Raw genomic sequence first — 115,343 nt, forward strand, 5'->3', positions numbered from 1 at the left:
GAGGGCGTGACCGATGCCCACACTGAGCGCGCCGTCCACCACGGCGTGCAGCCACGCCGGGTCGACGTGGAAGAACCGGATGGACTCGGGCGGGAGCAAGTCCTCGGTCGGTACGAGCTGCCCCAGGGGAACGCCGCGGACCCGGGTCAGGTTCACCAACCAGTCGACCACGGGCGTGAGTTCGTCCTCGACGGCGGCGGTGAGCACCGCGCGCGTGGACGATTCGGCGAGTGCGCCGCGCAGGGTTCCGGCGGTCTGTGCGGAGACCGGGGTCTGCGCCGGGACCGCGCGGCGCCCCGCCCGCCGCATGTCGCCCGCGTCGCGCGTCCGAGCCCGGGCGAGCGGGCCGTCGGGGCCGAGCATGCGGTCGAAGGCGCCGCGGACGCGGTTCGCGCGTACCTCGGCGGCGAAGCCGCGCGACGTCGGCACGGACAACTCGGGGAAGGTCAGGATGCGCCGCAACGCATGCCGGGCGGCCTTGCGGTACTCGACCAGGGCGTGCCGGAAGTCGGCGTCGGCGAGGGCGTATTGGCGTCCCAGGCTGAACGCGGCCGCGTAGCTCGCGTCGTACATGCCGAGGGCTTCGACATAGACGAGCGCTTCCTCGGGTGTCTCCAGGCGCGGGCCCCGCCCGTGCGGCAGATCGTGGCCGGGCGCGGCGGTGAAGGCGCCGCGGTAGAAGCCGATGGTCGTCTCCCCGGACTCCAGGCCCTGCGGGAGGGCCGTGCCGCCCTGGCGCAGCATCGCGGCGGCCTGCGGGACGTCGCCCCCGGTCGGCACGCCCGAGTGGCGCAGCACGAGGTCCGGCGCGGTCGCCAGGTGGTTGGCGGTGCCACCGAAGCCCGTTCCGCGTCCGGTGTCGGTGTACGTCCACGAGTACAGGGAGATCAGCCGCAGCCCGTCCTCGGGCGGTGCGGTCCGGCCGGGAAGGTAGTCGGCGTGGCCGTCGAGGGACACCAGGTGGACGACGTGTCGCCCGCCTTCCGCGGCCGGGAAGCGGGACGCGACGAGGACCCCCTTGAGGGCGTCTTCGTCGGGCGGCGGGTCGGTGCCCAGCGCCCGGGTGGCGTCGGGCGGGCCGCCTTCGCGGATGTGCGCGAGCGCGGCGAGTTCTTCCCCGGTCGGGCAGATGGCGGTGAACAGCTCGGCCGGGACATGGATGCCGGCGACCGTCAGGTCCTTCTCGTCGTCGTACAGCGGCGGATCGAGCGTCGGCGGCCGACCAGGGCCCGCGTCGCCGGCGACGAACACCCGCGCGCTGGTCACGGTCACCGCCCCGACGGCCTCCCGGTCCTCCGGGAGTTCGCCTTGCCGGAACACCAGGAGAGCCAGCCACGCGGCGCCTTCCGGTGTGCCGGGCAGCCGGGTGAGCCACGGGAGCGACGCGTTCGCCAGGGCGATGTGCGGCAAGACCGTGGTGTACGCGCCCTCTTCCGCGGGCGGCGGGTAGCACGCCGCCACATCGTCGGGCCGCAACTGCAGCCGGGGCTGCCGGACGACGAAGTCCTGGTCCAGATCGGGGAGCAGGTCGGCGCCGACACGGTCGTCGCCGCCGCGGGTGTGGCCGACGGCGATGGAGTGCGTGCCCGCATACAGCGGCGGGATACGGTGATCGAAGAACCGGGTGCGGTGTCCGGGTGCGGACATCAGTCCTGCCTCCCCTCGCCCGACGCGGCGCCGGCGCGCACGAGCATCGGGTCGGCGGTGTATGTGGCGGGTACTCCGGCCGCGTGGCCGGGCAGGTCGACCGCGGCGCCCGCGGTGTCGATGCCGAGTGCGCCGAGCAGTTCGTACACCCTGCCTCGGGCGGTACGGCGTGTGTCGTCGTCGGCCGTGGCGCCGATCAGCTCGATGACGCCTCCGGGACGCGTCGGCCGAGGGATGTGGGGTGCGTCGCTTTCGCTGAGCGGGGCGACGCCGTCCGGGCGCATCGGGTCGTACGCGAACGTGTTCTCGCCGAAGTAGCCGGTCGACGGGCTGTATTTCGGCCCCGGGGACGTGAGTGTGACGCCGGTGAGGTGGCGATCGAGTTCCGCGTCGCCTGCCGCGGGGTCGTCGCGGTTCCACAACTGCGGTGGCAGCGCGGTCATGTGGGTGCGTCGTGCCCATCGCGCGAGGTCGACGGTCTCCCCGCGCAGGGTGACGGACACCCGCTCGGTGGTGCTGAGGGAGTCGACGCCCATGGGCCATACGCCGAACTCGTGGCCTCGTTCGACGATGTCGGCGTCGGCCGTCTTCAGCCTGATCTCGGTGAGCGGGACTTGCGTGTCGGTGCCGAAGGTGAACCCGGCCGGGTCGACCAGCCACGGACCGGACCACGGATCGTCGGCCGTGCCCTCCGTCAGCAGACCGTCCCCGGGGCGGAGCCGGGCCCGGGCCCCCGCCTGCGGCAGCATCGCCCGGGTCTGGGCCCAGTCCAGTTCGGATGCCGTGTCGCGCCGCCCGGCGCCGAACCGGATGGTGAAGGACACGAACCACACCTTCACCTTGGCCTCGCCGCCGGTCTGCGGCCCCCAGACGCCCAGCTCGACGCCCACCTCGATGGTCACGGTGATCCGGACGAAGACGATCTTCACCGAGCCGCGGACACCGATGCCGAGCGACATCCCCAGGTCGATGTAGAAGGGGTTCCACTCGATGAGGGCATCCGCCTTGGCCGTGCACCAGGCGGAGATGATCCCGGACTTGTACCGCACGTCGAGCATGCCGCCGGCCATCGCGGCACGCGGGGTGAGGGCGAAGTAGGCGTCGCCGGTGACGGTGACGTTGCCGCCGAGCGCCCAGTCGTATCCGATGCGCGGGAGATCGGGGTAGTACGCCGGAACGTCGTACGCGTGATGGTATCCGCCGGCGCTGAAGACGAAGTCGCCCGCGTGCGGATGGTCGCCGTACCAGATCTGCAGGCTCGCGCCGCCGCGGAGCTTGCAGTTCGGGTCGATCACGAACGAGTCGGGGCCGAGCGCGGTCGCGAGGAGGAACTCGCCGGAGGTCGGCTTGACGACGATCCGGATCCCGGCCTCGATGCGCGCGTAGGCGCGTCCCGATTTCGGGAAGGACGTCGAGGCCGTGCCGGTCAGCGCGAGGGTCAGGTCCTCGCCGGTCTGCACCAGGACGAGGGCGGTTCCGTCGATCAACTCGGCGATGGTGAACCCGATGCCGCCCGCCGCCCACACGTTCCCGGCGGACGGCGTGATCCACGGGTCGGAGCCGCGGGTGAGGGTGTCGAGGATCTCGACCGGATTCGTTGCGTCGCCGCCGATGGCGGCGGGATCCCTCAGCGCCTGCACGAACGGGAATGTGTGCACGTTGTCGAGGTCGGGGATGCGGATCCGGCTGTTCCACCCGAACCCGGCGGCGACGGACGTCAGCCGAAACGCCGGGATGCCGACGCCGGGTGTGGCGCCGAGCGCGGCGAACCCGAACATGGACACCTGGGCACCGGATCCGGACGCCGGGAACACGACGGCGCCGGTTCCCATGCCGTACAGGCCGCGCCTGCCTTCGCCGGCACCGAAGCCGAATGTCAGCAGGCCGCCGACCACGGCCCGGTACGGCGCCTCGGCCGGGCCCGCCTGCAGCACGCCGCGTACCGTCAACGGCGGCGCGGACCAGTGCACTTCGAGTGCGTGCCGGCCGTCGAGCGGGCCGGTCAGCCGGAAACCCCTGCCTCCTCCGGGGCCGCTCGCGCGGGCGTTCCGGCCGAGGACGGCGAAGCCGTCGGCGGTAGGCACGGCGTAGGCGGGCGGCGGGGCAGACGCCGCGTCCTCGTCCGCGGGGTGTGTGATGTAGCGCGGGCGACCGAGACCGTCCCTGGCGCCGCCCGGGTCCGGGACACGGCGGACGGGGCGGCGGATCGGCACCACCTCGCCGCCGGGGACGGCGAACCACGCCCCGGCCGACAACGGCCGCCGTGCGGTGATCCCGACGTCCGCGAGCCGGTCGGCGGCAACCCCCGTGGGAGTCACCAGGACGAGTCCCCCGCCGCAGGGCACGACCAGCAGCCGGTCCACGGCGGAGGCGAGGATGCCGCCGTCGCCGTCGAGCCCGTCGAAGGCCACGGCGAACGTGTCCCGGTCGGCGCTCACCCGGAGTCCGGTGAGCGGTGGCGCCGACATCGCGGGAACGTCGAAGCCGTACGCGGCGGCGACGTCGTGGAGCGGGGTATCCGGCAGACGAACAGCCAGGCCCACGCCCTTGACCGGACCGTCGGGGCACAGGAACTCCAGGCGCACCGGCAGTGGTTCGTCGCCGAAGACGAGCTGGGCCCGCCCCTCGATCCACAGTGCGTCGGGATCGGCGCGGTCGCCGTCGACCCGTAACAGTCGGCCGGGCGCCAACGCGCCGAAGCCGGGCAGGAGACCGACCTTGTCCAGGGCCAGTTCCACGCCGCCGGGGTCATGCCGGGAAAAAGCCTCGTGAACGTCTGCTCTGTCCATACCGGTACACGCTCCCGACTATGTCCAACTGACTGGATGGATGCTCGAATGGGACCCGAGCGCGCATGAATACCCTTAGCAATCAAGCGAATCGATGTGGTATCGACCGCTCGATCTCGACCGAAAATCACGGCGCTTGGCGCATTCCCGGACACGGTGCGGTCCCGATCGCCCCGGACGCTCGGATCGCACCCCGCTCCACCGGCTCGCCCCCGTGGACGGGGGTGGGGTTCAATGGCGGGTCTTGTCGGTCGGGTCGGGAGGTGGCGGCGTGGAGATCTGGCTCAATCCGGCGTGTTCGAAGTGTCGGGCCGCCGTGGACGTGTTGGACGCGGAAGGTGCCTCCTACACCGTGCGGCGGTATCTGGAGGAGCCGCCGTCCGCGGCGGAGATCGAGGCGGTACTCGGGCGGTTGGGGCTGGAGCCGTGGGACATCACCCGCCTCGGGGAGGCGGTCGCCGGGGAGCTCGGCATCGCCGAGTGGGGGCGCGAGGCCGGGGATCGGGCGCGTTGGGTCGCGGCGTTGGCGGCGCATCCGGTCTTGATCCAGCGGCCGATCATCACCGCCGACGACGGTCACGCGGTGGTGGGACGCAGCCCCGACGCGGTGCGGTCCGTTCTCGGGGGAGGGGCGACGTTCGGCGGGGTGAGTGGAAAATAGGGGGACATGCGTTGGAAGTGGGGTGATTTGGGATGATCACGCCATAACGTAGCGTCATGATCCTCTCGGTGGCCTCGTACTTCGTGGTCGCGGCGATCGCTCCGTGGCTGGTCCGCCTCCTCGGGCGCAACGCCTTCGTGGTGCTCGCCGCGCTGCCGGTCGCGACCACCGGCTGGGCGCTCGCCCGGGCCGGCTCGGTGTTCGACGGCCGCGCCTTGGTCGAGTCGCGGGCGTGGATTCCCCGGCACGGGGTTTCGCTGGCCTTCCGGTGCGATGCCCTGGCGCTGCTGATGGTCTTCCTCGCGGCGGGTGTGGGCGTACTCGTACTCGTCTATTGCGCGCGCTACTTCGACGACGACGAGCCGGGGCTCGGCGTGTTCGCCGGGGTCCTGGTCGCCTTCGCCGGCGCGATGATCGGGCTGGTCACCACCGACGACCTGATCCTGCTGTACGTGTTCTGGGAGTTGACCACGGTCTTCTCCTACCTCCTGATCGGCCACCGCAGCGAGCACCGGGGTTCGCGCCGGGCCGCGATGCAGGCGCTGACCATCACCACCTTCGGCGGCCTGGCGATGCTGGTCGGGCTGATCCTGCTCGGCGAGCGGGCCGGCACCTACCGGCTCTCCGAGATCCTGGCCGATCCGCCCGGCGGCCCGCTCGTGACCACCTCGATCGTGCTGGTCCTGGTCGGCGCGCTGGCCAAGTCGGCGATCGTGCCGTTCGGATCCTGGCTGCCCGCCGCCATGGCGGCGCCCACCCCGGTCAGCGCCTACCTGCACGCGGCCGCGATGGTCAAGGCCGGCGTGTACCTGATCGCCCGGCTCGCCCCGGGATTCGCCGAACTCGCGCCCTGGCGGCCGATCGTCCTGATCACCGGCTGCGCCACGCTGCTCCTGGCCGGGTGGCGCGCGCTGCGCGAGAACGACCTGAAACGCGTCCTCGCCTACGGCACGGTCAGCCAACTCGGCCTGCTCACCGTGGTCACCGGTGCCGGCAACCGGGACGCGGCGCTCGCCGGCATCGCGATACTGGTCGCACACGCCCTGTTCAAGGCCACCCTTTTCCTCGTGGTCGGCATCATCGACCACGGCGCCGGCACCCGCGACCTGCGCCGACTCTCCGGCCTGGCCCGCGCCATGCCGATCACCTGCCTGGTCGCGGTGGTCGCGGCGCTGTCCATGGCCGGACTGCCGCCGATGGCCGGGTTCGTCGCCAAGGAGGCGGTGTACGAGGCGTTCCTGCACCGGGGCCGGGCGGACACCGTCGTGCTCGGTGCCCTGGTCGCCGGATCGGCGCTGACCGCCGGCTACAGCCTGCGCTTCGTGTGGGGCGCGTTCGCCCGCAAGCACGGCGTGCCCACCACCGCGTGCGCGCCCCTGGGCGGACTGCTCCTCGCCCCGGCCCTGGTGCTCGGCGCGAGCTGCCTCGGGCTCGGCTTCGCGGCGCGCTCGCTCGACCACTGGATCTCCTCGTACGCCGACCTGTTCCCGGCCGGCGGCACCGACTACCACCTGGCCGTGTGGCACGGCCCCGGCATCGCGCTGTACCTGTCCATCGCCGCGGTCTGCCTGGGCATCGCGCTGTTCCTGGCCCGCGAGCCGGTGACGCGGGTACAACTGCTCACCGCGCGAGTCGAGCCCTCGCGGCTGTACGACCTGCTCGTGCGCGGCGTCGACCGGGGCGCGTTGCAACTGACCGGCACCACGCAGCGCGGCTCGATGCCGGTCTACGTCGGGGTGATCCTGCTCAGCCTGATCGCCCTCACCGCCGGCGCCGCGCTCGGCCGACTCCCGCTGCCCCTCCCGGACACGCCACGCTGGTGGGACTCGGCCGCGCAGGTCGTGGTCGCCCTCCTGGTCGTGTCCGCCGCGCTGATCGCCGCCGGCACCCGGGGCAGGCTGCCCGCCGTGCTGCTCGTCGGCGTCACCGGCTACGGCTGCGCGACGTTGTTCGTCCTCCAGGGCGCCCCCGACCTCGCGCTCACCCAGGCCCTGGTGGAGACGGTCAGCCTGGTGGTGTTCCTGCTGGTGCTGCGCCGACTGCCCAGCCGCTTCCACGACACCACCCGGCCCGTGCGCCGCGCCGTGCACATCGTGATCGCGGTGCTGACCGGCGGCGTGCTCGCGAGCGTCGCGGTGTCGGCGTTCGCCGCGCGGACCCGGCCCCCGGTGTCCGACGTGTTCGCCGCCGCGGCCGAGGAGGCCGGGGGCAAGGAGATCGTCAGCGTGCTGCTCGTGGACATCCGGGCCTGGGACACGATGGGCGAGATCGCGGTGCTCGCGGTCGCCGCGATCGGGGTGACCAGTCTGATCTTCGTGCGCCGGACCCGGGAGTTGCCCCGACTCGCCGACCGCGCCCCCGACGCGCCGCCGCTGCCCGGAGGCGGCGACGACACGCATCCGGGGCACGAACCCGAGCCGGAGCCCGAACCGGCAGGCCGACTCGTCGCCGCCCGCACGCTCGCCCCCGGGCGGCGCACGGTCCTGTTCGAGGTGGTCGCCCGGGTGGCCTTCCCGACCGTACTCGTGCTCTCCCTCTACTTCCTGTTCAGCGGCCACTCCACGCCGGGCGGCGGCTTCGCGGGCGGGATCACCGCCGGACTCGCGCTCCTGGTGCGCTACCTCGCGGGCGGCCGGTACGAGCTGGCCGAAGCCGCGCCGCTGCCCGCCGGGCGGCTCCTGGGCACCGGCCTGGTGGTCTCCGCCGGCGCCGCCCTGATCGGCCTGATCGTCGGCGGCGCGCCGCTGCGCAGCACCGTGCTCGACGCCGATCTGCCGGTGTTCGGCGGCGTGCACATCGCGACCTCCGTGTTCTTCGACATCGGCGTCTACCTCCTCGTGGTCGGCCTCGTGCAGGACGTACTGAGCGCATTGGGCGCGGAGTTGGACCGGCGCATCGAACAGACCCGCGACCCCGACGCCGAACGGACGGTGATCGTATGAAAAGCCCCACCCTGATCCTGGTGCTCACCGCGGCGGTCCTGGTCGGCGTCGGGGTGTACCTGATCCTCGAACGCAGCCTCACCCGCGTACTCCTCGGCGTGGTGCTGATCGGCAACGGAGCCAACCTGATCGTGCTCTGCGGCGGCGGCCGCGCGGGCGGCGCGCCGGTGATCGGCGTGACGCCCCCGGGCCGGATGAACGACCCGCTGCCGCAGGCGATGGTGCTGACCGCGATCGTGATCACCCTCGCGGTGACCGCGTTCGTGTTGTCGATGGCGCATCGGCACTGGGAGTTGACCGGGACCGACGAGATCCAGGACGACGCCGAGGACCTGCGCGTGGTGCGCCGCGCCGAACGCGGCGACCTGCGGGCCGAACACCGGCGACTGCGGCGCGAGTTGCGCGAGCAGACGGCGGCGCGGCGGGCGGTGGTGCGCAGGCTCGCGGTCGAGGCGCGGGCCGGCTACGCGGCCGAGTGCCGGCGGCTCGGCGTGGACGAGCGCGGGCACGGCGGGCGGCCCGAGGAGCAGCGGATCGCCCGCGAGCGGCGCGCCGAGCTGCGCCTGCGGCTGCGGGGGATCGAGTCCGAACACCGGGTCCAGCAGCGCGAGTTGCGCAGCCGCTTCCGGGCCGCGCGGCGCGAGTTGAACCGGCAGGCGCGGGCCGAGCGGGCGGCCGTGGCGCGGGCGGACGGCGTGGTGGACGCGGTGCCGGACACCGAGTTTCCGCGCGGGGCCACCGCGATCGGGTCCGGCCACGGTGCGACGGCGTTCCGGGCGGGCGGGGGCGGCGACCAGGTCGGGAACGAGCCGCTCCGATGAATTCCCTGGTCCCGCTGCCCGTGCTGCTGCCGCTGTTCGGCGCGGGCCTCAAGCTGGCCATCGGCGGCCGGCTGCCGCGGGGCCAGCGGGTGATCAGCGTCGGCGTGTTGACCGCCGTACTCGGCGTGGCCGTCGCGCTGCTCGTGTCGGCCGACCGGAACGGTCCGGTGGTGGCGCGGATGGCCGGCTGGCCCGCGCCGACCGGCATCGTGCTGGTGGCGGACCGGCTCTCCGCGCTGATGCTGGGAGTCTCCTGCGCGGTCACCCTGGGCGTGCTGATCTACTCCATCGGCCAGGGACGCGCGGACGCGGACGAGGCCACGCCCCTGTCGGTGTTCCACCCCACCTACCTGATCCTGGTCGCCGGCGTGGCCGACGCGTTCCTGGCGGGCGACCTGTTCAACCTGTACGTGGGCTTCGAGGTGCTGCTCGCGGCCAGCTACGTGTTGTTGACCGTCGGCGGCACCGCCGCGCGGGTGCGCGCGGGCGCCGGCTATGTGGTGGTGGGCCTGCTGTCCTCGCTGGTGTTCCTGGCCGCGATCGCGATGGTGTACGCGGCCACGGGCACGGTCAATCTGGCCCAGCTGGCGATCCGGCTGCCCGAGGTGGACCCCGGGGTGCGGCTGGTCCTGGAATCGATACTGCTGATCGGATTCGGGGTCAAGGCGGCGGTGTTCCCGCTGTCCGCGTGGTTGCCCGACGCGTACCCGACCGCTCCCGCGCCGGTCACCGCGGTGTTCGCCGGACTGCTGACCAAGGTCGGGGTGTACGCGATCATCCGGGTGCAGACGCTGCTGTTCCCGGACGGGCGGATGCGCGAACTGCTGCTCGTGGTCGCCGCGGCGACGATGATCGTGGGCATCCTGGGCGCGATCGTGCAGAGCGACCTGAACCGGTTGTTGTCGTTCACGCTGATCAGCCACATCGGCTACATGGTGTTCGGGATCGCCCTCGCCAGTGCCGCGGGCCTGGCCGGGGCGGTGTTCTACGCGGTTCACCACATCACCGTGCAGACCTCGCTGTTCCTGGTCGCCGGGCTGATCGAGCGGCGCGGCGGAAGCACCGACCTGGGCCGGCTCGGCGGTCTGGCCCGGATGTCACCGGTGCTCGCGGTGTTGTTCTTCGTGCCCGCGATGAACCTCGGCGGGATTCCGCCGCTGTCCGGATTCCTGGGCAAGTGGCTGCTGTTGCGCGCGGGCGCGGAGTTCGGCACGGTCACTTCGTACGTGCTGATCGGCGCGGCGGTGGCGACCAGCCTGCTCACGCTGTACGCGATGGCCCGGGTGTGGGGGCAGGTGTTCGGCGGAACGAGCGACCACTCGGGGGCGACCGCCTACTCCTCGGGCGCGAGCCTGAGCGGGCGCGACGTCGCGGCGACCACGAGTGTGCTGCCGCGCGCGATGACGCTGGCGACGTTTGCGCTGGTCGCGGTGGGGGTGGCCTTCACCGTGTGGGCCGGCCCGCTGGTCGCGCTGGCCGATCGTACGGGGGCCGAACTGGTCGGCCGCACCGCCTATGTCGACGCCGTCCCGCTGCCGGGCGGCGTGCACCGCGGCGGAGGCCGATGAACGCCGGCCGGGTCGACGCCGTGCGCCGGCGGCGTATCCCACCGCTGCTCGTGCTGTGGCTGACCGCCGTGTGGGTGGCGCTGTGGGGCACCCTGACGGTGGCCAACGTGCTCACCGGGGTGGTGTCCGCGGTGCTCATGCTCGTTCTGCTGCCGCTGTCGCCGGCGCGGGATCGACTCGCCTTCCGGCCCTGGGGGTTGGTGCGCTTCGTGCTGCGCTTCGTGCTCGACCTCGTGGTGTCCTCGCTGCGGGTCGCGTGGCAGGCGCTGTGGCCGGGGAGGTTGCCGCGCAATTCGGTGCTCGCGGTGGAACTGGCGCCGCGCTCCGACCTGTTGCTCACCCTCACCGTGCTGGCCCTGAACGTGCTGCCGGGCAGCATCGTGATCGAGATCGGTCGGGGCCGGCAGACCACGCTGTTCATCCACGCGCTCGGCGCCGACACACCGGCGGCGGTGGCGGCGGCCCGCCGCGCGGTGGTGCGGTTGGCGGCCCGGGTGGTCGGCGCGTTCGGGACCCGCGCGGACCGCGCCGGCCTGGAGGATCCGTCCCTGTCCGCTCGAACTCCCGAGGAGCACCCATGAATCCACTCGTCGGCGGCGCCGTGCTCGTGCTGCTCGGCTCGGCCGCGCTGATGGCGCTGATCCGATTGGTGCGCGGGCCGTCCACGCTGGACCGGGCGGTGGCGGTGGACATGCTGCTCGCGGTGATGTTGGCCGCGATCGCGGCCGAGGCAACGCTGAACCGGCACACCACCACCGTCCCGGTGCTGCTCGCGCTCGCCCTGGTCGGCTTCCTGGGCTCGGTGTCGATCGTGCGCTTCTCCGCCCGGGAGAGGAACCGACGTGCGCGTGGGTGAGTTCGCCGACGGCGCGGCGGTGGGCTGCCTGCTCGCGGGCTGCGCGCTCGCCTTCGTCGCGGGAGTGGGCCTGTTGCGCTTCCCGGACACCCTGTCGCGGATGCACACCGTGGCCAAGCCGCAGGTGCTCGGGCTGCTCCTGGTCACCCTCGGACTCGGCCTGCGGCTGCGCAGCGGGATCGACGTCGGGATGCTGGTGATGGTGGCGTTCTTCCAACTGACCACGGTCCCGGTGGCCACCCACCTGGTGGGCCACGCGGTATACCGCCTGCCGCACCTGCCGACGGGCGACCTCGTCGTCGACGAACTGGCGGACCACCCCGACCCGGCGGGTTGATCCGGACGGTGCCCCGGCGGTGTCGTGCGGTCGGATGATCGACGGATGCTCGCGTTTCACTCCGATGGCCGGGGTTGGTGCGTCGGTTCGGTGGATACCCGGGACGAGACAACCGTGCCGGGCGCCGCCATCCGAGAAAGGAATCCACGATGAATCCCGAACCCCGCGAGGCAGCCGGCCGGTCCGGGTCCGATCCTGCCCCGAACGGCGGTTGAGTCGTGGCGGAGCGGGTGGCGGTGGTGGCGGTCGGCGGGCACGAGAGCGCGCACGGCGCGGCGTTGCCGGGACTGCTCGGCCCCGAGGTGACCTCGGTGGCCGTCGGCCGGCAGACGCACCGGGCGGTGTCGGCCCTGCTGGGCGGCGGGGCGGAGCGGGTGTGTGTGGTGCCGATGACGCTGGGCCGGGACGCCGGGCTGGTCGGGCAGACCGCGCGGACGCTGCGTGCGCTGCCGGCGGCGGAGCGCTCGCGGGTGGTGCTCGGCCGGCCGTTCGGCGCCGCCGGGCAGTTGATCGGGTGGTTGCGCGCGGCGGCGGCGCGGGTGCCCGCGCGGGCGGCGATCCTGGTCACCGCGCCGGCGGGGGAACCGGACGAGGACGCGGAACTGTACCGGCTGGCCCGGCTGGTGTGGCAGTACGGCACCCACCGGATCGTCGAGGTCGCGCTGATCGGCGGCGACCCGGACCTGGGCCGGGCCCTGGAGCGCTGCCGCGTGCTCGGCGCGGCCCGTACCGTCGCGATCCCCGCCTCGTTCGTGCTGCCGGCGGTGCCCGGCGTGGCCCCGCTGCTGTCGCAGGCGACAGCGGCCGGCATCCTCGCCGCCCGGGTCGGCCGGGCCCTGGAGCGCTTCGACACACACCCCGCCGACGGCCTCGTCGCCGCCGACCGGTGTCTCCTCGACGAGGCGCCCGATCACGAGGCGGTGTCCGCCGCCGCACGCTTCCCGGTGGCCTGACCGAGGGCGGTTACCGCGCCGATCCGGCCGAGGCGGAGTGGGTGCGGAAGAGGGCGAGGGTGGCCGGGCACTGGGAGTGCAGGGGGGTGGGCGGGGCGTCGGGGGAGAACCAGGCCAGGGCGTCGAACTTGTGGGGTTCGCCGATGATCGCCCGCTGCGGGTCGACGCGGACCGCGAAGACGACCGCGACCCAGTGCGACGCGATCGGGTCGCCGCGCAGGACGTTGCGGGCGCCCAGCGGCTCGATGGACAGCGGCTCGGTGCCGTACTCCTCGCGCACCTCGCGGGTGACCGCCTCCTCGAACGTCTCGCCCCACTCCAGCGCGCCGGCGCCGGTGTCCCACGTGCCCGGCTCGTCCCGGGCGGCGGCCGCCCGGCGGGCCAACAGCACCCGCCCGACGCCGTCGTGGCAGACGAAGACGCAGGACACCGAGGGCCCGGCGGGCCGGTCCCGGCTCCGGTCGGCGGCCATCAGAAGTACCGGAGCAGGTCGGGGAACGCCGCCAGGGTGAGCACCCGTTCGTCGTGCGGGTCCAGATCGCTCTGCTCCAGGACCCAGGTGTGCGCGTTCGGGATGAACACCGCGCCCAGGCCCGCGCCGCGCGCGGGCAGGATGTCCGACTTGGGGGAGTTGCCGATCATCCACGTGGTTTCCGGCATCAGCCCGTGGGCGCGCACCAGGTCGACGTACGTGTCGACGCCCTTCTCCGGCACGATGTGCGTGCTGCGGAAGTGGTGGGCCAGCGCGGAGGCGTCGATCTTGCGCTGCTGCTCCTCGGTGTCGCCCTTGGTCAGCAGCATCAGATCGTGCCGGGCGCCGAGCGCGGTGAGCGTCTCCACCACGCCGGGCACCAGTTCCATCCGGTCCTCCAGGAGTGCGACCGCCAACGTGTCGATGTGTCGCAGCTCCTCCTCGGTGGCGGAGCGCGCGTACAGCCGTTCCAGCGTCTCGCCCAGGCTCCGCAGGAACATCTTGCTGCCGTAGCCGTGGGTGATCGCGTTCGCGGCCTCCACGTCGTCGAGGATCGCCCGGATCTGGGTCCGGTCCAGGGTGGGATGGGCGACCCAGTCGAGGTAGTTCTCGATGACCCGCTCGAACAGGATGTTGTTCTCCCACAGGGTGTCGTCCGCATCGAAGATCAGGACCTGACGAGGGGAGTCCGCTGTGGTGTGCATGGTTCGATTCGTCTCTGTCCGGTCGGCGATACGGCGCCGATCATCCTAGAGCCGGACCCCGCGCACGATCATCGGGTTATCTCCTCGGCCGGCGGATTTCGGACAGTGCTCTCGTTCGGCTCCGCGAGCAGTTCCCGGGCCCGCTGTGCCGCCGCCGCGGCCAGCCGTTCCAGCTCGCCGGCCGGGATGCCCGGGGCGGGGGCGACGCGCAGCGGCGCGGCGGGTTCGCGCACCGGCGGCGGGTCGGCCGGGAGGGCGACGAGCGCACGGTACGCCGCGCGCGCCTCGATCCCGGCCGCGTCGCCCGGTTTCGCGGCCGGACGCGGCCGCCGCGCACGCAACCGCTCCAGCACGGCCGGCTCGTCCCGGCCGCGCATCAGCAACAACACGAACGGGTCCGCGTCCAGCAGCCAGGCCGTCTGATAGCCCAGTGCGGCGCCGTGCAGACACGGCAACTCCCAATCGGGGCAGTCGCATTCGTGATCCAGCTCGTCCATGCCCGGCAGCAGGGACACGTCCGCGTCCGCGGCGGCGGCCACCAACTCGCGCGACAACTCCCGCTCCAGGAGCGCGGCCAGGTGCCCGGCCTCGGCGGCCACCTGGTCGAGCAGGCGCTCCCAGCGCGCGTCGTCCAGCGGTTCGATCCGGACATCGGTGCGGTACGACGTGCCGTCGGCGTCGCACACGCGCGCGGTGATCCGGCCCGGTGCGATCGTGATCGGCCCGACCCGGCCGGAAACGGCGCACGCGCGGCCCTTGCGCAGCAGCCGGCCGTCCAGCGCGGCGTGTTCGAGGGCTTCCGTCCAGGCGCGGCCCCACCAGGTCCGGCCCGCGACGCCGTGGGCGGCGCGCGGGGCGAAGGCGGGGAAGGCGCGGGCCGACGCGGCGGCGGTCATCGGGCGCTCCTCAGCTGGACCAGGTCGGCGAGTTCGGTGTCGGAGAGTTCGGTCAGCGCGGTCTCGCCGTGGGCGAGCACGGAGTCGGCGAGCGCGCGCTTGTCCCGCAACATCTCGGCGATCCGGTCCTCGATGGTGCCCTCGGCGATGAACCGGTGCACCTGCACGGGTCGGGTCTGCCCGATCCGGTACGCCCGGTCGGTGGCCTGCTCCTCCACCGCCGGGTTCCACCAGCGGTCGTAGTGCACGACGTGGTCGGCGCGGGTGAGGTTGAGCCCGGTGCCCGCGGCCTTGAGGGAGAGCAGGAAGACCGGGACCCGACCCTCCTGGAAACGGGTGACCAGCGCGTCGCGGCGGGCCACCGAGGTCCCGCCGTGCAGGAGTTGGTTGCCGATGCCGCGGGCGGTCAGGTGGGTGCGCAGCAGTCGAGCCATGGCCACGTACTGGGTGAACACCAGCACCGAGCCGTCCTCGGCCAGGATGGTGTCCAGCAACTCGTCGAGCAGTTCGAGTTTGCCGGAGCGGCCCGCGAGGCGGGGCTCGGGCTCCTTGAGATATTGCGCCGGGTGGTTGCAGATCTGCTTCAGGCCCGTGAGCAGCTTGACGATGCGCCCGCGCCGGGCCATGTCGGAGCCGGCCGCGTCGAGTTCGGCCATCGCCTCGCGCACGGCCGCCTCGTACAGTCCGACCTGCTCGCGGGTGAGCGCGACCGGCTGGTCGGTCTCGGTCTTGGCGGGCAGTTCGGGTGCGATGCCCGGGTCGGACTTGCGGCGGCGGAGCAGGAACGGCGCGACCAGCCTGGCCAGTCGCTCGGCGGTGGGCCCGTCGCGGTCCGCCTCCACCGGCTTGGTCCAGCGCCGGCGGAAGGTGCTCGCGGTGCCGAGCAGGCCCGGGGTGGTCCAGTCCAGGATCGCCCACAGCTCGGTCAGCCGGTTCTCCACGGGCGTGCCGGTGAGCGCGATCCTGGCCCGCGCCGGGATGCGGCGCAGTGCCTTGGCGGTGGCGGAGGTGTGGTTCTTGACGTGTTGCGCCTCGTCGGCGACCACCAGGCCCCACGGCACCGCGGCCAGGCGGGCCGCGTCCAGGCGCATCGTGCCGTAGGTGGTGAGGACGAACCCGGTGGTGAGGTCGTCGAGGCTGCGGGCGCCGCCGTGGAAGCGGCGCACCGGTGTGCCCGGCGCGAAACGGGTGATCTCCCGCTCCCAGTTGCCGAGCAGCGACGCGGGGCACACCACCAGGGTCGGCGCGGCGCCGGCCGGGTCCTCGGGATCGGCCGCGCGGTGCAGGTGCAGCGCGATCAGGGTGATCGTCTTGCCCAGGCCCATGTCGTCGGCGAGGCAACCGCCCAGGCCCAGCGAGGTCATCCGGTCCAGCCAGCGCAGTCCGCGCAGCTGGTAGTCGCGCAGCGTCGCGGCGAGCGCGGCGGGCGCGCCGATCGGCTCGCCGCCGCCGTCCGGGTCGGCGATCCGCGCGCGCAGCTCGTCCAGCCACGCCGAGGTGCCCACCTCGATGCGCTTGCCGCCCACCTCGATGCCGCCGGTCAGTGCGCCGGTCAGGGCCTCGATCGGGGTGAGCGGCTTGATCGAACGATTGCGGGCCTTGGCCATCAGGGCGGGATCGACCAGTACCCAGCGGTCGCGCAGGCGCACCACCGGGCGGTGCGACTCGGCCAGTGCGTCCAGTTCGGCGGCGGTCAACGTGGCGTCGCCGAGCGCGAGTTGCCAGTCGAAGCCGAGCGGGGTGTCGCCGCCGAGGAAGGCGCGCAGGTCCCGGGGCGCGTGGTCGTGGGCGCCGATCACGGCCCGGGCGGTGAGGTCGCGGACGAGGTCGCGGGGCCAGTGCACCTCGACGCCGGCGGCGGCGAGTCGGGCGGTCGGGGCGCCGAGCAGGGTGCCCAGGTCGTCGTCGGCGACCACTACGCGGTCCGGGACGCTCGCGGTCAGCAGCGGCTCCAGGGCGGGCCAGATCCGGGCCGCCCGACGCAGCGCGATCAGTACGTCGGGCCGGGCCCCCTCGCCGAAGCGCGCGTCGGTGCCGGTCCACAGCGTGTCGGCGTCGACCACGGTGGTCGGATCGGCGAGCGAGTGCGCCTGGACGACCGCCACGAACGGCGCGCGCTCCACGTCGTTGCTCTCCAGCCGCAGCGAGATCCGGACGCCCCGGTCGTGTCCGGCCGCCACCCGGTCCGACCAGGGGCGCAGCGCGGGCAACTTCCGCACGGCGGGAGCGGCGAACGCGCCGTCCCCCGCGTGCGGCCCGGCGGCGGTGCGCGGCATGGTGTCGGCGACCGCGTCCAGGAAGGCCCGGACCAGCGGCGTCGCCGCCGGGAGCAGGGTGCCGCCGTCGGTCGGGATCGCCCGCGCCGCGCCGGGCATCGCGTCGGCCAGCGCCCGCACCCGCTCGACGTCGGCGGCATCCAGCGGACCGGCTCGCCACGCGTCGTGGTCGGCGGCGGAGAGTCCGGGCAACATGCGTCCGCGCGCCACCAGTTGCAGGGCGAGCACGGTGGCCGCGCCCCAGAACGCGGCGGCCGGATGCGCGTCGGGGACGCGTCGGGCCCGGGAGAGCACCCGGATCGCGTCGGTGACGGGCAGCCGTACGGCGGGGTGGGTGTGGGCCGCGCCGTCGGCGTCGAGCACGGTGATCGTGTCCGGGCCGTCCTCGTGCGGCCAGAACACGACGGTGCCGGCGCGGGGTGGATCGGCGGGCGCGAAGGTGGCCGCGTGGCGGGTCGGGTCGAGCGGGGGGTGCGGGGTGCGGGTGGCGATGTCCGTTACTCCTGGGGTGCCGGGGGTGCGGCGGCGGGTCGCCGCGAGCGGATCAGGTTCTCGATGCCGTCCAGGACCAAGCGCAGGCCCAACTCGAAGCCCGCGTCGGGGGCCTGGTCGTAGACGCCGGCCTCCCACACCCGGGTGAGGGTGGGGAAGCGGGTGGGCCGGATCAGTTGTTCCAGATAGGGGGTGCTCTCCGCCCACCAGTCGTCGTAGCCGGCGCCGCCGGCGAGCGCGTCCCGACCGACGTCGACGGTCACCTGGGCGACACCTCGCACGTAGGCGTCGACGAGGCCGACGACGTGCGCCATCTCGGCGTCGGACAACCCGAGGTCGGCGACCGTGCGCAGTCCCGCCTCGCCCCGGGCGGTGAGTCGCGGGCCCATCAGCAGCAGCCCGGGTCCCCACAGGCGCACCACCCACGGATGTCGGTGGGCCAACTCCCGGTCGGCGCGGGCGCGCTGTTCGAGCGCCGCGCGCCAGCCGATCCCGGTCGCGTCGGGCAGGGCGGACTCGCCCAGCACGGTGTCGAACATGACGTGCAGCAGCTCGGCCTTGCCCGGCACGTAGGTGTAGAGCGACATGGTGCCGACGCCGAGGCGTTCGGCGACCGCGCGCATCGACAACGCGTCGAGCCCGTCGGCGTCGGCGAGCTCGATCGCGGCGCGGACGACACGATCCACGGTCAGCCCCTGCTTCGGCCCCCGGGTGGGCCCGTCGCCCGTGCGCCACAACAGCGCGAGCGTACGCGCGGGATCCGCGCGCCCACCCCGTTCGCGTGCCACTCGTACGCCCTTCGCCGGAAACTCCGTATGGCGTACCGTACGCTATGCGGAGTGGTTCCGTACAGCGTACCGAGTTATTTTTTTCGGTCGGCGGTCGGCGGTCGGCGGTCGGCGGTCGGCGGTCGGCGCTCGCCCCGTCCCGGTCAGGCCGGGCCGTCACCCCGCTCGACGACCTCCCAGGCGTGGGCGAACAGTTCCGGCAGTGTCAATCGCCAGGTGTGCCGCCCCCAGACCCGGTCACCGATCACTTGCACGCCGAGCAGCCTCGCCTTCCACATCTCCATCGGCCACAGCCACTTGTGCGTCGCCCTGGCCCAGTCGCCCGGCAGGAAGATGCCGCGCCCCGCTCGTGCGCGCTTGTCCGCGACCACCACACCGGCCGTTTCCAGCGCGGCGACCGCCCGCTTGTGGCGTGCGGCGTTCCAGCCGTTCCAGCGGCGCACCCGGCGATCGCTCGGGCGTTCGAGGACGAGGATTTGCAGGTACAGGGCCGCCGCGTCGGTGTCCACGGACAGCGCCTTGGCGACCCGGGCCACCGTCTCGGGCGCGGCGACGGCCGGATCGCACTCGTACCCGCCCACCGGTAGCGCGCCGTCGGCGATGCGATCCGCCGCCCGCCTGCTCCAGTCGCCCCGGATCAGGTCGACCACGTCGCGGGTGTACGCGCCGCCGGAGGCCACCTCGCGCAGCAGCGTCGAGCGTTCGTCGTCGGTGTAGTACGCGGGTCGGAAGTACAGGCGGGTGCTCGGGTCCGGGTGGCGCTCGGTGGGCTCGGCGATCGAGGCGATGGTCAGGCCGTCGTCGAAGGTCGCCGTGGTGAGCGGGATCGGGCCGACGTAGGGGCGATCGCCGAACAACTCGCGCAGCCGGTCGACGGAGTCGCGCATCCGCGCCGTGTAGCCGGCTCCGAGAAGCAGGCCCGGATGATCGAACCGGGCGCGCAACTCTTCGAGCAGGGCGGGCAGTCCGGCCCGGACCGGGTCCCCGGCGGGCAACTCGGCGTAGATCACGGGCAGCGCGCCGGACAGCGACTTCAAGAACTCCTCGAACCAGCGCACCCCCTGCTCCTCGCTGGTGCAGTACACCCCGCCGAGGCCCTCGGCCAGCCAGGGATCGTGGTCCACGCTGCTCAGCGGGTGGGTGTCCGGGGCCAGGAACGCGCCGCAGATCTGCGCGGCCGGGGTGTGCAGGGTGACGTGGTCGAGTTCGGCCAGCACCGCCAGCGTCTCCTCCGGAACCGGGATCGTGCGCCCGAACCTGGCCACCCACGCGGCGCCGATCCGCTCCGCGAGTGCGTCCGGTCCGGTCGGCTCCCACAGATCGGCCGGATCGTCCGGCAGCACACCCGCGAACACCTCCAGCCGATCGATCTCGGTGAGGCGGCGCAACTCGTCGAAACCGGCCTCGAGTTCGGCCGCGCCGAGGCCCAACTCCCGGCGCTCGTCCGGTTCCATCCGCGGCAGGGTGTTGATCCCCCCGGCGTTGCCGATCAGCAGCAGTGCCGACGCCGCGCGGGAGACCCCGGTCGCCTCGGCCAGTCGGCCGCCCGCGTCGGCGCGCCACGGCATCGGCCCGCGGGCGCGCACCGTCTCGACCAATCGGCGCAACTGCCCCGCGTCGCCCCAGCCGCGCGGCGCGTCGACCCACTCGACCGGACCGCCGAACTCGGGCGGCGCGGCGTCGCCGGTCCAGACCTGGAGCACGCCGCAGCGGCCGTCCCGGGGCCACGAGGTCGCGATGGTGGCCCCTCGGGCGTCGCGCACCGCCGTCGCCTCGGCGCGCGCGTCGCCGACGCGGATCCGCGCGGTCGGGTCGGCGAACACCGTGTCCGCCCACAGTTCGAGCAGCGCGAGCAGCGCCTCGCGCCGCTCGGGCCGGGTCGACGGTGCCGCGGCGCGCAGCGCGACCGCCTCGATCCGGCCGATCAGCGCCGGCCAGGACCCGTCGCCGACACAACCCGGCCCGTCGGATTCGGCGGGCGGGGTCCAGGTGCCGCCGAGGTAGCCGCCGACCCGGGTGAAGCCCGCCAGGATCCCGTGGTACCACATGCCCGAGCCGGTGACGAGGCCGCCGAGCGCGGAGGAGAACCACTGGTCATGGGGGTCGACAGTCGTGTTTGCCATCCGACATGCCTATCGTGTCGCCCCGACGCCGGCCCCGGCGGCCCGCGCCCCGAGGGGCGCCGGGGCCGGCGTCGGGTCAGCCCACCCGCGCCCGCTCGGCCGAGGCCAACGCGGCCCGCAGGAACTCGCCCGTCGCCGAGTGCTCCGCCTTGACCAACTCGGCCGGGGTGCCCTCGAACACGACCGTGCCGCCGTGCTTGCCGCCGCCCGGGCCCAGGTCGAGCACATGGTCGGCGCGCCGGACCACGTCCAGGTTGTGCTCGACCACCACGACCGTGTTGCCCGCGTCCACGAGCCGGTCGAGCAGCCCGACCAGGGTGTCCACGTCGGCCATGTGCAGGCCGGTGGTCGGCTCGTCGAGGATGTACACGCTGCCCGTCTTGTGCAACTCGCTCGCCAGCTTGAGCCGCTGCGCCTCGCCCCCGGACAACGAGGACAACGGTTGCCCCAGGGTCAGATAGCCGAGTCCCACCTCGACCAGCGCGGTCACCCGGGCGCGCAACTCCGGTTCGGTGAACCAGTGCACCGCCTCGTCCGCGGTCAGCGCCAGCACGTCCACGATCGACTTGCCGCGCAGGGTGTACGCCAACACCTCGTTGCGGAACCGCCGTCCCTCGCACACTTCGCAGCGGGTGGTCACCGGGTCCATGAACGCCATGTCGGTGCGGACCACGCCGCGCCCCTCGCACTCGGGGCACGCGCCGGTCGAGTTGAAGGTGAACCACCCCGGGTCCACGTCGTTGGCCTTGGCGAACAACCGGCGCAGCCGGTCGAGGACGCCCACGTAGGTGATCGGCGTCGAGCGCGAGGTGGTGCCCACGCCCGACTGGTCGACCACCACCGCCTCCGGGTGTGCGGCGACCAGGACGTCCGAGATCAGCGTGCTCTTGCCGGAGCCCGCGACGCCGGTGACCACGGTGAGCACTCCGGTGGGGATGTCCGCGTCGACGTCGCGCAGGTTGTGCAGGTTCGCGCCGCGGATGGGCAGCACGCCGGTCGCGGTGCGCACGATCGGCTTGAGCGCGGCCGGCCGGCGCAGCGCCCGCCCGGTCGGCGAATCGGCCGTACGCAGGTCGGCGAACGAGCCCTCGAACACTACGGTCCCGCCGTGTACGCCCGCACCGGGGCCGACGTCGACGACGTGGTCCGCGATCGCGATCACGTCCGGGTCGTGCTCGACCACGAGCACGGTGTTGCCCTTGTCCCGCAACCGGGTGAGCAGATCGTTGAGCCGGACCACGTCGCGCGGATGCAGGCCCACGCTCGGCTCGTCGAAGATGTACGTCATGCCGGTCAGGCTCGACCCGAGGTGGCGCACCATCTTCAGGCGCTGCCCCTCGCCGCCGGACACCGTCGAGGTGGGCCGGTCCAGGTGCAGGTAACCGAGCCCGATGGCGACGATCCGCTCCAACGCCACGGCGGCCGGCCGGGCCACCCCACGGGCGACCGGATCGGTCAGCCCGGTCAGCACCGGCACCAGGTCGGCGATCTCCATCGCCGCGTAGTCCGGCAACGAGCGCCCCTCGATCAGCGACGCCCGCGCCGCCGCGTTCAACCTGGCCCCCGCGCAGTCCGGGCACGGCCCGTCCGTGACGAAGCGGGACAGCGTCTCGCGACTCTTCTCGGCCAGAGCCGAGGTGTCCCGCTTGAGATAGAGCCGATTGAACCGGTCGACCAGGCCCTCGTAGTCGATGTGGTGCCGGCCGTTGCTGTTGACGATCTCCACCTTGGCGCCGGTGCCGTGCAGGAACAACCGCCACTGCTCGTCGGTGAACTCGCGCACGGGCACGTCGGTGGGATACAGGCCGTGATGCGCGTACAGCTGCCACTGCCAGCCGCCGACGGAGAACCCCGGGTGGCGGATCGCGCCCTCCCGGATCGACCGGGACGGGTCGATCAGCGCGTCCAGATCCAGCCGTACCGTCCGGCCGAGGCCCTCGCAGGTCGGACACATGCCGCCGGGCGCGTTGAACGAATAGGAGTTGGCCGGCCCCGCCGAGGGAGTGCCGTGCCGGGAGAACAACACCCGAAGCAGCGGATGGATGTCGGTCATCGTGCCCACCGTCGACCGCGAGTTGCCGCCGATCGGGCGCTGGTCGACGACGATCGCCGTGGACAGGTGCTCGATCGAGTCGGCCCGGGGCCGCTCGTGCTTGGGCAGCCGGTTGCGGACGAACGCCGGGAACGTCTCGGCGAGTTGCCGTTGCGACTCGATGGCGATGGTGTCGAACACGATCGACGACTTGCCCGATCCGGAGACCCCGGTGAACACCACGATCCGGTTCTTGGGGATGCGGAGCGAGACATTCCTGAGATTGTGTTCCCGGGCGCCGATGATCACGATGTCGTCGTGGTTCATGCCGCCACGGTAGGGAGGGGTCCCTGACAGGTGGTGTCAAGGATTCGCCGGCGATCCCGAGTCGGGCCGGGGGAGCGCCGGCGCTCTGTTGCAGGTGATGTGCATATACCCCGGAGTGGCAACTAGGCTCGGCGCATGAGCGCATCACCCATCGTCCTCGGCATCGAATCGTCCTGCGACGAGACCGGGGTCGGCCTGGTCCGCGACGGCCGGCTGCTCGGCCACGCCGTGTCCACGAGCATGGCCGAACACGTGCGCTTCGGCGGCGTGGTGCCGGAGATCGCGGCCCGCGCGCACGTGCACGCGGTGACCCCGACGGTCCGGGCCGCGCTGGAGTCGGCGGGCCTGCGTCGCGGCGACATCGGCGCGGTCGCGGTGACCACCGGGCCGGGCCTGGCCACCGCGCTCCAGGTCGGCGTAGCCGCCGCCAAGGGCTTCGCGCTCGCCCTGGACGTGCCGCTGTACGGCGTGCACCACCTGGCCGGACACGTCGCCGCCGACACCCTCGAACACGGGCCGCTGCCCGATTCGAGCGTGGTGCTGATCGTCTCCGGCGGACACACCTCGCTGCTGCTGGTGCGCGACCTCGCCCGCGATCCGATCGTGCACCTCGGCGACACCCTCGACGACGCGGCGGGGGAGTGCTTCGACAAGGTGGCCCGGGTGTTCGGCCTGCCCTACCCGGGCGGCCCGGCCATCGACCGGGCGGCGCGCGACGGCGACCCCGATTCGGTGGCCTTCCCGCGCGGACTCACCGGCCCGCGCGACGACCCGTACGCGTTCTCCTTCTCCGGCCTGAAGTCCGCCGCCGCCCGCTGGGCCGAGCGCGTGCGGGCGCAGGGCGCCGAACTCCCGGTCGCGGACGGCGCCGCCGCGCTCCAGGAGGCGGTGGCGGACGTGCTGACCCGCAAGGCGGTCGCGGCCTGCCGCGCCCACGACGTACGCACCCTGGTCGTGGTCGGCGGCGTCGCGGCCAACTCGCGGGTGCGCTCGCTCGCGGCGGAACGATGCGCCGCGGCGGGTATCGAACTGCGGGTACCGCCGCCGCGTCTGTGCACCGACAACGGCGCGATGATCGCGGCCGTCGGCGACCTGCTGATCCGCGCCGGCGCCGCCCCGGCCCCCCTCGACGTCTCGATCGACCCGTCGGCGCCGCTGGAATACGCGTCGCTGCACCCGACGGCACCGGCCGCGCGCCGGGCCGCCGGGTAGTCCCCGGCGCCCGGCGCCCGGCCCGTCAGGGGGTGTAGCGCAGGAGCCAGTCGCGGTCCGGGTCGCGACCGAAGTCGGGGTCGTTGGGCGGATCGGCCGGCTTCTCCTCGACCAGGTCGGCCGATGCCACCCGCTCGGGCAGGTGCCCCCAACGCGCGGCCCGGGCGGCCTGATCGGCGTCCGGGCCGGCCGCCGTGGACGCCCCGGTCGGCGGCTCCGGGTGGTCGTGGCCACCCTCGGCGTCGGGCCGTTGTTCGATATCGGGTCGTGCTTCGCCGTCCGGCTGTCGTTCGAGGTCGGACCGTCGTTCGTTGCCCATGAGTACCCCTGCCCTGTTCAGGCCGTGCCCGCTTGACGGCTCAACCGTACCTCCGGCGGCGCGGGGACAATGGGGCCGTGTACCTCGAACGTCGTTCCCACCTGGCTCCGCTGATCGTCTGGACCCGAACCGTCGAGGCGGACGGATCCGCGCGGGTGCTCCCGGACGGCTGCATCGACCTGATCTGGTCCGGCGACGAACTGGTCGTGGCCGGTCCCGACACGCTGGCCCACGTGGTGGAGGACCGGGTCGGGGCGCGCTACGCGGCGGTGCGCTGCGCCCCCGGGGTCGGGCCCGCGCTGCTCGGGACGCCCGCGGACGCGCTGCGCGATCGACGGATCCCGCTGGCCGACGTGTGGGGCGAGCGCGACGTGCGGATCCTGAGCGAACGCATCGCCGCCGCCCCCGACCCGGCGGTGTTCCTGGAGGAACTGGCCGCCGCGCGGCTGCGCGACCGCGACCCCGAGGCGGCCCGCTTCGCCGGCACGGTGGTCGGCGAGTTGCGGGCCGGCGCCGATGTCGCGACGGTCGCCGCCGGCGTGCGACTGAGCGAGCGCCAACTGCACCGCCGCTCGCTGGCCGCCTTCGGCTACGGCCCCAAGACGCTGGCCCGGGTGCTGCGCCTGGAACGCGCGCTCGACCTGGCCCGCACCGGGATGCCGCCGGCCCGGGTCGCGGCGGGCACCGGCTATGCCGACCAGGCCCACTTCGCCCGCGACGTCAAGGCACTGGCGGGCGTGCCGCTGCGCACCCTGCTGGGCTGAGCGCGCGACTGGCGCCGGCTACGCGGTCGGCGACCGCGGTGCGAGCAGATCCACGCCGTTGCCGTCCGGGTCGTGCAGCACGGCGTAGCGCTGACCCCAGAACGCGTCCCACGGCTCCCGGTATCCGGTGAACCCGGCCGCGACCAACTCGGCGTACTTCTTGTCGACCTCCGCCGGATCGGCGAACGCGAAGGCCAGCGAGGCCCGGTGGCCACCCGTGGGCGGGGTCCAGTCCGGGGCGAACGAGCGGACCGTGGCGATCGTGTCGAGGACCAGCAGCGGGCCGTCCGGCAGCGGCACCTCGACGTGCGGCTCGGCGTCGGCGTCGGCCGGGACGGCCAGGCCCAGGGCCCGGTAGAACGCGAGCGAGGCGGCCATGTCGGCGACCACGAGCCCGATGAAGTGGAAGCGCGGGGCGGGAGAAGTCATGCCCGCACGCTAGCCGGCCGCGGCGGTCGTGGTCTTGAACGAATCGGACGTGTCGCCGAGCCGGCCCGAGGCCGGGCGGACCCGGCTCAGCGCCCGGCACGCCGGCCCCACACCAGCGCGAGCAGCGTGGTCGCCGCGGCCAGGGCGGCGCCGAACCACAACACGCTCGACGTGGCCACCGCGTCCACCGCGACCCCGCCGAGCAGCGACCCCAGCGAAATGGCCAGCTGGAACCCGGTGACGAAGACCGCCGAGGCGGCCTCGGGCGCGTCCGGCGCCACCCGCGACAGCCACCCCTGCAACGCGACCGGCACCGCGCCGTACGCCAACCCCCACACGAGCATCGCCGCCGCGGTCCCCGGGGTCCACGCCCCCGACACCGCGAGCGCCACGACCGCCGCGACGAGCAGCCCGGCCGCCATCGAGAGCGTGCGGTGCGGCGGGTGGGCGGCGTACGCCCCGGCCAGCACGTTGCCGACCACCCCGGCCACGCCATAGCCCAGCAGGAGCGCGCCGATCGGCCCCGGGCCCAGGCCGCCCGATTCCTCCAGGATCGGTCGTACGTAGGTGTACGCGCCGAAGTGCCCGGCGATGACCAGGACCAGCGCCGACGCACCGGCCACGACCCCGCCGCGCCGCAGCAGCGCCGGGATCTCGCGCAGCCGCACCGCCCGTTCGGCGGGCAGCGGCGGGAGCAGGACGAGCAGGGCGACCAGCACCGCCGCGCTGAGCCCGGCCATCGCCGCGAAGGCGACCCGCCAGCCCGCCCGCTCGCCGATCAGCGTGCCCACCGGCACGCCGACGACCGAGGCCACCGACACGCCGCCGAAGATCACCGCCGAGGCCCGACCGACCGAGCCGGCCGGCACCAGCCGTACCGGCAGGCTCGCGCCGATCGCCCAGAAGCCGCCGATGCTGACGCCCACCAGGACGCGGGCCACCAGGAACATGGCGAAGTTCTGCGCGAGGGCGGCGATCGTGTTGGCGGCGACCAGCACGGTCATCATCGCGGCCAATACGATCCGCCGATCCACCCGCCCGGCGGCGACCAACACCGTCGGGGCGGCGAATCCGGCAACCACCGCGGCCAGGGTCATCGCCAGGCCCGTGGTGCCGTCGGAGACGTGCAGGCCGTGCGAGATCGGGGTGAGCAGGCCGACCGGCAACATCTCGGTACCGACCACGGCGAAGGTGCCCACGGCGATGGCGACCACGGCGAGCCGGGCGCGCAACGACGCGGTCTCGGGCGCGGGATCGGCGAGGGCGGGTTCGGCGGGGCGAGGCTGGGGCGCGTCGGTGTCGACAACGGGGTTGGACATGCCCTCCACCCTGGGCACGGCCCCGATCCCGAACAACGGCGAAGATCGCATGCGAGCATAGGGGCCGCTTATGCTCGCAGGTCGGAACGTGGGAGGCGGCCCACTCGGGCCCGGTGCCCGGTACCCGGGGCCGCGTGCGGGAGGGGAACGGGATGAGCGTGGAATTCCGGGAGTTGGAGTGCTTCGTCGTGCTGAGCGAGGAACTGCACTTCACCCGTACCGCCGCCAGGCTCTACACCTCGCAGGCTCGGGTCAGCCAACTGCTGCGGCAACTGGAGGACCGGATCGGCGCACGACTGTTCGAGCGCAGCAGTCGCCGGGTTCGACTCACCCCGCAGGGCGAACTGTTCCTGGCCGAGGTACGACCCGCCTACGCCGGCCTCACCGGCGCGGTCGACCGGGCCAAGGCCCGCGCCCGGGGCATCGAGGGCGTGCTGCGGATCGGCTTCGTCGGCACCCCGTACGGCGCCCTGCTCGACCTGGTCGGCGACTTCCGCGCCCGGCATCCGCAGGCCCGCGCCGACCTGGCCGAAACGCCGCTGTCGGACCCGTTCGGCCCGGTGCTGCGCGGCGAGATCGACGCCGCGTTCGTGACCCTGCCCGTGAGTGATCCCACGCTGCGCACCGGTCCGGTGATCGCCGCCGACCCGCTGGTGCTCGGCGTCTCGACGCGGCACGCCTTCGCGCGGCGCGCGCGGGTGGACGCGGAGGAGTTGGCGGACTGTGTGTTCGTGGAGATCGCCGGACCCGCGCCCGCGCCCTGGCGTGAGCTCCAGTCGCCGACGGTCACCCCGGGCGGGCGGCCGATCCCGCGTGGACCGGGCGCCGGCACTCTCCAGGAGGTGCTGTCGCTGATCGCCGGCAACCACGGTGTGCTGCTGTTCTGCGCCCAGTTCGCCGCGTACAACGGCCGTCCCGACGTGGCGTTCGTGCCGGTGACCGGGCTGACCGAGTCGGCGGTGACGCTCACCTGGCGGCGCGGGGGCGAGACCACCCTGCTGCGCGCGTTCGTGGCCGCCTCGGGGCGGCAGATCGTACCGGCGTAGCCGCGCACGGTGAGCCCCCGGCCGGGCCGGGCGCCGTCGGGCCCTACCGTGGGGGCGTCCGACGATCCCGTACCGAAGGCCCCGGTCATGCCGCTGCTCACGATCAAGTCCGAAGGTGAGGTGGAGATCGAGGTTCGGCGTTCCCGCTTCGTGTGCGCCCTCGCCCGGGTGTCCGACGACGCGCAGGCCCAGGCGTTCCTGGCCCGCCGCCGGGCGCTGCACGCGTTCGCGCGGCACAACTGCTCGGCCTGGATCGCTGGCGGGCAGGAGAAGGCGCACGACGACGGCGAACCGTCGGGCACGGCCGGTGCGCCGATGCTCCAGGTGTTGCGGCGCCGCGAGCTGACCGAGACGGTCGCGGTGGTGACCCGCTACTTCGGCGGCGTCATGCTCGGCGCCGGCGGCCTGATCCGCGCCTACGGCTCGGCGGTGACCGAGGCGGTGGACGCGGTCGGCGTGGTCGAACTGCGTCCGATGCTGGTGCTGACCGTGGATGTCGACCACGCGCACGCCGGGCGGCTGGAGAACGACCTGCGAGGGCTCGGCCACGAGGTGCGCGACATCCGCTACGGCGCCGAGGTGGCGATCGACGTGTGCGTGCCGGAGCCGGACCGGGACCGCTTCGTGGCGCGGCTGACCGACCTGACCGGCGGCCGGGCGGGCGCCCGCGAGACCGGGCGCACGTTCGTCGAGGTGGACGCCTCCCCGCACACTTCCTGACGCACTTCTCGCGCCCGTACGCCCCCATGCCGGTTGAAACCCGTCTCAGGTCGGAACACCAATGGGTGTACGGGTACTCGCACGGGGCCGCGGGAAATGAGGAAGTGATGACGGCTGGATACGACGAGAAGTCGGCCATCGACCAGGCCGAGGTCGTCCGGGCGGTACGCGAGCGGGTGATCCGGGCCCGTTCCGTGCTGGCGGAGGCGAGTGACGCGCACGACACGAACGCCCTGCCGCCGGCGCTCGACGAGTTGGAGGACGCGCTGCACGAGGCGCGGGAATACGGCGTGAACATTCCACCGGCGGGCGGGGTCTGAGCGGTCGCCGGCCGGATGCGGGGTGCCAAACTCGGGGCTGCCTGGTTCCGGGTGCTTGGTTCAGGCTGCTCGGTTCAGGGGTTTTCGTGCAGGCCCGCGTCGGCGGGGCCGAGGACGAAGCGGGTGAAACGTACCCGCAGGCCCGCGCGCTCCGGTGAGCAGCAGAACGGCCCGGCAGTGGCCGACGCGTCCGGGGACAGCGGAGCGAGTCGGATGGTCCGCCAGGGCCCGTCGGCAGGCCTCGCCCGGATGGTGAGCGCGTCGCCGGCCCGGCTGACCCGGACGGTGACCGGCCCGCCGGCCCATTCGGGCACCGGGGCGATCGACCAGTCGGAGACACCACGCGTGACCACGGCTCCGACGTGCAGCGCGCCGTCGGTGACCTCGACGCCGGCCTTGACCCAGGTGCGCTCGTCCACCCGGACGAACACCCCGGCCTGGTCGTAGAGCGTGTCGAAGTCCGCTTCGAAGGTGACCTCCACCGCCGTGCCCGACGGCAGGTCGGTGAGCAGCGCACTGCCGGTGTCGCGGGTGAAGCCGTAGGACGTCTGTCGCCAGAAGTCGGCGCCCGGCACCGGGGTCACCACCAGCGCGTCCTCGTCCCGCTCGGCGCCGGCCGGCGGGTTGAGCCAGTGCGCGTCGTCCCAGTCCACCGCCACGGAATCCATCCGCCGAGCCTATCCGGGCCCGTCCGGGCACTTCTCACGGTGACGTCAGTTCGGGCGGCTCGCCGTCAGGGCCTTGTCCAGCAGTTCGCGCGCGTCGGCGATCGCGGTGGACAGGGTGGACGCGGTCAGTCGGCCGGCGATCTCGTCGACGTCGCGCAGGCCCGTACGGTCGAGCAGGGTCTTCTCGTTGGTCACCCACTCGCCGCGACCGGCCGCCACGGCGTGTGCCGCCTCGCAGGCCGCCCGGCCGATCGCCCCCGCGACGTCGGTGACATGCCCGTGTGCGGCGTGCGCCCGGTCCGCGTAGGTGAGGGTCAGGCGCGCGTCCTCGCTCCACCGGGCGTGCGCCGCGCGGCGCAGCGCCGACGGGTAGGACGGTCGCGGCAGGTCGCCGAACAGCACCCGGTTGACCGCCAGTTCGGCGATCACGAGGTAGGTGGGCACGCCGGCGAGGTGGAACATCAACCGCTCGACCTCGAAGCGGCCCTCCCGCGCCTCGGCCAGCCTGCGCTCCACGTCCGCGAGTTCGCGATAGTGGAGGTCGATCGGCCGGTCCTCCACGGTGAGCCGGGCGCCGCCGTTGAAGACCCCGCCGCCCCAGGCGCCGAACTCCGACACCTCGCCCGGCCAGCCCAGTCCCCGGATCGCGTCGGGGGTGAAGCCGTCGCGGTAGTAGACCGCGAAGTCCCAGTCGCTGTCGGGTCGGTGGGTGCCCTGGGCACGAGACCCGCCGAGCACCACGGCGGCCACCCCGGGCAGCGCGGCGAGACGTTGGGTGACGTGTGTGGTGAAGGATGCGTCACTGGTCATGTCCGGCAGCGTATCCCGGCGCCGGCGGAACGGTTGGCCGGGCCGGACCCTTGGGCGGAGCCGGACGGTCAGGGCTTGAGGTAGCCGCGCCGCACCGCTTCGTCGATCAATTCCAGGGTGTACGCCCACAACGACGGGGAACCGTCCTCGATCGTGCTGCCCTGCTTGGCCAGCACCTCGGTGCGGGTGAGGTCGTACTCGCGCCAGGTGCCGCCCTCGGTGTGGAAGTTGAGCAGGCACGGCTGGAACCGGTCGATCGCCTTCGCGAAGCGCGCGTCGGGCGTCTCGCGGGCCTCGAACTCCTCCCACAAATCCCGGAGTTCGCCGCCCTGCGCGGCCGGAAGCAAGCCGAATATGCGGTCCGCGCCGCGCTGCTCGCGCTCGGCCTGGTCGACCTCGGCGACGCTGTCGTAGTAGAAGGTGTCGCCCGCGTCGATCTCGACCAGGTCGTGGACCAACAACATCCGGGTCACCCGGGCCACGTCGACATCGGTCGCGGCGTGCTCGGCCAGCGTGCCGGCCAGCATGGCCAGGTGCCACGAGTGCTCGGCGGTGTTCTCGCGCCGCGAGGCGTCCGCGATCAGGTTGCGCCGCACCACACCCTTGAGTCGGTCGATCTCCAGGATGAAGCCGACCTGCGCGGCCAGGCGCGGGTCGGTGGGCGGGAACAGTGGAACTCCGGACAAGACGACTCCTGGTTGGAACGAGCACGCGGTATCCGATTGCACCACCGTTTTGCGAGCGCGGTCACCGGCGGGTGGGTGTCGGTACGCGGCACGGTCGGGATCACGGACGCGTTCACGATATGCAATCCGCGCGGATGCCGGACCACGGGGGCGGATCGATCGCCGGCGGGCCCGCGTCGTGGGCCGCGCCGAGCCTCCCGACCGCGTGCGGGGGCTATCCGCGTTGCTCGGGCGGCGTGGTGCCCTCCGGGACGATGTAGTCGCGGATGAGGCGTTCGGCGTCGCGGACCAGGGGGCGGAAGACCTTGTAGCGGGACAGGGTGATCACTCGCTCCACCATCGGGGTGGTGCGGGCCACGAAGGCGCGGGACTTGGCGCGCTCGGGGGAGCGGTCGTACACCCAGAAGAGCACGATGCCCATCAGGTGCAGCCACAACAACTCCGGCAGCAGTTCGGCGAGTTCGTCGTCGATGCGGAGCGAGGAGCCGCGCAGCACGTCGGCGAACAGCTCGGTGACCTGTTCGCGGATCGGGTAGGACTCCGCGGAGAACGGGCTGAGCGGGCTCTCCGGGTCGGCGGCGTTGCGGAAGAACTGGACCGCGAACGCGTGATACGGCTCGGCCACCTCCAGCCACACCGACAACACCACCTGGAGCCGGTCGCCGAAGTCGCGGACACCGCGCAGCTCCTGCCGGCTGCGGGTGATGTGCTCGTGGGTGAGGCGGTCGTAGAAGCCGTGGATCAGGTGCTCTTTGGAGCCGAAGTAGTAGTAGGCGTTGCCGACCGAGACGCCGGACTCCTGGGCGATGGCCCGCATGGTCGTCTTGTCGTAGCCGCGCTCCCGGAAGAGCCGCAGCGCGGTCTCCAGGATCAGGGACCGCGTCTGCTCGCTCTTGCCGGGGCGCCCGCCCGGGTCCGGCCTGTCGCCGCCGTCGGTCGGGTTCGCTGCGTCGGTGCCTGCCACGTGCTCCACGAGAGGCAAGGTTAGTGGGCGAGCTCGCAGGCATCGTCACACTCGACGACCGTCCAGGGCTCTCGGTAGGGGTCCCCGTCCGGATCCGGCGGCAGCGGGCCCCGGTGTGTGGCCGAGCGGATCCGGGCCGCGCCCAGCACGGCGGCCCGGGCCATCGGCATCCCGAGCGGCGTGCCGAGCCGGAAGGACAGGCCGCGGTACGCGCGCAGCGCCCACAACACGGTGACCCACGCGGCGGCGCCGGACCACACCTCGCCCGAGCCGCCCACCACGGTGAGTTCGCGCAGGGTGGCCTCGTGGTCCAGGTCGGGATAGCGGTTGCGGGCCCGCGGCGAGCCGGCCGGCACCAGATCGACCGCGATCAGGGTCGGCTGCCGGGCGATCCAGCCGGACAGCGCGGCGCACAGCGGGCAGTCGGCGTCGAAGAGGATGGTGATCCGGCGGACCGGGGGAGGCGGGGCGGGGATACCGCGCCGGGCCGTCCCCTCCGATCGGCCCGGCGCGGTGTTCCCCTGGGAGATGGTCATCGGGATCAGACCCCGGGAGCCGGGTGGGTGGAGCCCTGGGGCGCGATCGGCGGACCGTAGGCCCGGCCGGACAACTTCCGGGCGCGCTGGGGGGCGTGCGCACCCGGGTCGGTCGCCTCGTCCAGGCCGCGCCGCCGGATCCGGCTCAGCACGTAGACGTTGAGCAGGTGCAGCCCGCCCAGAACCAGCGAGACGGTGCCGAGCTTGACGGACAGCGCCTCGACCGAGCCGCGTGCGTCGTCGACGGTGTCGCCGACCTTGAGGTAGAGCGCGACGAAGCCGAGGTTGACGAGGTAGAAGCCGACCACCAGGAGGTGGTTGACGGCGGCCGCGAGTTCTTCGCGGCCGCGCAGGACGTCCTGCAGGAAGATCTGTCCGTTGCGGCTCAGCGTGCGTGCCACCCACACGGTGAGCGCGATGCTGATGGCCAGGTAGATGGCATAGGTCAACACGGTCATATCCATGGACCGACTCCTTTTTGAACGTGTTCAAACCGGCCGACGCCGGGAACTCTAGACCTGTTTTTGAACACGTTCAAGTCGTCGGTCGGGGTGGGTGCGCGAGACGGGTCGGAACGCGCGAAACCCGTCGATCGCCCCGCGAAGGCGAGGCGATCGACGGGCGTTGGGGGTGTTTGGGTGGGGCGGGGGTGGGAGTGGGGGTGGTCAGGCGGCGGCCGGCGCGGACCAGTCGATGTGGTGGCGCTGCGCCTCGCCGAACATCTTCTCCGGGGTCAGCACGGTGCGCGTCATGATCGGCATCAGCAGGGCCATGACGGCCTTGGCGAGCGGGCCCGCGGCCTTGCTGTTGTTGGTCTTGGCGGCAGCGGCGGCGATCTTCTCGACCCGGGGTCGGCGCATCGCCTCGTACGCGGCGAACGCGGCGGTCGGGTCGGGGAGGTCGCGCAGGCAGCGGGCGAGTTGGATGCCGCTTTCCATCGCGAGTGAGGCGCCCTGGCCGGAACTGGCCGAGGGGGCGTGCGCGGAGTCGCCGACCAGGACCAGTCGATCGCGGTGCCAGTGCGGCAGCGGGGGCATCAGTTCGAGCGGACCGGCGACCAGGAGGTCGTCGGCGGAGGCCGCGCGCAGCACGGCCTCGGCGGGGACGTCGCCCGCGTGCGCCTCGCGCAGCAGGCCGAGCCACCGCTCGGCGGGGACCGCCCGGGCCTCGGCGGTGGTCATCGGCGGGTGCGGCAGATTGCTGAACAGGGCCACGCTGCCGTCGGAGTGGGTCCAGTAGCCGAAGAAGGCTCGCTTGCCGAAGGCGAAGTGCATGGCGCCGGGGGCGGGCCGGGCGGCGCCGTCGCCCGGGATGGAGGCGCCGACGCCGAAGCCGAGCAGGCCGACGTATTCCGGGGCGGGCGCGGCGGGGTCGATCAGGGTCCGGACCGTGGAGCGGATGCCGTCCGCGCCGATCACGATGTCGGCGGTCGCGGTGCTCCCGTCGGCGAACTCGGCGGTGACGCCGTCGGGTTCCTCCCGCACCCCGACGAGGCGCCGGCCGTGTTCGGTGCGGATGTCGTGGTCGCGGGCGTGCTCACGCAACACCCGGTGCAGGTCGGCGCGCAGTACGGTGCGGGTCGGGGGCAGGCCGGGCAGGCCGGCGGCGCTGCCGAGGCGTCGGCCGCGACCGTTCTCGAAGACCATGTCGGTGGTCGGCTGCCCGATCGCGCACACCGCCTCCTCGGCGCCGATCACCCGCAGCGCGTCGAGCCCGTTGGGCGCGATGCCGAGCGCGCCGCCCGACGCGTCGCCGGGCGCGAGATCGGCATATGCCTCGTACACGGTGGCCTCGATGCCGGCCCTGCGCAGCGCGCATGCCGTCACCGGCCCGGCGATGCCGCCACCGATGATCATCGCGGTCCTGACGCGGTTCATGTCTTCGCTCCGGGGTGAGGGCGGCGCGGGGCTGGTGCGGCCCGGCCCGCGCCGACGTCGGGAATCGTGGGGTTCGAGGGCGGGGGTCAGGGGGTGTGCGCGGGGTCGGCCACCGTGGGCGTGGCGCCCTCGCGGCGGGCGCGTCGTACGTCCTCGACGAATTCGCGGCTGAACATCGCGGACAACACCGCGACGCCGCTGCGGTGGATCCGGACCTCGCCGTGGTCGATCGTGCCGACCAGGCGGATCACCCGGCCCTTGGCGGCGGTCGGCGCGGCGTAGTCCTTGACCCGGCCGCGACCGGTCCAGCGCAGCCCGCTCTGCTCGATTGCCGCGTCGTCGGGGACCAGGAGCTTGAGCATCGCGTGGTCCAGGTCGACCCGGATCTCGATGTCGCCCTGCTCGATCCGCGGCGAGCGCAGGTCGAGCACGGCCGCGGCCCGGCGTTCGCGGACCTCGAAGGCGGTCGCGGTGGTCCAGTGGCCCAGGTGCTTGGTCGTGGCGTGGTCGGCGTGGATGCGGACCGGGGTGGTGGTGGTCATCGGGAGGCTCCTCGATATGGGTGCGGCTTCGATGGATCAATAGTTGCATGGCGACTAGTGTTCTGGCAACTAGTTCCGCTGCGGCTAGTTGCCAAGAATCCAGTAGGGTGGGCCGTATGACGACGACTTTCCGCAGGTCACCGCTGGCTCTGGCGCTGCTGGGTCTGCTCTACCGCGACCCGATGCACCCGTATGCGATCCAGCAGCGGATCAAGCAGTGGGGCAAGGACAAGGTCGTCAACGTGGGCCAGCGGGCGTCGTTGTACAAGACGATCAATCGGCTGCGCGAGGCCGAGTTGATCTCGGTGCGCGAGACCGAGCGCGATCAGCAGTACCCGGAGCGGACCGTCTACGAGATCACCGAGGCGGGGCGCGTCGCGTGCCACGCCTGGATGGCGGAGATGGTGGCCACGCCGCGCAACGAGTTCCCCGAATTCCCGGCGGCGCTGTCCTTTCTGGCGCTGGTCACCCCGGAGACGGCACGCGAGTTGTTGACCCGGCGTCGGGAGGCGCTGGTCGCCCGGCTCGCCGATCTGGACGCGGAGGCGGCGCAGACCACGCGGATGAACCTGCCGCGTGTGGTGTTGCTGGAGGACGAATACCTGCGCGCGATGACCGACGCGGAACTGCGCTGGGTCGACGCGGTGTCGGGCGACCTGACGACGGGCCGGCTGGCCTGGGACGAGGCGTCGTTGGCCGCCTTCACCGAAGCGGCGGCGGAGTAGCCGCCGTCCGCGCTACCGCCGGCGCCTCCCCGGGCCGCTCGCGTGGCGGCCGTATCATCCACGTGATCGACAACTCGGTGACCGCGCTCGGCCCGGGCGCGCCGGGTGGCGACGACCCGGGAGCGACCATGTCCGACGCACTGGAATACCACGTCCTGCACATCGCGGTGGAGACCGAGAGCGAGGGGCGCGCCATCCTCGACGAACTGGCCCGGGACCCCGGCCGGTTCGGTGAACTCGCGCGCAAACGCTCGAAGGACCCGCTGTCCGCGGCCAAGGGCGGCGACCTGGGGTGGGGGCAGGAGGACGACTACGCCGACGCGTTCGCCGAGGCCCTGGTGGCGCTGCGCCCCGGGCGGGTGAGCGACCTGGTTCCGGCCCAGTACGGCTTCCACATCATCAAGCTGGTGGACACCCGACCGGCCCGCCACGTCGACGAGGACTGAGCGGCGGCGCCCGTTCGGGTGACGTTTCCCGGCGGATGCATCCGGGTGACGGCGGTGTGCGTCCAAGGGGAAAGAGCGTCGTCGTTCGGCGGGAATCCCCGTCGCGCGGGCGTGCGATCGAAAGGGATACCCGGGACATGACTCGTACTCGGCACACGTCGGAGACCCGCCGGCCCGGCGCGGCGAAGGTGTTCGGCGCGGCGGTCGTCGCCCTGGCCGCCGTCGGACTCTGCGCGCCGTCCGCCTCGGCGGTGCGCAACGGTACCGACGCGCCGGTGGGAGCCGCGCCGTACACCGTCGCGCTGTACACCGCCGACGGTGAACTGCTGTGCGGCGGAACGCTGGTGGCCCCGACCAAGGTGCTCACCGCGGCGCACTGCGCCACGGCGGTGGACGACCCGACCGGCATCACCGTGGTCGCCGGCAAGGTGGAGTTGACCGCGCCCGGCGGGCGGACCCGGAAGGTGACCGGCGCGCGCGTGCACTCGAAGTACGCTCAGGGCACGCTCACCTACGACGCCGCCGTACTGACGCTCGACCGGTCGCTTCAGGACCCGACGCTGCCGATCGCCGGCGCCAAGGACGGCGCGCTCTACACCCTCGGGAAGTCCGCGACCGTCTACGGCTGGGGTAAGCGCGACGGCGGAGTGCCCACCACGCGGCAGCAGCGGACCACGCTGGTGTTGTCGCCGGTGGCGTCCTGCGACCCGTACACCTTCCCCGGGGACACCACGGCCACCAAGGTGTGCGGTCTGCCGCCGGCCGCCAATCCCGGAACCAGCATCTGCCGGGGCGACTCGGGCGGACCGCTGGTGGCCGGCGGCAAGCTGATCGGCATCGTGTCGTCGGGCAACAAGTACTGCGACGGCGCCCAGCCCCGCTCGGTCTTCACCCGCGCGAGCGCGGTCACCAAGGACCTGGGGCTCTAGCCTTTCTTGCCCCGTGAGCCCGCCACCGCACGCGGTGGCGGGCTCACGGGGCCCCGCTATACACACGGGGTATACCTGGTGCGTATAGTGCTCGGCATGTCAATCGGCCACACCCTGCTCGGGCTCCTGGAGTCCGGTCCCTGCCACGGCTACGACCTCAAGCGCAGCTTCGACGAGCGCTTCGGACGCGACCGTACCCTCGCCTACGGCCAGGTCTACTCGACCATGTCGCGGCTGTTGAAGAACGGCCTCGTCGAGATAGACGGGCTCGAATCGGGCGGTGGTCCCGAGCGCAAGCGCTACGCGATCACCGATGCCGGTGTCACCGACGTCGAACAGTGGCTCGGCCGGCCGGAGACGCCGGAGCCCTATCTCCAGTCGACGCTCTACACCAAGGTCGTCCTCGCGCTGCTGACCGGCCGGGACGCCGCGGACATCCTCGACATCCAGCGTGCCGAGCACCTGACCATGATGCGCGAGTTGACCCGGCGCAAGCTCGACGGCGATCTCGGTGACCGACTGATCTGCGACCACGCGCTGTTCCATCTCGAGGCGGACCTGCGCTGGCTCGAACTCACCGCCGCCCGGCTCGGCGAACTCACCCTGGAGATCCGCAAGTGACCGACTCCCTGCTCAGCGGCCACGACCTGCACAAGGCCTACGGATCGACACCCGCCCTCGCCGGCGCGGAGTTCACCATCCGGTCGGGCGAGGTGGTGGCCATCATGGGCCCGTCCGGATCGGGCAAGTCGACCCTGCTGCACTGCCTGGCCGGCATCGTGCGCCCCGACTCCGGCACCATCCGCTACGACGGCCGCGACCTGACCGCCATGTCGGACGGCGGGCGCAGCGCGCTGCGCCGCAGCGACTTCGGCTTCGTCTTCCAGTTCGGCCAACTCGTCCCCGAACTGACCTGCCTGGAGAATGTCGCGCTGCCGCTGCGGCTGAACGCGGTCAGGCGCAAGGAGGCCGAGGCCCGGGCACGGGAGTGGATGGAGCGCCTGGAGGTGGCCGACCTCGCGCGCAAGCGGCCCGGCGAGATCTCCGGCGGCCAGGGCCAACGCATCGCGGTGGCCCGTGCGCTGGTGATCCGTCCCCGGGTGGTCTTCGCGGACGAGCCGACCGGCGCGCTGGACTCGCTCAACGGCGAACGGGTGATGCAACTGCTGATCGGGGCGGCCCGATCCACCGACGCCGCGATTGTCCTGGTCACCCACGAGTCGCGGATCGCCGCCTACTCCGACCGGGAGATCGTCGTGCGCGACGGCCGGTCCCGAGACATGGCGCGCGCCGCGTGAACGTGCTTCGGAATCTCCGGATGGGCGCCGGATTCGCGGTCACCGGCGGCCGGGAGGGCTGGATCCGCACGCTGTTGACCGCGATCGGCGTGGGCCTCGGGGTGGCGCTGCTGCTGCTGACCACCGCGATTCCGGGCGCGTTGTCCGCGCGGGACGAGCGGGGCCGCGATCGCAACGAACAGCGCGGGCAGGCGGCGCAGGCAGGCGACCACACGCTGCTGATCGCCACCGTCGACACCAGCTACAAGGGCGAGGAGATCCGCGGTCGGCTCCTGCGGGCGGAGGGCCCGAAGGCGCCGATCCCGCCGGGGCTGGCCAAGGTGCCCGGACCGGGCGAGATGGTCGTCTCGCCCGCGCTGGCCGACCTGCTCGATACGAGCCGGGGGCGGCTGCTCCGGGAGCGGTTTCCCTACCGCACGGTCGGCACCATCGGCGACAAGGGCCTGATCGGCCCGGACGAACTGGCGTTCTACGCCGGGAACGACACCGTGACCGCGGGCGACAGGTGGAGTTCGGTACTGCGGATCACCGCGTTCGGCAGCCCGTTTCCCGCCGATCCGATGGATCCCCGGCTGGTGTTGCTGGTCGTGGTGATGTTCGTGGTGCTGCTGATGCCGGTCGCGGTGTTGATCGCCACGGCCGTGCGGTTCGGCGGCGAGCGGCGGGACCGGCGGCTCGCGGCGCTGCGGCTGGTCGGCGCCGACGCGCGGACGACCCGGTGGATCGCGGCGGGGGAGGCGCTCGCGGGATCACTGTTCGGCTTGCTGTTCGGGCTCGGCTTCTTTCTGATCGGGCGGCAACTGACCGGCGTGGCCGCCGCGTTCGACCTGAGCATCTTCCCGGCCGACCTGGACCCGAGCGTGCCGCTCGCGGTGCTCGTGGCGCTGGCGGTGCCGTTGTCGGCGGTCGCGGTGACCCTGTTCGCGCTGCGTGCCGTGGTGATCGAACCGCTGGGCGTGGTCCGTGCCGGCACACCCCCTCGGCGCCGGGTGTGGTGGCGCCTGCTGCTGCCGCTCGCGGGGCTGGCCGCGCTGTACCCGCTGATCCGCCGGGGGTCGGAGAGCGGGGAGTTCAACCGGGGGCAGGTCGTGCTCGGCGTGGTGCTGCTCCTGCTCGGTGTCACCGCGATGTTGCCCTGGGTCGTGGAGGCGGTGGTGGCCCGGCTCGGTGCCGGTCGGGTGCCGTGGCAACTGGCGGTCCGGCGGCTCCAGGTGGGCAGTACGGCGGCGGCCCGGGCGGTCAACGGCATCGCGGTCGCGGTGGCGGGGGCGATCGCGCTCCAGATGCTCTTCCTGGGGATCGAGAACGACTACGTCAAGGAGACCGGCGCGGATACGACGCGGGCCCAACTCTCGGTGAGCTCCGACGCGCCGGTGGGCACCGAGGGGATCGCGCGGATCACCGGGCAGCTCCGGGAGACGAAGGGGGTGCGCAGCGTCTTCGGGCGATCCACCACCCGCCTGGCCGAGCCGGGCGAGGATCCCGGTCCGGGCGCGTCGCTGACGATCGGGACGTGTGACACGTTGCGCGAGTTGGCCCGGATCGAGGGATGCGCGGACGGGGACACGTTCGTCGTCGACCCGCGCACGTCGAGTTCCGTCGGGGGCATGCGGCCGGTGCCCGGGAAGAACGTGGTCATCGACACGGGCCACGGTCCGCGTGCGTCCGCCGCGCCCACGCCGTGGGTGATTCCCAAGGCCGCGCGCACGGTCCCGGGTCGATCGGACGGGAGCGGGATCATGCCGGACGGCGTGTTGGCGACGCCCGGCGCGGTGCCGGCGGCGGTGAACCGGCAGTTGACGTACTCGATGACCGTGGCGCTCGACCCGGCGGTGCCGGACGCGAGCGACCTGGCGCGCAACGCCATGGCCCGGGTGGATCCGTTGGCGCAGGTGTACACGCTGAACGAGACCCAGGAATCGCGGCGGTTCGCGAACGTCCGCACCGCGCTGTTCATCGGCTCGACGGTGGTGCTGCTGATGATCGGCGCGAGCCTGCTGGTGACCATGCTGGAACAGCTGCGCGAGCGGCGGAAGTTGTTGTCGGTCCTGGTCGCGTTCGGCACCAGGCGCGGCACGTTGAGCTGGTCGATCCTGTACCAGACGGCGATCCCGGTGGTGCTCGGCCTGATCCTCGCGGCCGGCACCGGGGTGGCGTTGGGCGCGGCGCTGCTCGGCATGGCGCAACGTCCGTTCGGCGTGGACTGGACCGGGCTGGCGTCGATGACCGGGATCGGCGCGGGTGTGGTGCTGTTGGTCACGGCACTGAGTCTGCCGCCGCTGTGGCGGATGATGCGGCCGGACGGGCTGCGGACGGAGTAGCCGGACGCGAAGACGGACGGTACGGCCGAACGCGCGGCGGCGTCGGGCCCGGGGACTTCGGGCCCGGCGCCGCCGCGGTGTGTGCGGAAGCCGTGCGGTCGGGACCGCATGGCCTTGCCCGTGAAGGGGTCAGGGCTTGCGGGCGACCGCGCCGAACTGCGGGACGATCGGCGGGAGTCGACCGTCGACGGAGGTGGCTCGCCAGCGGGCGCACGAGACGATGCCCGGGTCGAGCAGGTCCAGGCCGGTGAAGAAGCGGGTGAATTCGGCGAGCCCGCGGGCGGTGATCGGCGGGGTGGCGTTCTCGTTCCAGAACCGCATGGCCTCGACGTTGCCCTCGCCGCCGAGTTCGGTGGTCGGGTGGGTGATCACCAGGTGGCTGCCGGACGGTACGGCGGCCATCAGCCGCCCGACGATGTCCACGGCCGTGTCGGTGTCGAGGATGAAGTTGAGGCTGCCGAGCAGCATCACCGCGACCGGGCGGTCGAAGTCCAGCGTCGCCTTGGCGTCCCGGACGATGGCGTCGGGGTGGTGCGCGTCGGCGTGGATGTAGTCGGTGGCGCCCTCGGGGGTGCTGGTGAGCAGCGCGCGGGCGTGCGCCAGGACCAGCGGGTCGTTGTCCACGTAGACGATCCGCGCGGCGGGGTTCACCCGCTGGGCGACCTCGTGCGTGTTGTCGGCGGTGGGCAGCCCGGTGCCGATGTCGAGGAACTGGTCCATCCCCGCCTCGCCGGCCAGGAAGCGCACCGCGCGACCCAGGAACTCCCGGTCCGCGCGGGCGACTTCGCCGATGCTCGGGAACATGCTCGTGACGTGGTCGCCGACCTTGCGGTCGATCGGGTAGTTGTCCTTGCCGCCCAGCCAGTGATTCCAGACCCGGGCGTTGTGCGCGACGTCGGGCCCCGGGATCGGCTGGCCCTCGGACGGTCGATTCTCGCTCACGGCGGTGGTTCCTTTTCCTGTCCGCCGTTCACCCGGTGTGTCCCGAACGAAAGGCTGCGCGCACGAGCGCCTTCGAACCCGTTCGCGAACCATTGTGCCAGGCACCGACCGATCGGTTCGGTGCGGTGTCGGGCGTGTCGGCGTGTCGGCGTGTGTGTGTGGGGGGATGTGGCGCGTGGCGTGCATGTCCCGCGTGTCGTGCCTGTCGTGCGGGTCGCGCGGTTCCATGGAGAATCGGCCGGTGTCCGCGCTCGATGGGAGATTCCGTGGGTGTCGGTGCGGGGCGAGGGATTCGTTCGAGGCGATTTGCGGGTGACATCCGCTTCCGATTCCTTTGCATATGCAATTGCATGGGTGTCACCCGCAGGGGTGGATTCGCGGCCGGAGCCGGTTTCGACGCGGTCGATCGGAGAAATCGGGAGGTTCCTCCGCGGTGACGCCTTCCGATCGGGTCGCTGCCGCCCGTGGCCGGTTTGTGGCATCCGACCTGCGCTTCTTTGCCCGCCGTGGGATCGTTGTCGGCGGGCCCGACGGAGTCCGAGCGAGGCTTCGAAGCGTTGGGGCGACCGGCCGTGCATTTGCATTTCTCGGGTTTCCTTGGCGTTTCGGAAACTCTGGGAGTAGCTTCCGGAGCGTCGAACGATCCGGATCGACGGTCGTCGCCCCGGAGCGCCGGGGAACAACGATCAAGGAATCGAGCATGGTGGACGACTTATCCGCCGGAGGACTCTCGGACGATCTCCGGCGATTCCCGAGAACGGCATTCCCCGCTTTGCGTTCGGGGAAAGCATTCGGCATGCGGAGGCGGCGGCCGGCCGGCTCCGGTCGAGCGCCTCGGCCTCGGCCGTGAGGCGCGCGCGCACCGGGGACGGTGCCGGGACCACGCCCGGGACCGGAGGGAGAGACACGGGATGAACGCCCGCAGGGGCATCACCACGTGCGCCGCGTGCGGTCGACGCTTCGCGCGGCGCGACACGGGCGACCGCAAGCGGCGCTACTGCGACCCCGGTTGCCGGCGGCGGGCACGCACGGCACGGGAGCGCGAGGCGCCGCCGGCCGTCGACCCCCGGGGGCTGGAGGCGGGCATCGTCGCGATCCTGCGCCGGGTGGCCTGCGCGCTGGAGGAGGCCGAACGTACGTGCGAGCCGCTGCGGGTCCGGCTGGCCTACGCGGACCGGCTGAGCGGGGAGACCCAGCGATATCGCGCGGCGGTGGGGGAGGTCCGGCCCGGCACGACGGTAGGGCTGCGCCCGGAGTGGTCCGCGCAGTTGGCCGCGCGTCTGGGGGCCCGGGCGCATCCGGGCGAGGACGCGCGTGGGGACGCGGACCTGTCGGCGTCCCAGCACGCCGGCGAGCGGCTGGCGACCGCGTTGCGCGAACTGCGCCGTACCGCCGGGGTCACCGTCGCCGACCTGGCCTGGCAGGCCGGGATCGGCGAGGAGTTCCTGGCCCGCATCCTGGCCGGGGAGGTGTTCGCTTCCTGGCCGGTGGTGGAGACCCTGGCCGGGAAGCTGGGCGGCGAGGCGGCGGATCTGCGTGCCCTGTGGGAGTGCTCGCGCGGGGTCGACCACGGCATCCGGCGCGAACTGCCGGACCTGGCCGCGTTGTTGACCGCCATGGTGCGCGGCCTGTGGCTGGCCGCCGGGCGTCCCGCGCCGGATCGCATCGGCGGCGAACCGTTGCGCCCCGGTACGGTCGAGCGGGTCCTGGCCGGCGAGCTGATTTTGGACCGGGCCGGTGCCGAGCTGCTGGTGGAGCGGCTGGGCGCGCATCCGGACGTGATCCGGCGGTTGTGGAAGCAGGTGCACTACGGCGTGCTGATCCGCTTGGGCGACGCCGGATTCCCGGCCGGGGGACTGCCGTTCGCCGCCCTGCCGGGACCCGGGTCGCGGCCGGCCCGGGTGACCGGGACGCACACCGGCGACGGCGATGTCGGCTGACCGGGGTGCGACGGCGCGCACGGCCGTCCGGACGTGCGCGGAGGCGCCGATGTCCGCCGCGTGGTGCCCGGCGGCGCCCACGGCCGACGTACCGCGGTCGGATCGAACCGACGGCGAGCCGGCCGGCTCCGGTGGGCCGGCCGGGGCGCCGATCGACTTCGCCGCGTTTTGTCTGCTGCATCGGGCGCGGTGGGCGCAGTACGCCCGGCACCGGACGGGCGATCCCCTCCGGGGCGAGCGGGCCGTGCAGTCGGCCGTGGCCGAACTGGCCGGCACCTGGGCCGACATGCTGCGCGGGCCCAATCCGACCGCCGGGGCCTGGCGCATCCTGGGCCGGGCCGTCACCGCCTCGCACACCCCCGCCCGAGGCACCCTGCACGACGCCCTGCCGTGGCCGCAGGCGGACGCGGTCGTGCTGCACTACCGGCTCGGCATGACCTTGACCGCCGCGGCCGACCTCATGGGCACCGATCCGCCCGAGGTGGCCGCCCAGCTGGTCCTGGCCGAGCGCAGCCTGCCCACCGCCGTGGTCAGGACCCTCGAACGCCGTCCCGACGCCGCGCCGCGTCCGGACGGCCGGGACGCCCCGATCCACGCCCGCGGTCCCGACGGCCCGGGCGGCGGATGAGGGCGTGCGGGTCGTGCGCAACCCGTGCCGCGCGACCCGCTTCTCCCCCCACCGTGCCGTTTCGCGCCGCGTGCGGACTCCCGACTTCCCGGCCGGAGCGCCTGCCCCGACACACGTCACACATCTAGCATGGTGCGCGCACGGGCGGCGACCGGAAGACCGCGGTGGGTTCCGGCGAGCGCGGACGCACGAGGGGGCGCGATGGGGAACGCGGACGGACCGATGCCCGAGATCGACGTGGACACACCGAGTGCCGCACGGATGTACGACTGGTATCTCGGCGGCACCGACAACTACCCGGCCGATCGCGAGGCATGCGAGAAACTGCTCGAGATCGTGCCCAGCACGCGCGAGCTGGCACTGAACAACCGGGCGTTCCTGCGCCGCGTGGTCCGGGTGCTGGCCGCCGAGTACGGGGTACGGCAGTTCCTGGACCACGGATCCGGGCTGCCCACCCGGGACAACGTGCATCAGGTGGCGCAGCGCGTGGACCCCGCGTCCCGGGTGGTCTACGTCGACAACGACCCCATCGTGCTGGCGCACGGTCGGATGTTGCTGGAGGAGAACGAGAACACCGCCGTCGTCCAGGCCGACATGACCGACACCGACGGCATCTTCGGGCGCCCCGAGGTCCAGCGGCTGATCCGGCCGGACGAACCGGTCGCGGCGCTGTTCGTCTCGGTCCTGCACTGCCTGCCCGAGTCCGCCGGGCCGGGGGCGATGATTCGCCGGGTCGCCGACCGGCTGCCGCCGGGCAGCTTCATGGTGATCTGCCAACTGGTCAGCGAGGACCCGGCGATCCGGGACGGGGTGAGCGACTTCATGGCCCAGGCCACCGGCGGCAACTGGGGTCGGGTACGCGATCGTGCCCAGGTGGACGGCTACTTCACCGGGCTGACCGTTCTCGACCCCGGGCTGGTGGAAGTCTCCACGTGGCGCCCCGACTCGCAGGTCGCCGCGCGCCAACAGACCGAGGAGTGGATCGAGTACGGCGGCCTGGCCCGGGTGAGCTGACCCGGGAGCCCGGGCGGAGCACGACCCGGCGGGTCAGCTTTCGGCGGCCGCGGTGAAGTGGCGTTCGGCGTCGCGCAACATACCTTCGCTGGAGGCCCGATTCTCGGCCGCCGCCCACAGGCGGAGCAGGATCTCCCGATAGGCGTCGATGTCCGCGCGCCTGCTCAGGTACGTCGCGCTGTTGGCCTGCTCCAGGTAGACCATCTCGCTCGGGCCGCCCGAGGCGAAGCGGAGATAGGTCATCGGCGACGGCGGGGCGACACCGGCGGCGCGATCGAAGCGCACCACGCGGATGTTGATCCGCTCCCGCGCCGACTCGGCCAACAGGTGCCGCATCTGCGCGGCCATCACCGCCGGGCCCCCGACGGGTCGGCGCAGGATGCCCTCGTCCAGCAGCGCGGTCAGATCCGGGCGGTGCTCGTCCGCGAGCAACGCCTGGCGCTGGAGCCGCAGTTCGATGCGCCGTTCGACCTCCTCGGGCGCGGCGCGGGGCAGGCCGGAGCGCACCACGGCGCGGATGTACTCGGGCACCTGGAGCAGGCCGGGCACCACGTGCACCTCGTAGGTGTCGATCTTGGTCGCCGAGTCCTCCATCCCGATCAGCCGGGCCAGCCAGCCCGGCATCACATCGCTGTAGTGGCTCCACCAGGCCCGCTCCAGCGCCTTCTTCAGCAACTCCTCTATCTCGGAGAGGGATTCCTCGTCCCGGACGCCGTAGTAGCGGACCAGGTCGAAGACGTCCCGCGGGCGCGGCGGGCTCTCGCCGCGCTCCAGTCGGCTGATCTTGGACATCGACGCCCGGATCGCCTCGGCCGCGTCCTTCAGCCCCCGGCCGTTGTCCAGCCGCAACTTGCGCAGCGTCGCGCCGAGCACCTTGACGGCCGCGGCCGGACTGGTCTGCTGGGTGAGGGACACCACCGGTGCGATCGACGGCGCACGGGCCGGGTGTTCGGCGGACATGGGAACTCCAAGGGGCAGACGGACGCCCATCATTATCCCGGCACGGCATCCCGCGTGTCCGTCGATTGGGCGACCGCGATGCGGTCCCGGTCAGCCGATCGGCCCGGCGCACCCCCCGAGTCCGGTGTTCCCGACGAAGCCGGCCAGGCTCGCCCGGGAGTAGACCAGGGCCGGTCCCCGCGCCCGCCGCGAGTCGCGGACCGCGATCGCGCCGCCGGGCAGCAGCGCCACCTCCACACAGTTGCCCTCGGCCGTACTCGCACTGCTCTTCACCCAGGTCACCGACCCGAACGAGTCCGCCGCATCCCCGTTGCCGGCACGCATCGTCATCACCTTCCCGCTTCCGTCCGATCGCTGCCCCGTGTGGCGCGACCTCGGACGGCTCCGCCGTTCGTGCAAAACCAGGTGCATTCGCATCATGGAACCGATGGCGGGCGCAGTCACGGGAATCGCCGAACCCGGTGGGCCCAATTCCCGGCGTCAAGGGGCGATTTCGGCCCGGATCGGCGGGTTTTCCGCCGTGTCGGATCGGGTTGAAATCCGTTCAACGAACGGGCACAAGATCCTTGCGTCGAGTTGGAGATCGGGTCTTGTGGCACGCCACCGCAATGGCGTAACAAGGAACCCGCTGCTGGAGACACAGCTGATCGGCGTGCCCCACATCCCGATTTCGGGCCGCCGTGCGCCGCGTCGGACCGGGGGGCCCGCGCGGTGGGAACGGAACCGCAAGCGCACGACCGGCCCCGGGGGGACGGTGGTCGAGAACGTACGTGTCCTACCGCTGCGGCCCCGCGGGGAGCCGTCGGCGGCGTTCCCGACGACAATCGGGCTGCCCGGTCTCCCCGCAGGGTGTCGCGGTGCGGGCCGCGCTGGGGGGAAGGGATCGCTTCAGTGGAACCGGAGCGGGTATCCGAACTTTCCGATCTGCTGGCGCACGCACGCGCCTCGCGAACCGGAGCCGGCGGACGCGCCGTGATCATCCGTACCGCGTCGGGGATGTGGTGCCGTGAACTGCTCGTCGAGTTCACCGAGCGCCAACGCCGCGCCGGCGCCGCTCCCGTGCTGGTTTCGTGCCAGCACCGAGACGCCCGCGAACCCTTCGCCGCGCTGCGCCAGTTGCTCACCGGACTCGGTGACGCGACGCAGCCGGCCGGGGACGACCGGTTCGACGAACTGCGCCGCGCGCTCCCGCACACCGCGCCCGAGGACCACGGGCGGCCGCTGTTCGACGAGTTGTACGAGGTGCTGCTGCCGGCCGTCCGGCGCTGCCCCCGGGTGATCGTCGTCGACCACGCGCAGTGGATGGACGACGCCTCGCTGCGGTGGTTCGCACACCTGGTGCGCCGGTTGACCCGACTGCCGCTGCTCGTGGTGCTCGGCGTGCGCGTGGACGACGACCTGCCCGCGCGCGACGCGCTCGACGACATCGGCGCGCAGGCCGCCTGCCACGAGAGCACGCTGCGCCCGCTGTCCGTGCACAGCGCGGGGGAGTTGGTGCAACGCGCCTACGCCGGCCGGGTTCCCGAGGACCCGTTCGTGCGGCTGTGCCACCACGTCACCGGCGGGGTGCCGGCGTATCTGGCGCGGTTGATCGACACCCAGCTCCAGGCCGGGCTGCCGCCGGAACTGGGTCCGATCCGCTCCGGCGTCCACCTCGACGGACGGCCCCGACAGACCCGGGCCGACCACATCCGCCGCATCGCCGCCCGGATCGAGGCGGCGGCGGTGACCACACGACTGGCCCGACAACCCGAGCGGGTCCGCGCGTTGGCGCAGACGACCGCCCTGTTCGGCGACGGCGCCGACCTGGACATCGTGGCCGACCTGATGGGCACCGGGCCGGACCGGCTGGACGGGCCGCTGGCCGAACTCGTCCGCGTCGGCGTGCTGCGCGGCACACCCCCCGGCGGCCGGTTGTCGTTCCGCACCCCCGAACTGCGCGACGCCGTGCACGACACCATCCCCGAGACGCTGCTGCGCGATCGGCATGTGCGGGCCGCCCGCCGGCTCGGCGACTACGGCGCGCCGCCGACGCGCGTCGCCGAACACCTGCTGCGCATCGACACGTTGCACGTGGACGACCACGCGTGGGCCGGCGCGGTGCTCTACGAGGCGGGCCGGGCCGCGCTGGCGGCGGGCGCGACGTTGCGCTGCGCCGAGTACGCCCGGCGCGCGCTGCGCGACGACCCGGCCGCCGAACACCGGGCGCGCCTGCTCGTGCTGCTGGGCCGGGCCGAGGTGCCCACCGCGCCCGAGGCGGCCGCACGGCACCTGGAGGAGGCGCTGCGGCTGCTCACCGATCCGGCCGAACGCGCCGAGGCGGTCCTGGAGTTGTGCCACGCGCACGTGCTGCGCCAGGGGGACAGCGTGGAGGCGGTGATGCGGCCCGCCCGGGACGCGGCGGCGCGGCTCGGCGAACTGGTCGAGCGGGACTGTCCCGACCCGGACGTGCGGCTGCGACTGCGGGCCATCGCGCACCTGGGCGGACCGGCCGCCGGCACCGAGGTCCGATCCGAGCGGGCGGCACGGTCCGGCCTCGACCACGCCGCCGCCGAGGTGACCGGGGTCACCGCGGGCGAGCGCGAACTGCTGGCCGCGTTCGCGTCGGACAGCGCGTGCCGGGCCGAGCCCAGCGGCATCGCGCTGGACCTGATCGAGCGCGCGTTGGCGGGCGAACCGCCCCGGGGCAGCGCGTCGGCGCTGCTCCTGCTGCGCAGCGTGGTGGTGCTGGCGTGGGCCGGCCGGTTGGACGAGGCCCGGGCGTGGGCGGGCAGCCTGACCGCGGCGATTCCGATCGGCCCGGCCCACTCGCGGATCGGACTGCCCGCCGTGGTCGCGCACTGCCTGTGCGCGGACATCGCGCTGCGCGCCGGGAACCTGGCCGAGGCGCTGGCCGAGGCGCGCACCGCCGGCCGGCTCGCGCGCGGTCCCGAACTGTCCGCGCTCACCCAACTGACCCGGGTGCAACTGGCCCGCATTCGAGTGGTGTTGGGCCAGTACGACGCGGCGACCACGATGTTGCGCGGCGCCCTGGGCGTGCCGCGCGCACGGGCCACCGCGCTGGGTGTGCGGGCCCGATGTAGGCACGCGGCCGGGGACCCGCGCGGGGCGCTGGCCGACCACCTCGAATGCGGCCGACGGCTGACCGAACTGGGCATCGCCAACCCGGCGCTGAGCGACTGGCGCGGCGGCGCCGGGCTGGCCCTGGTGGACCTGGATCGGCGGACCGAGGCGGCGCCGCTGTTCGAGGAGGGCTTGGAACTCGCCCGCCGCTGGGGCGCGCCCGCCCCGATCGGCGAGGCGCTGCGCAACCGGGCGCGGATCGAGGGTCCGCGCGGCGCCATCCGGCTCCTGGAGGAGTCGGTGGCGGTCCTGGAGCAGTCCGGCGCCCGGCTGCAACTGGCCGAGTCCCTGGTCGAGTCGGGCCGGGTGTACGCGCTGGCCGGTCAACCGGCCGCGGCCCGCCTGGCGTTGCGGCGCGGCATGGGGCTGGCGCAGGAGTGCGGCTGGGACCTGCTGGTGGAGCGGGCGCACAAGGATCTGCTCGCCTGCGGCGGCCGGTTGCGCCGGACCAGCCTGTCCGGCCCCGGCTCGCTGACCCCCTCGGAGCGGCAGATCGCGGAACTGGCCGCGGCCGGGCACACCAACCGGGCGATCGCCGAGTCGTTGTGCGTCACGCGCGGCACGGTGGAGGTGCATCTGACGCACGTCTACCGGAAGCTGGGCATCTCGGGCCGTACCGCGCTGTCCACGAGACTGGCGTCGACGCAGTGACGGTGACGCGCGTCGACGGCACGCGCCACCGCCGCCCGGGCCTGCCCGACCTCCGCTACGGCACGGGTACTCGGCCGACGACCGCGAAGCCCAGGATCAGGGTGAAGCCGTCGGCGGCGACGAAGCGTTCCCACGCCGCCATCGCCCGGGCGTACGTCCCCAGGCCCAGGGCGCCGCGCTCGACCAGCGGAAGCAGGCGTTCGGGGGACAACTGGGGGGCGAGCGCGGCCGCGCCGCCGACCTCGTCGCCGGTGTAGGCGAACGGACGCACGCCGACCTCGGTCAGGCCCGCGCGGCGCAGGATCCGGGGCAGCCGGCGGGCCACCAGGCGATCCCCGCCGTCGGCGGCCTGGGCCGTGCCGAGGGCGCGGTAGGCGTCGGCGCACAGGGCCGACAGGTCCGGATCCGCGCAGCCCCACAGCCCGGCGTCCACGTCGATCACCGCCAACGTGCCGCCGGGGCGCAGCAGCGCGGCCAGCGCCCGGGCGGCGCCCACCGGATCGGCCAGGTGCTGGAACACGTAGCGGGCCAGCACCAGGTCGAACGAGCGGGCCGGCAGCGGCGGTTCGGTCAGATCGCCGGCCACGTAGTCGATTCCCGCCGCGGGCGCCTCGGCCCGGGCCACCGCCAGCAGCCGTTCGTCCGCGTCCAGGCCCACCAACCGGGTTCGCGGATCGGCCAGTTCGGTCCGCAGCCGACGGGTGACCGCCCCGGTTCCGCAACCGGCGTCCAGCACCGCGCCGGCGACCGCGGGGGCGGTGTCCCGCACCACCCGCCACTCGTGTGCCCAGCTCAGCTCGGCCTGGATCTCCAGCCGGCGCACCTCGGCCGGCACTCCGCCGAGTTCGGCCTGCGGCCGATAGCTGCCGCCGGGGTGGGCCGGGCCGATCACGGTCGACCGCCCGCGGCGAGCGGGTGCGCGGTCATCAGCAGGCCGTCCCTGGGGCGCAGGGTCACCAGCGCCTCGGGCACCACGGAATGCCCGGCCACACCGCGCAACTCCAGCCGCTGCAACACCGTGGCCAGCACCAGGACCGCCTCGGTCAGGGCGAACGACTGGCCGATGCACACCCGCGGCCCGCCGCCGAACGGCACGTAGGCGTGCGCGGGCCGGGCCGCCCGGGCGGTCGCGGCGAAGCGTTCCGGACGGAAGAGTTCGGGGTCCTCCCACACCGCCGGGTGCCGGTGCAGGGTCCACGGACTGATGCACACGAGGGTGCCCTCGGGCACGTGGCGGCCGTCGAGCACGTCGTCCGCCGCGGCCCGCCGGGAGATCAGCCACACCGGCGGATACAGCCGGATCGCCTCCTCCAGGCAGCGCCGGGTCAGCTCCAGGCGGGGCAGGTCCGCGGCCCGGGGCGGTCGGCCGGCCAGTACCTCGGCCAACTCGCCCCGAACCGCCGCCGCGGCCTGCGGATGGCGGTCGAGCAGGTGCACGGTCCAACTCAGCGCCTTGGCCGTGGTCTCGTGCCCGGCCATCACCATGGTCAGCACCTGGTCGTGCAGTTCGCGGTCGTCGAGCGCGTCCCCGTGCGGGTCCCGGGCGCCGAGCATCGCGTCGAGCAGGTCGGCCGGCCGATCCGTCGGCGGCCCGGTGTAGCGCCGGGCCGCGACGAGCATGCCGACGACGCGGGCCAGGAAGGTCTGCGCGGCGGTGTACCGCCGGCGGAGCAGGGCCAGGTCCGCGTCCGCGACGGTCGGCGTGCCCGGTTCGCCGTCGAAGTGGCCGATGAAGCGGTTGATGTCGTCGACCGCGCGGCCGAACCCCCGCCCCGCCGCGGCCAGATCGGCGCCGAGCAGCGCGTCCGCGACGATGCCCAGGGTGAGCGCGGTGAAGTCGTGGTCGACGCGGATGGTCCGCCCCTCCTCGGCGGCCCGCTCCCACGCGTCGGCCAGGTCGACGGCCGCGTCGGTCATCAGCGTGTCGAACCGCTCCACCCGCCGAGGCCGGAACGCCGGCGCGCACAACCGGCGTTGCCGCTCCCAGGCGGGACCGTCGCTGGTCAGCAGGCCCTTGCCGAGCAGCGGGGTGAGCATGAAGTCGTCCGGGGTGCCGGCCTTCGTCCACGCCGTGTAGTTGTCCTTGAGGATGTGCCGGACCAGATCGGGGCGATTGACGAACCACACCACCTCGCCGCGCGTGCGATGGCTGCACAGGTCGCCGAACTCGGCGGCGAGCGTGGTGAGGAAGGCGAGCGGGTCGACGCGGATGTCGGCCAGGTCGAGGTCGTCGGCGGGGCCCGGCGGACGGGCGCGGACGGGCGATCCGGGGGGACCGGAGTGGAGGGGCGATCCGGGCACGGGGGCCTCCTGGGTGCGGTAGCGGCCGAACTCGCGGGCGGTGGGTGCTGCGGCCGACGGGCCCTACGTCATCTGACGTTGGACCAGTTGGTGGAACAGGCCGTCCTCGTCGGCCAGCAACTGGTCCGGCGGCCCGGACTGGACCACCCGTCCGGCGTCGAGCACCACGATGCGGTCGGCCTGCATCACCGTGGACAAGCGGTGCGCGATGATGATCCGGGTGGCGTTCAGCCGGCGGGTGCTCTGGGTGACCACCTCCTGGGTGCGGTTGTCCAGCGCGCTGGTCGCCTCGTCGAAGAACAGGATGCGCGGCCGGCCGATCAGCGCCCGGGCGATCATCAGCCGTTGCCGCTGGCCGGCCGACAGGGTCACCGCGCCGTCGGAGAGCACGGTGTGCATGCCCATCGGCATCCGGCCCAGATCCTGGTCCAGACCGGCCATCTCGGCCGCCTCCCAGGCCTCGTCCAGGGTGTAGTTGCGCAGTCCGCAGATGTTGTGCAGCACGCTGCCGGCGAACAGCTGCCCGTTTTGCAACACCACGCCGAATTGCCGGCGCACCGCCGCCACGTCCAGCGACGCGAGGTCCTGGCCGTCGTAGAGCACCGAGCCGGTGGTCGGCTGCTCGAAACCGATCAGCAGGCGCAGCAGGGTGGACTTGCCGCAGCCCGTGGGTCCGACGATGGCGACGAACTCGCCGGGCCGGGCCCGCAGGTTCACGTCGTCCAGCACCGGCGGGGCGTCCGGCGCGTAGCGGAAGGACAGCCGGCTGACCTCGATGCCGCCGTACAGGTCGCCCGGCGGCTGCTTGGACTCCAACACCTCGGGCAACTCGGCGAGCACCGGCCGCACGCCCTCGAACAGCGGTACCGCCGCCGCCATCATGGTGATGCTCGCGGTCATCTGCAGCATCGAGCCCAGCATCAGGGCGTAGGCCACACTGAACGACAGGAACCCGCCGACGTCCAACTCCCCGTCGGCGGGGCCGGAGACCATCGCGAACAGCAGCAGCGTGCACAGCAGCAGATAGCCCGAGTTGAACACCGTGACCGTGTTCTGCAACCGACGGGTGCGCACCGACAACATCCGGCTGCGGGCGAAGCCCATCGCCCAGAACGCGAAGGCCCGGTCCTCGGCGGCGGCCACCCGCAACTTGGGCAGCCCGGTGAGCAGTTGGAACATGCGCCCCGACAACTCGTGTTCCTCGGCCATCAGCTCGCGCTGGCGCCGCATCTGGCGCAACCCGGCGACCGCGCACACCGCGCCGCCCAGGGCGGCCAGCAGCAGGGCGAGCAGCGCCAGCGGCACGCTGTAGAAGAACAGCAGTCCCAGGTTGACCAGGAAGATCAGACACGCCGGCACGAACAGCGCGGTGACTCCGCTGAGAATCTCGCGCAGCGCGCTGATGCCCAGCGCGGCGCTGCTCAGCGACCCGGAGGAGACGGACGCGAAGAACCCGGTGGGCAGGCGCAACAGCCGATCCCACACAGCGGCCTGGGCGATCGCCTCGAACCGCCCCTCCACCCGCAGCAGCGAGAGGTTCTGCACCGCGGACAACACCGCGGCCAACAGCGCGGAGGCGAGCAGCACCACGCACAGCTGGGTGACCAGGACCCGGTCGCCCTGCGGGACGAATACGCCGAGCACCTTCCCGGTCAACACCGGCACCGCCAGCCCGAGCAGCGCGGCGCCCAGGCCGCAGGCGAACAGCACGAGCACGTCGACGGTGCTGCCGCGCAGGCCGAAGCGCAGCAGGGTGCGGGCGCCGCCGGGGCTCTCCGGCAGGGCCGGATAGAACATGGTCGCGCGGTGTTCCAGGCGGGCCGCTCCGGCGCGGTCGACGGGCGTCCAGTCGGAGCCGGTGGAGTCGAGCACGTGATAGCGCCGACGCCGCCAGACCAGGGCCACCGGGCGGCGGGTGTCCGGATCCGCGTTCGCCACGCGGGTGTGCCCGACCAGCGGGCCGGAGTCGGTACGCCACCAGCGACCGGTGAGCGCCACGTCGCGCACCCGGAAGCCGGACGAGACGGCGATCCGCTCCAGCGGGTCCAGCCGGGCGTCGGCGGCCTCCGAGGTGCCGCCCCGGGTGATCGTCACCCCGCTCGCCTGCCCGACCACCCGGGCCACCGCGAGGTAGTCGTCCTGGTCGGCCGCGTCCAGGCCGACCCGGTGCACCGGCCGGTAGGGGTCCAGGACCGCGCCGAGGGCGCGCGAGGAACGGCGCAGCGCGTCGGCGTCGACCTCGCGCCGCGCGTCCAGTTCCCGACAGGCGTTGCCGCGCCGGCCGCGCAGGCGTTCGTCCACGCGCTGCATCAGGGTGTGCTGGTGGTGGGCCAGGTCGTGGGTGAACGGGGCCTCGGTAAGTACGTCCAGGGTGCGGACGACGTGTACGAGCGCGCCGCCGACCGAGTACAGCCAGTCGGCCGCGCCGATTGCCAGCCGGCCGCCGAAGCCGACCGTGGCGCCCGCCTCGGGGACGTCGTCGGCCGGGGCGTCGGCGTCGGCCTCGTCGGGCCCGCCGATGGCCACCGACCCGGACAACACGCGCACCCACAGCGTGCCGGCGACCGAGCGGGCCGAGCCGCCGGCGGGCAACTCGGCGCCCTCGCCCGCCTCCAGCGCGGTGAACGTCCGCGGTGGCAGGCCCATTCGCACCGCGTCGGCCAGCGCGCCCAGGCCCCGGTCCAGGCCTGCCGCGAAGCGGCCCGCGAACGCCGCGTCGGCCGCGGCGGCGGCCAGGACGTCGGCCAGCGGCGCGGCTCGCACCGTCCCGCCGGGCAGCGGTTTGCCCAACATCGCGGTACCGCCGGCCGGTGCTCCGCACAACACCGTGCCGGCCCCCACCCGGCACAGGAACTGCCAGCGCCCGCCCTCCTCCCGGGTGGTGGCGAACACGTCCACCATGCCGGCGGTGACGAACCAGACCTTGAGGGCGCCGTCGAGTGCGCAGGCCCCGGCGAGTTCGGGGCCGAGCGCGGCACCGAGCGCGTGCAGGTCCGGCGGCGCGTCGTCGGGCGGCTCGGCGGGCTCGAAGCCCTGCGTGGGCTCGGTCATCCTTCCTCCTCTTTTCCGTGGGGGACAACTCCGTGGGGACGGCGGACCGGGCGTGAGCGGCGGGGCGCCGGGTGCGCGCGGAGCGCGGCCGCTTCGGGTGTGGTCGGGTGGTCGGGGGCGGCGTGCGGGGCTACAGGTCGCGGATCAGTTCGGCGTACGGGCCGGGGATGCCCGCCAGGGTGTGGTGGTCGCCGCGCTGGGCGACCCGACCCTGTTCGAGCACCACGATCTCGTCGCTGTCGCGCACCGTGGACAGGCGGTGCGCGATGATCACGCACGCGCAGCCGCGACGGCGCAGGTTGTCGTCGATGGTCGCCTCGGTCTGCGCGTCCAGTGCGCTGGTGGCCTCGTCCAGGACCAGCACGCTGGGGTTGCGGACCAGGGCGCGGGCGATCTCCAGGCGCTGGCGCTGGCCGCCGGAGAAGTTCTTGCCGCTCTCCGCGACCGCGCTGTGGATGGTGCCGGGCCGGGCCGCGACCACGTCGTACACGGCGGCGTCGCGGAGCGCCGCGACCACCGTCTCGTCCGGGATCGAGTCGTCCCACAGCGTGACGTTGTCCCGTACGGTGCCCTCGAACAGGAAGATGTCCTGGTCCACGAACGCCACCGCGGTGCCCATCACGTCGCGCGGATAGTCCCGGCGCGGCCGGCCGTCGAACAGCAGTTCGCCGCTCCACGGTTCGTACAACCCGGCGATCAACCGGCTCACCGTCGACTTGCCGCTGCCCGAGCCGCCGACCAGGGCGACCCGCCGGCCGGGGCCCACCCGCAGCGAGAAGTCGTCGAGGAGCGGTTTGCCCAACGGACTGTAGCCGAAGGTGACATGGGACAACTCGACCCGACCGGCGAGCACCGCGGCCGGCTCCTCGGCGCCGGAGCGGGCGCGGCGGTCCCGCTCGTCGTCGAGGAACTCGGGCGCGGGCGGGAACTTCTCGATGTCCTTGAGCCGGCCCAGGTCGGCGGTCACGTCCTGCAACCTCGGTCCCAGGTTGGTCAGTTGCGCCACGGGGCGGCTGAACGAGTTGACCAGGGTCTGGAAGGCGACCAGCAGACCGATCGACATGTGCCCGTCGATCGCCCGCAGACCCCCGATCCACAGCAGCAGACCGCTGTCCACGGCGGCCAGCAGCGGCGGCACCACGGCCAGGATCGAGGTGGGCGCGCCCAGTGCCTGCTGTCCGGAGACCACCCGGGCCTGGAACCCGGCCCAGCGCTTGAAGTAGTCGCCCTCGGCCCCGGACGCCTTCAGCGTCTCGATCAACTGGAGGCCGTTGAACGACGCCGACACCAGGCCCGAGCGGTCCGCGCGCAGCCTGGCCACGGTGTCGGTGCGCATCCGCGAGACCAGTTTGAGGACCACGATGTTGAGCATCGCCACGCCGACCCCGACCAGGGTCAACTGCGCGTCGTAGGTCCACAGCAGGCCCGCGTAGACCACCACGAGCAGCATGCTGACCACCGTGGTGGCCACGTCGCGGGACAGGATCTGCGCGATGGTGTTGTTGGCGGAGACCCGCTTGCTGATCTCGGCCGGGTTGCGCTGGGTGAAGAACACCACGGGCAGGCGCAGCAGATGGCGCACCACGCGGACCGAACTGCGGATCGAGGACGCGGACTCGACCCGCAGCAGATGGGTCTGTTGCAGCATGGTCAGCGCGATGGTGACCGCCGCCGCCAGACCCATCGAGGCGAGCAGCGCGGGCAGGAACGAATGGTCCTCGCCGGTGAGCACCCGGTCGATGAAGACCCGGGTGAACGCGGGCGCGGCCAGGCCGGGCAGGATCAGCAGCAGGCTGGCCAGGAGGGCGAGCAGCAGCGCGCCGCCGCTGCTGCGATAGCGCGCGCGCAGGTCGGCGAGCAGCCGGGGCGGGTGCCCGCCGCGCCGGAACCGCGGACCCGGCTCGAAGGTGAGCACGATGCCGGTGAACGCGACGTCGAACTCCTCGGTGGTGACCGACCGGCGGCCCTGCGCGGGATCGTTGAGCCGCACCATCGGCCGCCCGAGTCGGCGGGTCATGCCCTCGTAGACGACGAAGTGGTTGAACTTCCAGAACAGGATGGCCGGCGGCCGGTTCCGGGCCAGCGCCGCGGTCTCCATCTGCATGCCGCGCGCGATCAGTCCGTACGAGCGCGCGGCGCGCAGCAGGTTCGCCGCCTTGGCGCCGTCCCGGGAGACCCCGCACGCGTGTCGCAACTCCTCCAGCGGGACGAACCGGCCGTGGTGGGCGAGCACCATGGCCAGCGCGGCGGCGCCGCACTCGACCCCCTCCAGCTGGATGACCGTGGGCGTGCGTACCGACATCCGGCGCTCGGCGGACTCGCGGCGGCGGCGACCGCGCTCGGGCGGGGCGGGCGGTGCCCCGGCGGGCGGTGGCGAACTGGTGGTGGTCATCCCGGAAGCAGCCAATCGAGCGGGCGCTCGCCGGGCAGGCGGGCGAAGCCGGTGATGGGGGTCTGCGAGTCGATCCGGAACGGCGGGCCCGACTTGTTGGTCCAGCGGTAGCCGCTGAGCGTGCGCGGGTCGGTCTCCAGATCGACGGTGACCCGGACCGCGCCGCCGGCGGACAGCAGGCGGCCGGCGGCCTGCTGGTCGCCGCCGAGGAAGTCGGCCACCTGCTGGGCGGTGTACGGGAACTGGTCGATCGCGGTGATCCGGCCGCGCAGCAGCCCGAACGCCTGGGAGGGCGCGGACTGTACGGACACGTCCACCTGGGTGCCCGGGCGCAACATGCCCGCGCTGCGCGGGGATACGAACAGCGTGGCCAGGAGCCGGTCGTCGTTGGCGTCGGTGCGCTCGACGGTCATGAAGGTGGTGCCGACGGAGATGTATTGGCCGCTGGAGACGAGCAGACCGATCACCCGGCCGGCGAACGGCGCCCGGACGATCTGGGTGGCGCCCTGGGCGTCGACCACGGAGAGCACCGGGGTGCCCTTGGGCACGAGTGTGGCCGAGTCGACGAACAAATTGGACACCAGCCCGGTCTGCGGGCTCTGCACGCGCGAGACGCCGAGCGGATGGGTGAGGATGCCGGGCACCTCGACCTTGCGCGGCAGGGTGCCGCCCGCCGACCAGGCGGCGGTGGCGCCGAGCAGCAGGGCCAGGGCGAGCAGCAGGGCCCAGGCGCGGGTGCGCACCAGGCGGATGGGCGCGTCGAGTTCCTCGGGGGCCTTCAGTCCCTCCAAGGCCTCGCGACGGAAGTTCATGGCCGTCCCCCTCCGGGCCCGCCCGGCACGGCGGTGTTCGGCTCCGGGCCGACCGTGCCGAGCAGGAACTCGCCGACGGTTCCCTCGCGTTCCCAGCGGTTGCCGGTGGCGAGGGCGAACAGGTCGGAGTCGCCGCCGCCGAGCCCGCACCCGCCAAGGCCCATCGCGGTCGCGACCAGGTACATCGTCTGGTAGAGCACCCCGACGTGTTTGAGGACGAGTGCGTAACCCATCGTCTGGTACTTCCACATCACCCGCCCGAAGCGCGCGCTCACCAGCAGGACGACCTGCGGTGGCGTGCTCATCAGCGCGGTGGCGCGGGCGATCTCGGACAACCGGCCGACCGCCGGTCCCGGCTCGGCGGCGCGTTCGAGGCGGTGGTCCCGCGGGTCGTAGTGGTACAGGCCCGGGGGCACTCCGACCACGTTGTTCACCAGCGGGTACAGCTCCAGTTCGTGACAGCGCCCGCCCGACGGGTAGGGCCGGTCGCCGACTTCCTGGCGGTCCTCGTGCAGGACGGCGCGATTGCGCGCGGTGCGGTACAGGAACTCGCCGAGCTGCGCGAGGGTCAGCGGCTTCGTGTCGTCGTGCGCGCGCACCGAGCGGCGGCCCTCCAGCACGTCGGTCAGCGGCGGATCGGCACGGCGTACCGCGTCGAGGTCGGGGCGGGGCAGATCGACGGTCGGTCCGTCGAACGACGGGCGGACCACCGGCAGGGGCGGCTCGGCGGCGGCCCGCCAATAGGTGCCGCCGTAGGGCAGGTCGTGCCGGCCGGCCCTGGTGCGCCCGTGGAACCACAATTCGTGCGGCGACCACTTGGCCCGGTCCGGATCGGCGTCCTCCTGCTCCGGGTCGACCAACAGGCCGTGTCGGGCCAGCAGTTCCAGGGCGCGCGCACCGCCGGGCGGCAGCGCGCCGACCTCGTGGTGCGGCAGCGCGGCCACCAGTGCGGCCAGCGCCGGGTCCAGCAGGTCGGCGGCGACCGCGGCCAACGGCGACTCCAGGACGGTGTGTTCGCCCTCGCGGCGGAGCACCGCGAAGCGGGACAACCGCCGGGTCGCCGGATCGGGGGCGGCCGTACCGCGGGCGAGGGGGGCCGGCGGGGCGAGCGGACGCAGCGCGAGGACGGGTCGGCCGGCCACCTCCAGGGTGGTGCCCAGCCACCCGCCGGCGCGCAAGCGCTGGAGCAGCGCGGGCAGTTTGAGCAGGGCGCCCTCCCCGTCGCGGTCGAGCACGGCCCGGTGCAGGTCGTCCTCGCTGCTCGGGCGGTCGGCGAGCAGCGCGACGGCCGCCGCGACGCCCGGGGTCAACACGCCCAGGGACAGTCCGCGCGGCCCGAGGAAGAGCAGGGTGGCGCCGGCGTCGTCGGTGTTCGCCCGCGCGTTCGGATGCAGGGCGATGCGTTCCACCGGCACCGTCGTCGCGGCGCCGGCCGCGGTCGGCGGGATACCGAGGCTGGTCATGGAACCTCCGGGGCAGGTCGGGCCGGGCCGGATCGGTTACGCGGCGGGAGCGGCCCGGGCGGAGCGGGGCCGGCCCGGCCGAGCCGACCGGGCGCCTGGAGAGCGCCGCCGGTCGGCCCGGACCCGGGCCATGGGCACGGGACATGCTCAGAAGAAGACGCTGTACGGGTTGAGGTCGGCCTCGGGCACCGGTTCGGCCAGCCAGCCGAGCCGCACGGGCGTGTCGTACATCCGCCCCGGGCCCAACCGGCGCCAGAAGTGCCGCAGCCCCGGGACCATCACCTTGGCCACGTTCAACTCCAGGTCGGGCAGCGTCTGGTCGAGCACGATCACCTCGAGGTCGACCGCGCGCAACCGCTCCACCGTGCCGCGGATGTCGCGCGCGATGTCGCCGCTGTGCAGGACGCCGTAGCCCTCCAGCGTGGTCTGCGGCAGATGCCGTGCGGGCAGCGCCCACGGCTCCTGCTCGGCGGTGGCGGTGTGCAGCCAGGCCAGGGTGTGCGGGTCGTCCTCCCAGTAGGCGGTGGTGCCGTCGGGGTTGCGGTTGATCACCGCGGGCAGGAACTGGTTGACCTCGGTCAGCGCGCGCAACACCGCGATGCGCACGTCCAGGTGGGCGCCGAAGCCGAGGAGGATGTCCTCCACCGGGTGGTCGGTGCGCCGGGAGACCGCGGCGAACGTGGGCACGCCCAGGTCGGTGGTGATGTCGACGACCTCCAGGGTGCGCTGCATCCCGGCGTAGAAGTCGCGCAGACTGTCCACGTACGGCTCGTGCAGCGAGTCCAGGTCGAAGCCCGGGCGCAGCGCCCGGTTGTACCACCACAGGCCGACCGCGTCCCGCTCGCAACTCTCGAACAGCCCCTGCATGATCGCCTCTTCGAGGGTGTTCCCGGAGGCGTTGCCGTTGCCGTCGCTGAAGCAGTAGAAGTGCTCGTTCAGGTCGGGGTGGCCGAACCAGGAGTAGCCGGCCGGCACCAGGCGGGGCCGGTCGTCGGTCAGCGACCAGGCCCGGGTCCAGTTCAGTCGGTGCTTCTCGTCGAATCGTTCCGGCACGATGTGCAGGCGTCCGGCCGACTCGCGGTTCCACTCCTCGCGCGTCTCGTACTGGGTCTCGGAGTAGAGCAGCAGATCGTACGGGTGCACGGCCAGGTCGGCGCCCAACTCCTCGAACGAACCCGGCTCGGTCCGGCGGTCGCCGCGCCACACCCCCGAGTAGCGCTCGATCGCCTCGCACACGCCGCTGACCCGGGCCTGGACGTCGCTGCGGCCCTTGCCGCCGCTCTGGCCGCGCAGATTGCGGCGCAACATGCCGATGTTGGGTCCGGGTACGGCGAAGTTGTGGCTGGCCGAGTAGCTGAAGGTGACGCCGTTGTCCACGTCGTTGAGCAGGCGCAGCGCGCTGACCGCGCCGAGCAGTCGGCTGATGTGCTTCTCCAGCCGCTTGAACGTGTCGTCCGGGCGCATCGTACGGTGCCCGCCCTCGTCGTCGAATCGCACCGCCTGGTCCACGAGTTCGACCCGGGGATCGCGGTTCAGGAGCAGCGCGGGATCGCCGCAGGCGGGGCACTGCGGCTGCCGGATCAACCGGTGTTGCTCCAGCCTCCGGCTGGGTACGTGCAGCGACACCAGCACCCCCTCGTAGCCGGAACGCCCCTCCGCCGCCAGGAGTTCGGCCGCCGCGGCGGCGACCAGGTGCGCGGACAGGCCCACCGACCAGGCGGTGGCGGCCAGGGAGGTGCGGATCGGCTCCTCGTCGACGGTGCCGTCGGGGCGCCGCCGCAGGAAGGTCTCCACCTGCTGGTTGCCCGCCAGGCGGTGGGCCAGACAGTGCCAACAGCCGGTGCGCCCGGGGACCAGGTAGGGGCCGGTCCACACATCCGCCCCGGTCGGCTTGGCCAGCAGCCAGGGCAGCCCGGCGGCCCGCAACCGGGCGTCCATCGCGGCCAGTCTCGGGTCGAGATAGTCGTCGGTGAGCACCACCGTCAGGTCCGGCCGGTGTCCGCCCTCGGTGGGCGCCGCGCCGGTCGCGGCCGAGGTCACCGGGGTCACCGCCGCGCCGATCTCGCGCAACGCCGCTACCACGGCGGCGGCGTCCACGGCGCCGAGCGCGGCCACCTCGATCCGAGCCCCTCGCAGCCGATGGGCCGCCTCGACGGCATCCAGGCCCAGGCTCTCCCAGGCCGCGGCCCCGGCCCGGTCGTCGCTCGCCGCGCCGTCCACGAGGTGGCCGAAGCGCTGGAACTTCGAGATCGCGAAGACCACTTCGCCCATCGTGAAGCGCTCGGCGAGCTTCTCGGTGATCTCGGCGATGGTGTGCGTGCCGTCGAGATACGGCAACACGGCCGCGACCGCCTTGCCCTGGACGAGGTAGTGGCCCTCCTCGCACAGGAGGAAGACCCGATCCGTGCCGAAGGGGCGAGGGACGAGATGTGCCTTGAGTCGAGGCAGGTCCACGAATTCTCTCCCGGCGTAGTCGAATTTCCGGCAGCTTTTCCGGCAGCGGTGCCCTGCGGCCGTCGCCCGGTAATTGTTAGCGGCGTCCCGGGCGCCGGGACAAGGTCGTTCCGGCGAAAATCCGCTGTTTCTCCGGTGTGTTCGTATTGGGCCAGGGGGTGCCCGGGTGAGTTCTATCGGAGGTGCCCGCCTAACGTTGGGGGGTCCCCCGTTTGTCCTGCCGGCAGGCGGTGTCGGGAGTGCGGGAGGCGGGGTGCAGGGCTTGGGGGAGGGGCGCCGAAATTTTGGGATCCACCCATTAGGAGTTCGGGCATTGACGGCTCCTCCGCGTGCTCCGCATGCTTCCGGTATTGCAGCCGAACCGATCCGGACCCGATCCGAACGTGCCTCGAATCCGAGGTGAATCCGAAGCCGAGCGGGCGGAATTCGCTGCAGATTTCGAAGTCGGACCCAACGAGGGAGACTCAGATGGAGCCCAGGGACAGGGCCGCGTTCGTCAGGTCCTACACGAAGGTGCTCACCGCCGCCTGGTCGGACGACGAGTTCGCGAGCCGGCTGGAGACCGACCCGCGCGCCGCGCTTGCCGAACACGGTCTCGAACTGCCCGCCGGCGCCTCGGTGCGCATCATCCGCAACGTCGAGGGCGAGCCCGACCTCGACGGTCAGGTCACCCTGTGGGAGGCCGGCACCGTCTCCGGCACCTACGAGCTGCGCGTGCCCAACTCGCCGCAGATCGAGCTGCGCGAACTGTCCGAGGCCGACCTCGAATCGGTCGCCGGCGGCACCATCGAAACGCGCGATGACACCACGTACTGCTGCTGCTGTTCCCCGTGCTGCTGCTGCACCTGACGGCGCGCCGCGGCACGGCGTAGGGAGAGGACGGCTCATGGAGCCCAGGGAAAGGGCCGCGTTCGTCAGTTTCTACGCCAAGGTGTTGACCGCGGCGTGGTCGGACGACGAGTACGCGGCCCGGTTGGAATCGGACCCGCGAGCCGCCCTCGCGGAGATGGGCTTCGAACTGCCCGCGGGTGCCACGGTGCGCATCACGCGTGAGGCCGGAGGGGAACCCGACCTCGAGGCGCAGGTGCACGCCTGGGCCGAGGGCATCAAGACCGGTCGCTACGAACTGTGGGTCCTGGACTCGCCGTTGCTGGAGACGCGCGAGCTGTCCGAAGCCGATCTCGACTCGGTGGCGGGCGGCGACGCGTACAGCTGCTCCTGTTCACCGTGCTGCACCAGCACCTGATCACCCCGGCCCGGCGGCTCCGGTGCGCGGGAGGCCCCCGTCCTCCCGCGCCACCGGAGCCGCGCCACGGGCCGGCCGGGGCGTCTCGCCACCCCGGAACTCGCCCCGGAATTCGACCGGCCACTGACCCGAGGTGGAGAACCATGCCCGGACCGACCGCGCCGGACGCGCGCGCACCGCACCCCATCGGGGCACGCGTGACCCACCCGCCCGTCGGCCCCCGCCGCCGGGCGACTTCGGCCGTTCGCCGCCGGGCGGCCACGCTCGCCTGCGCCCTGCTCGTGGCCGGCGCCGCACTGGCCGGCTGCGGAGAGGGCACCGCCGACCCCAAGCCCGCCGCGCCCCAGGCCGACGCGCCCCCGGTGGGCGTGGAACAGGCCACCCGCCTGCTCCAGGAGTACTCCGCGGCCAACACGCGGATCAACACCGCCCTGGACCCGACCGGGGTCGACGCGATCGAGATCCCGCCCGCCTCCACCGGCAGCAAGGCCGGCCTCCAGGTGGCCAAGACCCAGGCGGTCGCGGTGCCGACAACGGGATACGTGCATCCGCGCTTCGTCTTCCCGCGCCAGAGCGGATACCCGAAGTTCTTCGTGGCGATCACCCAACTGCTGCAATCCGACACGGTCTCCCCGTCGCCCAAATACCTGCTGTTCGTCCAGGAGCGCGACGGCGCGCCGTGGAAGGTCGCCTACTACCCGTTCGTCACCGACCGTTCGGAGATCCCGGACCTGGACCAGGACGCCGCCGGCGGCGCCCCGGCCGTTACCGACGGCGCCGGACTGCTCGCCGACCCCGCCGCCCTCGGCCGCGCCTACCAGGACTACGCCCAGGGCAAACGCGACCCCAAGGTGCCGCTGTCGCCCACCAAGACGCTCACCGGACAACTCACCGGCGGGTGGACCGCCGGCGTCCAGGCGCTGCGCGCCAAGGGCGGCATCCTGGAGCGCACCCTCGCGCCCGACGCACCGCAATACCCGACGTACCTGCTGCGCACCCGCGACGGCGGCGTGCTCGCCTTCACCGCCGTCCAGGTCCGCGACACGATGACCTCCTCGGGCGGCAAGGACGGGGTACCGCTGGACGCGGGCAGCCGGGAGGCCGCGCTCGCCGGCAGCCCCGAGGGGGCCCGGGCGGCGCAGTACGTGATCACCCGCCTGATCGTCTCGCTCAGCCACATCCCACCCGCCTCGGCGCCGGGCACCGGCGTGCAGCTGATCGCCTACGGCGACTACGCCCTGTCGGTCGCGGCCGGCTGAGCCCCGGCCCGGACCCGCAACCCCCGCCCCGCACGCCGCGGAGCACCCCGGCCGCCACGCCGCGGAGCACGCCCGTCCACCACGCCGCAGAGAGGACCCCGGATGCCGTCGCTCGCCGCACCGGCCCGCCGCCGTGAGGTCCACCTCGTCGAGCTGACCGTGATGCCGGGGGTGCGCTACAGCGCCGTGCTCGGCCAACTGCACGCGGCGGCGCGGGCGGTCCCGGAGCTGGCCGCCGCGCTGACCTTCCACAAGCACGTACACCTCCAGCGCGGCGCCGGCGATCGGGACCGCGTCGCGCACGCGGTCCTGGACCGGCTCGACGACCCGCTCGTGGTCGCCTTCACCGTCTACTTCTGGAACCGGGCGCGCACCCTGGAACTGGCCCGCCGGGTCAAGGAGCGCTGGCCGCGCTGCCGGGTCGTGGTCGGCGGCAACGACGTCACCCACCAGCAGCGCGCGCTGTTCGCCGAGGCGCCGTGGGTGGACGCACTGGTGCACGGTGAGGGCGAGTTGCGCTTCCGAGACCTCCTGCGCCACTTCGTCGCACACCCCGACGCCCCGCTCACCGACCCCGCCCTGCGGGCCGCGCTGGCCGAGGTGCCCGGGATCAGCCTGCGCGGCCCCGACGGCGCGCCGATCGACACCGCCGACGCGCCGCGCGTGAGCGACCTGGACGCGCTGCCGTCCCCGCTCCTCGACCCCGAGGTGTGGTCGAATGAGGACCTGGCCGCCTCGCGGATGATCGTCTACGAGACCAACCGCGGCTGCCCGTACTCCTGCGCGTTCTGCTACTGGGGCGGCGCCACCAACTCCAAGGTGCGCCAGTACTCCCTGGACCGCATCCGGGCCGAACTGGAACGGATCGTCACACACGCCGGCAACGGCACCCAACTGTTCATCGCCGACGCCAACTTCGGCATCCTGCCGCGCGACACCGAAATCGCCCGGCTCCTGGTCGAGTTGTGCGCGAGCCGGCGCAAACGCCTGCTGGTGATGACCAACTGGGCCAAGAACACCAACGGCCGCGTGGTCGAGATCGCCTCGATCCTGCACCGGGCCGGTCTGACCGGCGCGATCACGCTGTCGGCGCAGTCCTTCGACGCCGAGGTGTTGCAACTCGCCAACCGCACCAACATCCGGGTGGACAACTACCGCCGCATGCAACGGCAGTTCCGCGACCGCGGGATCCCCACCTACACCGATCTGATCTGGGGCATGCCCGGCGAATCGCTGGCCACTCACCTGGACGGCGTCGAGGAGGCGGTCGCCTCCGGCGGGTCACCGGTGGTGTATCCGCTCCTGTTGCTGAACAACACCGACTACACCCACGCGCGCTTTCGCGACGAACACGCGCTGACCACCCGCCGCATGCCGTGCGATCCGGGCAACACCGACCTGATCGCCGACGTGGTCACCGGCCACTCGCGGATGGACTTCGCCGACTGGCTGCGCGGCATGGAACTGCGCATCCCGCTCACGCTGTTCCACAAGTGCCTGCTCCGCTGCACACTGCGGGTGCTGGCCCGGGCCGCCGGCGCCCGGACCGTCGACCTGGTCGCCACGCTCGGCGAACACCTGCGCGCGGGCGGCCCGGACCCGATCGCCGCGTTCTGGTACGTCGACTACACCCGCACGTGGCGCGAGCCGGACCGATTCCCGCGCGAGGCGCTGTACGCCGAACTGGGCACCGAGCCGATCCACGAGGAGGTGCACTACCAGGTGATCCTGCACCGGATGGTGCGCACCCCCGAACGCGCCCGCCGGCACGCGCACGCCGCCGTCGACGTGCTGTACGAACACCTGGGCGCCGCCGCGCTGCCCGACCGGGCCGACCTGGACGCGGTGATCGAACTCGACCTCGCCGCCGCCTCGGTCTTCCGGGCCGGCATCCACCAGGTGGCCGAGACACACGAGTTCGCGGTGCCCGCCGCGCTGTGGGCGATCCTGCGCGAATACGGCGACGTGCCCGAGGCGGCCGGCGAGGACAGCGCCGGCGACCTCGCGGCGGCCGTGGTCCGCGGCACCGTCACCGTCCCGGCGTTTCGCACCCACTACCCGTTCAGCCCCTACGCCCTGTCGGTCTGGCACGGCAGCGGCCGCCCGATCCACGACTGCGCGACCACCGCCGTCACCACCCCCGCCGAGGCCGTCGAGCCCGCGCGCCACTGAGGGATCGCCATGACTCGCAACGTCCGCGCCGCCGTCCCGATGATCTACGCCGTCGCCATCGTGGTCGGCTTCCTGATCGACACCCGGGTCGGGATCGCCGTCTGCATCGTCGGCGGCATGCTCGTCGGCCTCGCCTACACCATGCTGCGCCGTTCCTGAACCCTGACCGGCCCCCGACCCGGGGTCCGTGGCACGCGACCACCGGAATGCCGTCGCGCGCACCACCGCGTCCCCTATCCTCGTCCCGGACACGGGGGTGGGCACGGTGACAGTGGACGAGACGAAGCGGCCCGCGGTGCTGCTGGCCGACGACGACGTCGCCATCACCGCACAACTGGGGCCGCTGTTGGAACGCTCCGGATTCGACGTCCGGATCGTGCACGACGGTGCGGCGGCGCTCACCGCCGCCGGCACCGCGCCGACCCCGGACGTGATCGTCCTGGACGTGCTGATGCCGCTCCTCGACGGGCGCGAGGTGCTGCGCCGCATCCGGCGCTCCGGCGCGTGGATCCCGGTCATCCTGCTGACCCAGGTCGGCGAGTCCACCGAGCGTGCCATGGCCCTGGAGGAGGGGGCCGACGACTACCTCAACAAACCGTTCGACCCGTACGAACTGGTGGCCCGCATGCGGGCGTTGTTGCGCCGCTCCGGACGCGGACTGCCGCCCCTCGCCGGCGCGCGTACGCTCCGGGCCGGTGATCTGCGGGTGGACCGGACCGCCCGCCGGGCCTGGCTGGGCGAGCGGGAGTTGACGCTCACCCCCAAGGCCGGCGCACTGCTGGACTACCTGGTCACCCACCCCGACGAACTGCTCTCCCGCGAACGGCTGATGGAGGTGCTGTGGGGGTGGGAGTCGGCCAGCACGACGCGGGCGGTGGACAATCGGGTGGCGGAACTGCGCCGGGTGCTCGGCGACGACACCGCGGCGCCGCGCTGGATCGAGACGGTCACCGGCGAGGGATACCGCTTCGTCGCGCGCGTCGAGGCGGCCGAGTGAACCGCCGCCGACGCATCGTCCTGCTCGGCGCGGCGGTGGCGGCCTACCCGGCCGCCGTGACGGCCGCCGCCGTCTTCGCCGACGACCTGCGCGTCTACGTACGCTTCGCCCCCGCCCTGGGCGTGGCCGTGCTCGGCCTGCTCGCCGCCGGCACCGTCGTGCTGGTGATCGGGGCACGCCGACGGGTTGCCGAGGCCGCGGAGAGCGCCCGCGCCGCCGCGGCGGCCGAACACCACCGCTTCCTGCGCCGGCTGGACCACGAGCTGAAGAACCCGCTCACCGCGATGCGCCTGGGCCTGGCGAATCTCGCCGCCGACGGGGACACCGGCCCCGACGGTCCGCTCGCCGGCGTGGGGGAGCAGGTCGCCCGGCTCGCCCGGATCACCGGCGACCTGCGCAAGCTCGCCGACATCGAATCCCGCCCGCTGGAACGGGTGGCGGTGGACGTGGCCGTACTCCTCGACGCCGCCGGCGAGACCGGCCGCGACCTGCCCGGCGGGGCCGACCGGCGGATCACCGTCTCGGTCCCGCGTGTGCCGTGGCCGCTGCCCACCCTGGCCGGCGACCCCGACCTGCTCGAACTGGCGTTGGAGAACCTGGTCGGCAACGCGGTCAAGTACAGCGACCCGGGCTGTGCGATCGAACTGCGCGCGTTCGAGGAGGACGGCTACGTGGTGGTCGAGGTCGCGGACACCGGACGCGGTATCCGTGCCGACGAACTCCCGTCCGTATGGGAGGAGTTGGTTCGAGGCAGCGACGCGCGCGGCACTGCGGGCAGCGGCCTGGGGCTGGCCCTGGTGCAGGCCGTCGTGCTGCGCCACGGCGGTCGTACCGAACTGCGCAGCCTGCCCGAGTCGGGCACCGTGGTGCGCCTTCGGCTGCCCACGTCGTGAGGGTGTGCCGGAACCGGGTACCCGTGTCGCAGATCCGGTAGATGGTTGCCACACCGTAGCGACGAACGTTCCCTAACGTAGTGGGCACAGGCCGAACCGGCCCTTCGGAACCGGCCTTTCCACATGGGGGAGAGAACAGAGATGCGTATTCGTACCGTGCTGCCCGCGATCGTGCTGACCGCCGGCGTCGTCGTCGGCGCCACCGCCTGCGAGGCGGGCGTGGAGAAGAAGGACAAGACCGCGCCCGCCACCACCGCGCAGGGCACCGGGACGCCGGCGCCGTCCTCGGCGAGCGAGCGGCCGAGCACTTCGACCACGGCGAGCACGCCGGTGGCGCCCAAGCCCGGCAAGACCGGCAAGGCCGACACCTCCACGCCGGCCGCGCCGATCACGCCCAAGGGGAACGACACGATCGTGATCTCCGGCAGCGGCGAGAAGCCGACCACCGATTGCACGGGCCGTGACGTGCGGATCGAGGGCACCACGATCGCACTCACGCTCACCGGCTTCTGCAAGAGCCTGACCGTGGTGGGCGGCGAGGGCGACAGCATCGAGGTGGCCTGGTTCGACAAGATCACCGTCTCCGGCACGAACCACCTGGTGATGTACGGCGTGAAGTCGGACGGCACCGTGCCGCAGATCAACGACAACGGGCTGAGCAACCGGATCACCAGCAGGTGAGGGGAGCGGGCGGCCGCGATGGTGGGGGGCGGCCGCCCGCCCGGGAAGGCGTTCGGCTCGACGTATTCGGCGTTCTCTCTTCGGAGGGACGCCGTTTCGTCTTTTCCGGGGATTTCGCTTTCTGATTTCCTGGAGAAAAGACGAGGAAACGTTTCTCTCAGGAATTGATACAGGCGGTAGATGTTTGTTCGTGCTCGATTATGATCGAGTGTGATCGTCGGGTCAAGGTCGTGAGCTGGTGTAATACCGCACAGTCAGAGATCGAACACATACAGCTACGCTGGATCCGGGCCGTCGGTGTCGGAACCGAACGGCTCTGCCCTGTGTACGTTCCGGATGGGTTCCGTTCACGGACGGTTCATTCCGTCGATTCCGCTCCCCTGCGGTTTTCAATTCCGCCGCGGCGATATCCCGGCCGGAAAAAACGTCACCGCACGATGATCCACGCTCCACCGAAAGGAACGACCCGCGATGCGTAGCCTTCACACCGGTCACCCCCGAGTACGCCGTCGCCGCCTGGCGACCCTCACCGCGTTACTCGTGTGCGTGGCCACTGCCTGGATCGCCTCTCCGGCCGCCACGGCGGCCCCCGCCGCCGGGCCGGTGAGCCCGGCCCTGGTGACCACGACCGCCCACCCCGGCAACCAGGTGGCGCTCACCTTCGACGACGGGCCCAGTCCGCAATTCACCCCCCAACTGCTCCAAGTGCTGAGGAAGCACCAGGTCAAGGCGGTGTTCTGCCTGGTCGGCGAGCAGGTCGAATGGCAGCAGGCGCAGGTGCGCGCGATCGTCGCCGACGGCCACACCCTGTGCAACCACACCTACCGCCACCGCGACCTCACCACGGTCCCCCCGGCCGAGATCGAGGCGGACATCAAGCAGACCAACGCGCAGATCCGCGCCGCGGTGCCCGGTGTGGACATCCCGTACTTCCGTGCGCCGTACGGCAATTGGGGCCAGTCGCCGGCCGTGGCCGCGAACCTCGGCCTGCGTCCGCTGAGTTGGACCCTGATGCCCGGCGACTGGGAACTGCCCGGCGCCGACGTGCTGCTCCAGCGCCTGCGGGACGGCATCACCCCGACCGGGGTGGTCACCCTCCACGATGCGGGCGGTGACCGGCAGCAGACGGTGGACGCGGTGGACCGACTGATCCCCGAATTCAAGGCCAAGGGCTGGAACTTCGACCTGCCGGCGCGCTGATCGCCACCCTTGCGAAGGTCCGGTTCGGCGCCGAGCGTGAGCGGGCACGCTCGGCGCCGAACCGCCGCCGGCCGGCGGTCCCAAGGCTCAACGCGCGGCGCGCTCCGCCGTCGCCCGGATCCGCAGCGCCGTCGGGACGGCGATCAGCGCGAGCAGGGCGGTGAGGCCGAACGTGACGCCGAGGGCCGTGCCCAGGCCCGCGCCGTGCGCGTGGGCGACGGCGACCGCGCCGCCGCCGAGGCCGCTGAGCACGGCGATGGCGAACGTCTGGGACAACTGCAACGCCGCGCCGGTGCGACCCTGTTGGTCCGCCGGGGCCTGGGCGAGCACCGCGGCGGACGACGCGTTGTACGCCACGCCCATGCCGAACCCGCCGATCGCCCAGCCCAGTACGGCCACCAGCGGCGGGATCCGGTCCACCAGGACGGCGCTCGCCAACACCGCGATGCCCGCGCACAACACGAAGCTGCCCAGCACGGCGTGGGTCGGGCGCAGCCGGGCACCGTGCCGGTCGTCCCAGCGGGCCTGGAGGGCCGATCCGGCGACCCAGGTCAGCGCGCCCGCCGACAGCCCCAGGCCCGCCTCGATGGTGCCCAGTCCGCGCAACTCGGTCAGCCCGAGCGGCAGGAAGGTGTCGGCGCCGAAGTAGGCCCCCGCCAGCAACCAGCGCATGGCGACGCCCGCCGGCAGCCCGCGTCCGGCACGGATGGTCCCCGGCGGGGTGAGCGCGCGATAGGCGAGCACGGCGACGACCGCGCCGAGTACCGCGAGCACGATCACCGGAACCAACGCCGTGAACTCGAACGCCGCGATCATCACCCCGGTCCCGGCCGCGAGCACCAGGCTCAGGGCGAGATCGGGCAGCCGCCGCAATCCGCGCCCGCGCGCCGCGTCGCCGGCCGCATCCGCGCTCTCGGCCGGTTCGTTCCCGGATCCGCCCAACCCGCGCAGCGCCGGCAGGGTGAGCAGGGCGGCGAATACGACGGGAATCGGCAGCAGCAGGAACAGCGCGCGCCACGAGAGCCGATCGGCCAGCGCGCCGGCCACGACCGGGCCGACCAGCGCGGGCAGGGTCCAGGCGGAGGAGGTCAGCGCGACCATGCGGGCCTGGAGATGGTCGCCGTAGGCCAGGCCGATCACCAGATACGCCAGACCCATCACGGCGCCGACGCCCAAGCCCTGGACGAATCGACCGGCGACGAAGACCCACCAGGTGGGTGCGGCCCCGGCCAGTACGCAGCCTGCGGCGAGGAGCGCGAGGGCCACCGCGAGGGGGCGCCGGGGGCCGAGTCGGTCGCCCGCCCCGCCCGCGACGACCGCGCCGAGCACGCCGGCCAGCATCAAGGCGGACAGGCCCCAGCCGTAGGACTCCAGACCGTCGAGGCCGCGGGCGATGCGGGGCATGATCGCGACGACGCCCATCGCCTCGAAGGCCACCAGACCCACCGAGATCAGCAGACCCAGGGACAACGCGCGGTGGTCGCGGTCCCAGATCCCGGCCCGACCCGGGGACTCCGGGGGAGGAGCGGTCTTCACCGGGGGTTCGGGGGTGCGATCCGCGTCGATACCCGCCGGGTGCCGGCCCGTGTGGGGATGCGGTTCGAGTTCGCGTTGCCGTTCGGCTGCCAAGGTCGGCTCCCGGGTCGAGTCCATTTATGTTCCGTTCCGGAACAGAACGATATTAGACCCGATCTATACTCGTGACCATGGCCACCTTCGATGTGCGATCGATTCCGACCGGTCGCGGTCGCCCCCGCGACCACCGCATCGACGAGGCGGTCCTCGCGGCCACCATGCGATTGCTCGAGGAGGGCGGCTACGCCGACTTCACCCTCGAAGGTGTCGCCCTGCGGGCCGGCACCACCAAACCGGCGATCCGCCGCCGCTGGCCGTCCCGCCGGCACCTGGTGATCGACGCCCTGGTGACCGCGATGGGCGAGGCCCCCACACCCGACACGGGATGCACCCACTGTGATCTGATCGTCGGGATCGCCACCCTCACCACGGCATTCGCCGGACCGGGCACCCGGCGGGTGTGGCCCGCCCTCGTCGCGGACCTGGCCGCCGATCCGGCGCTGGCCGAGACGTTCTTCGCCCGACTGTTCGATCCGCGCCGCGCCGCGACGGCGGCGGCACTGCGGCGGGGGATCGCGCGCGGCGACATCCGGCCGGACACGGACCTGGACCTGCTCCTGGACCTGCTGGCCTCCACCACCTACTACCGGGCGCTGTTCGGCCACCTGCCGATCACCGACACACTGGCCGAGGACATCGTGATGATCGTGATGTCCGGCGTGGCCACGGACACCTGGCGGGCGGAACACGAGCGTCCGCACACGCACGGCTGAACGCCCGGGCGCGGCGGGCGGTGTGTGTATCGGATTGCGTGGTGGGCGACGAGCCGCCGCTACGCGGACTTCTCGTGCGGGGGTTGCCGCAGGACCACGATCGGCTCGGCGCCGTCGGTCACCGTGCGCTCGTTGATCACGACCTTGGCCACGTCCGTGCGTCCGGGGATGTCGTACATGATCGGACGCAGGACCAGCTCCATGATCGCCCGCAGTCCCCGGGCGCCGGTGCCGCGCACGATGGTCCGGTCCACGATGGCCTCCAACGCCGAGCGGCTGAACTCCAGTTCGACGTCGTCCATCAGGAACGACTTCCGATACTGCTTCACCAGCGCGTTGCTCGGCTCGGTGAGGGTGCGCAGCAACGCGCTCCGGTCCAGGCCGGTCACCCGCGCGACGATCGGCAGCCGGCCGACGAACTCGGGGATGAGGCCGAACGCGATCAGGTCGGCCGGCATGACGCCGGCGAACACGTCGCCGTCGGGGACGGCGGACCGGATGGGCCCGGCGGGCGGTTCGGCGGCGAAGCCCATACCGCGTTTGCCCACCCGTTCGTCGATGATGCGCTCCAGGCCGGCGAACGCGCCCGCCACGACGAACAGTACGTTCGTCGTGTCGATGTGGATGAACTCCTGGTTGGGGTGCTTGCGTCCGCCCTGGGGCGGCACCGCGGCGACGGTGCCCTCCAGGATCTTCAGCAGCGCCTGCTGCACGCCCTCGCCCGAGACGTCGCGGGTGATCGAGGTGTTCTCGCCCTTGCGGGCGATCTTGTCGATCTCGTCGATGTAGACGATGCCGGTCTCGGCGCGCGGAACGTCGTAGTCGGCCGCGCGCAGCAGTTTGAGCAGGATGTTCTCGACGTCTTCGCCGACGTAGCCGGCCTCGGTGAGGGTGGTCGCGTCGGCGATGGCGAACGGCACGTCCAGCATCTTCGCCAGGGTCTGGGCGAGGTAGGTCTTGCCACAACCGGTGGGCCCGAGCAGGAGGACGTTGGACTTGGCCACCTCGACCGCGCCCGCGCGGTGGTCGCCGGCCCGGACCCGCTTGTAGTGGTTGTAGACGGCGACCGCCAACGTGCGCTTGGCGGCGTCCTGTCCGATCACGTAACGGCCGAGGAAACGGTGGATCTCGGCCGGGACCGGCAGGTCGCCGTTTCGCGGCGGGTCGGGGTCCGGGACCGGCTCCTCGTCGATCAACTCGTTGCACAGGCCCACACATTCGTCGCAGATGTACAGGCCGGCGGGTCCGGCGACGAGTTTGCGCACCTGCTTTCGGGTCTTCGCGCAGAAGGAGCACTTCATCAAGAATTCACCGTCGCCGATGCGTGCCATGACCTCGGACCCGTCCCCTCCGGCGCGCGGCCGAATGTGCGCCGTGCCGGCGTTCGGACCCGGCCGGCGTACGTCAAGTGGTCGCAACAGATGGTCTCACCATCCGGATAGTACGATACTTTGACCGTCGGGGAACGGCGGAACGCTTGGGCGGGGGCGTCCGGACAGGGAGAGCGATGGCCCGGCTGAGCAGGGCGCAGACGCAACAGCGCACGCGGGCCCGGGTATTGGCCGCCGCTCGCGCCGAATTCGCCGAATTCGGCTTCCGCGCCGCCCGGATCGACGCCATCGCCGAACGCGCGGCCCTCACCCGCGGCGCCGTCTACTCCAACTTCCCCGGCAAACGTGCGCTCTACCTGGCAGTGTTGGCCGAACTCGCCGAACGTCCCGGCGAGTTCGCGTCGGCATCGCCGGACACGACCATGCGCGAGGCGTTGGGCGCGCTCGCCCGGACCTGGGTGGCGCGGCTGCCGCACGCCGACACCGATCCGCACGACCTCGCCCGGCTCGGCTCGGACCTGATCCCCGAGGTGCTGGCCGACGAGCGCATGCGTCTGCCGTACTCCCAACTGATGAACCTGGACGCGCTGTTGGTGGCGCTCGCGCTGGAGGGCCTGGACCCGCCCGAGACGGTACCCGGGGCGCCGCCGGCCCGGCGGGTGCGATTGGCCGAGACGGTGCTCACCGCGCTGCACGGGGCGAGCCAAATGGCCGCCGTGGCACCGGGGTTCGTCGAGCCGTTCGACATCGTCACGGCCTGCGAGCGGTTGGCCGGGCTGCGCCTCGGCGACTGGTGGTCGCCGCCGGCCGTGGTCGCGCCCGCGCATCGGGTGGACGAACGTTGGGCGCCGCCGCCGGCGTTCGACCTGGTTCGGGCCGCGCCCGCCGACCTGCTCGACGACGGTCTGGTGGCGATCCTGGGCCTGCACCGACTCGCCGCTGCCGAGCAGTCGGTACGCGCCACGCCGCCCGGCGCGGCGGTGACCGTCGTCATGGTCACCGGGGACCCGCGGGAGTTGACCCCGCTGGCCCGGCTGATCCTCGCCGAGTTGTGCGACTGCCTGCGGCGGGCGTTCCCGCGCTCGGCCTGGCCGCGGCTGCGGGTGGTATGCGACGAGTCGGGCGCGGTCGCGGCGGCGGCCGGGGTGTCCGCGGTCAGCGACGCGACCGAGACGGCGATCCGCATCGGAGCCGGCCGGATCCTCGCCCGGGCCGAGGGCTCCGGCGCCTGCCACGCGGCGGCATCGGCGGTACCCGCGCCGACCCCGTCCGCCACGGGCTGACCCCCGGCCCGGTCGCCCCGAACGACCCGGCGCCGCCGGAGGGTCAGCGCGGGCCGTGCGTGTGCAGGTACAGCACCGCACCGTCGCCGAGGTCGCCGCGTGCGTTCATGTCGCGCAGGGCCGCCAACGCCTTGGCGGTGTAGACCGGTTCCAGCTCCGGGCCGCCGATGGTCCGACTGTCGCGGATGACGCGTTCGGCCTCCGGTGTCGGATGCCCGTATCCGGTGCCCAGCCAGTCGCGGGTCGTCGTCACGTCCTCGGGACGCGGACCCGCGACCCTGAAGTCGCCGGTCCGCTTGCGCAGCAGCCGCGCGGTCTTGTTCGCCATCCTGGCGATCCGCTCGGAATCCGCGCGCAGTTGGTCGTTCACCACGACTCCCGTCACGCGGGTGCGCAGGCCGGCCAGGCGCAGTCCGAGGGCGAGCCCGGCGGCCGTGCCCCCGCTGCCGACCGGGAGCACGACGTGCGACGGCTCGGGCAGTTCGCCCGCACCGACCTGCGCGGCGATCTCCAGGCCGCACTCGACGTACCCGAGCATCCCGACCGGTGACGAGCCGCCGGGCGGCAGGACGTACGCGGGCCTGAACCGCCCGCCGACGAAGCGGCCGTGACGCAGGATCAGCCACGGCGCCGACAGGCGGGTGCGGCCCTTGGTGCGGGTGCGGTGAATCGTCGCACCGCAGGCCTCGAGTTGCTCCGACCGCAGGCGCGCATGCTCGTCGAGCGGCTGGTCCGCCAGGGCGAGCGCGACGCCGAGCCCGTGCGCGCGGGCGAACCGCGCCGTCGCCAACCCGTGGTCGGTGCCGAGCGCCCCGAAGGTGAGGACGGTCGGCGAGCGCCGCGCCAGTGCCTCGGCGATCACCCACTCCAGCTTGCGGACCTTGTTGCCGCCCCAGAGATCGCCGAACCCGCTCTCGTCCTTGATCCACACCTCGGCCGCGCCGTCCGCGAGCCCGGTGAGCCGGCCGACGGGGGTGGGCCGCTCGCCGAGCGGGAGGTGGCGGAAGAACGGCGCATCGGGGTCGTGCGAGGGAAAACGCTCGTACAGCAGCGGGGTGTTCACGGTGTCCAGCCTACGGATCACCGGGCGCCGCGATCGGCGTGTGGATCTCGGGGAGGGGTGCATAAAGGGGCAGTCCGGGGGTTAGCTTAGGCTGTCCTAACAAGCACGAGATCTTCGGGCTGTACGACACTGCTCTCGCTCGGTGATGCTGCGTAGTTCGTTCGTTACCGACTGTATGGTTGGCAAGAAAGAGGTCATCGATGTCTCTCCGGTTCGAGGGCAGGATTCGCCGCCGATTCGTGGCGCCCGTCGCGGCGGTTGCCATGGCGCTCGTGCTGGGTGCCTGTGGATCGAAGGACGACAAGGACGACAAGTCCGCCGGGACCGACCGTCCCGCCGGCTCCGCGGGAGCGCCCGCCGCCGACGTTCCCGGGGCCTTCCCGGTCAGCATCAAAAGTGCCCTGGGCACCGCCACGATTCCCAAGAGGCCCGAGCGGGTCGTGACGCTGGGGCAGGGCTCGGCGGAGACCTCGATCGCGTTGGGACGGGTCCCCGTCGGCATCGAGAGCTACGCCTGGGGCAGCGACGGATCCGGCTATCTGCCGTGGATCCACGAGGCGGTCACCAAGTCCGGCGGCAAGCTGCCGAAGCAGTTCAAGGGCGGCGAGGAACTCGACATCGAGGCCGTCGCCGCGCTGGAACCGGACGTCATCCTCGCGCCCTGGTCCGGCATCACGCAGAAGCAGTACGACCTGCTGAAGGACATCGCGCCCACGGTCGCGTACCCGGACAAGGCCTGGAGCACCGACTGGGACCAGCAGATCGACATCGTCGGCAAGGCGCTCGGCCAACCGGACCGGGCCAAGGAGGCGACCGCCAAGATCAAGCAGCAGTTGGCGGACGCGGCGGCGACCCGGCCGAACTACAAGAACGTCACCTTCTCCTACATCTACACCACCGGCCCCGGCACGCTCGGTGTCTTCAAGCCCGAGGAGCAGCGGGTCTCCGTGGTCTCCTCGCTCGGGCTCAAGGTCGACCCGATCGTGAACACGTTCCCGGAGACCGACGGCACCGACTCGGCGGTCATCGGCCTGGAGAACGCCGACAAACTCGCCGCCAGCGATGTCGTCTTCACCTTCTACACGGACGACAAGACGCGCCGTGAGATCGAGGCCCAGCCGCTCTACGCGTCGATACCGGCGGTCAAGCGCGGCGCCGTCGTGGCGAGCAACGACAACCCGTTCGTCACCGCGTCGTCGATGATCAACCCGCTGACCGTGCCGTGGAGCATCCAGCGCTACCTGCCACAGATCGACGCCGCGGTCGCCAAGGCCGGCAAGTAGCCCCGACCCGACCGACGCGCATGAAAGCCCACAGCGCAGTCGCCGACGGCGGCTCCGGAACCGACACGGCAACGGGCCACGCCGCCGCCGCCGCGACCACCGGCGTCACCCGGCGCGGCGGCGGGACGCCGCGGACCACCACCCTCCTTGCCGGGTGCCTCGTCCTGCTGCTCGTCGCGCTTTTCGCGAGCGTGATGTTCGGCAGCAAGACGACGTCCTTCGGGGACGTGATCGACGTGCTCACCGGCAACGGCGACCCGTACCTGACGACAGTGGTCGAGAGCCGCTACCCCCGGACCGCGCTCGGCGTACTCGCCGGCGCGAGTCTGGCCGTCGCCGGCACCCTGATGCAGGGCGTCACCCGAAATCCCCTGGCCGACCCGGGACTTCTGGGCATCAACGCCGGTGCGGCGGCCGGCATCGTGACCGGCACCGCCTTCGCCGGCGCCACCGGCAGCTGGGCGGCCCTGTGGTGGGCGCTGCCCGGCGCGCTGCTCGCCGGCGGATTCGTGCACGTCCTGGGCGGGGGCGGCACGGGCGGCGGCACCGTGCGCCTCGTGCTGGCCGGCGCCGTGTTGTCCGCGGTGCTCGGCGCGTACATCCAGGCGGTCGCGCTCAGCAAGCCCAAGGTGTTCGACAGCTACCGCTACTGGGTCGTGGGCGCACTGGGCGGGCGCGGGTGGGACGTGTTCTGGTCGGTGTTGCCGCCGGCCGGCCTCGGGCTGGCCGCCGCGCTCCTGCTCGGCTCCGGGCTGAACGCCCTTGCCCTGGGCGACGAGTCGGCCGCCGCGCTCGGCGCCAATCCGGCCCTGTTGCGTGCGGGCGGCCTGGCCGCGGCCACCGTCGCGAGCGCCGCGGCGACCGCCGCCGTCGGGCCGATCGCCTTCGTCGGCCTGGGGGTTCCGCACATCGTGCGAGCGATGGTGGGCACCGACTTCCGGCGCCAGATCGCCTTCTCGGCCCTGCTCGGACCGGCCCTGCTGCTCCTCGCCGACGTGCTGGGCCGGATCCTGCTCCGCCCCCAGGAGTTGATGGTCGGCGTGGTCACGGCCTTCGTGGGCGCGCCGGCGCTCCTGGTCGCGGTACGGCGGATGCGGGTGGCGGCATGAGCACGGTCGAGACCGAACCCGACGGTGGTGCGGCCACGTCGGGCGAGGTGCGTCGCCCGCGCGGCTACCTGCGGATCGGGAACGCGGTCGCGCTGCCCGTGCGCGGCGTCACCGTGCTCGCGGCGATCGTCGTGCTGGTCCTGACCGTCGCGGCGGCCGTCGCCACGCTGACCCTGGGCCGACTCGGGATCGCGCCGGACGACCTGCTGCCGGCGATCTTCGGCGGTGCGGAGGGCAGGGAGAAGTTCGTCCTGAACCGGCTGCGCGGGCCCCGGCTCGTGGTCTGTCTGGGTGCGGGAGCGGCGTTCGGGCTCTCGGGCGCACTGTTCCAGACGGCCACCCGCAATCCGCTGGCCAGCCCGGACGTGATCGGGCTCGCAAGCGGCGCGGGCGCGGGTGCGGCGATCTTCGCGCTGGCCATGCCCGGCGGCGCGCCCGTGTGGCTCGGCGCGCTCCTGGGCGCGACCGGCGCGATGGGCATCGTGCACCTGGCCACCGGCACCGGCTTTCGCGATCCGGGGCGGCTGGTCGTCGCCGGGATCGGGGTGGCCGCGATCGGTACCGCGATCACCCAATACGTGGTCTACGTCGTCGAGCGGGACAAGGCGAGCGCGCTGAGCGCGTACGTCAACGGCAGCGTCGCGGCCCGCTCCTGGGACGACGCCTCGACCATCGGCCTGGTCCTGCTCGTGGTGGCCGTCCCGGCCGTGGTCCTGTCCCGGCACCTGGATCTCGGCGAGATGGGCGACGACGTGGCCCGCTCGCTCGGCGGCAACCCCGGCCGGGCCCGAACCTGTGCGGTGGTCCTGGCCATCGTGCTGTCCGCGGGTGCCGTCACCGTGGCCGGCCCGGTCGCGTTCATCGCACTCACCGCGCCGCAGATCGCCCGCAGGCTGACCCGCGGATCCGGCCCGCACCTGGTGCTCTCCACCCTGGTCGGGATGCTGCTGCTGACCGTCGCCGACCTGGCCGCCCAGCAACTGCCCTATGTCGAACCGCTTCCCGTCGGCATCTACACCCTCGCCTTCGGCGGGGCCTACCTCGGATTCCTGCTGACCCGCGAGTGGAGGAGTGGTCGACTGTGACCGCCGAACCGGCCCCCGCGCCCGTCGGGCTGAGCGCCCGCGACGTGACCCTGTCGTACGGCCGGACCCCGGTGGTCGAGGGCGTCGACCTCGACCTCCCCGACGGGGGCCTCACCGTGATCGTGGGCCCCAACGGCTGCGGGAAGTCCACGCTGCTCAAGTCGTTCGCCCGGGTGCTGCGTCCCGTCGGGGGCACGATCACCCTCGCCGGTCGGGACGTACACGCGCACCGGGGGCGGGAGTTCGCCCGCAAGGTGGCGCTGCTGCCGCAGAGCCCGATCGCCCCCGAGGGCATCACGGTGCGCGGCCTGGTCCGCCGCGGCCGGCACCCGCACCACACCCTGCTGCGCCAGTGGTCCCCGGACGACGACCGCGCGATCGCCTTCGCCCTCGACCGCACCGGCCTCGCCGACCTGGCGGACACCCCGGTGGGCGACCTGTCCGGCGGGCAGCGGCAACGTGCGTGGATCGCGATGGTGCTCGCCCAGCAGACCCCGGTGATCCTGCTCGACGAGCCGACCACCTTCCTGGACATCGCGCATCAGTACGAACTCCTGGAGCTGTGCGCCGAGTTGAACCGCGAGGGCCGCACGATCGCGGCCGTCCTGCACGACCTCGACCAGGCCGCCCGCTTCGCCTCGAACCTGGTCGTGATGAAGTCCGGCCGCATCGTCGCCGAGGGCCCGCCCGACGCGGTCCTGACCGCCGAACGTGTCCACGACGTCTTCGCCCTCCCCTGCGACATCACCCGGGACCCGATCACCGGAACACCCAAGGTCATTCCGCACACCCGCACCCAGCGCAGCGGTCCGGGCGTCATGCCGAACGGCGGTACAGCCGCACGGCCTTGACCATGGCGACGGCGCCATCCGGCCGCCGTCTTCACGGGGCCGCGAAACGCCGTATGGCCCGCCGAGGATCTCGGCGGGCCATACGGCGTTTCGGTGGGTGGGCGGGAGGTGCGACCGCAGCCTCCCTCCCGGGTGTTCAGCCGCGCCTCGTGCGCCACATGGCCAGGGAGGTCAGCGCGGTCAGGACGGCGCCGGAGAGCAGGATGCCGGTGGGGGAGATGGCGTCGACCACGATGCCGCCGAGCAGGGCGCCGAGCGCGATGGCCAGGTTGAACATCGAGGTGTTGAGGGCGGTCGCGGCCTCGGTGTCCTCGGCGGCCGAGGAGCGAAGGATCCAGGTCTGCACGCTCACCGGCACACCGCCGAAGGCCAGGCCCCACAGCAGGAGCATTCCCGCGCCGCTGACCGGGGTGGTGCCCAGGAGCGGGAACAGGGCCAGGACACCGGCCAGTACCGCGCTGATCGCCACGATCGTGCCGCGCAGGTTGCGGGCCGCGGCGGTGCCGGCGAGGAAGTTCCCGGCGATGCCGGCGATGCCGAAGCCGAGCAGCAGCGGGCCGACCATGCCCTTGTCCAGGCCGGAGACGTCCTCGAGGACGGGGCCGACGAAGGTGAAGGCGGCGAAGTGCCCGCTGACCAGGAGGAAGGTGGCCAGCACGCTGGTACGCACGGCCGGGTTGCGGAACTGGGCGGGCAGCGCGCGCAGTCGGACCGGTTCGCCGGCCGGGATCGGCGGGACCAGGAAGACCAGTGCGGTGATCACGAGCAGGCCGAGCGCGGCGACGGACAGGAAGGCCACCCGCCAGCCGGCGACGTTGCCGATCAGGGTTCCGGCCGGCACGCCGAGGACGTTGGCGGCGGTGGCGCCGCCGAAGGTGATCGCGACGGCACGGGGGATGTGCGCCTCGGGCACGAGGCGGACGGCGAGGCCGGCCGCCAGGGCCCAGAACCCGCCGATGCCGATGCCGACGAGGAACCGGGTGACCAGCAGGACGGCGAAGTTCGGGGCGAACGCCGAGCCGAGGGTGGCCACGACCATCAGGGTGATCAGCGCGAGGAGGACCAGGCGGCGGTCGAGCCTGCCGATCAGGACGGGAAGTATCGGCGCGGTCGCGGCGGCGACCAGGCCCGGGATGGTGACCATGAGGCCGGCCAGGCCCTCGGACACCCCGAGCGATCCGCCGACGGAGGTCAGCAGGCCGACCGGGAGTTGTTCGACGGTCACCACGGAGAACGTGCCGACCGCGAGGGCCACCACGGCGAGCCAACGCTTGAGTGAAACCGTCGAGGTGGTGGTGGCGGCCGAGTTCCCGTGCGGGTCGGTGTGGGCGGTGGTCATGACGGGCTCCCTCTGAGCGCCTGGTGTGTCTTAGCGCTAAGAGAAAACCAGAAAACTCGATGAACGTCAACTAAATGAACGTTGAGATAAATCGGCCCGCCGGCGCCCCCGCGAGTGGCCCGCCCGGGACCGACCGGCGGACCCCCCACGGGGCGCGCCGATTTCGCCTGCGGCGGACAACGCGGAAACGGCGCGGGGTCGCGGCCTACGATGAACCATGGCCGAGACCGCTCCCCCGCTTTCGCCCCGCACCGACGACGAGGCGCGCCTCGCGCCGGCGCCCGCGCCCGGCGCGCCGGTGCCCGTCGCGCCCGCGCCGACGGCCGCGCCTCGCCGCCCGGCCCCCGCGCCGGCCCGCGAGCCGCTGTGGAGACACGTGCTCGGCGAACACCTGCGATCGCTGCGCCACGAACGCGGCGAAACCCTCGCCGAGACGGCGGGCCGGGCGGGTCTGTCACCCCAATACCTCTCCGAGGTGGAGCGGGGCATCAAGGAGCCGTCCAGCGAGATGATCGCGGCCCTCGGCGGCGCGCTCGACGTGACCCTCGGCGATCTGACGATCGCCGTCGCCGACATCCTCACGCGCGCCCGCCCGACCGGCCGTTCCGCCCCGGTGTGCCGCGCCGCGCTCGGCCTGGCGGCCTGACCGCACACCGTCACCGGGAGAGCGGGGGCGCGCGGGGCCGAGCACGTCGGTGTCAGCGCGTCACCGCTCCTCCAACACCATGTCGATCAGGCCGTACTCCTTCGCGCCCTCGGCGGTGAAGACCCGATCGTGGTCGGTGTCCGCGCGCAGGGTGGCCGTGCTGTTGCCGGTGTGCCGGGACAGGATCTGCTCGATGTCCGCCCGCACCCGCACCACTTCGTCGGCCTGCAGGATCAGATCCGGGATGGCGCCACGACCCTGCGCGGCGGGCTGGTGCAGCACCACCCGCGCGTGCGGCAGCGCGGCGCGCTTGCCCGGTGCGCCGGCCGCCAGCAACACCGCGCCGACCGCGACCGCCTGGCCGACGCACGTGGTGGCGATCTCGGAACGCACGTACCGCATCGTGTCGTAGACCGCCAACATCGCGCTGGGGTCGCCGCCCTCGCAGTTGATGTAGAACTGGATCTCGCGATCGTGGTTGTCCGCCTCCAGGAACAACAACTGCGCCACGAGCGCGTTGGCCACACCCGCGTCGATCGCGGTGCCGAGGTAGACGACGCGCTCCGCGAGCAGATGCGAATACACGTCCATGATGCGTTCGCCGCGCGAGTCGCGGGTGATCACGTTCGGAATGGCGTAGGTGCTCATGCCAGGGCCCCCTGGAATCCGGCGTTGGTGGTGAGGCGGCGCGGACCGCGCGGCGCGATCTCGGCGAAGTCCGCCACGATCGCGTCGATGAAGCCGTAGTCGAGCGCTTCGCGCGCGGTGTACCAGCGGTCGTGCAGCGAGTCCTCGAAGATGCGTTCGCCCGGCTGTCCGGTGTCCTCCGCGATCAGGCCGAGCACCGTGTCGCGGGTGTGCCGAAGGTCGTTGGCCTGCAACTCGATGTCGACGGCCGTGCCGCCGATGCCCGCGGAACCCTGGTGCATCAGCACCCGGGCGTGCGGGAGCGCCCGGCGCTTGCCGCGCGTGCCCGCCGAGAGCAGGAACTGGCCCGCGCTGTACGCGATTCCGAGCACCAGCGTGGACACGTCGCACGGGATCACCCGCATGACGTCGCGGATCGCGAGCATCGCCGGCACCGAGCCGCCCGGCGAATGGATCCACAGGGCGATGTCGGCTTTCGGGTCCTCTGCCGCCAGGGTCAACAACTGCGTGGTGAGCAGCGTGCCGTTGTCGTCGTCCAACGGTCCGTCGAGCAGCAGCACGCGCTGCGTGTACAGGTCGCGTCGGGTGTGTTCGAGGAGGATGGGGCTCTTCGGGTCATCGCTCATGTCTCCACCCTGAGCCCTCGGCCCGGGCGGCGGCGACCGGATCTGCCGTGGGCGGATCCGCTCACAGCAGATCCCCGAGGCTCGCCCGCGCACGACCCGAACGCGCCGCGCTATCGCGGCAGTCGGATGGTGAAGGTCGAACCCTCGCCGAGGGTGCTGTGGGCGGTGATCTCGCCGTCGTGCGCCCGGGTGAGGCGCTGGACGATCGCCAGGCCCAGGCCGGTGCCACCGGTGCGGCGGTTACGGGACTTGTCCGCGCGCCAGAACCGGTCGAACACGTGCGGCAGGTCGTCACGGGCGATGCCCGTCCCGGTGTCCGCCACCTCGAACACGACCGCCGACCCGTCGTCGCGGACCCGCACCGTCACCCGTCCACCCGCCGGCGTGTGGCGTACCGCGTTGGACACCAGATTGCCCACCATCTGCCGCAGCCGCACCGGGTCGGCCCGCAGCACCGCCCCCGGCTCGCCGCGCACCACCAACGCGACGCCGGCCGCCGTGGCCCGGGCCAGATGCGCCGCGACCACCTGCTGCGCCACGTCGTACGACGACACCGATTCCAACCGCAACCCGAGCCGGCCCGCGTCGGCCTCGGCGAGGTCCTGGAGGTCGTCGATCACGTGCTGGAGCAACAGCGCCTCCTCCAGCAGCGACGCCGTCCACGCGCGGTCCGGCACCGCGACGCCGTCCTCGACCGCCTCCAGCCGGCCGCGGATGTTGCTCAGCGGCGTGCGCAACTCGTGCGCCACGTCGCCGACCATCTGCTTGCGCTGCTCCTCCAGTCGGCTCCTGTGCTCGGCCATGTCGTTGAACGCCTGGGCGAGTCGGCCGATCTCGTGATCGGCGGCGAGGTCCACCCGGGTGGCGTCGTCGCCGTCGCGCATGCGGCCGGCCGCGTCGGTGAGTGCGCGCAGCGGCCGGATCAACCGGGCCGCGACCAGGCCGGTGACGGCCGCGGTGAGCAGCAGGATCAGCGCGGCGACGGCGGCGATGCGTACCGTGTCGGCGCGGTCCAGGTCGAACGCGGGAGCGGTGGAGCCGTCGTGGTCGCCGACGAACAGCAGCGTCGCGGGGACCACGTACGGGGTCAGCTGCTCGCGCCGCGCGGTGTCCACGCACGCGGCGACGTCCCGGGCGCCGGGCGGCGCGGCGTCGTGGTCCCAGGTCAGGTCTGGGCCCAGGGTGAGCGGCGGCAGGCGCCTGCGGTCCAGGCAGGCCGCGAGCAGTGCGTTGAGTTCGGCCAGGGCCCGCTGCTCGGTCGCGGTCGGGGTGTTCAGCCGGCCGAGGCCGCACCGTTCGCCGACCGCGGCGTCGTCGGCTCCCGGACGCACGCCCGGCGGGCCGGTCGCCACACTCGGACGCGGCCGCGAGGCCGAGTCGGTCGCGGGCGCGGGTGCGGGCTCGGTCACCGAGGCCCCGGAGGGTGTGCCGCCGCCGCCCGTGAGGGTGACCGTCGAGCGCCCGTTCGGCCGCTGTCCGACCTCCCCGGTCCGATCCGCCGCGGCCAGGCACTGCACGACCAGGTCGGCGTCCGTGCGCGACTGCGCGCGTTCGGCGTCGGTGAGTCGAAACGGTCCCACCGCCTCGGGGTCGATCCGGTCCGATCCGGTGGTCGGCACCAAGGCCGCGTCGACCGCGAGCGGATCGACCACCGCCGACGGCCGGGCGAACGGCGGCGGCGAGGCCGGCCCCGCGTCCGAGTCGGCGATCGGCGCACCCTCGCGCGTGCTCAGCGCGATGCGGCGACCGGTGTCCCGGGACAACGCGCGCAACACCGGCTCGACCCCGGCCCACTGCGCGTGGGTCGCCGCATACGTGGACAGGGTGCGGTAGATCCGGGTGTCGTCGGCCAGCACCCGGCTCTGCCCGTCCCGGATCGCCCCCTCGGTGGTCTGCGCCGCCAGCCACGCGGTCGCCGCCACCGCGCAGGCCGCGACCAGGATCGAGGAGGCGAGCAAACGCACGAGCAGACTGCGGTGCAGCGGAACCCTACGCGCCACCGGGGCACTCCCCACGCGGGTTCGCGGCGGGCTCGGCCGGCTTGTAGCCGACGCCGAACACCGTCACCAGATACGCCGGGCGTTGCGGGTCGGCCTCGACCTTGCGCCGCAGGTTCATGATGTGCACGTCGACCGTACGCACCGTGACATAGCGGTCGAACCCGTGTGCCCGGTCGAGCAGCTGCTGTCGGGTGTACACCCGACCCGGCTCGGTGATCAGCGCCTCCAGGATCCGGAACTCGCCGGGCGTACAGTCCACCCGCCGGCCGTCGACGGCCACCTCGTGGCGTACCGGGTCCACCGACAGCCCGCCGACCCGCAACACCGGATCCGGCGGCGGCACCGGGCGCGCGCCGCGGCGCAACAGGGTGCGTACCCGCGCCATCAGCTCGCGCGGGCTGTACGGCTTGGTCAGGTAGTCGTCCGCGCCCAGGTCCAGGCCGAGCAGCAGATCGTCCTCGGTCGAGCGGGCGGTGAGCATCAGGATCGGCAGTTCGCTCTCGCGGCGCAGTACGCGGGTAACGTCCAGCCCGTCGACGCGCGGCATCATCACGTCCAGGACGAGGATGTCGGGTCGCCCGGTACGGGCCGCGTCGATCGCGTCCCGACCGTCGTGGACGACGGTGACCACGTGTCCCTCTCGCTCCAGGTACAGGCGGACCAGTTCGGCCTGCTTCTCGTCGTCCTCGGCCACCAAAACGTGCGCACACATGCGCCGATGGTAGGTGTCGCAATCACATCCGATCGCAATCGGGACCGGGTCGTCCCGATTCGGATCGCATCCTGACCACGACCTGACAGGTTCCTGACATCCGGTCGGCAGCATCACCGCCATGCCTCGATCCATCCCTCGACACACGTCGCGTTTCGACGTGTGTTCCACCCCCGCCCGCCGCCGCTCGAACTCGATCGGCCTGCCCGCGATCGGCCTCGCGGCCCTGCTCGTGTCGACCGGGTGCGGCGGCGGCGATTCCGACGAATCCACCACGCAGGTCGCCTCGCTGCCCACGACCGCCGCCTCGGCCCCGACCGCGGGGCAGGGCGCCGCCCCGGGGGATGCCGCGCCCGCCACGAGTGCGGCGGGTACGTCGTCCGACGCGCCCGCCGGCGCCCGTCCGCAGCGCCGCCTCGACACCTCGGAGGAGGAGGAGAAGCGCATGTGGGCCGCGTACGAGGCGTGCCTGACGAGCAAGGGCGTGGACACCCGGCAGTCCGGATCCGTCGAGGGCGAGATCGCCCGCACCAAGCGCTACGCCCGGGAGTTCAAGGAGTGCGAGGTCAAGCTGCCGCTGATGCCGCCGGAGATGGACCCGAAGCAGAACCCCGAGTACAACGACGGCATGCGCGCCTGGGTCAAGTGCATGAACGACAAGGGCATGAAGGTCAAGCTCGTCTCCGACGGATGGACCTACACGGGCGAGTCGAGCCTGACCAACGAGCAGCAGCGCAGGGTCGAACAGGAATGCAAGATGGAGGCATTCGGTGGCAAGCGCTGACGACACCGTCGCCCCGGCCCCGGCCTCGGCCGGGATGCCCGACCCGGGGCGCGGCCGGGTCGGTCGCCGGGTCGGGCTGATCGTGGTCGTGGTGCTGGTCCTGGGCGCGGTGGGCGTGTTCGCCGTCACCGGTCGTGGCGGCGGGTCGGGCGGTTCGGCGAAGAAGTCGGCGGGCGTGCGGACGACCACCGTGGCCCGGACCGACCTGTCCGACGCCCGCGACCTCCCGGGCACGCTCGGCTTCGGGGCGGAACAGCCGATCAAGGCGGGCCGCAAGGGCATCGTGACGTGGCTGCCCAAGAGCGGTGACACGATCACGCGCGGCAAGCCGCTGTACCGGCTCGACGATCGGCCGGTCTCGCTGTTCTACGGGACGACGCCGATGTTCCGGCCGCTGGGGCGGGCGGAGGGCACGGACTCGAACCGGGCCGAGGGGAAGACGGACCCGAAGCAGGGCACGGCCGGAAAGGACGCCGCCGGCGGCAAGGAGACCGACAAGCCCGACGAACCCAAGCGGGACACGCCCAAGCAGGACGCCAAGCAGGACCCCGCCAAGCCCGCGCAGGGTCGCGACGTGCGCATGGTCGCGGACAACCTCAAGGCCCTCGGCCACGACATCGGCACCCAGCCCGCCGGCACTCCGCAGGGCGAGGCCACGTGGACCCCGGCACTGTCCGCCGCGGTGAAGAAGTGGCAGAAGGCGATCGGCGTCCCGCAGACCGGGGTCATCGAGGTCGGCGACGTCACCGTGCTCCCCGGTGAGATCCGGGTGGGCGCGCCCACCGCCGCGCTCGGCGACGACGCGTCCACGACGCCGGTGCTCACCGCCACGCCGACCGCGAAGGCGGTGAGCGTGTCCGTGGCCGCGACCGACATCGGCGCGATCGTGGCGGACACCCCGGTGACGGTGATCCTCCCGGACGGCACCGAGGCCGCGGGCACGGTGTCCACGATCGGCCGCAGCGTCGAACGCAAGGACGCCGGCCTGGGCGCCGGCAGCGGCCCCGACGCCTCGGGCGGGGCGAAGATGACCGTGACGGTGACCCTGGACGACCCCGGCGTGGTGAAGCACCTCGACGCGGCCGGTGTGCAGGTCCGCTTCGTCACGGAGACGCGCAAGGGTGTGCTGACCGTGCCGATCGGCGCCCTGGTCGCGCTGCGCGAGGGCGGCTACGCCGTACAACTCGGCGACGGCCGGCTGATCGCGGTCAAGACCGGGCTGTTCGTCAAGGGCATGGTCGAGGTCGAGGGCGGCGGCCTGGAACCGGGCCTGCGGGTGGTGACCACGCCGTGAGACCGGTCCTCGAAGTGGTACACGCGAGCAAGGTGTATCCCGGCGGCGTGACCGCCCTGGACGACGTGTCGCTCACCATCGAGGCGGGCGAACTCGTCGGCATCGTCGGGCCGTCCGGGTCGGGCAAGTCGACCCTGCTCAACCTGATGGGCACCCTCGACACACCGACCGGGGGCACGGTGTCGATCCTGGGCCACGACGTCGGCGCGCTGTCCGACCGTCGGCTGTCCGCGCTGCGCGGTCGCCTGCTCGGCTTCGTGTTCCAACAGTTCCATCTCACCGACGGCCTCACCGCCGCGGAGAACGTCGCGACCGGCCTGCTGTACGCGGGTGTGCCGCGCCGCCGTCGACTTCCCATGGCGGTGGAGGCGCTGGGCCGGGTCGGTCTGGCCCGCCGCGCCGGACACCGCCCGCACGAACTCTCCGGCGGCGAACGCCAACGCGTCGCGATCGCCCGGGCGTTGGTCAACACCCCGGCACTGGTGCTGGCGGACGAGCCCACCGGCGCACTGGACACGACCAACGGCCGCGCGGTGTTGGAACTGCTGACCCACCTGAACGCCGAGGGCGCCACGATCGCGATCATCACCCACGACCGCGACATCGCGGCGGGACTGCCGCGCCGAGTGGAGGTCCGGGACGGTCGGCTGGTCGCCGACACCGGACATTTGCCGACCGAACAGGGCCTTTCCACAAGCGAGTTCGAGCCGATCGCGGCGGTCGCCCAGTCGTCTCCCGGCTCCGGCGGAGGCCGCCCGTGAGCCGCCGCCGCGCCGACCCGAAGCGAGAGGCACGGGCCGCCGGCATACGCGTGTCGCGCACCGGGCGCTCGACGCCCCCGGACGACACGACCCGCCCCGTGCGACTGGCCCCGGCCGACGTGCTGCGGCTGGGGCTGCTCGGCATCCGGACCCGGCGGATGCGCGCCGCGCTGTCCGCCCTCGGCATCTCGATCGGCATCGCCACGATGATCATCGTCATCGGTATTCCGGCGTCGAGCCAAAAGGCGCTGTTGAACGAACTCGCCGCACTCGGTACGGACACCCTGCGCGCCGAACCGCAACCGGACCAGCGGCCCCCGGTGCGGCTGCCCGAGGGCGCCGATGCCATGGCCGCCCGCATCGGCCCGGTCACGCTCACCAGCGCGGTGGCCAACACCCATGCGGTGGTGCGTCGTTCGGACCGCATCGATCCGAACGACGACTCGGGCCTGGCGGTGTTGGCGAGTCGGGCCAACCTCCTCGACGCGATCCACGGCAAGGTTCGTTCGGGTCGTTTCCTGGACGCGGTGACCGAGCGGTTCCCCACCGTCGTGCTCGGCCACGAGGCGGGGATCCGGCTGGGATTCGACACGTTGGCGCCGGGTCGTACGCCGCCCCAGGTCCTGATCGGCAACCGCTGGTTCACCGTCGTCGGTGTCCTCGAACCGGCCCCGCTGGCACCCGACATCGATCGCGCGGTGCTGGTCGGCTGGGAGAGCGCCCGGATCGACCTGGGCTTCGACGGGCACCCGACCGTCGTCTACGTCCGCACCGCCGAATCGGCGATCGAGTCGGTGCGCGAGGTGTTGCCCCGGACGGTTCATCCGGCGATGCCCGGTCTGGTCCAGGTCAGTCGGCCCTCCGACGCGCTGGCCGCGAAGCGGGCCACGGAGAACACCTTCTCCGCGCTGTTCCTGGGCCTGGCCGGAGTGGCTCTGCTGGTCGGCGGCATCGGAGTGGCCAACACGATGTTCATCTCGGTCCTGGAACGCCGCAAGGAGATCGGCCTGCGGCGCGCCCTGGGCGCCAACCGGGGCCAGATCCGCGGCCAGTTCCTCACCGAATCGGTGGCCCTGTCCACCCTCGGCGGCCTTGCCGGCACCGCCCTCGGGGTGGCCGCGACATTCGGCTACGCCTGGTCCCAGGACTGGCCCGCGGTCGTCTCGCCCGGCTCGGTCGCGGCCGGTTTCGGCGGCGCGATCCTGGTCGGCGCGGTCGCCGGCGTCTACCCGTCGATCCGGGCCGGCCGGCCGACCCCGACGGAAGCCCTGTCCGGTACCTGAACCCGACCGACGTGCCGCCGGCCCCGGCCGGGGGCACGTCGGTGTGCGGGTCAGACGGTCGCGTTCCGAGCGACGTCGTACATCGCCCGGGTCAGGTCGCCGAAGCCGTTGGACATCAGGTACGGGCCGTACGCCCAGTTGGGGGTGCCGCCGTGCACGATCGCCCAGGCCGCGTTCCACCAGGGGGAGGTACCGGTGGTGTCGGTGAACCGCGAGGTGACCGCGATCTGGGTGCCGGTACCGGTGGCCGGGTCGAAGTTCATCAGCCAGGGGCCGCCGCTGGAGCCGGGGGACATCGCCGAGGCCATGTCGTGGGCCAGGCCGACGGTCGAGTCGTCGATGGTGTCGCCGCGCGCGTACATCAGGGTCCGGCCGTCGAATCCGCGTCGCAGTGAGGGGGCGACGCCGAAGTCGGCGGCGGTGCTGCCGTCGCTGTTCCTCGACCAGTACCAGTTGCGATTGTTGTCGGTCGGGTAGCCGAACTGATGCAGCGTCAGCGGGTTTGCGGCCACCCCGAACGCGATGTTCTGGCCGCCGGTGATCTGCTGGATCGGGGTGGGGTCGCCGGGGCGTTCGACGGTGGCCATGGCGACGTCGCCGCCGGACCGGAAGGTGCTGTCACCATCCCACGTGGGGGTGATCCAGGCGCGCGTGACACCCCAGACGCCGTACGGGGCGACGTCGGTGCCGGGCGGGGGCGCGGTCGAGTCGTCGGTGCCGGTGAAGCGGGGCACGTTCGCGCCGTTGAAGCCGGGGATGAACACCGCGTTGACCACGACGTCGTCGCCGAGCGCGCCCCGCAGGTTGGCCGTCACCTTGAAGCAGTGGCCGGCGGTGACGATGGTGCTCCTGTTCGCGGCGGTGATCACGTTCGCCGAGCACGCGGAGGGCACCAACTGGCTCGGGTCGAAGGAATTGCGGTACACCATCAGCAACTTGCCGGCGGTCCGCGACACCGTGCCCTGTCCGGCCCACGGCCGGCTGAGGTCGTCCCAGCCGCCCGGCGGGGGGAACGCGTCGGCGCCGTCGCCGTTGAGACCGTACTCGGCGATCCGCGCCAGGTTCCACCAGTTCACCTCGGCCTGCAACATGCCCGGGTGATTGATCGGGTCGCCCGTGACCAGGCGCGGCAGTTCGACCGGAGCGGTGTCGTCGGCGCGGGCCGCGGTCGGGGCCGCGAACAACGCCGCCGCGGTGAGTCCGAGTATGCCCACCAGTGTGGTGAGCCTGTCGCGTAACGTGCGTCGCAGGTACATGAAGTACTCCACGTCCTCTCGAACGGGTGGGAAAACAACGTCTGTTGCCTTCATGACCGGCCGGTCGGTCATAAGGTGGGCGCGACGGGTACAACTGTCAAGACGACCAAGCGGTTCGGCCGTCGGGAAGTCGAGGTGGGCGATGGCGCGGCCGGCCGGACCGGGACGCGAGGCGCTGTTGCGCGCGGGGCTCGAAGTCGCCGACACCTGCGGGCTGTCCAGGATGTCGGTGAACGCCGTGGTGGCCGCGGCGGGCATGGCCAAGGGCAGCTTCTACCAGCACTTCGCGGACCGTCGCGGCTATCTCGTGGCCCTGCACCGCAGATATCACGACGACATGGAGGAGCGGGTGCTCGCCGCCGTGGCCGGCCTCGAACCGGGCCCCGAACGGGTGATCGCCGGCGTGCACGGCTACCTGGACGCCGGACTGGCCACTACCGGCACCCGCGCACTGCTGGTCCAGGCCCGCACCGACCCCGACCTGTTCGAGGAGACGCGGGCCCGCAACGCCCGCACCCGGGAACTGCTCCGGCCCGAACTCGCCGCGGTGGGTTGGGTTCCGCCGGACGCGATGGCCCACCTGCTCGTCGCGATGGTCTTCGACATCAGCCTCGAGGAGTTGTTCGCCGGTCGCCGCGACGACCTGCGCGAAGCACTGTTGGCACTGGTCGTGCGCTGACATCGCGCGGGATGGACGAGGCCGCCGTCCGGGCGCCGGCGGCCTCCTCACGTGCACCCGAGCGCGCGGTTCAACCGGTACGCCGACCACCCGTCGGGGCGGAGGGCGGTGCGGTGCGTGGGGATCGGTTCTCCGGAGGAGTGATCCGGCGGTCGATCCCGGGGACCGTCTCCGGGGGTGTCGCGGAGTCCGACGCGGCCGCTCTCCTCGGCGGCGCGGTGGTGGGCGCGAACGGGCTCGGCGCGCCGGTGCTCGGCGCATTCTCGACGGGCGCGCCGGTGGGCGGCGCGGGCACGGCCGGCGGTACGGTCACCGGGCGCGGGCCGTCGGGCGTCGACGTCGACCCGATCACCACCCAACCCGCCGCGGCCACCGCGATCACCACCGCCGGTACCGCCAGGCGCCACGGAACACGCGGCCGACGCACCGGCGCGGCCGGCAGCATTCTCCTCAAGGACCGTCAACCACCCGGATCCCGTGCCATGAACACACGGAGGCCGGGGCCGCCACCATCCGGCGACAGCCATCCAGACGCCCGACGGCCCGCGGGGTTCCCACTCCCACGCAACTTTTTCCCAGGCATCCCGGCACCGTCCCCGACGATCCGCCCCGGCACGACAACCTCGAACGCGCGCTGCCAGGATCAACGGGCCGCCGATCGCGCGGCGCAGCCCAGATCGCATGAGAGGTACGAACGGTGCACTCCACACTGTTACGAGCCGTGGCCGCCTCCGGCATGGCGATCGCCCTCGGGGGCTGCACGGCTTCCGCCACCGAAACCGCGTGCACCGCCGATTGGCGCGTGCCCGTGACCATCGACATCGCCCCCGAAGTGGCCGATCGGGTCACCGACATCTCCATACGGTTGTGCCGGGCCGGATCCTGCCAGGAGCCCCGGGTGACCCTGTCACCCGCTCGGGACGGCTCCGCCCGGGTCGGGAGGATCCTCGACGCTAGCCTGACGGCGGAGCCGGTGGAGGCCACCGTGCTGGTGAGCACGGCGCCGGCCCCCGCCACCCGCGTCACACACCTGACGGTGACACCGCAGACGACGCGTCGCGGTACGAACTGCGGAGTCGAGCACCACGCCCGGCTCCGGATCGCCCTCGATGCCGGGGTCACCCAAGCCTGGGCGGGGGCGACGGCGTAGGCGGTGAGTGTGGGGCGCCGGGGAGGCCGGTGCCTGCCGCCGCCGCGGGTTCGACGGCGTACGGGGCGAAGGTCGGCGGGGCCGGTGCGCCGAACGCGGGTCCGGCCCATGTCGCCCATGTCGCTTCGCGTTTGTTCTGCAGCGTCGTGATATGCGCGATCACGGCGATCACGAGACCGGCGGCGACGATTTGCACGACGAAGATGCCGGCCCTGACCAGGCTCACCGTCCGGGCGCCCTCGGCGTCGGCGACGGCGTCGACCAGGAGGGAGGAGATCTCGGGGTCGTCATCGGGGCCGAAGTAGCGGACGCCCAGCGCAATCGTCGTCGTGGCGACGAACGTGATCCACCAACCCCACACCAGGACGAGGCCGGCCCGCGGAATCCTGCCGCCGTGGTGGGCGCGAGGGTCACTGGCCCGCCACACGTCCAGTGTGATCCGCGGCGGAAACCACAGGTTGACCACCGGACAGAACCAGCCGCCGATCGCCCAGCCGGAGGACAGTGTTCGCCGCTCCTGCCCCGGATACGTGTCGATGTTGCGCCGCGCGCGATAGAACCAGACCAGGAACACCCCCATCAGGGCGAGTTGCGCGAACCCGTAAGGCCGCCAGAACAGGGCGAGGGTGTCGTTGAACTCGTTCGGTTCCCGAATAGGGCGGCGTCCGTGCGCGATGTCGTCCCACAATCCCGCCCGGTAGATCAGGGTGACGACCGCGAACGCCGATACCAGCGCCGAGATTCCCAACATGACGTAGAGCGTGACGGCGAGCCCGCGCAACGAGCGAGGCCGCGGCGGATGACAGGCGTACGCGGCGGCGAACGGATGTGGTGGACCCGGGGAAAAGCCCGAGAACGCCTGCCCACCGCACGCCCCACAAGGTCCGGGAACGACGGGTCGTCCAGCACAGAACGGGCACAGCACGAATCAAGGTCTCCTGTCGACGAGTCCGGACCGTCCGCATGGTGTCCCGGCGCCGATCCGCGTCGGCCGCACGGGTTCGGCGGGGTGTCCGAGGCATCATCCCGTGATGATCGATCCGCGTCACGAGGTTTGGCCGCGCCGTCGATGTGAGCCGCATCTCGATCACGCGGCCCGCGACATCACGAACCACCGCGTCCGGTCGAACTGTTGCCCATCGGGGTCCATTCCGGGTCGAAGGCAGGCATCGCGTCGAAGTTCCTGTGATATGGGAGGTTCCCGTGGCGTGGGTATTGTCCTGAAACTCTTCTGGTGACGGTGATCCGGATCCGCTTACGGTGCCAGAGGCCGTCAACGAACCCGAGGGAGGCAAGCTCCGTATGACCGGCATCTGCCGGTGGGTGAGGGAAATGCGGCTCGGTCGGGCCCGGTTCGCGCCGGACGGGCAGGACCACATCGTGTAACCCGGACAACGCCCACGGTGTGCCCTCGGTCGCCGCGACGGCCCGTACCGAGAACCGAACCACCACCAAGAGGCGGAAATGAGCAAAGCCAGCAAGTTCGTCACCACGGCAGCGGTTTGCGCGACCTCCTGCGCGGCCCTGGTGCTCTCCGGCGCGACGGCCTCGGCGGTCGGATCGAACCCGAACAGCGGGGCCACCCCGCTCGCCGCAACCGGTCCGATCGTGCACTGGGTCAGCGGGAAGTGCATGGACGTCGCCGGTGCCGGCGACGCCAACGGCACCCCCGTACGGCTCGACGCCTGCAGCCCCGGCTCCGCGGCACAACAGTGGACCATCGCCAACGGCACCATCGTCGCCAAGGCCAAGTGTCTCGACGGCGGCAATCTGGGCGTGAGGACCGAACTCACCATCCGGGACTGCACCGGCGGTGCCAATCAGGAGTGGCGTCGCCTGAACTTCGACCGTCTGTACAACCCGGCCTCGAGCCTTTGCATCAACGTTCCCAACGGCAACGCGACCAACGGCATCCGACTCGACCTCGAACCCTGCGCACGCACGGGCAACATGGTCTGGACCGTGCCCGCCGGTAGCTTCTGAGCCCAGGGCCTGTGAAAAGTTCGGCTCCGTTTCACAACGTGTCGTAACGGAGCATGGTTTCGGTCAGGCGTGATCCGCTGTCGGATATGCCTGGGCCCGGCCCCGCCACACATTCGCGGCACGAGACGTCCGGCTCCCATGCGGACACCTTCTGCCCCGGCAGCCGTGGCGGGGCCGGCGCCGTTAACGGCGAGTACAGGCCTCCATCCCGGTCGGGCCGAGACGGGTTGCCGTGCCGGGCGCGGGCTTCGAGAACGGGCCTACTCACGCACGGCGTGGCGACGGCGTTCGCGGAATTCCCTGCCCTTGCGGGAACTCCACGCCAGGACACCGATGCGGGCCGGCAGGAGCACGCCGCAGAGCGGGAAGACGAGCGCCGGGAACAGCCAGACGTCCGTGCCGCTCTCGCCCATCGCGATGCGGACGATCACCGTCACCACATAGGCGGCGACTCCGGTGCCGATCCACCACTTCCACGCGCTCTTGCTGGCCCCCTCGGTGGGGCCGTGGGGGTCCTCGCCCCTCCGAGTGCTGACCGGCTGCCCCTTCGCCTTGCGCCACAGGGCCCGGACCAGGAAGGCGCCACCGAAAACGGCCAGGATCGTGGCCAGCAGCCCCCACTCCGCAGGCGAATCCGGCACCCCTCGGGCGTACTCGTTCACGTCCCACCTCCGCCACCGATCCCCGTGCTGTAGTCGGAGGCACATCTGCCCGGAGTGGGAAACCCCATGCTCCGATGCCGAGTTCCGATCACCCGAGCCACCGGTCCCCCTCCCGTGCTCCGCACGAACTCAGCGGCCGGTCACCAGGACGATCTGGTCCCCTCCGACCTCGGTGGTTGCCGCGTGCGCCAGCAGGCCGGCGAGCCCGGCCGAGCCCGCCGCGGTGGGATGTACTCCGTGGCGGGCCAGCACCGCCTGGGCGGCGAGCAGTGCGGCGTCGTCGGCGGCATGGACCGCGCCGCCCGAGGCGGATATCGCGGCCAGGGCCTCGGGGCCGTGTAGGGCGTGCCGGTTGACCAGTGGCTCGTTGTGCTCCGTCGTGACCACCTCGTGGCTCGACAGCGTGCGATACGCGCCCGGCCAGCTCGTCACGATCGGGTTGTTGCCGGGGGAGCCGACGGCGTGCAGGGCCACCGGCCAGGCCAGGAGGCGGGCTTGGCGGTGGGCGGCGACGATCGTCGTACCGTTGCCGACCGGGATCCAGACAGCGGCCGCGGCGCCGCCCAGTTCACGGTGCAGCACGCGGACCACATGTCCGTGTCCCGCCAGGATCGCGTCCGTGCAGGGCCCGTCGACGTTGCCGTCCAGCGCCCCCAACTCGACGGCCAGGCGGTGGGATTCGTCCACGGCGTCCTCATAACCGCCGTGGACGAAACGGACGTCGGCCCCGGCGGTCGCGACGGCGGCCCCGCCGTCGCCCCATTCCGCGGGCAGCACCACGGTGGACCGCAGGCCCGCCGCCGCGCACGCCGTTGCCATCGCCCGCCCGTAGCTGCCGCACGAGCCCACGACGACCCGGTCGTGCCCTTCGGCGACGGCGCGCGCCACGACCGCGCGCGCGGCGGGCTCCTTGTGACTGCCGGAGGCGTAACGGGACTCGTCCTTGACGAAGACACGAACACCCGGCAGGAGGCCGTCCGCGACGATCAGGGGGGTCAGGTACGGATCGGTGGGCGGCGCGACGGAGATCGGAGGCAACAAGGAGGTGTTCCCTTCACCGGGTGCGGGCGGAGAGCAGTTCGTCGGCTTCGCGCTGCAGGTCGTCGCGCGTGCCGATCTCGGCGGGCGGTATCGCGTCGGGCAGTTCGTCCTCGATCAGTCGCAGCCGGTCGTCGAACCAGCCCCGGACGGACCAGGCCAGTTGCAGCACTCCGCTCAGGACGATCAGCAGGGCCAGGCCCCGTCCCGGACCCTCGGATTCCAGGAGCGGCTGGACGAAGCGCTCGGCCAGGGGCCCGACCACGAGGTAACCCAGTGGCATCGTCAACATCATCAGGGTGATGAACAGGGACAGCACCCGGCCCTGCAGTTCGAACCCGACCTTGCTCTGCACGATCGCGATCCAATGACCCTCGGCCAGGGATTCACCGAACCCCACGAGGAACATCCCGGCCACGATCAGCGCCGGAACGGTGGAGATCCCGACCAGGATCATCGCGAAACTGCCGATGCCCATCGCGATGAGCATCCCGTGACTGCGCCGGGCGGTACCGCCCCACAGACCCATCAGGACACTGCCGACGATCCCGCCGACGCCGCCGGCACCCAGCGCCAGACCCAACACCGAATCCGACTGCTCCGCCAGCAACATCGGCGTGATGACGGCGAAGCCCAGGGTGTAGAAGACGTGGTCGACGACGAAGAACCGAAGCGCCGCGCGCAGGCCGGGCCGGCGGGTGATGTAGCGCCAGCCGTTGCGGATCTCCGCGCCGAAGGTCTCCTCGCGTACCCGGAACATCAGGTTCGGGAAGCGCACGAGAAGCAGCGTGAGTGCCCCGATCGCGAAGGTGCCCGTGTCGACGAGGAGCACGCCGTCGATGCCGATCGGGTCGATCAGCGCGGCACCGAGCATGGGGGAGAACACCAGCCCCACGCCGACCCCGAGTTGCCCGATCCCGGCGGCGTGGCCGAGATAGCGCTTGGGTACGAGCTGCGCGACCGCCGCGAGGTAGGCCGGCCGCTGGAACGCTCCGGCCACCGACGTCACCGACACGACCAGGTAGACGTGCCACAGGTGCAGGCCGTCACTGTGCATGAGGACGACCAGGGCCGCCATCGAGAGCCCGGCCGCGGTGTCGCTCGCCAACATCACCCTGCGGCGGTCCCACCGGTCGGCGACGGCCCCGGCGACCGGCCCCACGAGGATGCCGGGGAGCAGTCCGATCGCGCTCACCACCGCGAAGGAGGTGAGCGAGCCGGTCCGGTCCAGCACCCAGATGCTCAGTACCAGTGTGCTCAGCCCGCTGCCCATCATCGACAGGAGCTGGCCCAACGCGACCAGCGCGAACTTGCGCAGATCGGGCGCCGTCCCCGCCGCCGGGCCCCGGGCCCCGGCGGGGAAGCGCACGATCGGCGAAGCCGGCGCCCGCACGGTCGACGCGGCGTTCGGCGAAACCGTCGCCCGCGACGCGCCGGAGACGACCCCCACCAAAGCCTCCGCCAGCGGCCCCGCATGGCTCTTGAGGAAGAAGTGCCCCGCCCGCGGCAACACGGCAAGGCCCAGGTCGCCCTCGGTGAAGTGCCGCCACTCCTGGTGGCGTTCCTGATAATGCTCGGTGACCCGGTCCCGGGCGCCGACGACCGTCAGCACCGGCGCCCGCAGCGGACGGTACGGCCGCCGGTACGCCGCCGTGAAGTACTCCTCGGCGTCGCGCGCGTCGTGCCGGACGTTGCGCAGTACGAAGGCCTCCTGCTCCTCGTCGTCCAGATCGGTGAAGCCGCCGCGCGCGCGGAGGTAGGCCAGATACTCACGGTCGGAGGTGAAACGGTCCACCGGCACATGCCGGTAGATCCAGTCGAAGAACCGTCCGGGCAGCCGGGCGGTCGGGAATCCCGCCCCGAGCGCGACCCCGGCCAGCGATACCCCCGCCGCCTCGGCGCGCCGGGCCACCTCCACCGTGAGTGCGACGCCGAGGCAGTGCCCGTACAGGAGGACCGGGCCCTCGATCATGCGCATCTCGTCGACGATGCGGTCCGAGACGACGGCGATCGGCTCCAATTCCTCGTCCGGCCTGGATCGGTCGTGGCCCGGCAACTCCACCGCCCGCAACGCCCAGTTCGCCGGGAGCGCGTCGGCGAGCGGCTGATAGGCGACGGCGCTGCCCCCGGAGTAGGGCACCGCCACGACGGTGTGCCCGCCGGTCGCCGGGTCGGCGTCCGTCGCGGTGAGCCGCTGCAGCAACCACTGTTCGGCGGGCCCGTCCGCCGACCGCGCGTCGAGATGCGCGGCCAGTCGACGGATGGTCGCGTACCGGTAGAACTCGACCAGGCTGGGCGCCGGTTCGACGCGCCGAACGACCCTGAGCGCCGAGAACGAGTCGCCGCCGAGGTCGAAGAAGCCGTCGTCGATGCCGGGTTCGGGAACCCCGAGAACCTCCGCCCAGATCGCCGCGATCCGCTTCTCGGTATCGGTCCGAGCCGGCGTCCCGGCGGATTCGGGACCCGTCCCGGCCGGTGCGGGCAGTGCGCGCCGGTCCAGTTTTCCGTTCGGCGTCGACGGCAGCGCGGGCAGTGTGACGATACGGGTGGGGACCATGTGCGCCGGCAGACGCGCGGCGAGCATCTCGCGGAAGGCGGCCTCGTCGGCCTCCGCCCCATCACGGGTCACCACGTAGCCGACGAGCCGGCTGGTGCCGCCGGGCGGCCCGTGTACGGCCACCGCGCATGCCGCCACCTGCGCCGGCGCACCGAGTCGGGCCTCGATCTCGCCGAGTTCGATCCGGTACCCGTTGATCTTGACCTGGTCGTCGAGCCTGCCGAGGAAGTCGACCGTGCCGTCGCGGTGGAAACGCGCCGAGTCGCCGGTGCGGTACATCCGGGCGCCGGGCGCGGTAACGAACGGATCGCACACGAACCGCTCGGCGGTCAGCTCGGGCCGGTCGTGATAGCCGGGTACGACGCCGAGCCCGCCCAGGTACAGTTCGCCGACCACGCCCGCGGGGACCGGCCGGCGGTGCGCGTCGAGGACGTAGACCCGGTTGTTCGGGAAGGGCCGCCCGATCGGCAACGGCGCGTCGTCGGCGAGGTGTTCGACCGAACCCTCGAACAGCACGTTGTCGACGGTGGCCTCGGTGACACCGTACGAGTTGACGACACGGTTGCCCGGACCGACGAGGCGTTTCGCCAGCGCGTACTCCTTGACGTGCCACTTCTCGCCGCCGCCGATCAGCAGCCGGACGAACGACAGGTCCGCCCCGCTGCGCTCGGTGTGGTCGAGGAGGGCGCGCAGCACCGCGGGCACCAGTTCGGTGCAGGCTACGTGCTCGGTCTTCATCAGCGCGTGGAGATCGGCCGGGTCCAGCAGCGTCTCGCGCGGGGCGACCACCAGCCGGCCGCCGCTGAGCTGCGCCCGGAGCGTTTCGCCCACGAACATGTCGAAGGAGAAGCTGGCCGCCTGAAGGTAGGTCCACTCCGGCCGCAGCCGGTACGCCTGCCGCCACATGCCGGCCGCGTGCACGAGGTTGCCGTGCGTGACCACGACTCCCTTGGGCCTGCCGGTGGATCCCGAGGTGTAGATGACATACGCGGGATCGTCGGCCGAGTTGCACAGGGGCGGATCGCGGTCGTCCTCGGAAAGTCCTTCGAGCGGCCCTTCGAGCGGTCCTTCGGCGAGGTAGTCCCGGTTGATCACCACCGTCGCGCCGCTGTCCGCCAGCATGTATTCCAGCCGGTCGCTCGGGTAGGCCGGATCCAGCGGCACATAGGCGCCGCCCGACTTGAGCACCGCCCACATCGCGGTGAAGAGCTCGACGCCGCGATCCAGGTCGATCGCCACCCGGTGGCCCGGCCGAACCCCCTCCCGGCGCAGTCTGCGGGCGAGCCGGTTGGCCCGGCGGTTCAACTCCCCGTATCCCAGGGTGACGTCGCCGACGGTCAGCGCGGGCGCGTCGGGCGTGGCCGCGGCGTGGCGTTCGAACAGCTGGTGTACGGCGACGGCATCCGGTATCGGGGCGACGACGTCGTTCCAGTCCTCCACGATGCGGCGATGCTCGCGGTCGGTGAGCATCGGCAGCCGGGTGACCGGCGTGCTCGCCCCGCCGATCGCCGCGTCGAGCAGCGTCAGAAGGTGGTCGACGAACGCCTCGACGCGTGCCCCGTCGAAGAGTTCGGCGGCATAGTCCGCGTTCAACACCGCGCCGTCGGCGGGGAAGTCGAGCCCGATCGCGAGGTCGACCATGGTCGCGGCCGGCGCCGACTCACCGGCGTAGCACAGGAGTCGGTCGTCCGCCGTCGGGGTGTTGTGCACGGTCAGCATCACCGGGCTCAGCCGTTTGGCCCCGCCGGGCCGCGCCAGCGCGTCCACCAGATCCGGCAGCGCGAGCCGCCCGTGGTCGAGGTCGCTCAACACCGCGTCCCGCACCCGCGCGACGAGCTGTGCGAACGACGGATCGCCGGACACATCGCCGCGCAGTGGCAGCACGTTCAACGCGGGCCCGATCAACGAGGCCGACTCGGCGCTCGACCGCCCGGCGACCGGTGCGAGCACCGTGACGTCCGTCCGCCCGGTGTACCGCCGCAGGACGACCTGGAGCCCGGCCAGGAGCACCATGAACAGGCTCGCCCGCTGTTCGCCGGCATAGGAACGCAGCCGGTCCAGGAGATCGGGGCCGAGGGGACGGCTGATGCGGCCGGCGGCGTACGAGGGCGCGGCCGGGCGAGGCCGGTCGGTGGGCAGTTCCGCATCGAGATCGGCGCCGTCGAACCGCTCCCGCCAGTACGAGACCAGCGCCGCGTCGGCCTTCGCGTCGGCGCTGCGGGCGGCGAGATCGGGCACGGGGACGGCCGGGGGCAGCCCGGCGCCGGTGATCGGATCCGCACCGTCGCGCACGGCCCGGTACAGGGCGGCGAGTTCCCGCCCCAGCACACCCGCCGACCAACCGTCGAAAGCGAGGTGATGCACGATCAGCACCAGCGCGTCGCCGTTCAGGAAGGCGTGTGCGATCGGGCCGTGCCGAACGTCGATGCCCGCGCGATCCGGCTCGCCCAGCGTCAGCGGGATCCGCGCCGCGGGTTCGACGACCATGCTCGGCTCGACGCCGTCATCGGGAAAGCGCGCCCGCAACAGCGGGTGCCTGCGCGAGAGTTCCGCGAGGGCCGTGGTCAATGCCGCGACATCCACCGGCTCTGTCCAGCGGTAGCGGATTCCCAGCGTGTACACGGGCAGATCGGCACACAGCTGCTCGGCGATCCAATAGTCGCGCTGCATCGGACTCAGCCGGTGCGGAACCCCCTCGGCCAGTGTGGCGACGGGGGGCCGGGCCACCGCGCCCTTCCCACCGCCGATCAGCCCCGCCAGCGCGGCGACGGTCGGATCCGCGTACCAGCGGGTGAGCGTCAGCTCCGCGCCGTGCCGCAACCGCAGGGCGGCGATGAGCCGTACGGCGTCCAGGGAATCGCCGCCGAGGGTAAGGAAATCGTCGGCCGCGCCCGTCACGGGGACGCCGAGAATCTCCTCCATCAGCGCGCCCGCGCCGCGCTCCGCCGCCGAGCCGGCGACGTCCGGAGCGTCCTGCCGCGGCGACGGCACCGTCGCCGCGAGCGCCGCCTTGTCGATCTTCCCCTGCGGGTTCAGCGGAAACCGCCGGTGTCCGACCAGCGCGGCGGGCACGAGGTGTGCGGGCACCAGTGCGGCGAGCGCGGCCCGAACCCTCGCCAGGTCGGTCGTGGCCTCGGTGACGACGTGCCCGATCAGCTTGGCGCGGCCGGTGTGCTCGTCGACCAGGACCACGGCGTCGGTGATGCCGTCGAGCGTGCGCAGCGTCGCCTCGACCTCCGCCGGTTCGACCCGGTGGCCCCGGATCTTCACCTGGTCGTCGAGCCGCCCCAGGAACTCCAACTGCCCGTCGGCGGAACGGCGTACGCGGTCGCCGGTGCGATACTCGCGGCCCCGCCCCGGCGTCGTCACGAACCGCTCGGCGGTCAGCTCGGGACGGTTCAGATAGCCGTCGACCACGCCGATGCCGCCGATCAGCAGCTCGTCGTCGGCGCCGATCCGGCAGGTCACGCCCGGGTGCGGAAGGCCGATCGGGACCACGTCCCCCGACCACTCGGTCACATCCGCCGCCGTGGCGCCGACGGTGGTCTCGGTGGGGCCGTACGTGTTGAACAGCCGCGCGGCGCCGCCCACCGCCACCTGCCAGCGGCGTACCGCGTCGGGCCGCGCGGTCTCGCCGCCGATGATCACGCACCGTACGGCGGCCGGGAGTTCGGTCTCGCCCCGGTCCAGGGCCGCGACCAGTTGGTGCCAGTACGCGGTCGGCAGGTCCAGGACGGTGACCCCGAGCGCGTCACAGCGATCGAAGAACAGGTCCGGCCTGCTGATCATGTCGTCGTCGCGCAGGACGAGGGTGGCGCCCCGCAGCAGCGGGCAGAAGATCTCCTCGACGCTGGTGTCGAAGCTCAACGAGGCGAACTGCAGGATCCGATCGCCCGCCGCGAAGCCGAAGCGGTCCGCGAACACCGCCGTGAAATCGCGGAGTTGCCTGCGCCCGACCAGGACGCCCTTCGGCCGACCGGTCGAACCGGAGGTGAAGATGACGTACGCGGGATCCCGTCGGCGCACGCTCTCGGCCAGCGGCAGCACACCGTCGGCCGTGATCAGCGCGCGCGGCCGGGTCTCCTCGATCATCAGGTCCAGGCGGGCCGCCGGATACACCGGGTCGAGGGGTACGTACCCGGCCCCGGCGCGCAGCACCGCCAGGATCGCCACGATGGCGTCCCGGCCGCGCGGCAGCCGGATCCCGACGAGGTCGCCCGGTCGTACGCCCGCGTCCGCCAGCCGGTCCGCCAGGTCGGCGACCAGGGCGAACAAGGTCGCGTAGTCCAGTTCGCCGTGCGCGTCGGCCAGTGCCGGCGCGTGCGGCGCCCGGGCGGCCTGCGTGGCCAGGGACGACCAGACGTCGCCGTCGACGGCGGCGGGCGACGTGTCGTGGGTTCGGGTCACCCGGATCTCCTCGGTGCTCACATCGACCAGTGCGTCGGCTGCCGGTCCCAGCGGTGGGCGCGCAGGGCTTCGAGCAGTTCCGCCGGCAGTGGCGTCGATCCGGACACGCGCAGGTTCGAGCGCACGTGCTCGGGGCGGCGCATGCCGGGGATGACGACGGAGACGGCGGGGTGGTGCAGTGCGAAACGCAGCGCCAGTTCCGGCAGGGTGTGGCCGGCGGGGACGAGGCCGCGCAGCGCGTCCACACGTTCGATGGTGGGCGGCAGGTTCTCCGGCCCGAAGTAGACGGCTCGCCAGTCCTCGGGCGGGAATACGGTGTCGGCGCTCAGGTTCCCGGTCAGCGAACCCTCGTCGAAGGGCACCCTGGCGATGATCGAGATGTCCTCCTCGATGGCACGCGGGAACAGTTCGTCCTCGGGGGCCTGGTCGAAGATGTTGTAGATGACCTGGATCGCGTCGACCAGCCCGGTGTCGAGCGCGGCGAAGCAGTTCGTCGGCTCCCAGCGGTTGACGCTGATGCCGAATCCGTCGATCAGATCCTGCTCCTTGAGCAGGGTGACGGCCTTTTGCCAGGCGGGATCCGCGGCCCAGCGGTCCTCCCAGACGTGGAGTTGGAGAAGGTCGATCCTGTCGACGCCGAGGTTGTCCAGGCTGCGCCGCGTGTAGTCGAGGATGTGGTCGAGGGGGAAGACGTCCTCGAGAGTGTCCTGCGGGCGCGGAGGCCATTCGCGGTTGAGCGGGGGAACCTTGGTGGCCAGCCGGATCCCGGCGTCGGGGCGGCGCTCGCGCAGTTCGCCGAGCAGGTTCTCGGACTTGCCCCGTCCGTAGGCCCAGGCCGTGTCGAAGAACGTGCATCCCATGTCCACGGCGAGGTCGAGGGCGTCCGGGGCGATGTCGTAGTCCCAGCCGGTGAATCCGCCCGGGCCGCCGCCGATTCCCCACATGCCGTAGCCGACCTCGCCGACCCGCCAGCCCAGCCGTCCCATGGCGCGCCGGCGCATCGGCGTCTGTTGCTCGTCGACGACCATCGGTCGCTCCTTGTCATGCACCGACAGGCTCCTTCGGGCGGGTGTGCGATGTGGTGAACAGTGCGGGGTTGTCCTGGAGAAGGTTTTCGAGCACCGCGCGGATGCCCGCCTCGTCGTCGCCGCAGCCGGCGGCGCGGTGCTCGAAGACGGCGAGCAGTGCGCCCAGTTCGGCGTCCCCGGCCGCCGCGGCGGTGCGCAGCCGGGACAGGAAGAGCGAACAGGGCACCCGCTGTGCACGCGCGCCGGCCAGGTCGTCGAAGTGCACGCTGCCGGGGCTGAAGAGGTGCGCGGCACGCCCGCGCGGCGCCGGGTCCCGGATCGCGTCGACGATGGCCCGCGCGATCGTGTCGAGCGGGCTGTAGTCCGACCGGATCGTCGCCCGGGGCACCGTGCCCAGCCGCTCGAAGGCGGTGAGCAGCAGATGGGTCAGCGCGGTCGGGTTGGGTACGGCGGCGGCATCGGCGGCCGGCATGACCTCGCCCAGGCGCAGCACCGTCACCGGCAGGTCGTCGGCGGCCAGGACGAGCCGCTCGGCCACCCACTTCGACAGGCTGTATCCGCTCAACGGCGGGGTCACGGCGGTGATGTCCACGTCTGCGGGCACCGGTTGGCCGACGGCCACCGCGTGGTCGTACAGGACGCCGAGCGTGGAGATGTAGTGCAGGGGGATGCCGCCGGCCGCACGGGCGAGGCGAATGATCTCCGCCGTGCCCAGCACGTTGGGCTCACGGTGCATGCGGTAGTCGTACAGGAGGTTGACCAGGGCGCCGCCGTGCACGATCAGGTCGCACTCCTCGGCGAGCCGGTGCTGGCGGGTGTCCGTCAGTCCGAGGCCGGGGAGGGCCAGGTCTGCGGCGACCGCGGTGATTCGTCCGGCATACCCGGCGTGGTTCAGGCCCTGCGCGGACAGGGCGTCCAGGAGACGTTGCCGCGCGTGGGAGTCGTTGTCCCCGCGGGTCAGGCAGAGCACCGACAGGTCGGTCTGTTCGAGGAGTTCGTGCAGCAGGCGCGTACCGACGAACCCCGTCGCGCCGGTGAGCAACACCGTGCGCGCGGCCCGGCTTCGCCGCGCGGGACCAAGCGCCGGGATCGCCACGAGGCCGGCGAGGTCGGCGGCGACCAGGTCGGCCGAGGACGGTATGCGATCGTGCCCGCGCCGTGCGATCAGCCGGCCCAGGCCACTCGCCGTCGGATGCTCGACGACGTCCCGGACGCCGATGTCCGTGCCGAACCGGTCGCTCAACTCGACCACGACCGCAACCGCCTGCAACGAGTTTCCGCCCGCGGCGAAGAAGTCGTCGTCGGCCGCGAAGTCCGGGCGCCGCAGGGCGCTTCGGAAGATGGCCAGTACCGGATCGGCGCCTCCGGCGGAGGGCGGCGAGTCGGGCCGCTCCACCCGGGCGGCCAACCGGCGCCGATCGATCTTTCCCGCCTCGGTCAGCGGCATGTCGGGCACGATCACCACGCGTTGCGGGATGCCGGCGCGAGGGAGCCGGGCCCGCAGGTGGGCAAGCACCTGCTCCTCGCCGGCCGTTCCGGTGATGACGAGCAACAGTTCACGCGCGCGGCTCTCGGTGGATCCGACGACCAGTGCGACGGCCTGCCGAACTCCCTTGCAGGCCAGGCCCACGTTCTCGATCTCGCCCGGCTCGAGGCGTACCCCACCGACCTTGATCTGATGATCGACGCGCCCGCCGAAGTGGAAGCGACCCTCGGCGTCGAGGTGCCCGAGGTCGCCGGTGCGATACATCCGGCCGAACGGCGGGGAATCGAAGAAGCGTCGCGCGGTGCGATGCGGGTCGCCGTGGTACCCGGCGCCCACACAGGCGCCGCCGATGACGATCTCCCCGGTCGCTCCGGGCGGCAGGGGCCGCCCGTCGACGTCGACGACGACGGCGACGCAGTTGTCGATCGGCCGCCCCAGCGGGATGTCGTCGCCGTCCTCGGCGGTCACCTCGTGAAAGATCATCCCGATGGACGCCTCCGAGGGCCCGTACGCGTTGCTGACGCGCAATCCAGGCAGCAACTCCCGCAGAGCCCGCACGTCCTGCGGATTGATCTGCTCGCCACCGACCACCAGGTGCCGCAGCGAGCGCAATCGCTCGACCGTCGCCGGCCGCCGTTCCAACAGGGTCAACAACGCGCCCAGTACCGCCGGTACGAAGTCGGTGACCGTCACGGCGTGGGTGTCGATGAGGTCGATGGTGTGCTGCAGGTCGAGATGCTCACCGGCGGTGGGAACCACCGTGGCCCCGCCGGTGGTCAGCGGCCAGAACAGCTGCCAGAAAGCCGAATCGAAGGTGTGCCGGGTGTTCTGCAGCACCACCTCGCGGTCCGGCGGGGGACCGAACCAGCGATCCATGAAGGCGAGTCGGTTCGCCAGGCCCCCGTGCAGGTTGACCGCGCACTGGGGCGTTCCGGTCGTGCCGGAGGTGTAGACGCCGTAGACGACGTCGTGCGGCGCCGGTTCCGGTGTTGCGTCTCCGAAAATGAACTGCGTTGCTGTGTCCCGAGTTCGACGACGAACGCCCGGTCGCGGTGGGAGGCGGGGACGACGGCCGGATCGGTGCACAACACCACGGGCGCGTCGAGCAGATCGAGGATGTGCGCGATGCGCACGGCGGGCCAGCGGGGGTCGATCGGTACATAGCCGATCCCGGCCATCATCGCGGCGGCCCAGGACACCGGCAGGGCGAGGCCGTCCGCGACGAGGATGGGTACCAATGTGCCGGTTCTCGGTGCGGCGGCGCGGATCCGGGCGGCCAGCGTGCCGGCGTGCGCGAGGAACTGCCGGTAGGTCAGCGTCGCGTCGGCGGCGTACACCGCCACGGCATCCGGGAGGGACCGGCCGACGGCCAGAATCCGTTCCGGGACACTGCGGTAGGGGCCGTGGTCCACCCGTGTCCCCGCGAGCGGGCCCAGCACCGCCGACTCGGTGTCCGGGGACAGCGCGGCGACCCCACCGAGGTCGAGGTCCGGGTCGGGATCGGCCAGCACCGCGCCCAGCAGTTCGGCGTGCATCTCGGAGACCGCCGCAGCGGCCCGCTCCCAGACATCGCCGGGAGGACATCGCAGTTCCACCGACAGCCAGCCGGCGGGGTCGATCCGTACCCGCACGGTCGGCCCGGCCGTGTCGTCGGCCGCGTCGTGCGTGTGAACGGCGACCGTCTTCGGGTCGATCGCGGTCGCGTCGAGCGCCAGTTCCCGTCCCAGCCGTCGGGCGACTTCCGCCAACGTCCGGACGGCGGCGTCCGTTAAAGAGATGTCGGGCCTGAGAAGGACGGGATGCCGGTGGCCCCGCCAACCGAGGTTCATGGCCCCAACGTAGGTCGCGTTGGGGATCATTGGTGTGACCGGAAGTTGGCATCCAACCGACGATGATCTTAACGATGATCGCGATTCCCCTACTACGCCGGCGAGTTGCGCATACTGGCTGGTCATGGACATCGGTGTGGCGGCAACCACGGCACGAGCGAGCGCACACAGCGCCGGCACCAGATCCGGCGTGCGCATCCGGATGTTGGATTCGACAGCGAGCGGTCACGCCTGCGCCCGCTTTCTCTGCGAGGTCTGGCAGACCGAGCCGGACCGCCCGCCGCTCGCCGGTGACGTCGTCAAGGCGATGGCCGACGCGGGCAGTTACGTGGCGGGAGCGTTCGACGAGGCGGACGGCGACGCCCGGCTGCTCGGGGCATGCGTCGGCCTCTGGGGTCCACCGGGCCGGCCCGGAATGCACAGCCACATCGCCGGCGTCCACGTCGGCGCGCGCGGACGCGACGTCGGCTACGCGCTCAAACTGGACCAGCGGGCGCACGCCCTGGAACACGGCGTCGACCGCATCACCTGGACCTTCGACCCACTCGTCGCCCGCAACGCCCACTTCAACCTCCACAAACTCGGCGGCACGGCGGACACGTACCTGCCCGACTACTACGGCCCCCTCTCGGACGGACTCAACGCCGCCGACGAGTCGGATCGACTGATGCTGCGCTGGGATCTGCGCGACGAAAGAGTCGTGGCAGCCTGCGACGAGGACGACGAACCGACGCCCACTCCCGCTTCGGCCGGGCCGACCCGCCGAACCCTTCTCGACATCGACGGCGACCGGCCGGTGACCCGGCAGGCGGGGGAGGGGACGGTCCTGGTCGCCATACCGCCCGACATCGACCTTCTCCGGGCCCGGCAACCGTCCGCGGCCCGTGACTGGCGCCTGGCCCTGCGGGACACCCTGGGCAACCTGTTGGCCGACGGCGCCCGGCTGGTCGACTTCGACCGCGCGGCATGCGCTTACGTACTCACCCGAGGCGAGGGACGATGAGGATCGAGCGCGTCCGCCTTCGACACATCGCCCTACCGCTGGTCAGCCCCTTCCGCACGTCCCTGGGCATCGAATACGAACGCTCGGCGCTCGTGGTGCAGGTGACCACACCGGACGCCGAAGGATGGGGGGAGTGCGTCGCCGGAGCCGAACCCGACTACTCCTCGGAATACGTCGAGGGCGCCCAGGACGTCCTCCTGCGCCACCTGGTGCCCCGACTGCTGTCGGCCGAGTCCGTGACCGCCCACACGGTGGCACCCCTGCTCGCTGCGGTCAAAGGCCACCGCATGGCGAAGGCCGCCCTCGAAATGGCGGTCCTGGACGCCGAACTGCGCTCCCGGGGCCTGTCGTTCGCGGCCGGTCTGGGCGCCGTCGCCGACCGCGTCCCCAGCGGGGTGTCGGTCGGCATCATGGACTCGGTCCCGGAACTGATCGACGCCGTGGCGGACTATCTGGCGCAGGGCTACCGACGCGTCAAACTGAAAATCGAACCCGGCTGGGACATCGCGCCGGTCCGCGCGGTCCGCGAACGCTTCGGCGACGACACCCTCATGCAAGTCGACGCGAACGCCGCCTACACCCGTGCCGACACCCGACACCTCGCCCGACTCGACGCCTTCGACCTCCTGCTGATCGAACAACCGCTCGACGAAGAAGACCTGCTCGGACACGCCGCCCTCGCCCGTACGCTGCGCACCCCGATCTGCCTCGACGAATCCGTGGTCTCGGCCCGCTCCGCCGCCGACGCCATCGCGCTGGGCGCCTGCCACATCGTCAACATCAAACCAGGCCGCGTCGGCGGCTACCTCGAGGCCCGCCGAATCCACGACGTCTGCGCCGCCGCCGGCATCCCGGTGTGGTGCGGCGGAATGCTCGAAACCGGCCTCGGCCGAGCCGGCAACACGGCACTGGCCGCACTACCGAACTTCACCCTGCCGGGAGACGTCTCCGCCTCGAACCGCTACTTCGCCACCGACATCACAGAGCCCTTCACGCTGCAAGACGGCCACCTGACAGTCCCCCAAGGCCCCGGCCTCGGCGTCACACCCATCCCGGCGGCACTGGACGAGGCCACCACGACAACAACCGAACTCCACCGAAGCCGACCGGGGACAGGTCGCCGCGGGAGTCCTTGATCGCTGCGGCATCGTCAGACCGGCGGCATCAGATCGCTCTCGCTGACGGTGTATGCCAGCAGGGGGTAGGTGAAGTCCGTCTCCTCGTTCTCACGGCGCCGCAGTCGGTAAAATCGACGCCTCTGCTCATCATCGGCCGACACGAGGCGTGTTCCGTGCGAAAGGTATGCGTATCCGTCGCGAAACCGAACGAAGGTCTTGGACGTTCGAAACGTCACACCCAACCATTGATTGTCCGCCTTCCGGTCGGGTGTGTCCAAAACGATCTTGTGCCTGAACCGCCGATTCGAGTCGACAGAGAACGCGACGACACTGTCGTGGGCGAGAGGAATCTCGAACTTCTCGCCATCGGACCCCTTCGACTCGAAGACCAGCTTCCTCGGCAGGCTCGCGTCGGGGTGTCGATAGCAGGAAAAGACGGCGATAAACGACTCGTCGGCCAGATCGAGGGCCTGGTCGGAATGGCTGCCCATGGTTGTGTAGGCGTTCGTATAGATCTCGATGAGAGCGTTGTTGAAATCGACGGAAAGCGCCGCACGCTCTCGGATCCGTTGCGCCAGCCGTTCGTGCACCGCCCGGAAACGCTGTGCCGGGGTGCTGTATCGAGTGGTGGTACGAACGAGGGCCACCCCACCGGCCTCGTCGACCCTGGTGAGCACGGCGCCTCGCCGACCCTTTCCGACGTCTTCCCAACGAACCGACGCGGACAGCTCCGCAAAGAGATTCTCCTCGGTCGGCAAGGTGCAGGAGAGGATCGCGTCCGGGACTCTAGACCCGAGGGGCAATGTAGTCCCCCTGTTCATGCTGAAAACGAACTCGTTCCCATAGTCGATGAAGGACGAGGTCCTGTTCTCCTCGGCGTACAGCCTGCGCAACTCGTCCATGCCGGCCGGTGTGGGCGGCCCCAACCTCACCAGATCCTCGGCCACTTTGAGGAACGTGTGGCCGTCCTTGTGAACAGCTTCGGCGTTCGAACAGCGCACCACGTATCCCAGGCGGGTGGGGAGCAGCTCGGCGTCCAACGTCGACGGCCGGATCTCGTGCGTGTACAGGCGGTTGGTGGACAGCGGCATGAAGAACACGGAGCCGGGATAGAGCGTCAGGGTGAACTGCGAGGGGAGCGCGACCCCATCGCGTTCGTCGATCGGCTCCTTGAGGTGAAAGCGCAGTCTGGTCAGCCCGCCGGCACGCTTCACGCCGTAGTCGAACGGGTCTTCGGCCAGGGGCTGCAGCTTGTCGAGACCGTCATAGAACGTGCAGAAGGCCATGATGCCATTGACCGGCATGTCCTTGGTCTTGTCGGCATGCGCCGAGATCTTGGCCTTGGACTGCTTGCGCTCGGCCGTGGCAAGGGTGTTGTGGTAAATCTGGGCAAGAACGTGATTCAGCGGTGCGTGATTCCGGAAAACGGTGGCGGCCTCGCGATTCAGCGCCTCGACGATGTGCGTGTCGGTCGAGCGAAAGCCCTCGGTCGGCCCCGAGAGATTCGTGGAGCAGCGGAGCAAACGGAAATGCAGTTCGTCACCGCTTCGGGTGACCGGCGTCAGATAGATCCCACTGCGATGGGCTGTTCCGGGCTTGGTGGACTCCGTCAGGGACTGGAACGCGTGCTCGGCACTGATCCGCCCGAAGTGGTCGGCGTCGAGTGCGAAAAAGCGGCGGTAGTACACGCCGACGCCGTGCACCCGGATGGGAACGCGGCCGAGGTCGACGAGCGTCCATGGTTCGTCGACGTCCTCGTGGTAGCCGTGCGACAGCTCCCGGATGACGAATACCCGCGCAGCCGCCCGCAGTTGACGGCCGCTGATCGCGGATATATCGCCACACAGATAGACAGTCCTCTGCGCGAGATCGGGCGGAGCGGAGGCCAGATCCTCCGGCGTGATCGTGGACCCGAAGAATTCCCTGAGCAAGTCATTGTCACGCAACCCCGAGGGCGCAACCAGGATGTTGCTCGCATCCTCGATACGGGCTTCTGCCAACTCTGGTGTGTGCATCGTGCGTTACCTGCCGTTCGCTCAAAACCTTGATGCTCTCACGGGCCTCCACAGTGGGCAACGGGCCACAGCGGTCCCGGGCAGAGAGCGCCCGGCGAGGTGCGGTGGGCACGTCGTGTGCGCGCTCGACCCGGAACACGACCGTCGTGGCCGCCGACCACGCCCGCGAACCGCGCCTCGATCACGGGCCGTTCGCCCGCATCACGACTTTCGGGCAACGACGAGCCGCTCGGTGTCCGTCAGGCTCTCGCCCCGAACGCCGGTGAATCCGGCGCCGGCGAACCGGGCCGAGGCCCGAGCCACGCGGGGAACCGTGCCGATCTCCGTGCGGAGTCGTCCGTCGGGGGCACCGCCCACCGGTACACCGCTCCCTCGCGGCCGGGACTGGTGACCAACAGCGACCCGTCCGGCGAGAACGCCACCGCGACGACTCGGCCGGTGTGCCCGATGGGGGCACCGACCGGGCGACCGGTGGCCGGATCCCACAACCGCACGGTCTCGTCGGCGCCGCCGGTGACCAACAGCGACCCGCCCGGCGAGAACACCACCACCCGGATCGTATCGGTGTGGCCGTCGAGGGGGCCGCCGACCGGGCGACCGGTGACCGGGTCCCACAACCGCACGGTCTTGTCGACGCCGCCGGTGGCCAGCAGCGATCCGTCCGGGGAGAACGCCGCCGCGAACACTTCGCCGGTGTGGCCGATGAGGGGATCGCCGACCGGACGTCGCGCGGCCGGGCGCCACAAGCGCACGATCTCGTCGGTGCCGCAGGCGGCCAACACCGACCCGTCCGGGGAGAACGCCACCGCAAGGACCCGCCCTCGGTGGTCGAGGGGATCACCGACCGGGCGACCGGTGGCCGGGTCCCACAATCGCAGCGTCTCGTGGCCGCCGTCGTCGCATCCGGTCGCGAGCAGAGCCCCATCCGGGGAGAAGGCCACCGCGAAGACTCCGCCGGGGTGGCGGAGGCGTCCGCTCCGACGACCGGTGGCCGGTTCCCACAACCGCACGGTCTTGTCGGCGCCGCAGGTGGCCAGCAGCGATCCGTCCGGGGAGAACGCCGCCGCGAACACTTCGCCGGTGTGGCCGATGAGGGGATCGCCGACCGGACGTCGCGTGGCCGGTTCCCACAACCGCACGGTCTCGTCGGCGCCGCCCGTGACCAGCACCGACCCGTCCGGGGAGAACGCCAGCGCCGGAACCCGGCCACGATGGCCGGTCAGCGGCAGCAACGGCACCACCCCGGCGGCGACGACATCGGCGCAGAACGCCCGCTCGGCGAGCGTCGCGGACAGCGTGCGCGGGGCGAGGCGGGCGTACAACCGCACCGACCTGTCATCGCCGCCGGACGCCAGCAGCGCGCCGTCCGGCGAGAACGCCACCGCGAAGACCGCACCGGCATGGCCGGCCAGGGGATTGCCGACCAAGCGGCCGGTGGCAAGGTCCCACAATCGCACGGCGCCGTCCTCGCCGCCGGAGGCGAGCAGCGCACCGTCCGGGGAGAACGCCACCGCGAGGACCGTGCCGGCATGGCCGGTCAGGCCGTCGCCCACGGGGCGTCGGGCGGCCGGGTCCCACAGCCGTACCACCCCGTCGTAGCCGCCGGAGGCCAGCAGCGCACCGTCAGGAGAGAACGCCAGCGCCCGGACCACGCCCGTGTGGCCGGTGAGGGGTTCTCCGATCTGTTCCAGGGTGACCGGGTCCCACAGTTGCACCCGGTTTTTGTAGCCGCAGGTGGCCAGCAGCGACCCGTCCGGGGAGAACACGACCGCGAAGACCCGTCCGGAGCGTCCGGTGAACAGCCTGTCGACGTGGCGTCGGGTGTCCGGGTCCCACCGGAGCACCGACCCGTCGGTGCCACCGGAGGCCAGCAGCGACCCGTCGGGAGAGAA

At 72.4% G+C, this 115,343-nt stretch carries 96 protein-coding genes and 2 pseudogenes (2 of these 98 running past the window's edge); 48 read left to right on the forward strand and 50 right to left on the reverse strand.

All coding sequences use genetic code 11. The features are described 5' to 3' along the window. Both B4N89_RS29915 and B4N89_RS29920 read right to left on the reverse strand, forming a co-directional pair. Window positions 1–1,647: the 5' portion of a hypothetical protein gene (locus B4N89_RS29915; protein ID WP_201260936.1), read on the reverse strand. 558 nt of this gene lie to the left of the window's left edge; the window shows 1,647 of its 2,205 coding nt (coding positions 1–1,647); the start codon lies at window positions 1,645–1,647; its stop codon lies beyond the left edge, outside the window. Continuing rightward, window positions 1,647–4,436 carry a DUF6603 domain-containing protein gene (locus tag B4N89_RS29920; RefSeq protein WP_143658129.1) on the reverse strand — a complete coding sequence of 930 codons (2,790 nt, stop codon included), beginning with the start codon at window positions 4,434–4,436 and terminating at the stop codon, window positions 1,647–1,649. Before B4N89_RS29920 ends, B4N89_RS29915 begins: the two co-directional genes overlap by 1 nt. A gap of 271 nt (window positions 4,437–4,707) precedes the next feature. On the opposite strand from B4N89_RS29920, the gene B4N89_RS29925 reads away from it, so the two are divergent. The 8 genes from B4N89_RS29925 (at window position 4,708) to B4N89_RS29960 (ending at window position 12,574) form a co-directional block, all read left to right on the forward strand. Beyond that, window positions 4,708–5,097, forward strand: coding sequence for an arsenate reductase family protein (locus B4N89_RS29925; RefSeq protein WP_078978874.1), 390 nt, complete (start codon window positions 4,708–4,710; stop codon window positions 5,095–5,097). A 56-nt stretch (window positions 5,098–5,153) separates the two neighbouring features. Then, a complete protein-coding gene (locus B4N89_RS29930) occupies window positions 5,154–8,039 on the forward strand; it encodes a Na+/H+ antiporter subunit A (RefSeq protein ID WP_078978875.1) in 2,886 nt (961 codons plus the stop codon). Beyond that, window positions 8,036–8,860 (forward strand): Na(+)/H(+) antiporter subunit C, encoded by an 825-nt coding sequence (locus B4N89_RS51745; RefSeq protein ID WP_078978876.1) that lies wholly within the window; start codon window positions 8,036–8,038, stop codon window positions 8,858–8,860. Before B4N89_RS29930 ends, B4N89_RS51745 begins: the two co-directional genes overlap by 4 nt. Beyond that, entirely contained in the window at window positions 8,857–10,428 is a 1,572-nt protein-coding gene (locus B4N89_RS29940; RefSeq protein ID WP_078978877.1) for a Na+/H+ antiporter subunit D, read from the forward strand. The genes B4N89_RS51745 and B4N89_RS29940 overlap by 4 nt, the downstream gene beginning before the upstream one ends. Continuing rightward, entirely contained in the window at window positions 10,425–11,009 is a 585-nt protein-coding gene (locus tag B4N89_RS29945; protein WP_078978878.1) for a Na+/H+ antiporter subunit E, read from the forward strand. Before B4N89_RS29940 ends, B4N89_RS29945 begins: the two co-directional genes overlap by 4 nt. Beyond that, a complete protein-coding gene (locus B4N89_RS29950) occupies window positions 11,006–11,284 on the forward strand; it encodes a monovalent cation/H+ antiporter complex subunit F (RefSeq protein ID WP_078978879.1) in 279 nt (92 codons plus the stop codon). Before B4N89_RS29945 ends, B4N89_RS29950 begins: the two co-directional genes overlap by 4 nt. Beyond that, complete coding sequence (locus B4N89_RS29955) at window positions 11,271–11,621, forward strand: cation:proton antiporter (RefSeq protein WP_078978880.1); 351 nt, start codon at window positions 11,271–11,273, stop codon at window positions 11,619–11,621. The genes B4N89_RS29950 and B4N89_RS29955 overlap by 14 nt, the downstream gene beginning before the upstream one ends. A 218-nt stretch (window positions 11,622–11,839) precedes the next feature. Continuing rightward, window positions 11,840–12,574: a hypothetical protein gene (locus B4N89_RS29960; RefSeq protein WP_078978881.1), complete on the forward strand. Its 735-nt coding sequence runs from the start codon at window positions 11,840–11,842 to the stop codon at window positions 12,572–12,574. Window positions 12,575–12,584: 10 nt separating this feature from the next. Here B4N89_RS29960 and B4N89_RS29965 read toward each other — a convergent pair whose 3' ends face one another. From B4N89_RS29965 to B4N89_RS29995, 7 genes are all read right to left on the reverse strand, one after another. Continuing rightward, on the reverse strand, window positions 12,585–13,046 hold the full coding sequence (locus B4N89_RS29965; RefSeq protein WP_078978882.1) for an NUDIX domain-containing protein: 462 nt from the start codon (window positions 13,044–13,046) through the stop codon (window positions 12,585–12,587). After that, the gene (locus B4N89_RS29970) at window positions 13,046–13,750 is read right to left on the reverse strand and encodes an HAD family hydrolase (protein WP_078978883.1); all 705 of its coding nucleotides are present in this window, start codon (window positions 13,748–13,750) and stop codon (window positions 13,046–13,048) included. Before B4N89_RS29970 ends, B4N89_RS29965 begins: the two co-directional genes overlap by 1 nt. 68 nt (window positions 13,751–13,818) lie before the next feature. Further along, window positions 13,819–14,646: a hypothetical protein gene (locus tag B4N89_RS29975; protein ID WP_078978884.1), complete on the reverse strand. Its 828-nt coding sequence runs from the start codon at window positions 14,644–14,646 to the stop codon at window positions 13,819–13,821. Next, on the reverse strand, window positions 14,643–17,324 hold the full coding sequence (locus B4N89_RS29980) for a DEAD/DEAH box helicase (protein ID WP_101897212.1): 2,682 nt from the start codon (window positions 17,322–17,324) through the stop codon (window positions 14,643–14,645). Before B4N89_RS29980 ends, B4N89_RS29975 begins: the two co-directional genes overlap by 4 nt. A gap of 95 nt (window positions 17,325–17,419) precedes the next feature. Further along, the gene (locus B4N89_RS29985; RefSeq protein WP_078978885.1) at window positions 17,420–18,202 is read right to left on the reverse strand and encodes a TetR/AcrR family transcriptional regulator; all 783 of its coding nucleotides are present in this window, start codon (window positions 18,200–18,202) and stop codon (window positions 17,420–17,422) included. Window positions 18,203–18,345: 143 nt separating this feature from the next. Next, window positions 18,346–20,325, reverse strand: a complete 1,980-nt coding sequence (locus B4N89_RS29990; RefSeq protein ID WP_078978886.1) for a hypothetical protein — start codon at window positions 20,323–20,325, stop codon at window positions 18,346–18,348. 76 nt (window positions 20,326–20,401) lie between these two features. After that, complete coding sequence (locus B4N89_RS29995; protein ID WP_078978887.1) at window positions 20,402–22,684, reverse strand: ATP-binding cassette domain-containing protein; 2,283 nt, start codon at window positions 22,682–22,684, stop codon at window positions 20,402–20,404. 135 nt (window positions 22,685–22,819) lie between these two features. Between B4N89_RS29995 and tsaD the strand changes: the two genes are divergently transcribed. Continuing rightward, entirely contained in the window at window positions 22,820–23,896 is a 1,077-nt protein-coding gene (gene tsaD / locus B4N89_RS30000; protein ID WP_078978888.1) for a tRNA (adenosine(37)-N6)-threonylcarbamoyltransferase complex transferase subunit TsaD, read from the forward strand. Window positions 23,897–23,921: 25 nt separating this feature from the next. Here the strand turns inward: tsaD and B4N89_RS30005 are convergent, their stop codons facing one another. After that, complete coding sequence (locus tag B4N89_RS30005) at window positions 23,922–24,215, reverse strand: hypothetical protein (RefSeq protein WP_078978889.1); 294 nt, start codon at window positions 24,213–24,215, stop codon at window positions 23,922–23,924. Between the two features lie 77 nt (window positions 24,216–24,292). Here B4N89_RS30005 and B4N89_RS30010 point away from each other — a divergent pair, with 77 nt between their 5' ends. After that, on the forward strand, window positions 24,293–24,979 hold the full coding sequence (locus B4N89_RS30010) for a helix-turn-helix transcriptional regulator (protein ID WP_078978890.1): 687 nt from the start codon (window positions 24,293–24,295) through the stop codon (window positions 24,977–24,979). Between the two features lie 18 nt (window positions 24,980–24,997). Here the strand turns inward: B4N89_RS30010 and B4N89_RS30015 are convergent, their stop codons facing one another. Together B4N89_RS30015 and B4N89_RS30020 are read right to left on the reverse strand one after the other, a co-directional pair. Continuing rightward, window positions 24,998–25,408, reverse strand: coding sequence for a VOC family protein (locus B4N89_RS30015; RefSeq protein ID WP_078978891.1), 411 nt, complete (start codon window positions 25,406–25,408; stop codon window positions 24,998–25,000). A gap of 86 nt (window positions 25,409–25,494) precedes the next feature. Next, a complete protein-coding gene (locus B4N89_RS30020; RefSeq protein ID WP_235618849.1) occupies window positions 25,495–26,727 on the reverse strand; it encodes an MFS transporter in 1,233 nt (410 codons plus the stop codon). Window positions 26,728–26,879: 152 nt separating this feature from the next. Here B4N89_RS30020 and B4N89_RS30025 point away from each other — a divergent pair, with 152 nt between their 5' ends. The 3 genes from B4N89_RS30025 to B4N89_RS30035 all read left to right on the forward strand — a co-directional run bounded on the left by B4N89_RS30025 (window position 26,880) and on the right by B4N89_RS30035 (window position 28,813). Continuing rightward, window positions 26,880–27,773, forward strand: coding sequence for a LysR substrate-binding domain-containing protein (locus tag B4N89_RS30025; RefSeq protein WP_078979739.1), 894 nt, complete (start codon window positions 26,880–26,882; stop codon window positions 27,771–27,773). Window positions 27,774–27,860: 87 nt separating this feature from the next. Then, window positions 27,861–28,493, forward strand: coding sequence for a YigZ family protein (locus B4N89_RS30030; protein ID WP_201260937.1), 633 nt, complete (start codon window positions 27,861–27,863; stop codon window positions 28,491–28,493). 107 nt (window positions 28,494–28,600) lie between these two features. Continuing rightward, window positions 28,601–28,813, forward strand: coding sequence for a hypothetical protein (locus B4N89_RS30035; RefSeq protein WP_078978893.1), 213 nt, complete (start codon window positions 28,601–28,603; stop codon window positions 28,811–28,813). A 74-nt stretch (window positions 28,814–28,887) separates the two neighbouring features. Here the strand turns inward: B4N89_RS30035 and B4N89_RS30040 are convergent, their stop codons facing one another. The 8 genes from B4N89_RS30040 to B4N89_RS30075 all read right to left on the reverse strand — a co-directional run bounded on the left by B4N89_RS30040 (window position 28,888) and on the right by B4N89_RS30075 (window position 34,896). Beyond that, on the reverse strand, window positions 28,888–29,481 hold the full coding sequence (locus tag B4N89_RS30040; protein ID WP_078978894.1) for a DUF1349 domain-containing protein: 594 nt from the start codon (window positions 29,479–29,481) through the stop codon (window positions 28,888–28,890). Window positions 29,482–29,526: 45 nt separating this feature from the next. Then, complete coding sequence (locus B4N89_RS30045) at window positions 29,527–30,291, reverse strand: nucleotidyltransferase domain-containing protein (RefSeq protein ID WP_078978895.1); 765 nt, start codon at window positions 30,289–30,291, stop codon at window positions 29,527–29,529. Window positions 30,292–30,359: 68 nt separating this feature from the next. Beyond that, window positions 30,360–30,977, reverse strand: a complete 618-nt coding sequence (locus tag B4N89_RS30050) for an HD domain-containing protein (protein WP_101897213.1) — start codon at window positions 30,975–30,977, stop codon at window positions 30,360–30,362. A gap of 214 nt (window positions 30,978–31,191) precedes the next feature. Further along, window positions 31,192–31,950, reverse strand: a complete 759-nt coding sequence (locus B4N89_RS30055) for a TetR/AcrR family transcriptional regulator (protein ID WP_078978896.1) — start codon at window positions 31,948–31,950, stop codon at window positions 31,192–31,194. Between the two features lie 11 nt (window positions 31,951–31,961). Next, entirely contained in the window at window positions 31,962–32,477 is a 516-nt protein-coding gene (locus tag B4N89_RS30060) for a thiol-disulfide oxidoreductase DCC family protein (RefSeq protein WP_078978897.1), read from the reverse strand. 5 nt (window positions 32,478–32,482) lie between these two features. Further along, a complete protein-coding gene (locus B4N89_RS30065) occupies window positions 32,483–32,941 on the reverse strand; it encodes a hypothetical protein (RefSeq protein ID WP_078978898.1) in 459 nt (152 codons plus the stop codon). A 201-nt stretch (window positions 32,942–33,142) separates the two neighbouring features. Continuing rightward, window positions 33,143–34,354 (reverse strand): FAD-dependent oxidoreductase, encoded by a 1,212-nt coding sequence (locus tag B4N89_RS30070; RefSeq protein WP_078978899.1) that lies wholly within the window; start codon window positions 34,352–34,354, stop codon window positions 33,143–33,145. An 86-nt stretch (window positions 34,355–34,440) separates the two neighbouring features. After that, complete coding sequence (locus B4N89_RS30075) at window positions 34,441–34,896, reverse strand: hypothetical protein (protein WP_078978900.1); 456 nt, start codon at window positions 34,894–34,896, stop codon at window positions 34,441–34,443. A 116-nt stretch (window positions 34,897–35,012) separates the two neighbouring features. Here B4N89_RS30075 and B4N89_RS30080 point away from each other — a divergent pair, with 116 nt between their 5' ends. The 6 genes from B4N89_RS30080 (at window position 35,013) to B4N89_RS30105 (ending at window position 40,615) form a co-directional block, all read left to right on the forward strand. Then, window positions 35,013–35,621 (forward strand): PadR family transcriptional regulator, encoded by a 609-nt coding sequence (locus B4N89_RS30080; protein WP_201260939.1) that lies wholly within the window; start codon window positions 35,013–35,015, stop codon window positions 35,619–35,621. 62 nt (window positions 35,622–35,683) lie between these two features. Continuing rightward, window positions 35,684–36,067: a peptidylprolyl isomerase gene (locus B4N89_RS30085; RefSeq protein ID WP_078978901.1), complete on the forward strand. Its 384-nt coding sequence runs from the start codon at window positions 35,684–35,686 to the stop codon at window positions 36,065–36,067. Window positions 36,068–36,204: 137 nt separating this feature from the next. Beyond that, entirely contained in the window at window positions 36,205–36,996 is a 792-nt protein-coding gene (locus B4N89_RS30090) for a S1 family peptidase (protein WP_078978902.1), read from the forward strand. A gap of 96 nt (window positions 36,997–37,092) precedes the next feature. After that, window positions 37,093–37,617 (forward strand): PadR family transcriptional regulator, encoded by a 525-nt coding sequence (locus tag B4N89_RS30095; protein WP_078978903.1) that lies wholly within the window; start codon window positions 37,093–37,095, stop codon window positions 37,615–37,617. After that, on the forward strand, window positions 37,614–38,294 hold the full coding sequence (locus tag B4N89_RS30100; protein ID WP_078978904.1) for an ABC transporter ATP-binding protein: 681 nt from the start codon (window positions 37,614–37,616) through the stop codon (window positions 38,292–38,294). Before B4N89_RS30095 ends, B4N89_RS30100 begins: the two co-directional genes overlap by 4 nt. 20 nt (window positions 38,295–38,314) lie before the next feature. Further along, window positions 38,315–40,615, forward strand: coding sequence for an FtsX-like permease family protein (locus B4N89_RS30105; protein ID WP_078978905.1), 2,301 nt, complete (start codon window positions 38,315–38,317; stop codon window positions 40,613–40,615). A gap of 129 nt (window positions 40,616–40,744) precedes the next feature. Here the strand turns inward: B4N89_RS30105 and B4N89_RS30110 are convergent, their stop codons facing one another. Then, on the reverse strand, window positions 40,745–41,557 hold the full coding sequence (locus tag B4N89_RS30110) for an SAM-dependent methyltransferase (protein ID WP_235618850.1): 813 nt from the start codon (window positions 41,555–41,557) through the stop codon (window positions 40,745–40,747). 911 nt (window positions 41,558–42,468) lie between these two features. Here B4N89_RS30110 and B4N89_RS30115 point away from each other — a divergent pair. The 3 genes from B4N89_RS30115 to B4N89_RS30125 all read left to right on the forward strand — a co-directional run bounded on the left by B4N89_RS30115 (window position 42,469) and on the right by B4N89_RS30125 (window position 45,139). After that, on the forward strand, window positions 42,469–43,497 hold the full coding sequence (locus B4N89_RS30115; RefSeq protein WP_078978907.1) for a helix-turn-helix domain-containing protein: 1,029 nt from the start codon (window positions 42,469–42,471) through the stop codon (window positions 43,495–43,497). A 49-nt stretch (window positions 43,498–43,546) separates the two neighbouring features. Further along, window positions 43,547–44,125, forward strand: a complete 579-nt coding sequence (locus tag B4N89_RS30120) for a hypothetical protein (protein WP_078978908.1) — start codon at window positions 43,547–43,549, stop codon at window positions 44,123–44,125. Window positions 44,126–44,326: 201 nt separating this feature from the next. Continuing rightward, complete coding sequence (locus tag B4N89_RS30125) at window positions 44,327–45,139, forward strand: SAM-dependent methyltransferase (RefSeq protein WP_078978909.1); 813 nt, start codon at window positions 44,327–44,329, stop codon at window positions 45,137–45,139. A 33-nt stretch (window positions 45,140–45,172) separates the two neighbouring features. Here B4N89_RS30125 and B4N89_RS30130 read toward each other — a convergent pair whose 3' ends face one another. After that, window positions 45,173–46,099, reverse strand: coding sequence for a helix-turn-helix domain-containing protein (locus tag B4N89_RS30130; RefSeq protein WP_078978910.1), 927 nt, complete (start codon window positions 46,097–46,099; stop codon window positions 45,173–45,175). 90 nt (window positions 46,100–46,189) lie between these two features. Then, the gene (locus tag B4N89_RS30135) at window positions 46,190–46,423 is read right to left on the reverse strand and encodes a DUF397 domain-containing protein (RefSeq protein WP_078979743.1); all 234 of its coding nucleotides are present in this window, start codon (window positions 46,421–46,423) and stop codon (window positions 46,190–46,192) included. 567 nt (window positions 46,424–46,990) lie between these two features. Between B4N89_RS30135 and B4N89_RS30140 the strand changes: the two genes are divergently transcribed. Beyond that, the gene (locus B4N89_RS30140; RefSeq protein ID WP_161500862.1) at window positions 46,991–49,873 is read left to right on the forward strand and encodes a helix-turn-helix transcriptional regulator; all 2,883 of its coding nucleotides are present in this window, start codon (window positions 46,991–46,993) and stop codon (window positions 49,871–49,873) included. A 55-nt stretch (window positions 49,874–49,928) separates the two neighbouring features. Here B4N89_RS30140 and B4N89_RS30145 read toward each other — a convergent pair whose 3' ends face one another. The 7 genes from B4N89_RS30145 to B4N89_RS30175 all read right to left on the reverse strand — a co-directional run bounded on the left by B4N89_RS30145 (window position 49,929) and on the right by B4N89_RS30175 (window position 62,346). Continuing rightward, window positions 49,929–50,765 carry a class I SAM-dependent methyltransferase gene (locus B4N89_RS30145; RefSeq protein ID WP_161500863.1) on the reverse strand — a complete coding sequence of 279 codons (837 nt, stop codon included), beginning with the start codon at window positions 50,763–50,765 and terminating at the stop codon, window positions 49,929–49,931. Beyond that, entirely contained in the window at window positions 50,762–52,174 is a 1,413-nt protein-coding gene (locus tag B4N89_RS30150; RefSeq protein WP_078978913.1) for a cytochrome P450, read from the reverse strand. Before B4N89_RS30150 ends, B4N89_RS30145 begins: the two co-directional genes overlap by 4 nt. A 63-nt stretch (window positions 52,175–52,237) precedes the next feature. After that, window positions 52,238–55,225, reverse strand: a complete 2,988-nt coding sequence (locus tag B4N89_RS30155; protein WP_078978914.1) for an NHLP bacteriocin export ABC transporter permease/ATPase subunit — start codon at window positions 55,223–55,225, stop codon at window positions 52,238–52,240. Window positions 55,226–55,355: 130 nt separating this feature from the next. Next, window positions 55,356–57,617, reverse strand: coding sequence for an NHLP family bacteriocin export ABC transporter peptidase/permease/ATPase subunit (locus B4N89_RS30160; RefSeq protein WP_078978915.1), 2,262 nt, complete (start codon window positions 57,615–57,617; stop codon window positions 55,356–55,358). Continuing rightward, complete coding sequence (locus B4N89_RS30165; protein ID WP_078978916.1) at window positions 57,614–58,429, reverse strand: HlyD family efflux transporter periplasmic adaptor subunit; 816 nt, start codon at window positions 58,427–58,429, stop codon at window positions 57,614–57,616. Before B4N89_RS30165 ends, B4N89_RS30160 begins: the two co-directional genes overlap by 4 nt. Beyond that, window positions 58,426–59,892, reverse strand: coding sequence for a SagB family peptide dehydrogenase (locus tag B4N89_RS30170; RefSeq protein ID WP_078978917.1), 1,467 nt, complete (start codon window positions 59,890–59,892; stop codon window positions 58,426–58,428). The genes B4N89_RS30165 and B4N89_RS30170 overlap by 4 nt, the downstream gene beginning before the upstream one ends. 147 nt (window positions 59,893–60,039) lie before the next feature. Further along, window positions 60,040–62,346 (reverse strand): TOMM precursor leader peptide-binding protein, encoded by a 2,307-nt coding sequence (locus B4N89_RS30175; protein WP_078978918.1) that lies wholly within the window; start codon window positions 62,344–62,346, stop codon window positions 60,040–60,042. A gap of 468 nt (window positions 62,347–62,814) precedes the next feature. Between B4N89_RS30175 and B4N89_RS30180 the strand changes: the two genes are divergently transcribed. The 9 genes from B4N89_RS30180 (at window position 62,815) to B4N89_RS30215 (ending at window position 70,794) form a co-directional block, all read left to right on the forward strand. Then, the gene (locus B4N89_RS30180) at window positions 62,815–63,195 is read left to right on the forward strand and encodes a hypothetical protein (RefSeq protein WP_078978919.1); all 381 of its coding nucleotides are present in this window, start codon (window positions 62,815–62,817) and stop codon (window positions 63,193–63,195) included. A gap of 37 nt (window positions 63,196–63,232) precedes the next feature. After that, window positions 63,233–63,592, forward strand: a complete 360-nt coding sequence (locus B4N89_RS30185) for a hypothetical protein (RefSeq protein WP_078978920.1) — start codon at window positions 63,233–63,235, stop codon at window positions 63,590–63,592. Window positions 63,593–63,735: 143 nt separating this feature from the next. Next, on the forward strand, window positions 63,736–64,851 hold the full coding sequence (locus B4N89_RS30190; protein WP_078978921.1) for a hypothetical protein: 1,116 nt from the start codon (window positions 63,736–63,738) through the stop codon (window positions 64,849–64,851). Between the two features lie 102 nt (window positions 64,852–64,953). Then, window positions 64,954–67,023, forward strand: coding sequence for a B12-binding domain-containing radical SAM protein (locus B4N89_RS30195; protein ID WP_078978922.1), 2,070 nt, complete (start codon window positions 64,954–64,956; stop codon window positions 67,021–67,023). A 9-nt stretch (window positions 67,024–67,032) separates the two neighbouring features. After that, window positions 67,033–67,182, forward strand: coding sequence for a hypothetical protein (locus B4N89_RS50060; protein ID WP_161500864.1), 150 nt, complete (start codon window positions 67,033–67,035; stop codon window positions 67,180–67,182). Between the two features lie 106 nt (window positions 67,183–67,288). Beyond that, window positions 67,289–68,020: a response regulator transcription factor gene (locus tag B4N89_RS30200; protein ID WP_235618852.1), complete on the forward strand. Its 732-nt coding sequence runs from the start codon at window positions 67,289–67,291 to the stop codon at window positions 68,018–68,020. Beyond that, complete coding sequence (locus tag B4N89_RS30205) at window positions 68,017–68,913, forward strand: sensor histidine kinase (protein WP_078978923.1); 897 nt, start codon at window positions 68,017–68,019, stop codon at window positions 68,911–68,913. The genes B4N89_RS30200 and B4N89_RS30205 overlap by 4 nt, the downstream gene beginning before the upstream one ends. A gap of 141 nt (window positions 68,914–69,054) precedes the next feature. After that, window positions 69,055–69,594 (forward strand): DUF3060 domain-containing protein, encoded by a 540-nt coding sequence (locus tag B4N89_RS30210; RefSeq protein ID WP_101897216.1) that lies wholly within the window; start codon window positions 69,055–69,057, stop codon window positions 69,592–69,594. A gap of 471 nt (window positions 69,595–70,065) precedes the next feature. Continuing rightward, window positions 70,066–70,794, forward strand: a complete 729-nt coding sequence (locus B4N89_RS30215) for a polysaccharide deacetylase family protein (RefSeq protein ID WP_078978925.1) — start codon at window positions 70,066–70,068, stop codon at window positions 70,792–70,794. A gap of 87 nt (window positions 70,795–70,881) precedes the next feature. On the opposite strand, the gene B4N89_RS30220 is transcribed toward B4N89_RS30215, so the two are convergent. Next, complete coding sequence (locus B4N89_RS30220; RefSeq protein WP_235618853.1) at window positions 70,882–72,447, reverse strand: MFS transporter; 1,566 nt, start codon at window positions 72,445–72,447, stop codon at window positions 70,882–70,884. A gap of 53 nt (window positions 72,448–72,500) precedes the next feature. Here B4N89_RS30220 and B4N89_RS30225 point away from each other — a divergent pair, with 53 nt between their 5' ends. Beyond that, window positions 72,501–73,142, forward strand: a complete 642-nt coding sequence (locus B4N89_RS30225; protein WP_078979746.1) for a TetR/AcrR family transcriptional regulator — start codon at window positions 72,501–72,503, stop codon at window positions 73,140–73,142. A gap of 59 nt (window positions 73,143–73,201) precedes the next feature. Here B4N89_RS30225 and clpX read toward each other — a convergent pair whose 3' ends face one another. Then, a complete protein-coding gene (gene clpX / locus B4N89_RS30230; protein WP_078978926.1) occupies window positions 73,202–74,473 on the reverse strand; it encodes an ATP-dependent Clp protease ATP-binding subunit ClpX in 1,272 nt (423 codons plus the stop codon). A 176-nt stretch (window positions 74,474–74,649) separates the two neighbouring features. Here clpX and B4N89_RS30235 point away from each other — a divergent pair, with 176 nt between their 5' ends. Next, window positions 74,650–75,756 (forward strand): TetR/AcrR family transcriptional regulator, encoded by a 1,107-nt coding sequence (locus B4N89_RS30235; RefSeq protein WP_078978927.1) that lies wholly within the window; start codon window positions 74,650–74,652, stop codon window positions 75,754–75,756. Between the two features lie 43 nt (window positions 75,757–75,799). Here the strand turns inward: B4N89_RS30235 and B4N89_RS30240 are convergent, their stop codons facing one another. Next, window positions 75,800–76,819: a 1-aminocyclopropane-1-carboxylate deaminase/D-cysteine desulfhydrase gene (locus B4N89_RS30240; protein ID WP_235618854.1), complete on the reverse strand. Its 1,020-nt coding sequence runs from the start codon at window positions 76,817–76,819 to the stop codon at window positions 75,800–75,802. Window positions 76,820–77,019: 200 nt separating this feature from the next. Here B4N89_RS30240 and B4N89_RS30245 point away from each other — a divergent pair, with 200 nt between their 5' ends. The 4 genes from B4N89_RS30245 to B4N89_RS30260 are packed head-to-tail and all read left to right on the forward strand — an operon-like array spanning window position 77,020 to window position 81,147. Next, window positions 77,020–78,102, forward strand: a complete 1,083-nt coding sequence (locus B4N89_RS30245; protein WP_078978929.1) for an iron-siderophore ABC transporter substrate-binding protein — start codon at window positions 77,020–77,022, stop codon at window positions 78,100–78,102. A gap of 20 nt (window positions 78,103–78,122) precedes the next feature. Further along, window positions 78,123–79,211, forward strand: coding sequence for a FecCD family ABC transporter permease (locus tag B4N89_RS30250; RefSeq protein WP_078978930.1), 1,089 nt, complete (start codon window positions 78,123–78,125; stop codon window positions 79,209–79,211). Next, the gene (locus tag B4N89_RS30255; protein ID WP_078978931.1) at window positions 79,208–80,296 is read left to right on the forward strand and encodes a FecCD family ABC transporter permease; all 1,089 of its coding nucleotides are present in this window, start codon (window positions 79,208–79,210) and stop codon (window positions 80,294–80,296) included. Before B4N89_RS30250 ends, B4N89_RS30255 begins: the two co-directional genes overlap by 4 nt. Beyond that, the gene (locus B4N89_RS30260; protein WP_201260940.1) at window positions 80,293–81,147 is read left to right on the forward strand and encodes an ABC transporter ATP-binding protein; all 855 of its coding nucleotides are present in this window, start codon (window positions 80,293–80,295) and stop codon (window positions 81,145–81,147) included. Before B4N89_RS30255 ends, B4N89_RS30260 begins: the two co-directional genes overlap by 4 nt. 136 nt (window positions 81,148–81,283) lie before the next feature. Here B4N89_RS30260 and B4N89_RS30265 read toward each other — a convergent pair whose 3' ends face one another. Further along, a complete protein-coding gene (locus tag B4N89_RS30265) occupies window positions 81,284–82,486 on the reverse strand; it encodes an MFS transporter (RefSeq protein WP_078978932.1) in 1,203 nt (400 codons plus the stop codon). Between the two features lie 217 nt (window positions 82,487–82,703). Between B4N89_RS30265 and B4N89_RS30270 the strand changes: the two genes are divergently transcribed. Continuing rightward, window positions 82,704–83,132 carry a helix-turn-helix domain-containing protein gene (locus B4N89_RS30270; RefSeq protein ID WP_078978933.1) on the forward strand — a complete coding sequence of 143 codons (429 nt, stop codon included), beginning with the start codon at window positions 82,704–82,706 and terminating at the stop codon, window positions 83,130–83,132. A 60-nt stretch (window positions 83,133–83,192) separates the two neighbouring features. Here B4N89_RS30270 and B4N89_RS30275 read toward each other — a convergent pair whose 3' ends face one another. From B4N89_RS30275 to B4N89_RS30290, 4 genes are all read right to left on the reverse strand, one after another. Continuing rightward, entirely contained in the window at window positions 83,193–83,780 is a 588-nt protein-coding gene (locus B4N89_RS30275; protein ID WP_078978934.1) for a ClpP family protease, read from the reverse strand. Then, the gene (locus tag B4N89_RS30280) at window positions 83,777–84,406 is read right to left on the reverse strand and encodes a ClpP family protease (protein ID WP_078978935.1); all 630 of its coding nucleotides are present in this window, start codon (window positions 84,404–84,406) and stop codon (window positions 83,777–83,779) included. The genes B4N89_RS30275 and B4N89_RS30280 overlap by 4 nt, the downstream gene beginning before the upstream one ends. Before the next feature lie 110 nt (window positions 84,407–84,516). Next, window positions 84,517–86,406, reverse strand: a complete 1,890-nt coding sequence (locus B4N89_RS30285; RefSeq protein WP_235618855.1) for a sensor histidine kinase — start codon at window positions 86,404–86,406, stop codon at window positions 84,517–84,519. Next, window positions 86,396–87,118: a response regulator transcription factor gene (locus B4N89_RS30290; protein WP_078978937.1), complete on the reverse strand. Its 723-nt coding sequence runs from the start codon at window positions 87,116–87,118 to the stop codon at window positions 86,396–86,398. Before B4N89_RS30290 ends, B4N89_RS30285 begins: the two co-directional genes overlap by 11 nt. 160 nt (window positions 87,119–87,278) lie before the next feature. On the opposite strand from B4N89_RS30290, the gene B4N89_RS30295 reads away from it, so the two are divergent. Genes B4N89_RS30295 through B4N89_RS30310 form a run of 4 tightly spaced genes read left to right on the forward strand, consistent with a single transcriptional unit; the run spans window position 87,279 to window position 91,240 of the window. After that, window positions 87,279–87,902: a hypothetical protein gene (locus tag B4N89_RS30295; protein ID WP_078978938.1), complete on the forward strand. Its 624-nt coding sequence runs from the start codon at window positions 87,279–87,281 to the stop codon at window positions 87,900–87,902. Then, window positions 87,889–89,196, forward strand: a complete 1,308-nt coding sequence (locus B4N89_RS30300; RefSeq protein ID WP_235618856.1) for a hypothetical protein — start codon at window positions 87,889–87,891, stop codon at window positions 89,194–89,196. Before B4N89_RS30295 ends, B4N89_RS30300 begins: the two co-directional genes overlap by 14 nt. Beyond that, a complete protein-coding gene (locus B4N89_RS30305) occupies window positions 89,193–89,957 on the forward strand; it encodes an ABC transporter ATP-binding protein (protein WP_078978939.1) in 765 nt (254 codons plus the stop codon). The genes B4N89_RS30300 and B4N89_RS30305 overlap by 4 nt, the downstream gene beginning before the upstream one ends. Beyond that, entirely contained in the window at window positions 89,954–91,240 is a 1,287-nt protein-coding gene (locus B4N89_RS30310) for an ABC transporter permease (RefSeq protein ID WP_235618857.1), read from the forward strand. The genes B4N89_RS30305 and B4N89_RS30310 overlap by 4 nt, the downstream gene beginning before the upstream one ends. Before the next feature lie 50 nt (window positions 91,241–91,290). Here the strand turns inward: B4N89_RS30310 and B4N89_RS30315 are convergent, their stop codons facing one another. Next, the gene (locus B4N89_RS30315) at window positions 91,291–92,496 is read right to left on the reverse strand and encodes a trypsin-like serine peptidase (RefSeq protein ID WP_143658130.1); all 1,206 of its coding nucleotides are present in this window, start codon (window positions 92,494–92,496) and stop codon (window positions 91,291–91,293) included. Window positions 92,497–92,638: 142 nt separating this feature from the next. Here B4N89_RS30315 and B4N89_RS30320 point away from each other — a divergent pair, with 142 nt between their 5' ends. Beyond that, on the forward strand, window positions 92,639–93,175 hold the full coding sequence (locus tag B4N89_RS30320; RefSeq protein ID WP_078978941.1) for a TetR/AcrR family transcriptional regulator: 537 nt from the start codon (window positions 92,639–92,641) through the stop codon (window positions 93,173–93,175). 70 nt (window positions 93,176–93,245) lie between these two features. Here B4N89_RS30320 and B4N89_RS30325 read toward each other — a convergent pair whose 3' ends face one another. Then, window positions 93,246–93,629, reverse strand: coding sequence for a hypothetical protein (locus B4N89_RS30325; protein WP_143658131.1), 384 nt, complete (start codon window positions 93,627–93,629; stop codon window positions 93,246–93,248). A 243-nt stretch (window positions 93,630–93,872) separates the two neighbouring features. Between B4N89_RS30325 and B4N89_RS30330 the strand changes: the two genes are divergently transcribed. Then, window positions 93,873–94,325: a hypothetical protein gene (locus tag B4N89_RS30330; RefSeq protein ID WP_143658132.1), complete on the forward strand. Its 453-nt coding sequence runs from the start codon at window positions 93,873–93,875 to the stop codon at window positions 94,323–94,325. Here the strand turns inward: B4N89_RS30330 and B4N89_RS30335 are convergent. Next, on the reverse strand, window positions 94,294–95,076 hold the full coding sequence (locus B4N89_RS30335; protein WP_143658133.1) for a DUF4328 domain-containing protein: 783 nt from the start codon (window positions 95,074–95,076) through the stop codon (window positions 94,294–94,296). The two genes, B4N89_RS30330 and B4N89_RS30335, sit on opposite strands and share 32 nt — an antisense overlap. A gap of 713 nt (window positions 95,077–95,789) precedes the next feature. On the opposite strand from B4N89_RS30335, the gene B4N89_RS30340 reads away from it, so the two are divergent. After that, entirely contained in the window at window positions 95,790–96,308 is a 519-nt protein-coding gene (locus B4N89_RS30340; protein ID WP_078978945.1) for an RICIN domain-containing protein, read from the forward strand. Between the two features lie 260 nt (window positions 96,309–96,568). Here B4N89_RS30340 and B4N89_RS30345 read toward each other — a convergent pair whose 3' ends face one another. The 6 genes and pseudogenes from B4N89_RS30345 to B4N89_RS51750 all read right to left on the reverse strand — a co-directional run. Continuing rightward, on the reverse strand, window positions 96,569–96,970 hold the full coding sequence (locus tag B4N89_RS30345; protein ID WP_078978946.1) for a hypothetical protein: 402 nt from the start codon (window positions 96,968–96,970) through the stop codon (window positions 96,569–96,571). Between the two features lie 129 nt (window positions 96,971–97,099). Continuing rightward, window positions 97,100–98,011, reverse strand: coding sequence for a pyridoxal-phosphate dependent enzyme (locus tag B4N89_RS30350; protein ID WP_235618858.1), 912 nt, complete (start codon window positions 98,009–98,011; stop codon window positions 97,100–97,102). Between the two features lie 13 nt (window positions 98,012–98,024). Beyond that, window positions 98,025–104,972 carry a non-ribosomal peptide synthetase/MFS transporter gene (locus B4N89_RS30355; RefSeq protein WP_235618859.1) on the reverse strand — a complete coding sequence of 2,316 codons (6,948 nt, stop codon included), beginning with the start codon at window positions 104,970–104,972 and terminating at the stop codon, window positions 98,025–98,027. A gap of 17 nt (window positions 104,973–104,989) precedes the next feature. Further along, a complete protein-coding gene (locus B4N89_RS30360) occupies window positions 104,990–106,021 on the reverse strand; it encodes an aldo/keto reductase (RefSeq protein WP_235618860.1) in 1,032 nt (343 codons plus the stop codon). Further along, window positions 106,014–107,750, reverse strand: a complete 1,737-nt coding sequence (locus B4N89_RS30365; RefSeq protein WP_235618999.1) for a non-ribosomal peptide synthetase — start codon at window positions 107,748–107,750, stop codon at window positions 106,014–106,016. The genes B4N89_RS30360 and B4N89_RS30365 overlap by 8 nt, the downstream gene beginning before the upstream one ends. Before the next feature lie 114 nt (window positions 107,751–107,864). Continuing rightward, a pseudogene (locus B4N89_RS51750) lies at window positions 107,865–109,513 on the reverse strand (AMP-binding protein); the annotation flags it as partial. Between B4N89_RS51750 and B4N89_RS30370 the strand changes: the two are divergent. Next, window positions 109,440–110,318, forward strand: a complete 879-nt coding sequence (locus B4N89_RS30370) for a hypothetical protein (RefSeq protein ID WP_235618861.1) — start codon at window positions 109,440–109,442, stop codon at window positions 110,316–110,318. The pseudogene B4N89_RS51750 and the gene B4N89_RS30370 sit on opposite strands and share 74 nt — an antisense overlap. Continuing rightward, window positions 110,315–111,454, forward strand: coding sequence for an o-succinylbenzoate synthase (gene menC / locus B4N89_RS30375; protein ID WP_078978948.1), 1,140 nt, complete (start codon window positions 110,315–110,317; stop codon window positions 111,452–111,454). Before B4N89_RS30370 ends, menC begins: the two co-directional genes overlap by 4 nt. A 14-nt stretch (window positions 111,455–111,468) precedes the next feature. Here the strand turns inward: menC and B4N89_RS30380 are convergent, their stop codons facing one another. The 3 genes and pseudogenes from B4N89_RS30380 to B4N89_RS30390 all read right to left on the reverse strand — a co-directional run. Beyond that, complete coding sequence (locus tag B4N89_RS30380) at window positions 111,469–112,239, reverse strand: alpha-ketoglutarate-dependent dioxygenase AlkB (RefSeq protein ID WP_201260943.1); 771 nt, start codon at window positions 112,237–112,239, stop codon at window positions 111,469–111,471. After that, window positions 112,223–113,451: pseudogene (locus B4N89_RS50065) on the reverse strand (hypothetical protein). The gene B4N89_RS30380 and the pseudogene B4N89_RS50065 overlap by 17 nt, the downstream one beginning before the upstream one ends. A gap of 239 nt (window positions 113,452–113,690) precedes the next feature. After that, window positions 113,691–115,343, reverse strand: partial view of a WD40 repeat domain-containing protein gene (locus B4N89_RS30390; protein WP_161500865.1) — the 3' portion only. The gene runs 762 nt beyond the window's last position; 1,653 of the gene's 2,415 nt are visible here — the last part of the coding sequence; its start codon lies off the right edge, out of view; the stop codon is at window positions 113,691–113,693.

It is taken from the genome of Embleya scabrispora, assembly GCF_002024165.1.
In the GTDB taxonomy this organism is placed as follows: Bacteria; Actinomycetota; Actinomycetes; order Streptomycetales; family Streptomycetaceae; genus Embleya; species Embleya scabrispora_A.

Bases quoted from the DNA above. Each gene is read 5' to 3' on its own strand.
- B4N89_RS29920 (WP_143658129.1), bottom strand. From the start codon at position 4,436: ATGGACAGAGCAGACGTTCACGAGGCTTTTTCCCGGCATGACCCCGGC.
- B4N89_RS29930 (WP_078978875.1), top strand. From the start codon at position 5,154: ATGATCCTCTCGGTGGCCTCGTACTTCGTGGTCGCGGCGATCGCTCCG.
- B4N89_RS51745 (WP_078978876.1), top strand. From the start codon at position 8,036: ATGAAAAGCCCCACCCTGATCCTGGTGCTCACCGCGGCGGTCCTGGTC.
- B4N89_RS29940 (WP_078978877.1), top strand. From the start codon at position 8,857: ATGAATTCCCTGGTCCCGCTGCCCGTGCTGCTGCCGCTGTTCGGCGCG.
- B4N89_RS29945 (WP_078978878.1), top strand. From the start codon at position 10,425: ATGAACGCCGGCCGGGTCGACGCCGTGCGCCGGCGGCGTATCCCACCG.
- B4N89_RS29950 (WP_078978879.1), top strand. From the start codon at position 11,006: ATGAATCCACTCGTCGGCGGCGCCGTGCTCGTGCTGCTCGGCTCGGCC.
- B4N89_RS29965 (WP_078978882.1), bottom strand. From the start codon at position 13,046: ATGGCCGCCGACCGGAGCCGGGACCGGCCCGCCGGGCCCTCGGTGTCC.
- B4N89_RS29970 (WP_078978883.1), bottom strand. From the start codon at position 13,750: ATGCACACCACAGCGGACTCCCCTCGTCAGGTCCTGATCTTCGATGCG.
- B4N89_RS29975 (WP_078978884.1), bottom strand. From the start codon at position 14,646: ATGACCGCCGCCGCGTCGGCCCGCGCCTTCCCCGCCTTCGCCCCGCGC.
- B4N89_RS29990 (WP_078978886.1), bottom strand. From the start codon at position 20,325: ATGGCAAACACGACTGTCGACCCCCATGACCAGTGGTTCTCCTCCGCG.
- B4N89_RS29995 (WP_078978887.1), bottom strand. From the start codon at position 22,684: ATGAACCACGACGACATCGTGATCATCGGCGCCCGGGAACACAATCTC.
- tsaD (WP_078978888.1), top strand. From the start codon at position 22,820: ATGAGCGCATCACCCATCGTCCTCGGCATCGAATCGTCCTGCGACGAG.
- B4N89_RS30005 (WP_078978889.1), bottom strand. From the start codon at position 24,215: ATGGGCAACGAACGACGGTCCGACCTCGAACGACAGCCGGACGGCGAA.
- B4N89_RS30015 (WP_078978891.1), bottom strand. From the start codon at position 25,408: ATGACTTCTCCCGCCCCGCGCTTCCACTTCATCGGGCTCGTGGTCGCC.
- B4N89_RS30020 (WP_235618849.1), bottom strand. From the start codon at position 26,727: ATGTCCAACCCCGTTGTCGACACCGACGCGCCCCAGCCTCGCCCCGCC.
- B4N89_RS30025 (WP_078979739.1), top strand. From the start codon at position 26,880: ATGAGCGTGGAATTCCGGGAGTTGGAGTGCTTCGTCGTGCTGAGCGAG.
- B4N89_RS30030 (WP_201260937.1), top strand. From the start codon at position 27,861: ATGCCGCTGCTCACGATCAAGTCCGAAGGTGAGGTGGAGATCGAGGTT.
- B4N89_RS30035 (WP_078978893.1), top strand. From the start codon at position 28,601: ATGACGGCTGGATACGACGAGAAGTCGGCCATCGACCAGGCCGAGGTC.
- B4N89_RS30040 (WP_078978894.1), bottom strand. From the start codon at position 29,481: ATGGATTCCGTGGCGGTGGACTGGGACGACGCGCACTGGCTCAACCCG.
- B4N89_RS30045 (WP_078978895.1), bottom strand. From the start codon at position 30,291: ATGACCAGTGACGCATCCTTCACCACACACGTCACCCAACGTCTCGCC.
- B4N89_RS30060 (WP_078978897.1), bottom strand. From the start codon at position 32,477: ATGACCATCTCCCAGGGGAACACCGCGCCGGGCCGATCGGAGGGGACG.
- B4N89_RS30065 (WP_078978898.1), bottom strand. From the start codon at position 32,941: ATGGATATGACCGTGTTGACCTATGCCATCTACCTGGCCATCAGCATC.
- B4N89_RS30070 (WP_078978899.1), bottom strand. From the start codon at position 34,354: ATGAACCGCGTCAGGACCGCGATGATCATCGGTGGCGGCATCGCCGGG.
- B4N89_RS30075 (WP_078978900.1), bottom strand. From the start codon at position 34,896: ATGACCACCACCACCCCGGTCCGCATCCACGCCGACCACGCCACGACC.
- B4N89_RS30080 (WP_201260939.1), top strand. From the start codon at position 35,013: ATGACGACGACTTTCCGCAGGTCACCGCTGGCTCTGGCGCTGCTGGGT.
- B4N89_RS30090 (WP_078978902.1), top strand. From the start codon at position 36,205: ATGACTCGTACTCGGCACACGTCGGAGACCCGCCGGCCCGGCGCGGCG.
- B4N89_RS30095 (WP_078978903.1), top strand. From the start codon at position 37,093: ATGTCAATCGGCCACACCCTGCTCGGGCTCCTGGAGTCCGGTCCCTGC.
- B4N89_RS30105 (WP_078978905.1), top strand. From the start codon at position 38,315: ATGGGCGCCGGATTCGCGGTCACCGGCGGCCGGGAGGGCTGGATCCGC.
- B4N89_RS30115 (WP_078978907.1), top strand. From the start codon at position 42,469: ATGAACGCCCGCAGGGGCATCACCACGTGCGCCGCGTGCGGTCGACGC.
- B4N89_RS30120 (WP_078978908.1), top strand. From the start codon at position 43,547: ATGTCCGCCGCGTGGTGCCCGGCGGCGCCCACGGCCGACGTACCGCGG.
- B4N89_RS30125 (WP_078978909.1), top strand. From the start codon at position 44,327: ATGGGGAACGCGGACGGACCGATGCCCGAGATCGACGTGGACACACCG.
- B4N89_RS30130 (WP_078978910.1), bottom strand. From the start codon at position 46,099: ATGTCCGCCGAACACCCGGCCCGTGCGCCGTCGATCGCACCGGTGGTG.
- B4N89_RS30135 (WP_078979743.1), bottom strand. From the start codon at position 46,423: ATGCGTGCCGGCAACGGGGATGCGGCGGACTCGTTCGGGTCGGTGACC.
- B4N89_RS30155 (WP_078978914.1), bottom strand. From the start codon at position 55,225: ATGACCGAGCCCACGCAGGGCTTCGAGCCCGCCGAGCCGCCCGACGAC.
- B4N89_RS30160 (WP_078978915.1), bottom strand. From the start codon at position 57,617: ATGACCACCACCAGTTCGCCACCGCCCGCCGGGGCACCGCCCGCCCCG.
- B4N89_RS30165 (WP_078978916.1), bottom strand. From the start codon at position 58,429: ATGAACTTCCGTCGCGAGGCCTTGGAGGGACTGAAGGCCCCCGAGGAA.
- B4N89_RS30170 (WP_078978917.1), bottom strand. From the start codon at position 59,892: ATGACCAGCCTCGGTATCCCGCCGACCGCGGCCGGCGCCGCGACGACG.
- B4N89_RS30180 (WP_078978919.1), top strand. From the start codon at position 62,815: ATGGAGCCCAGGGACAGGGCCGCGTTCGTCAGGTCCTACACGAAGGTG.
- B4N89_RS30185 (WP_078978920.1), top strand. From the start codon at position 63,233: ATGGAGCCCAGGGAAAGGGCCGCGTTCGTCAGTTTCTACGCCAAGGTG.
- B4N89_RS30190 (WP_078978921.1), top strand. From the start codon at position 63,736: ATGCCCGGACCGACCGCGCCGGACGCGCGCGCACCGCACCCCATCGGG.
- B4N89_RS30195 (WP_078978922.1), top strand. From the start codon at position 64,954: ATGCCGTCGCTCGCCGCACCGGCCCGCCGCCGTGAGGTCCACCTCGTC.
- B4N89_RS50060 (WP_161500864.1), top strand. From the start codon at position 67,033: ATGACTCGCAACGTCCGCGCCGCCGTCCCGATGATCTACGCCGTCGCC.
- B4N89_RS30210 (WP_101897216.1), top strand. From the start codon at position 69,055: ATGCGTATTCGTACCGTGCTGCCCGCGATCGTGCTGACCGCCGGCGTC.
- B4N89_RS30215 (WP_078978925.1), top strand. From the start codon at position 70,066: ATGCGTAGCCTTCACACCGGTCACCCCCGAGTACGCCGTCGCCGCCTG.
- B4N89_RS30220 (WP_235618853.1), bottom strand. From the start codon at position 72,447: ATGGACTCGACCCGGGAGCCGACCTTGGCAGCCGAACGGCAACGCGAA.
- B4N89_RS30225 (WP_078979746.1), top strand. From the start codon at position 72,501: ATGGCCACCTTCGATGTGCGATCGATTCCGACCGGTCGCGGTCGCCCC.
- clpX (WP_078978926.1), bottom strand. From the start codon at position 74,473: ATGGCACGCATCGGCGACGGTGAATTCTTGATGAAGTGCTCCTTCTGC.
- B4N89_RS30235 (WP_078978927.1), top strand. From the start codon at position 74,650: ATGGCCCGGCTGAGCAGGGCGCAGACGCAACAGCGCACGCGGGCCCGG.
- B4N89_RS30245 (WP_078978929.1), top strand. From the start codon at position 77,020: ATGTCTCTCCGGTTCGAGGGCAGGATTCGCCGCCGATTCGTGGCGCCC.
- B4N89_RS30250 (WP_078978930.1), top strand. From the start codon at position 78,123: ATGAAAGCCCACAGCGCAGTCGCCGACGGCGGCTCCGGAACCGACACG.
- B4N89_RS30255 (WP_078978931.1), top strand. From the start codon at position 79,208: ATGAGCACGGTCGAGACCGAACCCGACGGTGGTGCGGCCACGTCGGGC.
- B4N89_RS30265 (WP_078978932.1), bottom strand. From the start codon at position 82,486: ATGACCACCGCCCACACCGACCCGCACGGGAACTCGGCCGCCACCACC.
- B4N89_RS30270 (WP_078978933.1), top strand. From the start codon at position 82,704: ATGGCCGAGACCGCTCCCCCGCTTTCGCCCCGCACCGACGACGAGGCG.
- B4N89_RS30275 (WP_078978934.1), bottom strand. From the start codon at position 83,780: ATGAGCACCTACGCCATTCCGAACGTGATCACCCGCGACTCGCGCGGC.
- B4N89_RS30280 (WP_078978935.1), bottom strand. From the start codon at position 84,406: ATGAGCGATGACCCGAAGAGCCCCATCCTCCTCGAACACACCCGACGC.
- B4N89_RS30290 (WP_078978937.1), bottom strand. From the start codon at position 87,118: ATGTGTGCGCACGTTTTGGTGGCCGAGGACGACGAGAAGCAGGCCGAA.
- B4N89_RS30315 (WP_143658130.1), bottom strand. From the start codon at position 92,496: ATGTACCTGCGACGCACGTTACGCGACAGGCTCACCACACTGGTGGGC.
- B4N89_RS30320 (WP_078978941.1), top strand. From the start codon at position 92,639: ATGGCGCGGCCGGCCGGACCGGGACGCGAGGCGCTGTTGCGCGCGGGG.
- B4N89_RS30335 (WP_143658133.1), bottom strand. From the start codon at position 95,076: ATGTTGGGAATCTCGGCGCTGGTATCGGCGTTCGCGGTCGTCACCCTG.
- B4N89_RS30340 (WP_078978945.1), top strand. From the start codon at position 95,790: ATGAGCAAAGCCAGCAAGTTCGTCACCACGGCAGCGGTTTGCGCGACC.
- B4N89_RS30365 (WP_235618999.1), bottom strand. From the start codon at position 107,750: ATGTATCGCACCGGCGACCTCGGGCACCTCGACGCCGAGGGTCGCTTC.
- B4N89_RS30370 (WP_235618861.1), top strand. From the start codon at position 109,440: ATGGACATCGGTGTGGCGGCAACCACGGCACGAGCGAGCGCACACAGC.
- menC (WP_078978948.1), top strand. From the start codon at position 110,315: ATGAGGATCGAGCGCGTCCGCCTTCGACACATCGCCCTACCGCTGGTC.